Source organism: Collinsella sp. LCP19S3_B11 (assembly GCF_052121915.1).
Classification (GTDB): Bacteria; Actinomycetota; Coriobacteriia; order Coriobacteriales; family Coriobacteriaceae; genus Collinsella.
This window is the reverse complement of record NZ_JBQKDI010000008.1, coordinates 1-105,710: the sequence shown is the minus strand read 5'-3', so window position 1 is coordinate 105,710 and position 105,710 is coordinate 1. Positions and strand designations below refer to the sequence as shown.

The following is a 105,710-nucleotide window of genomic DNA, read 5'->3' as shown; positions in this document are numbered from 1 at the left end:
CGCCCGGTCCCGTTCCGAACCCGGAAGCTAAGCCCCATCGCGCCGAGAGTACTGCGGGGCCAGCCCGTGGGAGGCCAGGGCGCCGCTGACCGGTGGACGGCACCGAGCCGTCATCGAGAATCGAGAAGGGGGAGGCCTCGCGGCCTCCCCCTTTTTTGCGCCATATACAAGCTGTGCCTTGTGAACGGACTCTTCCTTTGACTCTCTTACTGTTTGGCTGTTTTTTGAACCGTCGCTTTGTATTTGCGCGATAATTACTCGCATTGACGTTAGGGAGGGCTTGATGTTTACCGTTTTCGTTTTGGGCAATATTGCTTCGGGTAAATCGACTGCCTGCCGCTTTCTGGAATCTCGCGGAGCCCTGCTTATCGATTTAGACGTTCTTGCCAAATCGCTGTACGTACCGGGGTCGGATATCGTCAATGCTCTTGCTGAAGAGTTTGGCTGGGATATTTTGGACGAGGATGGCGGTGTTCGACGTAACGTTCTCGCTTCTCGAGCTTTTGTTTCTCCCGATACGGTTGCAAGGCTCAATAGTATTGTGCACCCCGCTCTCATTGAGCAGCTTTCGCTGAGGATTCTCGATCCTGCTTGCTGTACGGTTTCGTCCCCCCGCTATCCCTTTGCGGCGGTCGAAGTATCTGCTCCGACTGGCTTTGAGGACGCCTTTGGCCTTGCGGATGAAATTATGGTTGTTAGCGCTCCTTTAGCGGTCCGTCGCGAACGCGCTATTCACCGTGGTATGGAGCCATCCGATTTTGATGCTCGCTGTGCTTGCCAACCCGATGAGTCTTCGCTTTGCAGTCTCGCCACGACCGTGATTGATAATGCAGCGGGCGACAGCTCGCTCTTTGAACAACTGGACGCGTGGCTTGCTCGCCATGGCCTTATGGATGCTATGGATAAGGAGACGACAGATGCCTAAGACGCGTTTCTTTACGTGGTATCGCCTTGTGCCGCTGGTTGTCGTTTTCGTCTTTGGCCTTATCTCGCTCGTTTACTCGTGTGCTCCCGCCGCTTTCTTTAAACCGTTCTATCCGATTGACTATGAGGCGTATGTAAAGCAGTCCAGTATTTCGCATAATCTCGATCCGTATCTGGTGTGTGCCGTCATCAAGTCGGAATCAAACTGGGATCCCGAGGCGGAATCAAATCAGGGCGCCCAAGGTCTCATGCAACTTATGCCCGAAACCGCTCAGGATATGATCGCTAAGGGCCTTGTCGACGGGGACGAGTATTCTGCCGATAACCTGAATGACCCCGCTTCGAATATCGAATTTGGGTGCGCGTATCTCTCGTACCTGCTGACATATTTCAATGGTTCGACGGATAGCGCTATTGCTGCTTACAATGCCGGAATGGGCAATGTCGATGGGTGGGCGCAGCAAAACACATCGCTCCATAACGCGATTGCCTTTCCCGAGACGCAAGCCTATTTGATTCGTGTCAATAATGCCTGGATTCGCTATAAGACCCTCTATCCCGACCGGTTCGTATAGGACTATGCCTGCCGCCTGCGTATACTGCAGATGTATGAGTTAGGAGTATCCATGGCGGATTTTGAAGTTGAGCGAGTTGGCGGAGAGCTCAAACGTTTTGGCGTTGAGGGCTCCGAGGTACCGTTTGAGGTCGTGTCTCCCTATGAGCCTGCAGGTTCCCAGCCAAAGGCCATTGAGTCGCTTGTGCAGGGTGTGAGGGACGGAGACCGCTATCAGGTTTTGCTTGGCGTGACCGGCTCGGGCAAGACCTTTACCATGGCCAAGACCATCGAAGCTCTCGGTAAGCCAACGCTGGTCATGGCCCCCAACAAAACCCTCGCCGCCCAGCTTGCGAGCGAGCTCAAAGAATTCTTTCCCAACAACGCCGTGGTCTACTTCGTCTCGTACTACGACTACTATCAGCCCGAGGCATATGTGCCGCAAAGCGATACGTATATCGAGAAGGATGCTTCGATTAACGAAGAAGTCGAGATGCTTCGACATCAGGCGACCGCCTCGTTGCTTTCTCGACGCGATGTGATTGTCGTTGCTTCGGTGTCCTGCATCTATGGCATCGGCTCTCCTGAGGACTATGCGGGGCTGGCGCCGAATGTCGACAAGAAAGTACCGCTCGAGCGCGATGACTTTATCCATGCGCTCATCGACATTCAGTACGACCGGAACGACTATGACTTGGCGCGTGGCACCTTCCGCGTGCGTGGTGATGTTGTCGATGTGTATCCGCCCTATGCCGAGCATCCGTTGCGATTTGAGTTCTTTGGCGATGAGGTCGAGCTTATCGCCGAAATCGATGAGGTTACCGGTGAGATGCTTCGTGAGTATGAGGCTATTCCTGTGTGGCCGGCATCGCACTATGTGACCGAGAAGCCCAAGGTCAAGGCGGCCTTGAAGTCGATCAGCGAAGAGTGCGAGAAGCGCGTGGCGGAGCTCAAGGCGACCGACAAGTTGCTCGAGGCGCAACGTCTACAGCAACGGACCGATTATGACCTCGAGATGCTCGAGACGATGGGCTTTTGCAACGGCATCGAGAACTACTCGCGTCATCTGGACGGGCGTAAGCCGGGTGAACCACCGTTTACCCTAATCGATTACTTTCCCAAGGACATGCTCTGCATCATAGACGAGAGCCATGTGACGGTGCCGCAAATTCGTGGCATGCATGAAGGCGACCGTTCGCGTAAAGTGACCCTGGTGGAGCACGGCTTTCGCCTGCCCTCGGCGCTCGACAATCGCCCGCTTCGTTTCGATGAGTTTGAGGCGAGGATTCCACAGTTCATCTACGTCTCGGCCACGCCGGGCGACTACGAGCTGCGGGTGAGCCAAAACGACGTGGAGCAGATTATTCGTCCGACCGGCCTGCTCGACCCCAAGATCGACGTGCGTCCCGTTCGCGGTCAGATTGACGATCTTGAGGACGAGATTCGCGAGCGCGTTGCCCGCAAGGAGCGCGTGCTGGTGACCACGTTGACCAAGCGCATGGCCGAGGACCTGACCGACCATCTACTTGATGCGGGCATTAAGGTCAATTACATGCACTCTGATACGGCGACAATGGACCGTGTCGAGATCCTGCGAACGCTGCGGGAGGGCAAGATCGATGTTCTCGTTGGCATCAACCTGCTTCGCGAGGGTTTGGATCTTCCCGAGGTCTCACTGGTGGCAATTCTCGATGCCGATAAGGAAGGCTTCTTGCGCAACCGCCGTTCGCTGATTCAGACGATTGGCCGTGCGGCCCGTAACGCCGATGGCGAAGTCATCATGTATGCAGACGTTGTGACCGATTCGATGAAGGCGGCCATCGAGGAGACGCAGCGCCGTCGCGAGATTCAGATGGCATATAACGAAGAACATGGCATTGTGCCCAAGACAGTGCGCAAGGCCATCAACGACATCTCAAGTTTTATTGCCGAGGCCGAAAAAACTGTGGGCTCCAAGGGACGCTCGAAGGGCGACTCTCTTGGCCATGGCGCATTCTATACGCCCGATGAGTCGGGCGAGGGCGGTGTGCCGGAAACGGTGGCGCCCGAGCAGACACTTGCGGAACAGTTGGAAGAACTACCGCATGACGAGCTTGTGCGGATCGTCGAAACCATGGAAGAGGATATGCGTAACGCTTCTGCCGCCATGGACTTTGAGGAGGCGGCGCGCCTGCGTGATGCTGTCGTTCAGATTCGGGCGATGCTCGAGGGTGCGTCTGAGGACGAGACGATCGAGCGCTTGCGTTCGCAGGCCCGCAAGGGTTCCACGTTCGCATCGGGTAGAAAACGCCAGGGTGCACGGTTTAAGAAATAGCGAACAGGCCCCGAGCTCCATAGGGAGCTCGGGGCCTGTGTCTTTTGCGCGCTGGAATTCGTTCGCTAGAGGTCTGCGATCAGGGCTTCGGCACAACGGATGCCGTCGGTGGCCGCGCTCATGATGCCTCCGGCATATCCAGCTCCCTCACCACAAGGGTAGAGGCCCGGGGTCGACACGGCATGGCACGTTCGGTCTCGGGTGACAGTGACCGGTGAGCTCGAACGAGTCTCCACGCCGGTAAGAACGGCATCGGGGCAGTCGTAGCCCCGTAGCTTTTTTCCGAGTAGGGGAAGTCCCAGTCGGAGCGACTCGACGATATGCTGCGGCAGGGCTTCGTCAATTGCCGTCCAGGTCACACCGAGCGGATAGGTGGGCTTTACCTTTCCGGGCGCCTTGCTGGCGCGTCCTGCGAGGAAATCTCCGACGAGTTGTGCCGGTGCGTTCCAGTTGGAACCGCCCAGGCGATAGGCGGCCGCCTCGCAGGCGCGCTGGAGCTCGATGCCGGCGAGCGGGTCATCGTCGGGAAGGTCCTCGGGCGTGACGTTAACGAGCAGGGCGGCATTTGCGTTACGGCCGTCGCGGGCATTGAGGCTGGCGCCGTTGACGCACAGGTGGCCCTGCTCGGAAGAGGCGGCGACAACCTGCCCGCCGGGGCACATGCAAAACGAGAACACGCTGCGGCCGTTGGGAAGATGAGCGACGAGTTTGTAGGGGGCTGCTCCGAGGGCAGGATGTCCCGCCGAGGCTCCATATTGGGCTCGGTCGATGTCGCGCTGCGGATGCTCGATGCGAACGCCCATGGCAAAGGTCTTTTGTGCGAGGGCCACGTTGTGGTCCTTAAGGAGTTCAAAAATATCGCGAGCAGAATGCCCGCAGGCGAGGATGAGGTGCTTTGTCTCAATTGGCTCGTAAGCGGCGTCTTGGGACGATTGGACATCAATACCGGTGATGGCGCCAGACGCGTCGATGCGAATGTCGACGAGTTTTGTTCGATAACGGACGACACCTCCGAGCTGCTCGATGCGCTGGGATATAGCGGTAACAACCGTGGGAAGGATGTCGGAGCCAATGTGCGGCTTGGCATCCCACAGAATATCGCGGGGCGCACCCGCCTCGACGAAGGTTTCGAGGATGAGGCGATGGGCGGGATTTTTGGTTCCCGTATTGAGCTTGCCGTCCGAGAAGGTCCCCGCGCCGCCCAGACCAAACTGGATATTGCTCTCGGGGTCGAGGATACGCTCCTTTAGAAAGAGGTCGATCGCCTGCGAGCGGCGAAATGCCGGGTCGCCGCGCTCGATGAGCAAGGGCTTAAGACCTGCTTCGGCAAGGGTGAGTGCGGCGAAAAGGCCGGCGCATCCGGCACCGACGACGACGGGGCGCTCTTTGGGTGCGCCGGAAACGGGGGAGGGGAATGAAGGCTCATCGTCTTCTATCGCGCGTACGCGCGAGCGGTCACGCTCGGCAACACTGTCGACCGCTTCTCGCTCGAGGTGGGGACTAGTCAGCTCAACACGAAAGCTCAGGATAAAATGGACGTCTCGTTTTTTGCGAGCGTCGATTGACTTGCGGTGGAGCTCGATGGACTTGATCTCGGAGTCCTTGCAACGTAGGACGCGCTTGGCGAATCGCTTGCCAACAATGAGGCAGGCATTTTCATCGCCGGCTTCATCGAGTGACGCGTTGACTTGGGTGATTTCGATCATCGAGGTCTCCTTAGAGGCAAGAAAGAGGCCGTCCGGTATCCCAGACGGCCCGAATGCGTTTTTGATTATAGACTGTGCGGCTACAGGCTGCTTGCAGCGCGAATGCCCGAGATCCAGGCCCACGCAAGGTTAAAGCCTCCGCAATCGGCGTCGATGTCGAGCGCTTCGCCGCAGACGTATAGCGGGGCGTCGACAACGCTGCACGCGTGTAGACTGGGTGTTGAGATGCTCTCGACAGATACGCCACCACGCGTGACCTGCGCCGAGCGCTCCTCGGCTGTTCCCTCGACGAGCAACTTAAAGTGCTTGAGGATCGAGACCAGGTGGACGACATCGTTGGAGCCTGGATGGCACTGCTCGAACGCTGTGCAGACGACGCGGGAGAGTTGCGGGGCGAGCATGCCGTCGAGCCAACGGGGATCGCGGGGCGAAAAGCCGCCGAGCAGCTTAACGCGCCTGTTAAGCATATCGAGCAACTCGTCTTTAGAGAGGTCGGGGAAAACGTCGAGCAGGATCGTATCGCCGCGCTGGATACGACGGGAGAGGTTGAAGACAGCGACGCCCGAGATACCGAAGGTTCGAAACAGTACTTCACCGTCTTCGTGCCAGAGCTCACTATGGTTACGGGTGAGCGCCAAGCGGGCGCGGACGCGCAGACCATCCAACGTCTTGAGTGCCGCCCGATCGCCGACGACCGTTGCCGATACGGGGCAGAGGATGGGGCGCAGCGAAGTGAGGGGGAGGCTAAACGTATCGGCGATACCGGTGGGGTTGCCACCCGTGGCGATAATTACGGCATGTGCCTCCAGGGCCTCGTTCTTGCGAGGGACATCGGCGAGTGCTTTCCGAAGCGAGCGGAGCTCCGATTTTCGGTCGTCGTGCTTTTTTGCCTTGAGCGCCCGCGCTGGACGGTTTATTTGGAGTGCCCAGCCTTCGGAAGCTTTGTGCGCCGAGGCAACGTTGGCTCCGCAGATTAAGGTGATACCTAGGCGGTCGCAAACGTTGAGAAGCGCGTCGCGTACCGATTCGGCGCGAAGGGAGCGCGGGTACAGCCGGCCTTCCTCGGAGGTTGTCATGATGCCCAGCGAGGAGAAGAAACCCATAAGCTCTTGTTCGGGCTGGGGGCCCATGACGGATTCGACGAATGCGGGGTGGTTATACCGCTGTGGATCAATCGATTCGTTGGAGAGGTTGCAGCGACCGTTGCCGGTCGCAAGGAGCTTAAGGCCGCAGGCGACATCGCGCTCAACGATGCAGACGCTTTTGCCAGCGCGTGCGGCCGTAATGGCGGCGGCGAGGCCTGAAGCCCCGCCGCCGATTACCAGGACGTCATAGAAGGCGCTCGTGTTCACTTAGGCCTCGTCGGTCTCGTGCGGGGCAATGGCCTCGACGGCAGAGACTGCCTGAGGCAACATGCCGTCGGGCAGCGCGGTCTCGACCTCGCCCTTATCGCAGGCCTCGGCGAGTGCCGGATTAATGGGAAGCTGGCCCAAGATGTCGAGGTTATAGCGCTCTGCGACCTCGGGGAGCTTGCTCTTGCCAAAGACCTCGATCTTCTTGCCGCAGTCGGGGCACTCAATATAGCTCATGTTCTCGACAATGCCCAGAATGGGGACGTTCATCTTCTCGGCCATGTTAACCGCCTTGGCGACGATCATCGAGACCAGATCCTGCGGGCTCGTGACGATGACGATGCCGTCGACGGGCAGTGACTGGAAGACGGTGAGCGCGACGTCGCCTGTTCCCGGAGGCATGTCGACCAGCAGGTAGTCGATGGGGCCCCACGAGGTCTCGCTCCAGAACTGCCTAATGGCGCCTGCGATGACCGGACCGCGCCAAAGGACGGGGTCGGTCTCGTTTTGGAGCAGCAGGTTGGAGCTCATGACCTTGACGCCGTGCTCGGAGATTTCGGGCAGCATAAGGTTGCCAAGGGCATGGACGTGGCGTCCGCTCATACCGAACATCTTGGGGATAGAGGGACCGGTGATGTCGGCATCGAGGACGCCGACCTTGTGGCCGTGACGGGCAAGCTCGGTGGCGATGGCACCGGTGACAAACGACTTGCCGACACCGCCCTTGCCGGAAAGCACGGCGATGACGCGTTTGACCTCGGACAGCGTGTTCTCCTCAAATTGCGACGGCGACGTTTGTCCGCCGGCGGCCTGTGCGTGCTCGCAACCCATGTATGACTCCTTTGTATATGTTGGGGCCGGGGCCCCGTGATGTGACACGAGCGTCATTGTACCCTCGTTTGCGAGCGGGAGTCATTTGTGATGCATTTGGGCCGAGCGTGCTTGCAATGCGATGGGCCCAAGCGAATGAGCGGGTTTACTGAACTTTGCTGGCGAACTCGAGGTATTGGATGCGCTGCAGCTTGTCGATCGTCGAGGCGTATGGGCTGTCTTCAGATTCCAAGTCGTAGCGCAGCCCGTCGGCACCAAGATAGCCGGCGACATTGATGGTGGGCACATCTGACCTTGTTGCAAGCAGAGCCTTTTGATAGTCGGTGAGCGGGGCGCCGATCTTATTAAGGGTAATGGCTGCAATCTCGTTTGCCCCGACGGTGTCGTAGACGTTGAGCTCGGTATTGCCGGCGATTTCATAGTTAGCCCAGACGAAATAGGTCGACTGATAGATACGGAAAGCGTGGCTTGCCGTATCTTCCTGAGGGTACAGCTCGTCGTTGAGAGTCGTTGCGGCGCTCGGCTGATGGTCGCCAAAAAAGACAAGAACAACCGGTCTGCCGATATTGCGGAGCTCGTTGATAAAGTACTCGAGGTCCCGGTCGGATGCGTTGATGCAGGTAAGATAGGTGTTGAGCGCGCTATTGGCGCCCTCGCTGGCTCCCTCGACCCAATAGTTTGTCAGCTCCTCGGCGGGAACGGTGCCATAGTCGTAGCCGCCGTGATTTTGCATCGTGACGTCAAAGATGAACTGCGGGGCTTCGTCGGTTCTAAGCAGGTCGAGTATCTTGTCGTAGGTGGCGTAGTCGCATACGCCGGCATGGTAGCAGGGCGCACCTTCGAAATCGCCGATTGAAAGAAAGTCTCCAAACCCCAGCTGCTGATAGATTTTATCTCGATGGTAGTTGACGGGGTTTTGCGGGTGCATAGCGGTAGCGGTATACCCAAGCTCTTTAAGGTCCTTTGCCAGGCTGTTGACGCCATTCATCTGATACAGCTGATAGGGGATTTTGCCTAATCCGACAAAGGCCGTTGTCGCTCCGGTCAAAAATTCGAATTCGGAGTTCGCCGTTCCGCCACCGGCGACCGAAGCGAGCATGGTGCCGCGAACAAGTGTGTCGGGAAGCGAGTTGTAGAATGCGGGGCCGGTGTACCCGGCCGCCTGGAGCTGCTCAAAGCACGAAAGGTCGCTAAAACTCTCGTTCATGACGGCAACAATCGTCGGCTTGATTTCATTGAACTGGGCAACGGCCGCCGCGCGCTGCTCGCTCGAGCCATACGTGCTGTCGTAGGTGGCGGCGAGCTCCTGCTCGATGCTCTGCGCCTCATCGGGCGTATAGTCTTCGGGCTTCTCAATGGGCAACTCGTTGACCATTTCGGTGAACGAAGTGATAAAACCCTGAGACGCATACGTGGTGATGGGCTGCCAACGGTCAAATCCAAAATTCAGCGCCTGCTCCAAGTCGATGCTGGAAAAGCCCGAGAGCCCCACAACGGTCACTAGCAGAAAAGCGCAGAGGTTAGCGGCGATTGCGGGGAAGACATGGGTGGGCGTACGGAGCTTTCTCGGTCGGATAAGCGAAAGAAGCCCCAGGGAAATCTCTAGCAGGGCTAGAGAGGTTACGATTCCGGCGGTAAAGGTAAACTCGTATCCCTCGCTCACTTCCATTGCGGTGCCAAGGGCCAAGATATCGCTTGGCAGGATGGCCTCGCCTTTAAACGTTATGACGAAGTGCTCGGCAATGCCAAGGATGCAACAGACGACGGGCACGAGGACCATGACGCCTCCATGACGCTGTCCCAGCAAATAAAGGGAGAGCAGAACCGTCGCGAGCAGCCCGACGGAAAATCCGAATGAGTTGGCGGGAATGCGATAGAACGTTTCGTTGCAGGAAATTTCGAGTGAAACGAACGAGAGCGCTGAAACAGCGGCGATGACAAGGATGTCACGGCAAATACAGGCAACCGTTCCCGTCGCAAGATCGGTTTGGTCGATAAGTCCCGAAACCAAGGGCTCGACAAGAAGTATGACGGCGGCAGCACCGAGCGCCGAATAAGAAAGGATCCATAGGGAACTGTCCTCATTTACGAGCAATTGATTCGTAATCCATGCAGCTACCATGCCGAGCGGGATGAGGAGCGTCGCGCACCAAAAGACGCGGGCAATGGGCGGCTTTTCATTGTGTTTGATTGAAAAATACACGCGCACGACGACGGTGGCCACGATAAGGACGGCGATGAATATGGGCAGATTGGCCATGTCACTCGAAGTGATTTCAAGGGGGATATCTTCGGTCATGGACGTTCCTCTGTTACAGCAAATTAAGTTCAGTATTAGATTACTGTAACCTTTCCACGGCATTTCGAGAAACAAAGCGCCCGATACGCAAAGCTAAAGGTCTGCGAATCTTGTATTACGAACATCTGTGCGCGTCGAGTGCGCTAAACTCATCGGCAGTATGATTCGATGCAATAGGAGGCAAGGAGCTTCCATGTCTGATTCTTCTATCGTTATTCGCGGCGCTCGTGAGCACAACCTCCGTGATATCGATGTTTCCATTCCGCGTGACCAACTCGTGGTCATTACCGGTCTTTCTGGCTCGGGCAAGAGCTCGCTGGCATTTGACACTATCTATGCCGAGGGCCAGCGTCGATACGTCGAGAGCCTTTCGAGCTATGCGCGCCAGTTCTTGGGCCAGATGGACAAACCCGACTTGGATTCAATCGACGGCCTTTCGCCGGCGGTGTCGATCGACCAAAAGACGACGTCTAAAAACCCTCGCTCGACGGTTGGCACCGTAACCGAGATTTATGACTATCTGCGCCTGCTGTTCGCCCGTGTGGGCACCCCGCACTGTCCCGAATGCGGCCGCGTCATTGAGCGCCAGACGACCGACCAGGTTGCCGACAAGGTCTTGGCGGCGGGGGAGGGTCGCCGCGCGTTTGTGCTGGCACCGGTGGTGCGCGGGCGAAAAGGCGAGTACACCAAACTGTTTGAGGACCTTCGCGCCGAGGGCTTTAGCCGCGTGCGTGTCGACGGTGAAGTGCGCTCGCTCGACGATCCAATCGATCTGGACAAGAAGTTCAAGCACGATATCGAGGTCGTGGTCGATCGCATCGTGATCCGTGAGAACTCTCTGGGCCGTATCGCCGAGTCCGTTGAGCAGGCGACCGCGCTGGCTCACGGCAATGTAAATGTGTACATGCTGCCCGATCGTGATGCTCCCGAGGGGACCGAGGGCGAGCTGCTGGAGTATTCGTTGGCCTTGGCGTGCCCGGAGCATGGACACTCCATTGACGATCTTCAGCCGCGTGATTTTTCGTTTAACGCTCCCTATGGCGCATGTCCTGAGTGCGACGGCCTGGGCTTTAAGAAAACCGTTGATGCCGAGGCGCTGATCGAGGACCCCTCGAAGTCCATTGCCGACGGAGTCTTTGGTAGCCTGTTTGGCAATTCGAACTACTACCCGCAGATTTTTGCTGCGGTCTGTAAACACTTTAAGGTAAGCGCCGATACGCCGTGGGAGGACTTGCCCCCTCGCGTGCGTCGTGCATTCTTGGATGGCCTGGGCGATACGAAGATCTCGGTTGACTACCAAAAGCTCGATGGACGTCGTAGCCAGTGGGATACCAAGTTTTCGGGCGTTCGCAACATCCTGTACGAACGCTATACCGAGACGACGAACGAGAACACCAAGGCGCGCTTGGAGAAGTACATTCGCGAGGAACCGTGCTCGAGCTGCCACGGCGCTCGTTTGCGCCCCGAGATGCTCGCCGTCACCGTGGGCGGCAAGTCCATTTACGAGGTTTGTTGCCTGTCGTGCCGTGAGTCGCTCGAGTTTTTTGAGGGCCTGGAGCTCACCGAGCGCCAACAGTTTATCGGCGGGCGCATCGTCAAGGAAATCCTGGAGCGCTTGCGTTTTCTGGTCGATGTTGGACTCGACTATCTGACGCTCGATCGTGCCTCGGCGACGCTTTCTGGTGGCGAGTCGCAGCGTATTCGCCTGGCAACACAGATCGGCGCCGGCCTCATGGGTGTCCTGTACATTTTGGACGAGCCATCGATCGGCCTTCATCAGCGCGATAACGAGCGCCTGATCAAGACCCTTGAGCGTCTGCGCGATATCGGCAATACCGTCATCGTCGTCGAACACGACGAGGACACGATCCGTGCCGCCGACTACGTGATCGACATGGGGCCCGGCGCCGGCGTCAACGGCGGACACGTAGTCGCGGCGGGAACGCCTGCCGATATCATGGCGTGTCCTGAGTCGATGACGGGCGCTTATCTGACCGGCAAACGAATGATCCGGGTGCCTGATGAACGGCGCAAGCCCGGTCGCGGCTGCCTTAAAATTACGGGTGCTCGAGCTAACAACCTCAAAAACGTTACTGCCAAGATCGAGTTTGGTACGCTTACGGTTGTTACCGGCGTGTCGGGATCGGGCAAGAGCTCCCTGGTTACCGACACCATTGCGCCTGCCCTTACGAATGCTATTCACCGTTCGACGCGCCCTGTGGGTCCGTATAAGAAAATCGAGGGCATCGAGTGTATCGATAAGGTTATCGATATCGACCAGTCGCCGATTGGCCGCACACCGCGTTCCAACCCTGCTACCTATATTGGCCTGTGGGATGATCTTCGCGCGCTGTTTGCGAGTACGCCGGAGTCGAAGGCGCGCGGCTACTCGCCGGGCCGTTTCTCCTTTAATGTGGGTGGCGGGCGCTGTGAGGCGTGCAAGGGCGACGGACAGATCAAGATCGAGATGCACTTCCTTCCCGATATCTACGTTCCCTGCGAAGTTTGCGGCGGTAAACGCTACAACCGTGAGACACTCGAGGTCACCTACCGTGGCAAGACCATCTCGGACGTGCTCGACATGAGCGTCACCGAGGCGCTGGCCTTCTTTGGGAATATCCCGCAGATTAAGCGCAAGCTTCAGACTTTGTATGACGTTGGCTTGGGCTATGTGAGTTTGGGGCAGCCTGCCACGACGCTTTCGGGCGGCGAGGCGCAGCGTGTGAAACTCGCCAAGGAGCTTCATCGACGCCAGACGGGCAAGACGTTCTATATTTTGGACGAGCCGACGACCGGCCTTCATTTTGAGGACGTCCGCCAGCTGCTCGATGTGCTGCAGCGCTTGGTCGATGCGGGCAACACGGTGCTGGTGATTGAACACAACCTTGATGTCATCAAGGTTGCCGACCGCCTGATCGATATGGGTCCCGAGGGCGGCAATGGCGGCGGAACCGTCGTGGTCTCGGGTACGCCGGAGCAGGTCGCGGCATGTTCGCAGAGTTACACGGGCAAGTTCTTGGCACCGCTGCTCAAGCGCGACCGCGAGCGTCAGGCACAACTCGACGCCCAGTAAAGAGACGCCGTCGTACGAGAAGCGCCACCGATTCCTTTCGATTCGGTGGCGCTTCTGTGTGTCGAGATGACGTATGCGGCTAAATTGGACATATACTTAGGCGTTACGTTCGAATGCGAGGGAAGGGACATGCCATGGCAAAGGCTGCAAAGACGCCGAAAACCAATGCGATGCGCGAGCTGGAAAACGCCGGCATCTCCTATATTCTCCATACGTATGAAGACGATGGCGATGAGTCGGTGGGTTTAGGCGTTGCAATTTTGGAACAACTTGGCGAGGAGCCTGGCCAGGGGTTTAAGACCTTGGTTTGCGTGACGCCGTCCAACGAACACGTTGTGTGCTGTCTTCCCGTTGCCGACGAGCTTGACCTAAAGGCCGCCGCGCGCGCCGCTGGTGAAAAGTCGCTGACCATGATGCATGTCAAGGACTTGCTTGCCGCGACGGGGTATGTCCGGGGCGGCTGCAGTCCGGTCGGCATGAAAAAACGCTTTCGGACGCTGATCGATGAGACATGCGTCCTTTGGGATACCATTTTTATCTCAGGCGGTAAGCGTGGCTATCAACTTGAGCTTGCCCCCGACGACTTAGTTGCATTTTGCGGGGCGATGGTTGCCCCGATCACGAGAGAGGACTGAGCGATGCCGCAGGAAGAATCGAAGCGCGGAGCTCACTTTGCAAAGGGTTCGGCTTCTCAGACGCCCGCGCCTGAGGCTTCTTCGGTCGATGACCAGATTCGAAACGCTTGGTCCGTTGCTGCAGATCAAGGTGAGACGGCTGTGTATTTGCGTGCCGCCGGTGCCGGTACGGTGCCTCCCCGTACGATTCTCTCTTCGGCTCGTCCCGATGAGACGGCGGTGTTTTTGGCCGCGGCTCAATCCCGTGCCGGACGGATGCCTGACGCCGGGGCGTCTCGTGCGCCGCGTCCCGATGAGACGGCGGTGTTTTTGATGGCGGCTCAGGGAAAGGGCGCACTGCAGGGTGTCCCAGCCGATCGTCCCGCGAGGCCTGCAACCGACGGTGATGGCGAGCAGTTGCTTTTGGATGACGAGTGGTCACCGCTCGGCTCGACCGATCCGGTCGAGGGCGTTGCTGTTGAGGACGATGATTGGGATCTATTGTCGTTTTCTGGTCGAACCGCTGCCGCCAGGGAAGTTGACACGGTGTTTGGTAATAATGCCGTAGCTAACGATGACGCTTCGTTTGACAACGATGTCACGCCTATTGACGGAGCTTTTTCTGCCGATGATGCCGTTTTGGTCGACGACCCCTTCGCGATAATCGATGAGCCTGATATCGAGGTTGATTCTCGACAACACACTGAAGTCAGCCCCCAATCACAGGACGACGTAGATGATATGGGCTCGTCGGACTACTCTACGGTTGGCCGTTCTGCCGGCCTCATGACTGCACTGACCATCGTGTCGCGCGTCACCGGGTTTATCCGTACTTGGGCTATGGCTGCCGCCATCGGCATGTCGCTGCTCTCGTCTTCCTATCAGGTCGCCAACAACCTGCCCAATATGCTCTATGAGCTCGTGATGGGCGGTATGTTGGTTACCGCCTTTTTGCCGGTGTACATGGGCGTGCGTCGTGAGCAGGGTCGCGACGCCTCAAACGAATACGTAGGTAATCTGCTCGGCATCCTGCTTTTGCTGCTGGGCGGCATTTCGGTGTTGGGCACCGTGTTTGCTCCGGGCTTTATCTGGACGCAGTCGTTCCTTTCGGGCGATGGCGGAAGCATGGATACCGCTGCATTCATGTTCCGTTTCTTTGCCATTCAGATTTTGTTCTACGGCCTGGGCTCGGTGTTCTCGGGCGTTCTTAACGCGCATCGTGACTACTTTTGGTCGACGTTCGCCCCGGTACTCAACAATGTGATTGTCATTGCGAGTTTTATGGGCTTCGCTCCCGTATCTGCCTGCTTTGGTGAGCAAGCGGGCGTCGTTTTGATTTCGCTCGGCACGACGCTTGGCGTTTTTGTCCAGATGGCGTGCCAGATTCCCGCACTCGGTAAGCATGGTGTCCGGCCTCATATTCATATCGACTTCAAGGATCCTGCACTGCGACAGACGCTCGCGCTCGGCGTCCCGACGTTGCTCGCTACGGTATGCATGTTCGTGTCGACTTCCATTACCAACGCAGCCGCGCTGGTGGTGCAGCCCGAGACCGGTCCTTCTGTAATTGCCTATGCGCGCCTTTGGTACACACTGCCTTATGCCTTGATAGCCGCCTCGCTCTCGACGGCGCTTTATACCGAGCTTTCGCACGATGCCCAGGAAAAGGATTATGACAGCGTGCGCGCTGGTATCTCGCGCGGCGTGGCCCAGATGCTCTTCTTCCTGATTCCTTTCGCGCTATATCTCATTGTGTTTGCCCGTCCGCTCAACATGATTTATTGCGCCGGCAAGTTTGACGAGTCGGGTGTGGCGCTTGTGTCCGAGTTTCTGGTTTATCTGGCGCTCTCCCTGCCGCTCTACGGCGTGGTCGTGTTGATGCAGAAGAGCTTCTCGGCGTTGCTCGACATGAAGCCCTATAGCCGCTATTGCCTATACTCTGCCATCGGTCAGGCTGGTTCGGTTCTGCTGTTTGGTGTGGTGATGGGCTATGGCATGCCTGCGATTGCGATTTCGTATGTTGTCGACTATGTGATTCTGGTCGGCTGTTCGCTGTGGTGGCTGCGTCGTCGTCTGCAGGGTCTTCAGGTCAAATCTATTCTGCACGGCTGCTTCTATGGCCTTTTGCTCGGCGGCCTGGGTGCCGCAGCGGGTGCCGGCGTTTTGTGGGCGCTCGAGAGTTTTGTCGGAGCGCTTAGCGGATCGATTCTTATTACCTTGGGCTATGTTTGCATCGCGGGCATGGTTTCACTTGCCGTGACTTTTGGCCTTGCCGTCCTTCTAAAGATGCCTGAGGTCTCCGCGCTTCTTCGCCGCAGGTAGGCAGTCGTGGCAGGTCATGACAACATTCCAACGCTTGCCGAACAGGTTTCGCGTGTGCCCATGCAGCCTGGCTGCTACCTTTGGAAAGATGCCAAGGGCGATGTCATTTACGTTGGCAAGGCTAAAAATCTGCGCTCGCGCATGCGTCAATATGTGACGCTGCAGGACGAGCGCCAAAAGATTCCACTGATGATGCAGCTGGTTGCGAGCTTTGACTATATCGTTGTCGAGAACGAGCACGAGGCGCTGGTGCTCGAGCGCAACCTGATCGGTCAATATCATCCGTACTTTAATGTCGACCTTAAGGACGATAAGAGCTATCCCTTTATCGCTATCACCAAGAGCGATCTGTTCCCAGCTATTAAATATACTCGTGAGCGTCATAAGCCGGGAACGCGTTATTTTGGTCCCTATACCGACAGCCGCGCGGCGCGCGAGACCATTGATACGCTGCGCAAGGTAATCCCGATCTGCTCGGCTTCTTGTGCGGAATGGCGTCGATGCCGCCGTATCGTCGAGTCCCACAAGGGCGAAGAAGATATCGTCAATATGATTTGCGCTCAAAACGGGCGTCCCTGCTTTGACTTCCATGTTGGTCGCGGCCCGGGGGCATGCGTCGGTGCGATCTCTCCAGCCGACTATGCTAAAAACGTTAAACGCGTCGAGCGATTTTTGTCGGGCCATCGTAAAGATGTCGTTGATGAGCTTACATCCGAGATGACGGACGCCGCCGGAGCGCTCGATTTTGAGCGGGCGGCGCGCGTCAAGCGTCGCTTGGAAGTTATTAGGGGCCTGGACGACCGACAGCAGGTCGTTTTTCCGTCGAGTGTCGATCTCGATGTGATTGGTTTCTATCGAGAAGAGACCATTTCGGCCGCCTGCGTGTTTGTTGTGCGCGAGGGGCGAACGGTTCGAACCTGTGAGTTCATTCTCGATAAGGGCCTGGATGTCGATGAAGAGGAGCTTCAGTCGGGCTTTCTCAAGCGCTATTACGACGAGACGGCTGATATTCCAGCCGAGGTGAACCTTTCCGTCGAGCTTGAGGATGCGGAGGCGCTAGGGGAATGGCTTTCGGACAAGCGCGAGCGTTCCTGTCATCTCCATAGGCCTCAGCGCGGCGAAAAACACCGGTTGCTCGATATGGCATCTAAAAATGCGCGTCATGCCCTCATGCGTTATATGATGCGCACGGGATACGCCGACGATCGCACCAATCGAGCGCTCCTGGAGCTTGAGAGCGCCTTGGCGCTACCTGCGCCGCCAATGCGAATCGAGTGCTTCGATATCTCTACGCTTCATGGCACCTTTACGGTCGCCTCGATGGTGGTGTTTACCAACGGCCATGCCGACAAGAGCCAGTACCGCCGCTTTAAAATCCAGGCCGAATTGGACGAGGCGAACGACTTCGTTTCGATGTCCGAGGTTTTGGGGCGTCGCTATGCTCCCGAGCGGATGACCGACGAACGTTTTGGCTCGCGCCCCGATTTGCTCGTTGTCGACGGCGGCAAGCCGCAATTGACGGCTGCAATTAAGCAACTTGAGGCCCTTGGGCTCGATATACCAGTTTGTGGTTTGGCAAAGGCCGATGAGGAGGTTTTCGTGCCTTGGGACGAGACTCCTGTCGTACTTCCGACCGGGTCTGCGTCGCTCTATCTCATCAAGCAGGTGCGCGACGAATCGCACCGTTTTGCCATCACGTTCCATCGTGAGTTGCGCGATAAAGCCATGACGGTTTCGGTACTCGATGACGTTCCAGGCGTGGGACCCACTAGAAAACGTGCAATTATGCGCCATTTTGGCTCGATGAAGCGGTTGCGCGCGGCGAGTGAACAAGAGATCGCGGAAGTTCGCGGCATACCTGCCGATGTTGCCAAGGCGGTCCACGAGGCGCTCGTTGCATGGAATGCCGAGCGCGCCGAGGCAGCGGCTGGCCATTCCGATAGCTAAACACGAGCCTAAACAACTGATATACATGATTGCGTGATTTTCAACCATTTATTTCGCCATGATTGCCTGCTGGTTTCGGGTTTTATTAACGCTAAAACGTTTGACTAACCCAAGCGAAAACCCTGCTATCCTGCGGGTTGACGAAGACTGATATCTCACCTCGCCGATACATACTGTCTGCTGTATCGTTTGTCAACGAATTCGGTGAACGGTAGTAAATACCGTTCAAGCGTATGTATGTATCGGTCGCCGAGCGCGGCACCTCAGTTGGGTTTGTCGGTAGGTAAGGTATATATCGTCCGCAAGTTGCGCGGGGGCAAGTTTAGGTGCTCCCGGGTAAGATTCTCTATTGATAGGAGAAGACATGGCCATCATCAATAAGGGTATGTCCAGGCGTTCGTTCCTTGGCCTCACCGGCAGCGTCGCTGCTGTCGCCGGCTTTGGTCTCACTGGCTGCGGTGGCAGCTCTAGCGACGAGGGTTCCGCTCCCGCCGATTCCGCCAACCGTGGCGGTGGCGTGATCACCGCCGGTTCCGCTTACGCTCCGTCCAGCTTCGACCCCGCCAGCACCGGCTCCGCCGTGGGCCTGGGCGCTAACTGGCACGTCGTCGAGGGCCTCTACGGCATCGATTACCACGACTACAGCACTTTCAACGAGCTCGCCACCGATGATCCCAAGTCCGTGGACGACACCACCTTCGAGGTCACCATCCGCAAGGGCGCCAAATTCTCCGATGGCACCGAGGTTACCGCTGACGACGTCGTCGCCTCCTACACCGCTTGCGCCGCTTCTGCCACCTACGCTCCGTTCTTCCAGCCTTTCGAGTCCATCGAGGCCAAGGACGCCAGCACCGTGACGGTCAAGACCAAGGTCCCCAACTTCTCCCTGCTCAAGGATCGTCTGGCCATCATTCGCGTTACTCCTGCCGCCCAGAGCGAGGAGGATCGCGCCAAGCAGCCGATCGGCTCCGGCCCCTGGATGTACGATTCTATCTCCGATACCGAGATCACCCTGGTTCCCAACCCCGAGTACAACGGTGAGTATGCTGCCGAGGATAAGAAGATCCAGTACAGCATCCTGACCGACCCCACCGCTCGCGTCACCGCTCAGCAGGAAGGCTCCACGCTCGTCATGGAGCTCGTTACCGCTGACGCCGTCGACCAGCTCGAGGGCGCTGGCTGCAAGATTGACAACGTCCAGGGCTTCGGCACCCGCTTCATCATGTTCAACGTCGCCAAGGAGCCTTGGAACGACGTCAAGGTCCGTCAGGCTGTCATGTATGCGCTCGACACCGAGAAGATGATCAGCAACACCTTCGCCGGCCTTGCTACCGCTGCCAGCTGCTACCTCCCCAAGAGCTTCACCAACTATCATGAGGCCTCCACGGTGTACAAGACCGACGCCAAGAAGGCCAAGAAGCTTATCGAGGAGTCCGGTATCACCCCGGGCGCCATTACCCTGCGCACCACTGATAACGAGCAGATCAAGGGCATGGCTGCCCAGGTCAAGAACGACCTCGACGCTCTCGGCTTCGATGTGACCATCCAGACCGATACCTCGCCGGCCACCTATGCTGCCATCGACGGCGGCGAGGCCTACGATATCCTCCTTGCCCCTGGCGATCCTTCCTGCTTCGGCGCAGACCCCGACCTGCTGCTCAACTGGTGGTACGGCGACAACGTCTGGATGCAGACCCGTTGCCCGTGGAAGGAGTCCGCTGAGTGGCAGAAGCTCCACGGCCTTATGGACGAGGCTCTTGCCGCCGAGGGCGACGAGCAGCAGAAGAAGTGGAACGAGTGCTTCGACATCATCGCCGACAACGCCGTTCTGTACCCCGTTGTCCACGTTAAGACCGTCTCCGCTTCCTGGAACGACCCGTCCACTGCGCCCAACGGCGAGGCCCTCGATGGCTTCAAGGGCATCGGCACGACGAGCATGTCCTTTAAGGGTGTCGCGACCGTCAAGGCGTAAGACTCGCTTGAGTCTATATGCAGGATGTCGGCCGTTGGGACCGTATCCTCATAGTTGAAACAAAGACCCGGGCGGCAACGATGTCGCTCGGGTCTTGTAATGAGTGTCCGTACTCATATACCAGTTGGTCCTACCGACAAAAGAAAGGGGAGAGAACGTGAACAACTTTCTACGTTTGATTGGAAGGCGTCTCGTGGCGCTGCCGATCATGGCATTGGGCGTCACCGTCCTGGTGTTCTTCCTTATGTCGTTCTCCAAGACCGACCCCGCCTACACGGCGTTGGGTGACGGTGCCTCGCCCGAGGCGGTTGCCGAGTACCATGAGAAGTATGGTCTGGACGACCCCTGGCCCGTGCGCTACGTGCGCTATATGGGCAATTTGATCCATGGCGACATGGGCACCTATGGTGCTGCTCGCAACTCCGTTGCCAAGCGCATCTCCACGGCCCTACCCGTCACGATGCAGCTGACCTTCATCGGTCTTGCCATCGGTGCGGTCGTATCGTTTTTGCTCGGCGTCATCGCGGCACTGTATCGCGATAAATGGCCGGACCAAGTGATCCGCGTCTTTTCCATCGCCGGCTTGGCAACCCCGTCGTTCTGGCTTGCCGTTCTGTTGATCCTGCTGTTCTCTTCCTACCTTAAGGTACTCCCGGCATCGGGTGCCCTGCCGCACTTCACCACGAATCCGGCTGGCTATCTGGGACGCATGATCATGCCCGCCATCGCCTTGGCATTTCCGCTGACGGGTCAGATGACTCGTATCGTGCGTACCGCCATGGTCGAGGAGCTCGACAAGGACTATGTCCGTATGGCTCGCGGCGCCGGCGTTCCCGAGAAGGTCGTCGTCGGCATCAACGTTCTCCGCAACGCGCTGATCACCCCGGTCACCACCCTCGGTCTTAAGATTGGCTATCTCATGGGCGGCGCCGTCGTCATCGAGGTCATCTTCAACCTCCCCGGCATGGGTACTGCGATCCTGCAGGGCGTTCAGGGCAACGAGGCGAACCTGGTTCAGGGCGTCGTCATCGTCGTTGCTCTTGCCTTCATCATCATCAACATCGTGGTTGACATGCTCTACCTGCTCATCAACCCGCGCATCAGGACGGTGTAGATTATGGTAAAGATTCGAGAGAAGCAAACCGAGCAGCTCGAGAAGGCTGCCTCCAAGGGGCTCAAGCTCGGTGGCTGGAAGAAGATGACGCTGTCTTCTAAGATTGCCGCCATCGTGCTGGTGCTGGTCGCCCTGACTGCGATTCTTGCCCCCGTTCTTGCCCCCTATAGCCCGGTCGAGATCTTTACGGCTCGCCAGGCCCCCGGCAACGGGTTTATCTTCGGAACCGACGACAAGGGCCGTGACATCCTTTCGCGTATGCTCTACGGTGGTCGTTACTCGCTGATCATCGGCTTTGGTGCTACCGCTATGGCTCTGGTCTGTGGCTCCGTTGTCGGTGCTCTTGCTGCGGTTTCGCGCAAGGCCGTCTCCGAGACGATTATGCGCATCCTGGACATCATCATGTCTGTCCCGGGTATCGCCCTCGCAGCCGTCTTCGTTTCCATCCTGGGCAACTCCGTGCCGTCGATTATCTTTGCGATCGGCTTTATGTACACCCCGCAGATCGCCCGTATCGTGCGTGCCAACATCGTATCCGAGTACGGTGAGGACTATGTCCGCGCGGTCATCGTCTCCGGCGCCAAGGCTCCGTGGATTCTGATCAAGCACGTTCTTCGTAACTGCATTGCCCCGATCATGGTCTTCACCGTTACCCTGGTCGCCGATGCCATCATCTTCGAGGCTTCGCTGACCTTTATCGGCGCTGGCATCCAGGAGCCCACTGCTACGTGGGGCAACATCCTCGCCGACGCCCGCGGTGGCGTGCTCGCCGGTCGTTGGTGGCAGGCGCTGTTCCCGGGTCTGGCCATCATGATCACCTGCCTGGCGCTCAACATCCTCTCCGAGGGCATTACCGACGCTATGGCCGCTGCTCCTTCCGCCGCCCTGGATCCGACCGATTCCTCCAAGCGCCGCGAGGCCGACCTGCTGGTCTCCGACCCCGTTCGCGCCTACAAGGAGCAGGCCCAGTCCCTGTCCGCCCGTCTTGGCGCCCTGCGCGATGTCGAGCTCAAGCGTAACGACCGCCATGTGCCCGATGAGTCCGTTGAGCCGATTCTTTCGGTCCGCGATTTCTGCATCCAGTTTGAGCACCACGGCGATATCAACGTCGTCGACCATGTCAACTTTGACGTCCGTCCCGGCCAGACCATGGGCCTGGTAGGCGAGTCCGGCTGCGGTAAGTCCATCACCACGCTGGCCATCATGGGCCTGACCGATGAGGACGAGCATCTTTCCGGCGAGGTCCTCTGGGAGGGTCGTGACCTGCTCAAGATGAGCAAGAAGGAGTGGTTCGGCCTGCGCGGTACCGATATCGCCATGGTCTATCAGGACGCCCTGTCCTCGCTCAACCCCTCTATGCTCATCTCCGCCCAGATGAAGCAGCTCACCAAGCGCGGCGGCACCCGCAGCGCCGAGGAGCTCCTGGAGCTCGTCGGCCTCGATCCCAAGCGCACGCTCGAGAGCTATCCGCACGAGCTTTCCGGTGGACAGCGTCAGCGCGTTCTGATCGCTATGGCCCTTACCCGCGACCCCAAGCTGGTCATCTGCGACGAGCCCACGACCGCTCTGGACGTTACCGTCCAAAAGCAGGTCATTAAGCTGCTCAACGATCTTCAGGCCAAGCTCGGCTTTGCCATGATCTTCGTCTCGCATGACCTGGCGTTGGTCGCCGAGGTCGCCCATAACATCACGGTTATGTACGCCGGTCAGGTTATCGAGCAGGCGCCCACCAAGGAGCTGCTCACCAACCCGATTCACGAGTACACCCGCGGTCTTCTGGGTTCCGTTCTGTCCATCGAGAGCGGTTCGGGCCGCCTGCACCAGGTGCCCGGCGCCGTCCCCAGCCCGCGCGATTTCCCCAAGGGCGATCGCTTCGCGCCCCGCTCAAGCCATCCGCACATCGGCCTGGACACCCGTCCGGTCTTCAAGCGCGTGCCCGGCACCGAGCACTTCTATTCCGAGCTCCCCGATGAGGTGCTCAAGGCAAATGGTTTGACCCCTCATGCGGAGGTGATGTAGATGAGCGAGACTGCGGTCAACGGCGTCGAGCCGATTATCTTCCTTGACGATGTCCACGTCACCTTTAGGACCCGTACCGGTTCGATCCTGCACCCCAATCTGGTTCATGCCGTCCAAGGCGTGACCATTAAGCTCATGCCCGGTCAGACGATCGGCATCGTCGGCGAGTCCGGTTGCGGCAAGTCCACCACTGCTAATGTCATGTGCGGCCTGCAGGCCCCCACGAGTGGCAAGGTCTACTTTAAGGGCAAGGACGTCACCAAGCGTACTGCCGAGGATCGTCGTCACATGGGCCGCGTCATCTCGGTCGTGTTCCAGAACCCCGCGACGGCACTCAACCCTCGCATGGTCGTTCGCGAGCAGCTGCTCGACCCCATGCGCGTCCACAACCTGGGTACCGAGGCCGAGCAGGAGAAGCGCGTCAAGGAACTCCTGGAGCTCACCGGTCTGCCCAGCTCTGCCGCCGAGGTTCTTCCCGGCCAGCTTTCGGGCGGTCAGCGCCAGCGCGTGGCAATTGCCCGTGCCCTGTCGTTGAACCCTGACGCCATCATCGCCGACGAGCCCACCTCGGCTCTGGACGTTTCGGTCCGCGCGCAGATCCTCAACCTGTTGACCGATCTTAAGAAGGAGCTCGGCCTGGCTATGGTGTTCATTAGCCATGACATCCAGACGGTCCGCTACATCTCTGACGACATCATCGTCATGAACGGCGGCAAGATCGTCGAGCAGGGCGAGGCCAAGCAGGTCTTCCAGAACCCGCAGGACCCCTACACCAAGATGCTGCTCGGTGCTGCGCCGTCGCTGCTGCACCCCAAGCTTGGCGAGTAGGTTCGCTTTCCCTCCTGTGCGCCCGGCTCCCTTGCCGGGCGCACCCTCGTTGCGATTTCGAAAGGTTGGGTTCACGAGCCATGCCAAGCGCTCAGGAGCTACAACAGCAATTTGGTGGTTATCGGGGCGCCATGCCTCGTCCATCAGATTTCGATCTCTTTTGGAACGACCGCATGGCCGAGGCTGACGCCGTCGAGATCGACTATTCGGTCGAGGCGGCATCGATTGCCGATGCTGCGACCTGCCAGTTTTTTGACCTCTGGTATACCGGCATGTGTGGCGCCCGCCTGCATGCCAAGTATCTCAAGCCGGTTTCGGACGAGTCCGTGCCGCTGGTGCTACAGTTCCACGGCTATCCGGGCGCAAGCCGCAGCTGGTTCGAGCAGGCGTCGTTTGCGGGTATGGGCATGGCACTTGTCGCCCTCGACTGCCCCGGTCAGGGTGGCCCCTCCGAGGATATTGGTGGATTTGAAGGCACAACGGTTGCCGGGCATATCGTTGCCGGTATCGACGGCGACCCGGCCAATCTCTACTACGTACGCTTGCATCAGGATATCCGCATTCTGTGCCGCATTGTTCGCGAGCTCGAGGGCATCGATCTTGCCCGTGTTTTTGTGAACGGTGCGTCGCAGGGCGGTGGCTTGGGCATTGCGACCTGCGCGCTTAACAGCGAGCTTATCAATCGTGCCGCCATCCTCTATCCTTTCCTGTCGGATTTCCGCCTGGTCTGGGATTTGGATGCCGACGACATTGCCTACGAGGGCCTGCGCTATTGGTCTCGCTGGTTTGACGAGGACTCGACTCGTATTGACGAGGCCTATGCCAAGCTGGCGTATTTCGATTCCAAGAACTTTGCCCCCATGGTCAAATGCCCCGTGCTGTTTGGCACGGGAACGGCTGATATCGTCTGTCCACCGGCGACGCAGTTTGCGGTCTACAATAACCTGACCTGTGAGAAGCGCCATGAGTTCTTTGAGGGCTTTGGCCACGAGGAGATTCAGGATTTTGACGATCTGATCATTCCGTTTTTCTGCAAGGAAGGGGAGGCTCATGTCTAAGTGCGAGAGCAATGTCAATGAGCTGATTGACCCCGAGCTTGCGGGGATCTCTGGGACGGTTTCGTCAAGGCTCTCCGATTTCCGTGATTGGCGCGGCGATGCCTTGGCGGATGTTTCCGAGTTGGAGGCAGCCGCTTCGGACCTTGAGGTTTGCGGACTGACTGTCACGGCGATTGATTTCGCCAATCCGTGCGCGCGCTACTCCGAGGTTTCCTTTGAACTTGCCGGGGAAGTCGTACACGGCCGTTTGATTGAGCCCTCAGGTTGTGCCCGGGCATCCGAGCTTGTGCCGCTATGCCTGATGTTTCATGACATCGACCGACCCGTACGTGGATGGCATCACATGACGAGGTTTGCCGCCATGGGATATGCCGTGCTTGCGCTGGACGACGATGTGATTGGGCTCAGCGAGCTGAAGCAGGGGGTTACCTCGCCCGTTTTTGTTGAACGCGTCCGCTGGGGCTGTGCAATGGCAAAGGTCGCGCGCAATCTTGACGGCATGGACCCCGACCGCATCTTTGCATGGGGCGAGGGCCTTGGCGGTGGAGTCGCGCTGGCGGTTTCTGCTCTGGACGAGCGGGGCCTTGCCTGCACGGCGGTTGCCAATCCGCTTCCCGGCGGCCTCGAAGCGCTGTCGTCTCGGGTGCGCGGATCGGTACTCATGGGTACATCGCTCATGGATGCCGTGAGCGATCCCAAGAGCCAGTTTGCCGTATTCAACGGTCTTGAGTGTGACCGGAGGCATATTATCTATGCCAAATATGCTCACGAACGCATCAATGCGTTCGAAAACGAAGTCGTCGACTTCTTTAACCAAGCGTTCTACCTGTGTTCTTTGGCCTAGACGGCCTGGACACTGCCAACAAGAGTGGGCGGCATAGGGCCACCCGCCAGACAACTAAGGAGATTCTTGTGGCAACTCAGAAATTCACCGGTGTTATTCCTCCCGTCGTTGTTCCCGATACCGAAGATCACCAGCTCGACGTTGCCTCCTTTGAGCGCAGCATCAACCGCATGATCGACGCCGGCGTCGATGGCCTGTTCTTCCTGGGCTCTTCGGGTGAGGTCGTTTTCTCCACCGACGAGCGTCGTCGACAGATCATCGCCGAGGCCGTTCGAATCGTCGACCACCGCGTTCCTGTTCTGGTCGGCATCATCGATACCGAGACCGAGCGCATGATTGAGCACGGTAAGGTTGCTCAGGAGCTGGGCGCCGATGCGCTCGTTGCCACCTGCCCGTTCTATGCCCTGCAGGGCATGACCGAGGTCGAGGAGCATTTCCGCATCCTGCACGAGGAGCTCGACCTGCCCATCTTTGCCTATGACATTCCCGTGTGCGTTCACACCAAGCTCCCCTGGAAGCTCCTTGCAAAGCTCGGCGCCGAGGGCGTCCTTGCTGGCGTCAAGGATTCCTCGGGTGACGACGTCTCGTTCCGCTACCTCGTTCAGGAGAACGAGAAGAACGGCCATCCGATGAGCATCCTCACCGGCCATGAGGTCGTCGTCGACGGTGCCTACCTTGGTGGCGCCGACGGCTCTGTCCCGGGTCTCGCCAACGTTGAGCCCGAGGGCTACGTGCGTCAGTGGAAGGCCGCTCAGGCTGGTGACTGGGCTACCGTCAAAGCCGAGCAGGATCGCCTCAATGAGATTTCGCACATCTGGGACGTCACCTCGGGCGTCCAGGGCTATGCCGGTGGCGTTGGCGCCTTCAAGACCGCTATGAACCTCATGGGCATTTTCGACAGCCCGACCATGCCGCGCCCGGTGAAGGCCATGACCGGCGAGAACGTCGAGGCGATTAGGAAGGTCCTCCAGGACAACGGTCTCCTGTAAAGCTTTCCCGGGCACCCGATCTTGGGGCTCAAGCGATCGAGCGTGACCCATTAGGTCAATGCCCGACCGCTTTCACCCCAACCCCGGGCACTCGGGAAGCCTTTAGCAAGCTGCGGCGATAACACCGCCTTTATTTCCTGTAGTTGTTTTTATCTCCTAAGGAGAGCGACATGGAGAACAAGTACATCTGCTCCGTTGATATCGGTGGCACCAAGATTGCGACCGCCATTATGGAATATCCGGCTGATGGCGGCGTGCCCCATCCCGTATTTGAGGCTGAGGTTCCCACCGAGGCCCAAGAGGGCGGTGAGGCCGTCTTCCAGCGTATCGAGGCGTCCATCAAGGCCGCTCTCGAGGCGAATCCCGATGTCGAGGTCCTTGGCGTCGGTATCGGTGCCGCTGGCGTCGTCGATCCCAAGACGGGCGCCATCGCGTATGCCAACGAGATCATGCCCGGCTGGTCCGGCGTTCAGTTGGGGCCGCGTCTGCGCGAGGACCTCGGTCTTCCCGTTGCCGTTGTAGGCGACGTGCAGGCTCATGCTCTGGGTGAGGCCCATTGGGGCGTCGGCAAGGGCAAGTTCTCCGTCTTGTGTCTGGGCATCGGTACGGGTATCGGAGGCGCATATGTCGAGAACGGCCGCGTGATGCAGGGCTTCCATGGCGCTGCCGGCCATATGGGCCACATCGAGTGCTCGGCTGCCGCCGGCATTCCCTGCGCCTGCGGGCGTTCCGGCCATCTGGAGTCGGTGGCTTCGGGTACGTCGATTGGGCGCATGTACGACGAGCGCTTCGGTCGTGTTGACCCCAGCCGTCCCTCGGTTGGCCGCGACGTGAACGACCTGTGCCGCGCGGGTGACGCAAAGGCGACCGAGGTCATCCACGATGCCGGCTTTGCATTGGGCGCTAGCTTGGGCTCGCTCGCCAACATTCTGGATCCAGAGGTCATCGTGCTTTCGGGTGGCGTAATTCACCAGGGACCCGATTGGCGTTCGCAGACGTGGAAGGATTCGGTACACGAGGGCTATGCCAGCCAAGCGCTCGATCCGCTTCAGGACACGCCGATCCTCATCGGTTCTCTGGAGGGCGACGCACCGCTTATCGGTGCCGCCGAGCATCTTCTTGCCTCGTTAAAGTAAACGTATCTGCTGTAGGAGCCTCCCGAGACGACACGCCTCGGGAGGCTGTTCTGAGAAAGGTTATAGCCTTATGACCGTCGATCCTTTAATTCAATCCCTGAAGGGTAAGCTCATCGTGAGCGTTCAGGCGTATATGGGCGAGCCGCTTCGTACGCCCGAGACCATGGCTCAAATGTCTCGCGCTTGCGAACTCGGTGGCGCCGCCGCCATTCGTTGCCAGGGCCTTGCCGACATTGCTGCCATTAAGGGTCGTTGTGAGGTTCCTGTTATCGGCCTGTGGAAGGATGGACACGAGGGCGTTTACATCACGCCGACGCTGCGTCACGCCCGCGCCTGCGTTGCTGCCGGTGCTGACATCGTGGCGATTGACGCCACCGATCGTCCGCGCCCCGATGGCAAGTCGCTCGAGGACACTTTTCGTCCGCTGCACGAGGAGGGCGTGCTTCTGATGGCGGACTGCGCCACGATCGAGGATATCCGCCGCGCGGTCGACATGGGCTTCGATTTGGTTTCCACTACGCTTTCGCATGGCGTCGCCGCCATCGATTGCACCATGGCAGACGGCCCCGACCTGCCGCTTTTGCGCCAGGCAACCGGGGAGTTCCCCGGTCTTCCCATTATTTGCGAGGGTCGTGTGCATACGCCCGAGGAGGCTCGCGCCGCGATTGACGCCGGCGCCTGGGCCGTTGTCGTTGGCACTGCCATTACGCACCCCACAAGTATTACGAGTTGGTTCAAGGCTGCGCTTGAGGCGTAAGACGGGCCTCGTATCCGCTTGGGGCGGTATACTCAACTAAGGCAATTGATCGCGCGGGATCCGCTGGCCGGGTCCTGCGCTTATTTTAGGAGGCAGCACATGCAAAAGGGAGATGCCATGGATGCGGCGGAGCGCACGGAGCGCATTCCCGATATCGTCATCATCACCGGAATGTCCGGATCGGGCCGAACGCAAGCCATGCATGTGTTTGAGGACATGGGCTATTTTTGTATCGACAACCTGCCTCCGCGCCTGATTGCGCAGCTCGCAGAGCTTGTTGGCATCAATACGGGTGTGGGTAGACATCTTGCTGTTACCTGTGACCTTCGCAGCCAAGGCCTGTTTGATGAGCTGCTTGACGCCGTTGCCGCCTTGGAAGAGCGCGAGATGAGCTGTGACATTGTGTTTCTCGATGCATCTGATGAGGTGCTGATTCGCCGCTACAGCGAAAACCGCCGCCGTCATCCCATTGCGAAGCCGGGGGAGACCACGGCCGACGCCATCCAGCGCGAGCGTTTACAACTCCAGGGCGTGCGCGACCGAGCCGATATGATCATCGATACGAGCCGCCTTCGTACCTCTGCTTTACGCAATAAGCTGCGTGCGGCTTTTTCAGAGCTGTCCGACCAGCAGCTCATGGACGTCCACGTCTTCTCATTTGGCTTTAAGCATGGTATGCCCGTCGAGGCAGACATCATGATCGATGTTCGCTTTCTGCCTAATCCATTCTACGACCCCGAGATGCGCACGTTGACCGGCCTCGATAAGAAGGTCTCCGACTTTGTCCTGGACCATCCCAAGACGCAGGAGTTCTGGAAGGTTTGGACGCAGTTGCTCGATACGGTCATGCCGGGTTATATCGCGGAGGGCAAGCCGCAGCTTTCCATTGCCATCGGCTGTACGGGCGGCCAGCACCGCAGCGTTGCCATTGCAGAGGCTACGGCCCGATACCTGGAAGGTGCTCAGTATCACGTGAGCATTTCTCACCGCGACTTGTCGCGTGCCAATACGAAAGCATAGGTTTGAATGTCGTTTACCGCCGAGGTGCGTGACGAGCTTGCGCGCTGCGAACCCGAATGTGAATATTGCGATCTGTCGACACTTGCCGCTCTTACACGTGTGAGTGGCACGCTTTCGCTGGCGGGCTCTGGTCGGTACCGTTTGACGGTTGCGACCGAGACGGGTGCCGTTGCACGCACGATGATTACGCTGACGCACCGCATCCTCAAGCTCAAAACGGAGTTTACCGTTCGCAAGTCGGTCTTGCATAAGGTGCGAAACTATCTCATCACCTTACCTGACCAGCCCGACCTCGATAAGGCTTTGGTTCTGCTGGGCATTCTCGACCGCAGGGGAGGGCTCGTCGCCGGTGTGCCGCGCCATATCGTCGCCCGGCCCTGCTGCAGGCTCGCCTACATTCGCGGCGCTTTGATTGCCGGCGGCTTTGTGGCAGACCCGCGTGGCGATTTTCACCTGGAGATTGCGGTGCAGGGCGAACAATACGCCAAGGGGCTTTGCGACCTGTTGGAGCAGGTCGGGGTTCATGCACGCGTCAACGCCCGGCGAGGATCATATGCCGTGTACATCAAGAGCGCCGAGGAGATTGAGCATTTGCTCAAATTGATTGGCGCCAAGCGCAGCGTTGCCGAAATCGAGGAAGCCCGTGCGGTCAAGTTGGTGAAAAACGACGTAAATCGTCGCGTGAATGCTGAGCTGGCCAACCAGACGAGAAGCGCCGGCGCTGCCCAACATCAGCTCGCGCTTATCGAGGAGCTTGAGCGACGCGGCATGCGCGATGTGCTCCCGGATGCCTTGGCGGCCTTTTGTGACTTACGTGAGCGCTATCCCGATCTCTCACTGCGAGATTTGGGGGAGATGGCCGACCCTCCTTTGTCAAAGTCGGCCCTATATCACCGTGTTTTGCGTCTTGAAAAGCTCATTGAAGCGAACAGGTAGTTTAAAGCGGCAGTTTATATAGTACTTGAACTGCTGTTTTATGCTTTAAAACGTTTTAAAGCAAATTTGATTTTCAATTTCGAGCATTCTCGTGAAATTCAAGTCAAAAAAAAGGTATATTAGGCGAGTGGTTAGTTTGTGGGCCTCAACGGCGGGCGCTGTAGCTTGCGGGGGCCTTACGAAAGGAGACACAATGGCAGTAAAGGTTGCTATTAACGGCTTCGGTCGCATCGGTCGTCTGGCCTTCCGTCAGATGTTCGGTCATGAGGGCTCCGAGATCGTCGCTATCAACGACCTCACCTCTCCCGATATGCTCGCTTACCTGCTGAAGTACGACTCCACGCAGGGCAACTATGCTCGCGATCACGAGGTCGTCGCTGGCGAGGATTCCATCACCGTTGACGGCAAGGAGATCAAGATCTACAAGGAGGCCGACGCCAACAACCTGCCTTGGGGCGACCTCGACGTCGACGTCGTTCTCGAGTGCACTGGCTTCTACACCAGCAAGGCTAAGGCTCAGGCCCACATCAACGCTGGTGCCAAGAAGGTCGTCATCTCCGCTCCGGCCGGCAGCGATCTGCCCACCATCGTGTACAACGTCAACCATGAGACGCTGACCGCTGAGGACAACATCATCTCCGCTGCTTCCTGCACCACCAACTGCCTCGCCCCGATGGCCAAGGGTCTGAACGACTTCGCTCCCATCGTGTCCGGCATCATGACCACCATTCACGCCTGGACTGGCGACCAGATGCCGCTCGACGGCCCGCAGCGCAAGGGCAACAAGCGTCGTAGCCGCGCCTGCGCCGTCAACATCGTCCCCAACACCACCGGTGCTGCCAAGGCTATCGGCCTGGTTCTCCCCGAGCTCAACGGTAAGCTCATCGGTGCCGCCCAGCGCGTCCCGACGCCGACCGGCTCCCTCACCAACCTCTACGCTGTCGTTGACAAGAAGGTTACCGCCGACGAGGTCAACGCCGCTATGAAGGCCTACGCTGCCACCATCTCCGAGACCTTCGCTTACAACGAGGACGACATCGTCTCCACCGATATCATCGGCGAGACCCATGGCTCCATCTTCGACGCCACTCAGACCATGTGCTCTGACCTCGGCAACGGCCAGACCCTCGTTCAGGTTACCTCTTGGTACGACAACGAGAACTCCTACACCTCTCAGATGGTCCGCACCATCAAGTACTTCGAGAAGTTCGTTGCTTAATTTGGCTTTTAGCGAATAGCTCGTTGAGCGTCTAAAAAAGGGCGCGGCCTTATAGGGCTTACACCCTAAGGTCGCGCCCTTTTTATAAGAAATCGTCTGCCGTAATGGGAGGCAGACACGTACGAAAGGTAGAAGCAAACATGGCCTTTACCAAGAAGACCGTCCGCGACATCGATGTCGACGGCAAGCGCGTTCTCGTCCGCGTTGACTTCAACGTGCCTATCAAGGATGGCGTCGTTGGCGACACCACCCGTATCAAGGCTGCCCTGCCCACCATCAACTATCTCGTTGAGCACAATGCTCGCGTTATCCTCATGAGCCACCTTGGCCGTCCTGAGGGCACCGGCTTCCAGCCCGAGCTTTCCCTCGAGCCCGTCGCCAAGAAGCTCGCCGAGCTCTCTGGTCTCGATGTTGCTTTTGTCGCCGACACTTATGGCGAGAAGGCCGCCGAGGCCGTCGCCGCCGTCGAGCCGGGCAAGGTCCTCGTTCTCGAGAACGTCCGTTTTGACAAGCGTGAGAAGAAGAACGATCCCGAGATCGCCAAGACCCTCGCTTCCTATGGCGACGTCTTCGTTCTCGACGCCTTCGGTACCGCTCACCGCGCCCAGGGTTCCGTCGTGGGTCCCGCCGCTTACCTGCCCGCAGTCGCTGGCTTCCTTCTGGAGAAGGAGGTCGACACGCTGACCGGTATCTTCGCCGAGCCCGAGCGCCCCTTCGTCGCCATCGTCGGCGGTTCCAAGGTTTCCTCCAAGATCGGCGTTCTCGATCACCTTATCGACTCCGCCGACACCCTGATTATCGGTGGCGGCATGGCCTATACCTTCTTCCTGGCTCAGGGCATGACCGTCGGTCAGTCCCTCAAGGAAGAGGACTGGGTCGAGCGCGCTGGCGAGATGCTCAAGAAGGCCGAGGAGAAGGGCGTCAAGATCCTGCTCCCCATCGACAACCGTGTTGCCGACCACTTTGGCGAGGACGCTGTCCCCGAGGTTGTCGCTTCCGACGCTATCCCCGACGACCGTGAGGGCATGGACATCGGCCCCAAGACCGAGGAGCTCTACGCCGAGGCCGTCAAGGGCGCCAAGACCGTATTCTGGAATGGCCCCATGGGCGTCTTTGAGTTCGACAACTTCGCTCACGGCACCCAGGCTATCGCCGAGGCTGTCGCCGAGGCTGATTGCACCTCGATCATCGGTGGTGGCGATTCCGTCGCAGCCGTCAACAAGTTTAACCTGGCCGACAAGATGAGCTGGATCTCCACCGGCGGTGGCGCTTCCATGGAGCTCGTCGAGGGTAAGGCCCTGCCCGGAGTGGAGGCGCTTCTCGATGCCTAATCGCACCCTTCTTATCGCTGGTAACTGGAAGATGAACAACGACGTCGCCGAGGCTGCCAAGCTCGCCGACGAGCTGGCCCAGGCTCTGCCCGAGGTTCCGGCTGGCGTCGAGGTGCTCGTCTGCCCTCCGACCATCGACATTACTACGGTTCATGACCGCATTCAGGCTGCCCCCATCGCCCTCGGTGCACAGAACGTGTACTGGGAGGCCAAGGGTGCCTTCACCGGTGAGTCCTCTTGCGACATGCTCAAGTCCGCTGGCTGCACCTACTGCATCATCGGCCACTCCGAGCGTCGTGACTACTTCCACGAGACCGATGAGGACCAGAACAAGAAGGCTAAGGCTCTCGTTGCCGCCGGTCTTGTTCCCGTCTTCTGCTGCGGTGAGTCCCTTGAGGTTCGCGAGGCCGGCACCTATGTCGAGCATGTCGTGAACCAGGTCAAGGCTGGTCTCGAGGGTCTTGAGATCACCTGCCCCAAGCAGGTCGTCGTCGCCTACGAGCCCATCTGGGCCATCGGCACCGGCAAGACCGCTACCGCCGAGGACGCTCAGGAGGTCTGCGGCGCTATCCGTGAGACCCTCAAGGAGATGTTCGGCGAGGAGCTCGCCAACGGCATCCGCGTTCTTTATGGTGGCTCCGCCAAGCCCGCCAACATCGCTGAGCTTGTTGCCAAGCCCGACGTTGACGGCGCCCTCGTGGGCGGCGCTTCGCTCAAGGCTGCCGACTTCGCCTCTATGGTCGTCAAGGCAGGCGAGTAGGGCATATGGCACAGCGTCATCTTCCTGCACTCCTAATCATCATGGATGGCTGCGGCTTGGCTCCGGCCGACGGCGAGAACGCCGTCGCTGCCGCCAAGACGCCCTTCCTCGATAGCCTGTACGAGAAGTATCCTCACACCACGCTCGGTGCTTCGGGCGAGGACGTGGGCCTTCCCGACGGCCAGATGGGCAACTCCGAGGTGGGTCACCTCAACATCGGTGCCGGCCGCATCGTGTTTCAGGAACTTTCGCGCATCAACAACGCCATCAAGGACGGCTCCATCGCCAAGAACGAGGTTTTCGTCAAGGCTATGGATGACGTCAAGGCCGAGGGCAAGACCCTGCACCTCATGGGCCTTATGAGCCCCGGCGGTGTTCATTCTCACATGAACCATGTCGAGGCCCTGGTCAAGATGGCTGCCCAGTATGGCATTAAGACCGTTCGCGTTCACGCCTTTATGGATGGCCGCGACGTCGATCCGCAGTCCGGTGCCGGCTACATGAGCGAGTTCTGCGCCTTCCTGGCCAAGATCTCCGAGGAGACTGGTTGCGACGCTCGCGTTGCTACCGTCTCGGGCCGTTATTGGGCCATGGACCGCGACAACCGTTGGGAGCGCATCGAGCGCGCCTACGACGTCATGGTCAATGCGTCCGATGCCGATACTGACCCCGTTGCCGGTATCAAGGCCTACTACGAGAAGGATCCGCGCGGCGATGAGTTCGTTGAGCCGTTCGCTGCCCACAACGAGGGCATCCACGAGGGCGACGCGGCCATCTTCTTCAACTTCCGTCCCGACCGCGCTCGTCAGATGACCCGCGTGTTCACGGACAAGGAGTTCGACGGCTTTGAGCGCGAGCAGATCAAGCTCTCGCACTTTGTGACGATGACCGAATATGATCCGACGTTTGACGTCGAGGTCGCCTTCCCCAAGACGTTCCCCGAGAACGTTCTGGCTGACGTTATCGCAGCCAATGGCCTGAAGCAGCTGCACACCGCCGAGACGGAGAAGTACGCCCACGTGACGTTCTTCCTTAACGGCGGCATCGAGGAGCCCAAGGAGGGCGAGGAGCGCGTGCTCGTCGCTTCCCCCAAGGTTGCTACCTACGATTTGCAGCCCGAGATGAGCGCTCCCGAGGTTACCGAGAAGCTCGTCGCTGCCATCAACGAGGACCGCGCTGATTTCTACATCGTGAACTTCGCGAATTGCGACATGGTTGGTCACACCGGTGTCTTCGACGCGGCCGTTAAGGCTGTCGAGGCTGTTGACGATGCCCTGTCCAAGGTTGTCCCGGCGATTCTCGCTAAGGGCGGCTTTGCGCTGATTACCGCCGACCACGGCAACGCCGATCACATGTTTGACGTTGCTTCCGACGGTTCCAAGCATCCGTTTACGGCTCACACCACCAACCGCGTGCCGTTCATCATCGTTGATGAGAAGGCACAGCTCACCGGTATCGAGGACGGTCGACTTTCCGATATCGCCCCGACTATGCTCACCATGGCTGGTCTGGAGCCTTCCGCCGAGATGACGGGCCGCGTGCTCGCCACCGAGGCCTAATAGAAAACAAATACCGTTTTCTAGTAAGGGGGTTGTCCACAACCGGACAACCCCCTTTTTGGTATTTCTGCCATTTCCACCCCGTCCTTGAGTGTCAGGTAGGGGAGAGCGGGGGATTGTGGTACAGTACTGGAGTTTGAACTGTTCTATTAAGGAGCTTATCTATGGGTCCGTTCCAGATTCTTCTGTTTGTCGTTTGGGCTGTCTCAGCCGTGGCGCTGACGATTCTCGTCCTGATGCATTCCGGTAAGGGCACCGGCGTTTCGGATATGATCGCTAGCTCGCTGTATAACTCCAGCTCTGCCACGGGCGTCATGGAGCAGAACCTCGATCGCCTGACGGTAATTATGGCCGTTGTTTTTGCCGTGTGCGTCGTCCTGTGCATGTTCTTCTTCCCGCAGGGCATCGTGGGCTACTAAGCACGAATCGCATAAAAAATAAAAAGGGTTCCGCAAGTGCGGGGCCCTTTTTGTTTACATATTTGTAACAGAGTCAGAATATCACCACATACTGCGCCCAACTAAAGAAATTCTCGACCGTTAACCGGAATTGGCCCCAAATCGTGCATAAAATGCGCTACTGTATTGAAAACGTTGGCCTGTTGTGCATAACCAGCCATAGCAACGGGCGGCGTTTCGATAGTTCGGATCGGATTGTCTCGACAAATGTCCGACTGAACATTTCTTTGTCCTATCTCATAAGGAGGATGGCATGGCTGATTCTATGTTCCACCAGCCCGTTATGGGTCGTCGCGCCTTTGTCGGCGGTACCCTTGCTGCGAGCTCCATGGCTTTTCTTGCCGCATGCGGCAAGAAGGGCGGCGACGCTTCCGGTTCTGAGTCCGGTTCGACGCTGAACTTCTACATCAATAACCCGGTCTGCATCGACCCCTACAATGTCCAGGAGGACCAGGGCACTCAGGTCGAGTACCAGCTCTTTGACGCTCTGACCTCTTATGACGCCGAGAAGGGCGAGATCGTTCCGCTGGCTTGCGAGTCCTTCGAGGCCAACGACGACGCCACCGAGTTTACCTTCAAGATCAAGAAGGCCAAGTTCCACAACGGTGATGACGTTACCTCCAAGTCCTTCAAGCTCGGTTGGGAGCGTCTGGTCAGCACCAAGTCCGCTGTCGCTCAAGAGTATGGTCCTTCCGAGGTCTCCTATCACCTTTCCATGGTCGAGGGCTATGACGATCTGCTTGCCGGTAACACTACTGAGCTCAGCGGTGTTACCTGCCCTGACGATGAGACCCTCGTCGTCAAGCTGACTTCCGCTTACGCCGACTTCCCCTTCGTCGCCTCTCATCCGGCTCTGTCCCCTGTTCCCGAGTGCGCCGAGTCCGATGTTAAGAGCTTCTACCTTGCCCCGATCGGTAACGGCCCGTTCATGATGGACGGCAAGTGGGAGGATGGTCAGGAGATCAACCTCAAGAAGTTCGACGATTACTATGGCGACAAGGCCAAAATCGATGGCATCCACTTCCAGGTCATCAAGGACGTGGAGACCGCTTACAAGGAGTTCCAGGCCGGTAACCTTGACATCTGCGACGTTCCCGTTGCCCAGATCGACGCCGCCAAGAAGGATCGCGGCGAGTCCAAGGACGGCTACACCATGGGCGACGGCGAGCGCATGCTGCTCGGTGCCGAGCCTTCCACCTACTACCTGACCTGCAACACCACGGCCGAGCCGTTCAACAACGCCGATCTGCGTAAGGGTATCTCCCTGGCCATCAACCGTGAGGCCATCTGCAAGACCATCTTCAAGGGTACCCGCACCCCCGCTGACGGCATTGTTCCTCCGGGCATCGATGGCTACAAGGAGGGCGCATGGGAGTTCTGCGCCTACGACGTCGACAAGGCTAACGAGTACCTCGACAAGGTTGCTCCCGCTGACGCCAACGGCGATCGTGGCATTAACGTGACTCTGTCCTACAACCAGGACGGTGGCCACAAGGAGATCATGGAGTCCATCATCGGTGACCTTGCCAAGGTTGGCGTTACCGCCGTCTCCGATACCCCCGAGTGGTCTGCCCTGCTCGAGCAGTACCAGAACCTCAACTATCAGTTCGGTCGTCTGGGCTGGATTGCCGACTACCCGATCATGGACAACTTCCTGTATCCGCTGTTCCACTCCGACTCCCTCGGTGGCGACAACCGTTCTGGTTACAACAACCCCGAGTTCGACGCCAAGGTCGACGAGGCCCGTACCACGATTGACGACGAAGAGCGCGTCGCTAAGATGCAGGAGGCCGACGCAATGGTCGCTGCTGACTGCCCGGTCATCCCGCTGATGTTCTACACGCACACCATCGCCGGCTCCGATCGCATCAAGTACCTCTATGTCGATCCGCAGAAGCACGCCGATCTGGGTACCGCTGAGCTCGCCTAAGAGTTTTGCAGCTTCCGTGAGGGTCAAGTATTTACGTAGACCTCATGGGAAACATACAGTTCTCCCTAACCTGGGGTAAACTGGCTGATGGTAATTTTGGGATGCCGGTCTGGCGATCGGCATCCCATTTAAGTTAATCCCTAGATAGGGGAGTGGTATGGGTAAGTACATCGTTAAACGTGTGCTTCAGTTCATCCCGGTATTTTTGGGCGTTACGCTGATTCTGTTCGCCCTCCAGAATATCGTGCCGGGAGATCCGATCAAGCTGATCGGTGGAGACAAGGCTCTGTCCCCCGAGGTGGAGCTTCAGCTTCGCGTCCGCTATCACCTGGTCCAATCGGACGAGGACGGCAACGCGATCCTTGACGAGAACGGCGACCCCGTTCAAACGTCGCTCGTGGACCGTTACTTGTATTACATGAACGGCCTGCTTCATGGCGATCTGGGTAATTCCTATCAGCGCAAGCTGCCGGTTACGGAAATCTTTGCCCAGAAGTATCCGTATACGGTCAAACTTGCCGCGTGCGCCATCGTACTCGAGGCAATCATGGGTATCGGTGCGGGTATCATTTCGGCGGTAAAGCGTTATTCCTTCTGGGATATTTTGGTAACGCTCACCACGTCGATCCTCGTTGCCGTCCCGGCCTTCTGGCTCGGTATGTTGCTGCAGCTGTTCTTTGGCGTCATTCTCAAGGACGCCACGGGCGGTGCATTCTCCATGCCGATCTCGGGTGCCGGTGGTTCCAGTTCTCAGTATCAGGATTGGATGCACTATGTGCTTCCGACCATTACGCTGGCTTCGGTTTCGACCGCTTATGCCGCCCGCATTATGCGCTCGCAGCTGCTTGACGTCATGAGCCAGGATTACATCCGTACGGCAAAGGCCAAGGGTCTCTCCAATCGCGCGATCATCATCAAGCATGCGCTTAAGAATGCACTCATCCCCGTCGTTACCTATATTGGTGTCGACTTTGGTGCCATGCTTTCGGGCGCCATCCTGACCGAGACGGTTTTTAACTGGCCCGGTATCGGCTATGAGGTCTATCGCGCCATTAGCATGCGTGACTGGCCCATCGTTATGGGCGGCGTTACGCTCATCGTCGTCGTCGTCATGGTGATCAACCTGCTCGTCGACATTAGCTATGCATTCCTCGACCCGCGCATCCGCCTTGGCGGTCCGTCGGATAAGGCCTAAGGGAGGTACGTCTCATGCAGGAAACTGATTCTCAGTCTCAGGAGCAGGCTACCGCCACCATGGCTGCATCTGCTCCCGCCAAGTCTCGCACGCTGTGGGGCGACGCTTTTAAGCGTCTTCGTAAGAACAAGCTCGCCGTTATCGGTGTCTGCTGGATCATTATCGTCGTTGTGGTTGCCTTGACCGCAGATCTGTGGGCTAAGCCCTGGCTCGGTTCGCCGACGGCTTCCGATTCGACCACCATGGCCGAGACGTCGCTGCTGGCTCCGTGTGCAGAGCACCCGTTTGGCACCGACTCCCTTGGCCGTGACATTCTCGTCCGCGTTATCTACGGTGCACGCGTTTCGCTGTCCGTCGGCATTATGGCCACTGCGATCTCCACGGTGATTGGTCTGGTCATGGGCGCTCTGGCCGGTTTCTACGGCGGCATCTGGGATACGATCATCATGCGCTGTGCGGACATCTTCCTTGCGTTCCCGTACGTGCTGTTCGTTGTCGCCATGATCGCCGTTATCGGCCGTGGTCTTCAGAACGTCTTTATCGCCATCGGTATTCTTGGCTGGCCTTCGATTGCGCGCGTCTTCCGATCCGCGATCTTGACGGTCAAGGAAAACGACTATGTTGACGCTGCGCGCGCGATGGGTGCATCTGATGTTCGTATCATCGTGCGTCACATCTTCCCGAACTCCGTTGCCTCCATCGTGGTCTACGCGACTATGAACATTGGTGGCGCCATTCTGACCGAGTCCGCTCTGTCCTTCCTCGGCATGGGCGTTATTCCGCCTACGCCTTCGTGGGGCTCCATGATTCAGGACGGTCAGCAGTATCTTCTGACTGCTCCCTGGATGATGATCATGCCCGGTCTGGCAATTCTCTCGACGGTGCTCGCCTTCACCCTGCTGGGTGACGGTCTGCGCGACGCCCTCGACGTCAAGATGAAGGACGCATAAGGATGAAGAAGAACAAGAACTATGTGGACCTGAAGGACCAGCCGGTTCCCGAGGGCCAGCATCTGCTCGAGGTTGATGACCTTAAGATGTATTTCCACACCGAGGATGGCGTCGTTCGCGCTGTCGATGGTGTGTCCTACACGCTCGATCGTGGCGAGACCCTGGGTGTCGTCGGTGAGTCCGGCTCCGGTAAGTCCGTGACCGCCATGACCATCATGGGTCTTATCTCGATGCCTCCGGGAAAGATTGAGGGCGGTGACGTTCGCTATCGCGGACGTTCTATCCTCGAGATGACCGAGGAAGAGATGCAGCACATTCGTGGCAACGATATCGCGATGATCTTCCAGGATCCTATGACCTCCTTGAACCCGGTCTATAAGATCGGCAAGCAGGTGGGTGAGGGCCTTCGTCTGCACCGTGGCTACTCCAAGCAGGAGGCGCTCAAGCGCGCCACCGAGCTTTTGGACCTCGTTGGCATTCCCGAGCCCGAGAAACGCGTCAATGAGTATCCGCACCAGTTTTCTGGTGGTATGCGTCAGCGCGTCATGATTGCCATGGCCCTTGCCTGCGATCCCGATATTCTGATTGCCGACGAGCCCACGACTGCCCTGGACGTTACCATCCAGGCTCAGATTATTGAGCTTATGCAGGAAATGCAGGAGAAGAACGGTAACGCCATCATCATGATTACCCATGACCTGGGTGTTGTCGCCGATATGGCCGACAAGATCATGGTTATGTACGCCGGCCGTCCCGTCGAGTTCGGTACTGCTGAGGAAATCTTCTACGAGAGCCGTCACCCCTATACCTGGGGCCTGATTCGCTCCATCCCGGAGCAGGCCATCGATGAGAAGAAGCCGCTTACGCCGATTCACGGCAACCCGCCTTCGCTCATGAACCTGCCCGAGGGTTGCGTGTTCTCGCCTCGTTGCCCCTATGCGACCGATAAGTGCCGCAAGCAGCGCCCCGAGCGTTTTGTCACCGAGTCCGGCCACTATTCTGCGTGTCATTATTCCGGTGACCCCGAGTTCCTCAAGAACGCCCCTGAGACGTCCCGCACGCGTAAGGATTCCAAGAAGGGAGGCGAGGCGTAAATGGCAGACAATAACGAGCGCACTCCGCTACTGAAGGTCGAGCACCTCTCTAAGGAGTTCCCCGCAGAGTCCGGCATGTTCGCCAAGCGTTTTTCCAAGCGCGTCGTCTCTGCTGTAAACGACATCTCTTTTGAGATTTATCCTGGTGAGACCTTTGGTCTGGTTGGTGAGTCTGGTTGCGGTAAGTCCACTACGGGTCGCACCATCATGCGCCTGACCAAGCCGACCGCCGGTAAGGTGTTCTTCCAGGGTAAAGATGTTGCCGAAATGAGCAAGCATGAGATCAAGGATATGCGTCGCGAGATGCAGTTTATCTTCCAGGATCCTTATGCCTCGCTGAATCCTCGCATGACCATCGGCGAGATCGTCTCCGAACCCATGACCATTCACGGCGTGGGAACCAAGGAGGAGCGCATTGAGCGCGTCCGCGAGCTTCTCGACGTTGTCGGACTGAACCCCGAGCACATCAACCGCTATCCTCATGAGTTCTCGGGTGGCCAGCGTCAGCGTGTCGGCATTGCCCGCGCCTTTGCGCTGAAGCCCAAGCTGATTATCTGTGACGAACCGGTATCCGCTCTGGATGTGTCCATTCAGGCCCAGGTTCTGAACCTGCTTAAGGAACTGCAGGACAAGTTTGGTACGGCGTATCTGTTTATCGCCCACGACCTGTCCGTCGTTCAGCACATCTCCGATCGCGTTGCCGTTATGTATCTGGGTAAGGTGGTCGAGGTTTCTGACTGGAAGACGCTCTATAGCGAGCCTCACCACCCGTATACGCAGTCGCTGCTGTCTGCCGTGCCGGTTCCCGATCCGGATATCCAAAAGTCTCGTAAGCGCATCATCCTTGCCGGCGATCCGCCGTCACCGCTGGATCCGCCGACTGGCTGCCGTTTCCACACGCGCTGCCCGATTGCGCAGGGCATCTGCTCCGAGAAGCTTCCCGAGTTTAGGGAAGTTGCTCCGGGCCACTGCTGCGCCTGCCACTTCGCCGAGCCGTTCCCGATCAAGGAATCGCATATCGACCTGTAGTCGGTTGTTTTCGTCCGGGCCCGTGCTGGACTTAGTTTTCAGAACGTCCTCGACCATGGAAACCCCCTTATCCTGCTCCTTTGGAGCTGCGGATAAGGGGGTTTCCTGGTCTGCGGAATGTTCTGAAAACTAAGTCCAGCACGGGCCCTGTGTTACCACTGCAGGGGGGCGATTCCTTGATCGCTCACTTAATCTAATAAGAAATTGAGCGATGCCGGAGCTTTAGCTCCGGCCTCCCCATAAAAGGGCTCGGCAAAGCCGAGCCACTAAATTAATATCAGCCCCCAGAACATGTTTGAGAACTGTGCATGAAGCATGTGCCCCTAGGGCAGGAATGAGGTTGCCTTCCAACGCATTCCGCAGGGGGCGGCATTATTTTGTAGCGCGAAGCGCAGATCAAAATAATGCCGCATGCCCGAGGACGCGTTGGAAGGCAACCTCATTCCTGCCCGAACAGGTCAGTCTACCTGCTCATTTTCAAATTCGTAAACTTTTTTGAAAAAAGTGCTTGCACAGTTCTCGAATCATAGGTTATTATCTTCCTCGTTGAAAGCGCGGGTCCAACAAAACGAACTGCGAATCAACAATATAGCATGTCGGAGTGGCGGAATTGGCAGACGCGCTAGCTTGAGGTGCTAGTGACCGCTTTTTGGTCATGCGGGTTCAAGTCCCGCCTCCGACACCATCGCATTTGAGAAGCCTCTTCGGAGGCTTTTTTGTTACCGATAGACGGTGAGGTTCACGATGGAAACGCTTGAGCGCAATGAGTGGGTTGACGTTGCCCAATTGGTCGATATTACGAGCGATGCTGTCATTATCTGCGAGCTCGACGGAACCATTTTGCATGTAAACAATCGCTTGCTCGACTTGATCTGCGAGGAACGTTCCGATGTGATCAACGGGGACGTTAAAGATCTCTTGTACTCGTCAGCATTTGAACGCGCGACAGAACATCGTCTTCCTTTTGAGACCAATGGTACCGAGAGCGAGCTGATGCTTAAGCTAAGTGACGGCTCCTTTATTCCCGTCCTAGTTTGTGCCGGCTCGGTTACGCCGCCTCGTATCTTTGGCCGCCGTGCGCCGCGTGTTCTCGTGGCGCTCCATAGTATCGAAGAGCAGTATTCGCATGACCGTCAGCTCAAGCGTGCGCTTTCGGAGCTCAGAGTGGCGAATAAGCGCCTCTCGGGCACGTTGTCGGTCATTATGAGCACGGTGGGCTCCGATGAGCTGCCTAGTTTGTTGGATACCGTTTTGAACCAGCTTGTAGGAACCCTCGATGCCTCGGGTGCTGCCATCTATTTTTCTGAGAGCGGCGGTTTTAAGCTTCGCGGTGTTTCCAAGGAGCTGTATGACAGCTACCTGCCCGAGTTTATGCCGTATGGTGCGGGTATCCCGACGTATGTGCTCCGTGAGTCTCGTGCCTGCCGCCTGTCGATTCAGCAGGACCTTGAGGGCGATAGGATTGCCTCGGGTATGTTCATGGACCTGGACAATCGTTCTAAGCACCTGCTACGCGTGCAAGATATGCCTCCATACCGCAGCGAGATATGTCTTCCCGTGTTTTATGGCACTCAGGTGCTCGGTGTGTTGGAGGTCGGTTGGAAACGTCCGCAGGCGCCGCTTGCCTATGATGTCAACGTGCTCGAGGTCATTTGCGATTATCTCTCCATCCAACTAGTCGGCATGGCATCGAGTCTGCGTTCACGTCGCACGGCAGAGCTTGGCCGTTCTCTCAACGTGCTGCGCGATGAGTTGTTTGCCTATCTCGATGATCCTATTGCCGCCTCGCGTGCGGTGTCGACCGAAATCTGCGCTGTGCTCAGTTGCCATTTCTGCCCCGTGGAGTATGATGCGGGCCTCGGAACCTATGTCATCGATTTTGAAGGCGGCAGTCGTGTGGCATTGCCGGGCGATCCGGAGTCACTCTTCTTTTCTGTCACGACGCCGGCGGCGCGCCTGGGGGCAATTTCCGATGGATTTGAGACATCGGTGCTGGGCGGGACGAGCGCCGACGACCTCAAGCACGTGCGCCTTACGCGCGTGGACGAATCCACGACTATGGGCGCATGGTTGAGAGCCCACGGCCTGCCGTGTCAGGGACTTTATGTCGATTCCGGTATCGAGGCGGGGCGCTGCCGCTCGGAGGCGGATGGTACGCGAAGCAACGATGCAATCGTGCCCGCTGATATCGCCAAGGGACCGACGAGGCGCGTTTTGCTGCTCCGTGATGGCAGCCAGGAGCCAATCGACGACCTTGAATACGACTACATGGTGCATTTGGCACACGACTTTGAGCTGATCTATGAGGGCGAGTCTCAAAAGCGTGAAGAGCGTCATATCGCTCAGACGCTTCAGATTGGCATGAGAAATTCGCTAGGCGACGTTCCGGGCATCGCAACCGATTCGGTATACCTGTCGGCAACGAATTCGGCGTTGGTTGGTGGTGACTTCTATACGCTTGTCCGTCTTCCCGACGATTGCGCCGTTATGATATTGGGCGATGTCTCCGGCAAAGGAATTGAGGCGGCGTCGATGTCGGCGCTCGTCAAGACGGCGTTGACGGCTTATGCCTGGGAGGGTGCGGGACCCGCTCGCATGGCCCGCTCGCTCAATAGCATGCTCATGGGCTTTTCGAGGGTCGAGACGTTTGTGACGGCGTTTATCGCCAAGATTGATCTTAAAGCGGGCCGCGCTACCTATTGCTCTGCGGGACATCCTCCCACTATGGTCATTAGGCCGTCGTCGACGCCGCATGGCGGAGGAGAGACCTGCGGGGGAGAAGTGGAGCTCCTTGGGTGCCAATCGGGCGTGATCGGTGCCTTTGAGAGCATGGTGTACGAGACGGGCGTGTTTACGTTCGATCCTGGTGACATGCTGTTTATGTATACCGACGGAACGATCGAAGCGCGCGACCGCTCGGGTGCTTTCTTTGGCGAGCAACGCCTGCGCGACCTTCTACTCTCTGTTTCGGGTGAGGGCGTATCGGGCATCTGCGGTAAGGTCTTGGGCGAGCTTGACCGCTTTACCGACTCGGCGCTGGACGATGACATTGCATTGGTGTCCCTTGAGTTTTTACGGGGTCGATCGTAGGTCGCGACGTTGGGCATACAGAATCCTAACGGTTGCAGAAAAGTTTGCATCGAGCGAGCTCTTTTGGGGAACCATGGTCGCATGAATGAGTGGAATGACATAGCGGTTTTGGCGCCACCGGGCGATATCGATATCGCCTCGGTGCCCGAGCTGCGCCGACGGTTGGATAATTTAATCGACCGGGGCGTGCGCCGTGTTGTCATCAATTGCCAGACCGTGGGTTTTATCGACTCGACGGGTTTGGCGTTTTTGCTTACGCGTGCCAGAGAGCTTATGAGACGAGAAGGGCTGCTTTCGCTTGTTAACGCCTCCGATGAGGTCGTTCGCTTTTTGGAGATTGCCCGACTTGTCGACATCCTTCATGTTGCGGGTCCGGTGCGGGAGTCGATTCCCGCCATTCCGGTGGGGGAGTTGCCGCGATGGAGCAAGAGCGTCAAGGTGCAGCGAGGCATCGAGAATCTCCCGTATTATCGGCACCGTGTGGCCGAGCTTCTCGAATCGCTTCCCCTGAGGCGTGATGAGCGCTATGACGTCGCATTAGCGTTGGGGGAGGCATTGGGTAACGCATATGACCATGCGGGCGGTGTTGGCTGCATCCTGACGATTCAGGCCTATGGGGACCGTGTTGTGCTTGAGGTGCTTGATCGAGGTTCTGGCTATTCTATCGATGGGGCGAGCGAACCTATGGCGTCCGAGGAACGCGGACGCGGTATCAAGCTTATGCGCATGCTCGTCGATAATGTGGAGGTTGCCCGTCGCACGGATGGTGCCGGCACACGCGTTCGGATGGTGAAGCTGTTTAGTTCGGCATTGGAATCGTGCGCTTAGCGCTTTGGGTTGACATGATTTTCCTGAGTGAACTTGCTTTGGGCAACTTTTTTGAAAAAAGTACTTGCGTCTTTTGGATAACTCGCGTAAATTAATAACCCGCAAGCGGACATGGCTCAGTTGGTAGAGCACAACCTTGCCAAGGTTGGGGTCGCGGGTTCGAGCCCCGTTGTCCGCTCCATTGCATTTCCGGACCGTTCTTAACGGTCCTTTTTCGGCGAAGTGGCCAAGTGGTAAGGCAGAGGCCTGCAAAGCCTTTACCCCCGGTTCGAATCCGGGCTTCGCCTCCAGGCAACATCCGGGCGCTCCGGCGCCCGTTTTGTTTTACATATGCGGACATGGCTCAGTTGGTAGAGCACAACCTTGCCAAGGTTGGGGTCGCGGGTTCGAGCCCCGTTGTCCGCTCCAAGCACAACAGCCCGACTACCACGGTAGCCGGGCTTTTTCGTACCCATTGCAGAGGCTCGAACCCGAGAGGGAGCGAGCGTCTTGGGGCGTGGCCGTGGCGTTATTTGCCGCGAATAACAGCTTTGGGCGTATCATCGCGGGCATTACCCAGCAGATGGACTATCTTGAGCGGCTGGGCATCGAGGCCATCTGGTTGAGCCCGTTTTACCCATCGCCTCTTGTCGATGGTGGCTATGATGTGGCGGACTACTGCGATGTCGACCCACGTCTCGGCTCGCTTGACGACTGCGATGACATGGTCGCTGCGGCTCACGCGCGCGGCATCAAGGTCATCGTCGACATCGTGCCCAATCATTCATCCAACCAGCACCCCTGGTTCAAAGCCGCTCTTGCCGCCGGCCCTGGATCGCCCGAACGCGCCCGTTATATATTCCGCGATGGTCGCGGCGAACATGGCGAGCTGCCTCCCACCAATTGGAATGCCAACTTTGGCGGCCCCGCCTGGACGCGTGTTGCGGACGGTCAGTGGTAGCTGCATATGTTTACGCCCGAGCGGCCGGACTTTGTCTGGTCATGCCCCGAGGTTCATGCGTTCTTTTGCGACGTCCTGACGTTTTGGAGCGATCGAGTCGTTGAAGGCTTTCGCATTGATGTGGCGCACGGTCTCGCCAAGGACCTCGACCGCGATGACCCTGACCGGTGGCATCTCGCCGAGGGCGATGACATGGTTGACGACGACACCCATCCGCTGTGAGACCGCAACGAGGTCCACGAGATCTATCGCGCGTGGCGACGCGCTATGCCCTGCCGCAAATCAAGGCGACGCGCTACCGCCAGATTGCGCCCGACTGGCTCTTACGCGACGGGTCGTCTTATGACGAGGACCGTGAACTCGGCGAGCGCCGCGCGCGGGCGGCCCTTTTGCTTGAGCTGGCGCTTCCGGGCTCGGCATACGTGTATCAGGGTGAGGAGCTCGGCCTTTTTGAGGTGGCTGATGTCTTCGTGAGGTTCGCGAGGGCGTCGCAAAACTTTTCAAAAAAAGTTCTTGCATAAGATGCGGGCATCACGTAAGATTAATCCCCGTAAGCGGACATGGCTCAGTTGGTAGAGCACAACCTTGCCAAGGTTGGGGTCGCGGGTTCGAGCCCCGTTGTCCGCTCCATTTGGGCGTTTAGCTCAGGGGGAGAGCGCTTCCCTGACACGGAAGAGGTCACAAGTTCAAATCTTGTAACGCCCACCAAATGTTCGCAGTCCAGAGGCTTTGCTTCTGGACTGTTTTGTTATAAACACACATAATATGCCGTCAAATTATCGACCTCGGTCGCTTTTTCACGTTGCATTTGCTGCCCAGCATAATTTGTCGTTATTGGCCTCTTGGTCTCGTGGGAGATGATTATTTTGATCATAACCGTGCACGTCGCCCGCGTTTCCATGGTTGACCCCCGCGCAATCTTTTATGGTGATCGGTTTTGGCGAGATTGCCTTCCAGGGAGGATTCGGAACGATTGAAGGCCGTACGTTCTTCGCGCGCTGGGCGGGCCTTGTCACAAAGGGGTGGGCTTTTGTGGTTATCGCCGGCGTGCTGCTCGATCCCTTTACAGCGGCTCTCGGCCGCATGATAGCTCGCGAAGAGAACTAATAGCCCCTCGCCTATCGAATGCCGGCGGACGGGGTGTCGGGGCTGTAGTCTTCCGAGCGTTTGCAGCCCTGTCACTCCGTCCGCCGGCATTCGACCGCAACATGTTGGTCAAGCATAATCTTTTGGATTCTTTTCGCGTGAGCGGCTTGGTTTTGGTAGGATTTGTCGGCGGCTTGACTAGGGGGTTTTATAACTGCCTTGCAGGTAGCCGCGTTGGTAACGTTTTACCGACTTGCCGAGAAACCCTCATAATTAATGTGTCTGTAAAATGACCAATTGCTTTGACCTGCTGAAACACTATATGTTGTGTTTGACCTAAAAAAAGAATACAGGATATAGAGGCGTCTTTGTCGTATGATAGATGGCGGACAGAGAACGAAGACCTTGTTCGTCCCATTTGGACACGCCTTTGAGCCGCTTGATCGGCCGCGAGGATTGTCCGCATGAGGACCTATGGTTTATCGAGAACACAGATTGCGCGACGGCGCCGCAAGACAGGGACAAGCCCTGCCAGGCATCGTTTGGCTCTGAAGCGCAATGGGATTACGACGCGAAAGAGGCAAGAGGATGAAGATCATCAAGCGCAGCGGTACCGAGGTTGCCTTTGACATCGATAAGATCGTCAATGCGATTCGCGCCGCCAACTTGGAGGTCGAGGAGGGCTCTCGTCTTACCGACCGCCAGGTGATCTATGCGGCGCAAAACGTCGCCGAGGCATGTGAGAAGGCCGGCCATACCGTATCGGTCGAGGAGATCCAGGATCTGGTCGAGGACGAGATCATGCGTCTCGACTGCTACGAGGTCGCTCGCCGCTACATCATCTATCGTTATGTTCAGAGCCTGAAGCGCCAAAAGAACACGACCGACGACAAGATCCTGTCGCTGATCGAGTGCAATAACGAAGAGGTTAAGCAGGAGAACTCCAATAAGAATCCGACCGTCAATTCCGTTCAGCGCGACTATATGGCCGGCGAGATTTCCAAGGACCTGACCCAACGCGTGCTGCTGCCCCAGGAGATCGTGGATGCCCATAATGAGGGTCTGATCCATTTCCACGATTCGGATTACTTTGCCCAGCACATGCACAACTGCGATCTGGTGAACCTGGAGGACATGCTCCAGAACGGCACCGTTATCTCGGGCACGCTGATCGAGAAGCCGCACAGCTTCTCGACCGCCTGCAACATTGCGACGCAGATTATCGCCCAGGTTGCTTCCTCCCAGTACGGCGGTCAGTCTATTTCGCTGACCCATCTCGCCCCGTTCGTTGAGGTGAGCCGTCAAAAGATTTGCGGCGAGGTTGCTCGCGAGCTTGAGGAGCTCGGTGTTTCGGCATCTGCCGAGAAGGTTCGCGAGGTCGTTGAGGAACGCCTGCGCGATGAGATTCGTCGCGGCGTCCAGACGATTCAGTATCAGGTCGTGACCCTTATGACCACGAATGGCCAGGCGCCGTTCGTGACGGTCTTTATGTATCTCAATGAGGCCCGTACGCCCCAGGAGAAGCACGACCTTGCCATGATTGTGGAGGAGACGCTTCGTCAACGCTATGAGGGCGTTAAGAACGAAGCCGGCGTGTGGATCACCCCGGCGTTCCCCAAGCTCATCTACGTGCTCGAGGACGATAACATCCGCGAGGATTCGCCGTACTTCTATCTGACCAAGCTCGCCGCCAAGTGCACCGCCAAGCGCATGGTGCCCGACTACATCTCCGAGAAGAAGATGCGCGAGCTCAAGCTGTCTAAGGGCGAGACCGCCGGCAACGGCGATTGCTATACCTGCATGGGTTGCCGCAGTTTCCTGACGCCCGACCGTTCGGGCAACGGCTTTAACAATGTCGCCAACGCTCTGAACTATGACCCGACCAAGCCTAAGTACTATGGTCGCTTTAACCAGGGTGTTGTGACCATCAACCTGCCCGATGTCGCGCTGAGCTCGCATCAGGACATGGACAAGTTCTGGAAGATCTTCGATGAGCGCCTTGAGCTGTGCCACCGCGCCCTGCTGTGCCGTCATGAGCGCCTGATGGGCACGCTTTCGGATGCTGCGCCGATTCTTTGGCAGTACGGTGCCTTGGCGCGCCTTAAGAAGGGCGAGACGATCGACAAGCTGCTCGTGGGCGGCTATTCCACCATTAGCCTGGGTTACGCCGGTCTGTATGAGTGCGTCAAGTACATGACGGGCCACAGCCACACCGAGAAGGAGGGCACGCCGTTTGCCATGGCCGTCATGCAGCACATGAACGACAAGTGCGCCGAGTGGAAGGCCGAAAGCGATATCGACTTCTCGCTGTACGGCACCCCGCTTGAGTCGACGACCTACAAGTTCGCCAAGTGCCTGCAGCGCCGTTTCGGCATTATCCCGGGCGTGACGGACAAGGGCTACATTACTAACAGCTATCACGTCCACGTGTCCGAGGAGATCGATGCCTTCGACAAGCTTAAGTTTGAGGGCATGTTCCAGCAGCTTTCGCCGGGCGGTGCTATCTCCTACGTTGAGGTTCCCAACATGCAGGACAACCTCAAGGCGGTCATTCGCGTAATGCAGTACATCTACGACAACATCATGTACGCCGAGCTCAACACCAAGAGCGATTACTGCCAGGTGTGCGGCTATGACGGCGAGATTCGCATTGTCGAGGACGATGGCAAACTGGTGTGGGAGTGCCCCAATTGCGGCAATCGTGACCAGGAGAAGATGAATGTCGCCCGTCGCACGTGCGGCTACATCGGTACCCAGTTCTGGAACCAGGGTCGAACCGAGGAGATCCGCGACCGCGTGCTGCATCTCTAATAACCATCCCAGGCTGCCCCGTAGCGAGGCCCCGGACCTTTACTCGCTATTTCGGACAGTCCTGGCTCACGACGGAGGCGCCACTGGCGCCTCCTGTTCGTGCGGAACTCATATCGAGCAAAGGTCCGGGGCCTCGCTACGGGGCAGCCAAGTTGATGTAGCTGAGATGCAGTATGCGGTCTGCTCACTCCTCGAAGTTCTTGGCGGAAATAACTCGAGCTGCAGCTGCGATTTACTTGCGATGGCGGTTGAGCCGCAACCCAGTTTTTATTGGGCCTCGAACCCCATACTCGATGTTCGCTTCGTTCACCGAGTGTCGCTCGCGAGGGATCTGGAGCATATCGTCCCGCCCGCAGTTTCGCAGGCCGAAGGCCGAGAATGTTTGAGGACGGGATGATATGCTCCAGACCCCAGGAAGGTTACCTATGAACTACGCGAACATTAAGTATTTCGACATTGCTGATGGAGAAGGCGTTCGTACTTCTCTGTTTGTGAGTGGGTGCCGTCGTGGGTGCAAGAATTGTTTTAACTCCGTCGCGTGGGACTTTGCCGCGGGTGAACCGTTCGATCGTGCCGTCGAGGACAAAATCATCGAGAGTCTTGATCATCCCTTTATTGATGGCCTGACGATTCTGGGCGGGGAGCCTATGGAGCCCGAGAACCAGGCGGGGCTCGTTGATTTTATCGAACGCGTGCGTGTGACCTATCCTGTGGAGTCTGGGAAGACCATTTGGTGCTTTACCGGTGACGTGCTCGAGGAACTAATGCCGGGCGGCCGCCACCATACCGACGTGACGGACCGTATCCTTGCTTGCCTCGACATGCTGGTAGACGGTCCGTTCGTTCAAGATCTGTACGATATCTCGTTGCGCTTTAGGGGCTCGAGTAATCAGCGCGTGATCGACATGAACGCCTCGCGCGCTCGTGCTGCGCGCGAGGGCGTTGCGCTTTGCGACGCTGTGGAGCTTTGGCGGGACGATCCGGTCTATTCGACCCATACTATGTAGCTGGAAGAGGTTGCGTGCCAGCGTGGTACCATAGCGCGAACGCGAAATCGAAAAAAGTGAGGCCCAGATGGTCGATCAGGAAAAAGTCGAGACTGCTATTAAGCTGCTGCTTGAAGGTATAGGCGAGGACCCAACTCGTGAGGGCCTGCTGGAGACCCCGGCACGCGTCGCCCGTATGTATGGCGAGATTGCCGGCGGTATGGGCCGGAGCGCCGAGGAGCACCTGTCCAAAACCTTTGCCGTCGCTTCGAACGATTTGGTTATCGAGCGCGACATTACGTTTTACTCGCTGTGCGAGCACCATCTGCTGCCGTTTTATGGCAAGGCTGCGATCGGCTATATCCCTAACGGTCGCGTGGCGGGTCTGTCTAAGCTTGCTCGCACGGTTGAGGTCTATGCCCGTCGTCTGCAGCTGCAGGAGCAGCTGTGCGCGCAGGTTGCCGATGCCCTCATGGAATATCTTGCTCCCCAAGGGGCGATCGTGCTGATGGAAGCCGAGCATATGTGCATGACCATGCGCGGCGTGCAAAAGCCCGGTGCCAAGACCGTAACGCTTGCTCGTCGCGGTGTCTTTGAGACCGATCCCGCGCTCGAGGAGCGATTCTTTAGGATGCTGGGCCGCTAACCATGAGAGTCGTCAACGACTTTACATCGAAGACCGATGAGGGGACGCCGCGTCGCGGCTTTATGGCTTCGGGCCTGACTCCCTTTGGCGCCATGCCTCGCATTGATTACATTTGTGCCAACGGGCTGTTCCGGCGGCACCTGGGCAACATTGCACAGTTGGAATCGGGGCGCATCTTCTGCCGCCACGGTATTGACCATCTGCTGGATGTCGCGCGCATTATGTGGATTAAGAATCTTGAGGAACAGCTCGAATTTGACCGCGAGGTCATCTACGCCACGGCACTTCTTCACGATATCGGCAAAGATGAACAGTATGAATCGGGTATATCCCATGATGTTGCAAGCGAGCGCGTCGCTGATGCGATTCTTGGCGGCATGCCCGATGACGTGGCATTTGATCCGGCCGATGCCGCGGCCATTAAGACGGCCATTTTAGGCCATAGAAAGCTGCGCGTGAACAGCCAACCGCTTGAGCGTCTGCTCTATGCAGCTGACAAAGCGTCGCGCGCCTGCTTTGCATGCCCCGCGCGCAATGCCTGCAACTGGAGCGATGATAAAAAGAACCTGTCGATTCGCGTGTAGTTGGTTTGCGCGGTCGGGGTTCTAAACGAAGGAGACGATCGCGATGACCAACAAGAAACTGCCCGAGAATGCAACCAAGACTGAAGGCGCCGAGCTCGCCCGCCGTGGAAGGGGCGAAATATCCACCGCAACGGCGGTGCCCCACGTGAGCTATGACGATCTGCGCCATGCCGATCGCATCACCGTTGAAGGTCTTGAGGTCTTTGCCAACCACGGCGTGTATCCCGAGGAGAACGCCCTGGGCCAGAAGTTCATCGTGTCCTTGGTGCTCTATGCCGACCTGCGTGCAGCAGGGGAGCACGATAACCTGGATGCCTCGATTGACTACGGCTCGGTGTGCCACGATGTCGATGGCTATCTGCGCGAGCATACGTTTAAGCTCATCGAGGCCGCAGCCGAGGGCGTGGCCCAGATGCTGCTACGTCGTTACCCTCTGCTGCTCGGCGTGCGTGTTAAGCTCGATAAGCCTTGGGCGCCCGTCGGTCTTCCCCTGGCAAGCTGCGGTGTCGAGATCGAGCGCGTGCGCTAACCGGTTCTACTACGTCTCTATGGGTGGCTGCTTGAGCCGCTGCGACAGAGCTCTATTGTTGGGGCAGTACGTGTCGAGCAGGGCGTGAAACCGCTGATTGTGGCTTGGCTCGAGCAAGTGGACGAGCTCGTGGGCGACAACCATGTCAAGGCACTCGACGGGGTAGGCGGCAAGCTCGCGTGCGATGCGAATGGCACCGGTTTTGGGCGTACACGAGCCCCAGCGCGTTTTCATGCTGCGCACGGAAACGCGGGAAGCGGCGACATCCATTGCGATTTCGTATGTGCGCACCATATCGCGCAGCGCCGTGGTGACCTCGGATGTATAGAGCTGGTCGATGCGGGCTTGGAGCTTATCGGGCGTTAGGCCGTCGAGGGCCGTGTGCTGCTTTGCCTGCGCGCGCCCACCTGGCTCGTCGGTACCCATAAAACTTGCGAAGGTGGCCTGTTTGGGTCGCGGTGCGGGTGATGCAAAGTTGTGATCGAGCGCATCTTGTACCGTGATGGGCTTGCCCCAAAGCGCAATGATGGACGAGGGGCTGAGCGGCTCTCGCTCCGTCGCCTGACGTTGCTCGCGCTGGGCAAGTCGGCTGATAATCCAGGCGCTGTTGCGCTTCACAAATGCTTCGATACGCTCGCGGGTGGCGCCGAGCGGCGCACTGGCGTGGACCTCACCGCTCGATGTGACGCGTAGGTTGAAGTTCTTGACACGCTTTTTGGTAACGACGACGGGGATGGGCATCCCATCCGGTCGGGATACGGAAATCGTAAACTGCTGCGTCAAAAGCGGTCCTTCAGATTGGGGACGGGCCGGCATGTCGACCGTTCGGCATGCCGGCCCGCTCAAGGGATGTGAAATTAATAACGCTCAAAGAAGGCAAGCGCGTTGTCGCTGCAGAGCTTTTGCATCACGGTCTTGCCAAAATGCTTGGAGAGCATGTTCTGGAACTCGGGCATCTTGCTGGCATCGGAGAGGAAAGCGGGCACCGTGGCGCCGTCCCAGTCGCCGCCGAGCGCGATGACGTCCTCGCCGCCCAGGTCGAGCCAGTGCTCGATATGTGCCGCCAGCTGATCGAAGGTGACGTCTGCGGCGGTCTTGTCGGTTGCGTCGTTGGAAAGGAACTCGCTGCAGTAGTTGAGGCCGACGATGCCACCCATGTCGCGAATGGTGCGGAACTGGTCGTCGGTAAGATTGCGTTTGGCGCCGCAAACCGCACGGGAGTTGGAGTGGCTGGCGACGAAGGGACGCGTGGCGCGGACGGCGACCTCGTCAAAGCACTCATCGTTGAGATGGGAGACGTCAAGCACCATGCCGGCGTGCTCCATCTGCGTAAGTGCCTCGATGCCGGCGGCGGTGAGGCCGGCGTGGGTATCGTGTCCGCTCGCGAGCGGCCCCTGCGCATTCCAGCTGAGTGACGACATGAGTACGCCCAAGCTCTTGAGCACCTCGATCAGTGCGGGGTCCTCGGCAAAGAACGTGGCGTTTTCGATGGTGTGGATGCAAGCGACCTTGCCGTCCTTGAGCGCGGGACGAATGTCTGCGGCGCTGCGCACGTTGACCATGCGATCGTGGTTGAGCATGGCCTGGCCGCTCATATGCGCCATGATCTGCGCCTGGAAGCGCGCGGCGTGGGCGGAGGGAATCTCGTCGGGGACAAACGTGGCGAAGCACTGTGCCCACGGTGTGTTGCCGATCTTTGCGAGCGAGATGGCGCAGGCGTTGCCCTCGATGAGGTCGAAATCTTGCGGATGCGTCTCGTCGCCGGGGAAATAACCGTCGGTGCCGGCGGTAAAGCGCAGGTCGAGATCGAGCGTGGCCCAGCCGATGCGGTCGGCGGTGTCGCAGTGCAAGTCAAATACGGGATATGCCATGGTTCCTCCGGTTGCAGCGTTTCTTTGCAAACTGTCTTCGAATTGTATGACTAGGGTATAGTTAGCGCCATACGTTCATGGCGGCCCGCGTTGTGTGCCGCCCTTATCACGGAGGTTTCCATGTCCAACCAGGGCAAGAAGGTCAAGACCCATTATCGCGGCACGCTCGACGACGGCACGCAGTTCGATAGCTCCTACGATCGCGGCGAGCCGCTGGAGTTCACCTGCGGTGCCGGTCAGATGATCAAGGGCTTCGATGCCGCCGTTGTCGACATGCAGGTGGGCGAGAAGAAGACCGTGCACATTCCTGCTGCCGATGCCTACGGCGAGCACAATCCCGAGATGGTTATCACCTTCCCGGCCGAGCAGGTTCCCAACATCGAGCAGATCGAGAAGGGCATGAAGCTCTTCCTGTCCACGCCGAGCGGCATGCCTGTCCCTGCCGTTGTCATCGATGTGACGCCCGAGGCCGTGACGCTCGATGCTAACCACGAGCTGGCCGGCAAGGATCTCAACTTTGATATCGAGCTCGTCGAGGTCGAGGATTAGAGTATGCCTGAACGCTTGGTTTCGACGACATGCTTGGGAAATCTCAACGATCCGTCCTATGAACTCCTGCTTCGTCGGGAGCTGGGTGGCATCTTTGAAGTTGACGAGCTGCTGCTCGATTGGGACCAGGCTGATGTTTGCGCGTTTGCGGGCGTGACGGAGCTGGGGCGCACGGTCGATGTTCGGCTAGATGCTGCCGACGGCAGTCGTCTTGCCGACGGCGACGTGCTCGCCATCGACCGTTCAGGCATGGTGCCCGTGGCGGTTGTCGTGCGCCTGCGCGGCGCCGAGGTCTATTTGGTCGAAGTCGACCGCATGGATCCGATTGCGCTCGCGCATGCGTGTTGGGAGATCGGCAATATGCACGCGCCGCTTTTCCGAGGCGATTCGGACGAGCATACCGTGCGCATGTATACGCCGGTGCAGCCTGTTTTGGGCCGCATGCTCCGAGACGTCGAGGGCGTTATGCTCTCGGTGGTTACCCGTGAACTCGATACGGACCGGCGCTTTGCGTCGCGTGCGGCGGAGGTCGTCGTGAGTATGGCTCCCGACTTTACGATCGTAAAAAAGGCGCGCGGTTAACGTGCGTATGAGCAAGACGGACTTTGAGAGGCAGCTATTCAAAGTCCGTCTTGCTGTTGATGAGGTGCTGTGGGGGAAAGCATATGGGTCTTGAGGGAATCAAGCTGATTGCATGCGATTTGGACGGCACGTTGCTGCATCCGGGGGAGTGCGAGCCGCGTTCCGAGGCCTTTGAGCTCATCGATGAGCTGCATCGTCGTGGCATCGTGTTTATGCCGGCGAGCGGCCGTCAATATGCGAGCTTGCGCTATCTGTTTGCCCCGGTGGCCGATGATCTCGCCTATGTATGCGAAAACGGAGCCCTCGTGATGAGCGAGGGGCGTGCCGTTGTCAAGCGTTCCATGGAGCGTAACCTTGCTATGGATATCGCGAATGCCGTGGTTGCGTATCCCCATGCCGACGTGACCCTTTCCTGCGAGGGGCACCTCTACACCATGAGCGGCAACGATGCATTCGTCGACCATTTGCGCTACGAGGTCCATTGCGATGTGGCGGTGGTCGACCGTCCCGAGGACATCGACGAGGACGTCATTAAGATCGCGTTTCAAACGCCCGAGACAGAGCAGCCGGCGGCGCTGGAGTATTTCGTCCGTCGCTTTGGCGACCGGGTCGATGTGATGACGTCGGGAACCGAATGGACCGACTTTATCGGCTTTGATTCGGGCAAGGGGTCCGCGCTTGCCGATTATGGTCGTGCGCTGGGGATCTCACCTAACGAAATGATGGCGTTTGGCGATAATGAAAACGACCGCGACATGCTCAACGTGGTGGGCCATCCCTATCTGATGGAGAGCTGCAATCCCAGTATGCGCGGTATCAACGACCGCGTCCGTTACGTGCGCACGGTCGAAGAAGAGCTGCGTCGCCTACTTGCTGAGTAGACATTTTGGACATGCCTGGAAATCTTTCTTTTGCCGCAATCGGTGAAAAAGTTGTTTTTAAGGCATGTCCCAAAATCTACCTACAGTTGGGGCAGAGGCCCTCGAAGATGGTGTAGTGCGAGCTGACGCTCCATCCGATTTGTTCGGATGCCCTGGCGTCGAGCTGGGTATTGAAGGGGAGCGGCACATCGATGACGCGGCCACACGAGGTGCAGATGATATGCGCATGCGGCTCGATGGCACGATCGAAGCGGCTGCCGCCCGGCGTTTTAATCGAGAGAATCTCCCCGGCATCGGCCAAGAGATTGAGGTTGCGGTAGACCGTACCGCGGCTGATTTTGTCATCCTGCGCGCGCACGACGTTGTAGATCTCATCGGCGGTGGGATGGTTATAGCTTTGGCGCACGGCGTCAAGAACCAGCTTTCGCTGCCTGGTATTCCTTCTTTGCACCGCCATGCGCCTCGCCTCTTTTCTATTAACGGTCGTAGGTAAATGATACCGTATTTAGCACACAATACTAATAATGAGGAGTGAAACCGTCTTCATTGGCAAGTGAGGCTCGGAGCTGGGCGTCTACGAGGCGAAAACGCGTTCCCATGCGCTCGTAGGAGGCATGAAGCGCCTCGAGATGAGATAGGATGTTTGCCGGAGCTCCCTGTATCTCCATCTCGACTGAGCCGTCTTCCATGTTACGCACCCAGCCGGTGAGTGCGCGTGCCTGCGCGAGGTTGGTGTTGGTAAAGCGAAAGCCAACGCCTTGGACTTGCCCCTCCCAGCGCAGGAAATAGCGCAGGGGAGTGTCTTGAGTGGCCTCGTCGCTTGCGAGCACAGTAAGCCTGCGGCGCAGCTCGAGCTCGATGCCAGAGGGCTTTTGGGGCTCGCGGCTGCCGCCGGCGACGCCCGAGAAAAGCTTGTCGAAAATACCCATCGCTAGGCCTGCTTGACAGAATCGGCGGGGAAGGTAATGCCGGCCTGTTGGCGCACGGCATCCATGATGCGCAGCGAGACAAGCGTGACATCGCGATAGTGGCCAAGCTCGTGACGTCCCGCCGGGGTCTCCCAAATCTCTTCCTTGACGTTATCGATGCCGCCGATGGCGGTGATAAAGTCTGCGAGTTCGTATTCCATGGTGTTGCTCGATTTGGGCAGGTCGAGCACGCGGCCGTTGTCGCTCTGTTCGCGCGGCGCCTCGGTCGCCGAGCCGCGTACGACATCGCCGCGATAGTCGATGCGGACGTTGCGGGGCGTGGACAGATGGTCAATCTGGATAGTGCCACGCTCGCCTTCGATCTGCGAGGGCAGTAGGTCATTCGTAATTTTGGAGTGCGCGAGCTCGACGGAGATACGGCCACCGCCGTAGCTGGCGAGGATGGAACCGCAGCCATCGATGGGGCCATGGGTGAGCTCCTGCGTGGTGGGGTCGAGCAGAGTAGCCATGCTCGTAAGGCTGGAGGGCATGCCGAAGATCTCGACCATGGGCTCGACGGTATAGACGCCAATATCCATGAGGGAGCCCGAGGCCATGTGGCAGTCGAAGATGTTGGTGGCGCGTCCCGCGAGAACCTCGTTGTAGCGTGAAGAATACTTGCCAAAGCGCAGTGAGGCGCGACGAATGGGCGCAATCTCGCCCAGGGCGTCCTCGATGGCGTGGAAAGCGGGGTCATGGAGCGGGCGCATGGCCTCGAGGGCTACGACGCCCGCCGCCTCGGCGGCGCGGAAGACTTCCAGCGCCTGCGCCTCGGTGGCGCAGAAGGGCTTCTCGACGATGACGTGCTTGCCGCTGGCGATGCAGGCAAGGGCCTGCTCGTAGTGAAGTGCGTTTGGGCTGCCGATATAGACGGCGTCGACGTCGGCGGCTGCTGCAAGCTCATCAAGTGAAGTAAAGTTTCGCTCGCCGCCGTGCTCGGCAGTAAAGGCGGCGCCGCGCTCGGCGTTGCGCGAGAGCGTGCCTACGAATACAGCCTGGTCGTTGGCATTGACGACCTGGATAAAGTCGTCGGTGATCATGGATGTGCCGATGGTCGCGATGCGCAGCATACGTCCCCCTTGCGTTGTTTTGGTCTACAGGATGAGTGTAGCGCGTGGGGATATAAAGCTGCGCGAAAACGCTATTACAGGTCGCTCTCGTTAAAGCCGGTGTCGATATCGAGGTTGGCTCCATCGGCCGCGGTGGTGGCGAGCTCGTCGCAGCGCTCGTTGAGCTCGTGGCCGGCATGCCCCTTAACCCAGATGAACTCCACCTTATGCTTGCTCTTTGCGGCAAGCAGGCGCTCCCACAGGTCGCGGTTCTTAACGGGCTGCTTGTTGGCAGTTTTCCACCCGCGCTTTTTCCAGCCGTCGATCCAGTGCTTGTTAAAGGCGTTGACGACGTACTGCGAGTCGGAGTGGACCTCGACCTCGCAGGGACGGTTGAGCGCCTCGAGCGCCACGATGACCGCCATGAGCTCCATGCGGTTGTTGGTGGTCTTGGCGTAGCCACGCGAAAGCTCGGAGGTGAAGGTCTTGCCGGCGGGGTTGGTGTATTTGAGCACGGCGCCGTAGCCACCGCGTCCCGGATTGGATCGAGCCGAGCCGTCGGTATAGATGATGACCTTCACAGACTTCCTTTCGTCGAGTTCCTCTCTTGCGGCTGTCTATTGTAGCGCCCGGTCCATCCTGTTTTATGCGAGGCGTGCCGCTCCACAAGGATGGTGGAGACGTTGTCGCCAAGAAAGATGGGCGACCTGAATTGTCAAGAGCTAGAGGGCTTTTAAATCTGCCATTTCTATCCCGTCCCCAAATGGTTGGTTTTCGTGGATGATGCGATCGAGTTCGTCGAGGTATTGCCGCAGCAGGGGAGAGGGCTTGCGCTCATCGTGCATGATGTAGCCCACGCGCATCGTTGGAGCGTCTGCCAACGGGATCGATGCCATGCCCCATTGCATTTCATTGGAGAGGACACCGGTCGACAAAGTGTAACCGTTCGACGTGATGAGCAGATTGGTGAGCGTGCCACGGTCGGAAACGCGGATGTTGCGGTCGCAGGGGATATGGCTAAACGGCTCCTCGGCGTAATAGAAGGAGTTCGAGGTCCCCTGCTCAAAGCTGTAGCGCGTATAGGGCGTAAGGTCGGCAAGCGATAGCTGGGGGCGGCGTGCGAGCGGATGGCGCTCGCTAACGAAGACGTGGACCGTTGCATCGAAGAGGGGATGGAAGCTTGCGCGGGCGTCGGCGAAGGCCTTCTGCAGGACGCGGGCGTTAAAGTCATCCAGATACAGAATGCCGATATCGCTGCGAAATGCGCGGACGTCGTCGATGATCTGTGACGTGGTGGTCTCGCGCATGATGAACTCGAACTTACTGTCGCGGCAGCGCTCGACGACGTTGACAAAGGCCTCGACCGAAAAAGCGTAGTGCTGGGCCGAGACGGCAAGGCGTGCCTGGGGTGTGCCGCCGTCCTCGTAGCGGGCCTCGAGCATATCGGCCTGCTCTACGACCTGGCGCGCATAGCCTAAAAGCTCGGTGCCGTCGTTGGTGAGTGTGACGCCGCGGCTGGAGCGCGTAAAGATTTCCAGACGGAGCTCCTGCTCTAGGCTTTTGACGGCGTTGGAGATATTGGATTGCGCGGTATAGAGGCGCTGAGCTGCGGCGTTAATTGAGCCGGATTCTGCCACGGCGATAAGAAAACGAAGCTGCTGGAGGGTCATCGGCACCCGTCCTTTCGATAGCTATCTAAAAAACCGATAACAGGTTAGCGCTTTTAAGTGATTGACCGCGCGAAACAATGCTCGTACTATTCAAAACACACAAAGGAGGTAGGTAATTAATCCGACCACGAGAACGGGATGTCAAAAGGAGGGCCGCATATGAACTGCTTACTAAGACGAATGCCGGGCTCCTGCTTGCGCCCGTCGGCGTGATCAGGAGACAGGGGCTTACTTCTCTTACTCTTATTACTTTTGTTTGATCAAGGAGATCATCATGAGCCAGTTTATCAACAACCCCGAGCACACCTTTGGCTTCGACACCCTGCAGCTGCACGTTGGCCAGGAGAGCGCCGACCCCGCATCCGATTCCCGCGCTGTGCCTATCTACCAGACCACGAGCTATGTGTTCCGCAACTCCCAGCACGCTGCTGACCGCTTTGGCCTTGCCGACGCCGGGAATATCTACGGTCGTCTGACCAACTCCACCCAGGGCGTCTTTGAGGATCGCATTGCCGCGCTCGAGGGCGGCGTTGCCGGCCTCGCCGTCGCCTCTGGCGCCGCCGCCATCACCTATACCCTGCAGGCCCTCGCTCAGGCCGGCGACCATGTGGTGGCCCAAAAGACCATCTACGGCGGTTCCTACAACCTGCTGGAGCACACGCTCTCCCAGTTTGGTGTCGAGACCACCTTCGTCGATGCCCACAACCTGGACGAGGTCGAGGGTGCCATCAGGGACAACACCACGGTCATTTACCTCGAGACGCTCGGTAACCCCAACTCCGATATCCCCAACATCGACGCTATCTCCGAGGTCGCTAAGAAGCATGGTCTTCCGGTTGTTGTCGATAACACCTTCGGCACCCCGTATCTGTTCCGTCCGCTGGAGCACGGCGCCAACATCGTCGTTCACTCTGCAACTAAGTTTATTGGCGGCCACGGCACCTCGTTGGGCGGCGTGATTATCGATGGCGGCAACTTTGACTGGAAGGCGAGCGGCAAGTATGCGCAGATCTCCGAGCCCAATCCCTCCTACCATGGCGTCTCGTTTACCGAGGCCGCCGGCCGCGCTGCCTTCGCGACCTATGTCCGTGCTATCTTGCTGCGTGACGAGGGCGCCTGCATTAGCCCGTTTAACGCCTGGGTCCTGCTCCAGGGCACCGAGACCCTGTCGCTGCGCGTTGACCGCCATGTCGAGAACACCAAGAAGGTCGTTGAGTTCCTGATCGGTGACGGCCATGTTGCCAAGGTAAACCACCCGAGCCTGCCCGAGCACCCCGACCATGAGCTGTACCAGAAGTATTTCCCCCGTGGCGGCGCCTCGATCTTCACCTTCGAGATCAAGGGCGGCCAGGAGGCTGCTTGGAAGTTCATCGACCACCTGCAGGTGTTCTCGCTGCTCGCCAACGTAGCCGACGTCAAGTCGCTCGTCGTGCACCCGGCTACCACCACGCACTCCCAGCTCTCTGCCGAGGAGCTTGCCGAGCAGAACATTACGCCCTCTACAATCCGTCTTTCCATTGGTACCGAGAACGCCGAGGACATCATTTGGGATCTGAAGCAGGCCTTTGCCGCGCTGGACGAGTAGGGCGACTTGTGCAAGGGCCCCTTGCGACTCGATAGGTATAACTGCATAAAATGCCTGCTCAAGGCGCCTGCGCGAACAATGGTTGCGCAGGCGCTTTTTTGCATAGGAAGGGCGCTATTACAGGGTTGTTGGCATGCTTTATGCAATCGAGATGTGGAAAACTCCTGTTGAGAGGATGTGAGTTTTACGCAAATGACGTGCACCTTTTGAGAAAAACCGCAGGTCGCGATTTACTCGGGGTACTATGCAGCGCGATCGAATCACACGCAGCGTAAACGCAGCAAAAACTCACTACGGAGGTTTCCAGCTACATGAGGATCGATTCACGAAAACCGAAGGCCGCCGCCCTTTCTGCCACGCTTGCCGTGGCGCTTTTAGTGGGTGCCGGCGTAACCGATGCCCACGCGGCAACACTGTCCGACGCGGTCGGATCCACGCCGTCCGAGGCGACCCTGATGCAGCCCGTCGACTATCGTAGCGACGGCTTTGGCTCCATGCAGGAGTGGAACGCCTCGATGGGGGCCAAGCGCGATTCCCTAGAGGTCCGCGCGCAGATCATCATGAACATGTACGGTGACTATGCCACCGATGACGAGCGCGCTGTACTGCAGGGTTGTATCGACGGTGCGGGCAGTCTTTTGACGATGGAGGAGGTCGACGCGAAGTCGGCCGAGCTCGACGAGCTTCGCTCCACGCTCGAGGATGCTAAGCGCGGGGCGCTCGAGGCTGCGGCCGTCGAGGCAGAAGCTGCCGAGGCCGTTCAGGCTTCGTATTACAACGCCGGCTCCGGCTCGTCTTACGCGTCTGCTGCGTATTACGCGAACGGCTCGGGCCTGACGCGCTCGAGCGGTGTCAATAACTACAACGGTCGTCGCGAGACCTATTACAGCAGCAACGTGTTGTATCACCACCGCACGGGTGAGTGGACGCTGGATTCCGAGGGCTTTTGGCGTGATTCCGACGGCTACTACGTGGTGGCTGCGAGCGATAAGTCCCAGGGCTCGACCTTTACGGGCTCTAAGGGCGAGTGCAAGGTCTACGATTCGGGTTGCGCAGCCGGAACTACCGATTACTACACCGGTTGGTAATCTGTCGGCATCGATTGCACATGATGGACGGGCGTCTTTACCGAGCTTTCGGGCAATGTAGGGGCGCCCGTTTTTATATGCATTTGGGTTAACAGAGCCCTTACCGTGGCACTACGTTGGGCATATGGGCGCGGGGCACACTAAGTCATGAGAAACAAGGTCTTTCTCGTGGAGGAAGTGATCCCATGAACGCTCGAGATGTCGCTATTGCCGTCGTTGCCCTTTTGATCGGATGTCTTGGTCCGACGGCGGCGTTAGTTGCCGGCTTGCAGTCCACTACGGGTGCTGCTCCTGTGGTTGTGAGCGCCTTGATTGCAGCGGCGCTGTTGGGAAGCGCCGGCGTGGTGCTTTGCCGCGATGACGAGGACGAGGTCCCGGAGTCGCAAAACGAGCCTCAGTTTTAGCCTCGGCCTAAATGCGACAGTCCTTCGCGAGCGATGGGATCCTCGCGAAGGACTGTCTGCTTACATTGCGCGCGTCGCCGTGCGGGCGAGGCTACCAGCTGCTTTCTATTTCGCGAATCCTCTGGTAGAGCCAATCGTTTTGCGGCACTTGGATATCGTGTTTGGCGGCCAGGCGGCAAATGGTGCCCGCGAACTCCTCGACTTCGGTTTTACGTTGTGCGATGCGGTCCTGCGCCATCGAGGGCATGCCGGCGGGGTCGATTCCCTCGATGAGGTGCACCATCTGCGTCAGGTCTGCCTCGGTAAGCTCAACGCCTTCGGCGTTGGCGACCGCAAGTGTCTCGCGCATGGCGGAAACAAAGCAGCGACGCTGCTCGGAGTCCTGTTCCGTGGCGCTCCCGTAGGTCCCGCCATAGGCCATGCAGGTCTGGTTGATGCCATCGTTGAGCATGAGTTTGGCCCACATGCGGTGCACAATGTCGCTCTCGACGGTATGGGCGATGCCGCAGCGCGTGTAGAGCTCATCGATGGCGGTGACGGTTGCGGGCTCGGTGCCTGCTGCCGCGCCAAAGCGAATCTCGCCCGCATTGGTAAAGGTGAGCGCGCCGTTAAGGAATACGGCGTCCATGCCCTGGCAGATGCCCAGGACGGTGTGCTTCCAGCCAAAGCGCTCGGCTATTTTTTGCTCGCTCGTAATGCCGTTGCACAGCGAGGCGATGAGCGTGTTGGGTCCCACGACGCGCTCCATAGTCTTGAGTGCTTGGTTGAGCCCCGTCGTCTTGACCGTGAGAATGACCAGATCGGCGGGCGTTGCCTCGCTGGCGCGGACGGACTTGAGCGCGCAGGGCTTTCCGTTGACGGTGAGCGCATCGCCCACGTGGCACTCGAAACGCGCGTCATCCATGACGTATTCGACGGCGTCATTGCCGAGGGCCTTGGCAATCATACTGCCGTAGAGCAGGCCGACGCCGCCCTTGCCGATAAAGGCGACCTTGTTGATCTGCATGTGAATCATCTCCTCACAAAAAGGCGCCCGCATATGGGGCGCCTGATGGATTGTATGCCGCTGGGGCATGTGGCGTACACCGGAGGCTGAATTTAGAAGAACAAATGCATGGGAACTTATGCCGCGGGGCAGATGGCAAAAACGCGCGCGGGATATCCAACGCCATCGCGCACCTTGGGGAAGGTGCAGAAGATGACGGCGCCCGTGGCGGGAAGCTCGTCCAGATGGTCCATGATCTCGATCTGGTAGCGGTCGACCGAGAGGGTGCATTGTTCGCCGGGATAGGGGTAGGCATCCTCGTGTGTGGTCACGCTCGCCTCCTTTCATCGGGCTTTTTGCTGATGTTAAAGCGGTGCCGTGACAGCTCGATTTCTGCTGCGTTACGATACGTTCTCGATTGCGATTCCACGATGTTTCGGCCGCGTGACCCTTGTGTTTCGCCTTGCCGGGGCGCTGATGGCGAAGGGAGGGGCCGTGCAATACCGCGTTGACCCCAAAAGTGGTAACCGAATATCCGCTCTGGGTCTGGGCTGCATGAGATTTCCTGGTGCGCCGGGACGTCCGGATGCGAAGACAGCCGATGCCATCATTTCCCGTGCGGTGGAGCGAGGGATAAATTATCTGGATACGGCGTACCTTTATCCCGGCAACGAGGCGTGCGTGGGCGCCTCGCTTGAGCGCTTGGGGCTGCGCGACCAGGTGCTGCTGGCGACTAAGTTGCCGCACGCTTCGTGCAAGAGTGCGGATGATTTCGACCGCATCTTCGACGAGCAACTGCACCGTTTGCGGACTGACCATATCGACTACTACCTTATACACAACATCACCTCGCCCGCCCAGTGGGAACGTGTGGTGGCGTTGGGCATCGAGGACTGGATCGCGCGTCAAAAGGCGGCGGGGCGCATTCGCCAGATTGGTTTTTCGTATCACGGCAGCGCGGCGGATTTCCTGACGATGCTTGACGCATATGACTGGGATTTTTGCCAGATACAGTACAACTATGCCGGCGAGCGTTACCAAGCGGGAACGGCGGGACTCATGGCCGCCGCCGAGCAAGGCCTCGCGGTGTTTGTGATGGAGCCGCTTTTGGGCGGACGCCTGGCGGGCAAGCTGCCGCCGCGGGCCCGCGCTGTGCTCGATAGCGCCCGTGACCCGCATTTGTGCACTCCTGCCGCCTGGGGGCTTTCGTGGGTGTGGAATCATCCTCAGGTGACGATGCTGCTTTCGGGTATGACCGATACCGCGCAGGTGGATGAGAACGCGGCATTGGCCGATCGGGCCCTGCCGGATTCGATGACGGCTACTCAGCTCGATGCCATCGCGCACGTGCTGACGGAGTTTGAAAAATCGAATCGCGTGCCCTGCACGGGATGCGGTTACTGCGTGCCGTGTCCTAAAGGCATCAATATTCCTGGGTGTTTTGCCGCCTACAACGCAAGCTATGCGCACAGCTGGTTTACGGGTCTATCGCAGTACTTTACGGCGAGTGCGGTGCGCACAAGCGAGCCCAAGTTGGTGAGCAATTGCGTCAAGTGCGGCAAATGCGCACGCCACTGCCCGCAGCACATCGATATTCCCGAGCGTCTCGACGATGTGCGCCGACGTTTCCAGCCTGGCCCCGTGACGGCGGCGCTTAAGGCCTTCGGCAAAACGCTCTCCTGATGCCCCTTTTATAACTTGCGGTGGAATAGTTCCTGTTTGCGGCAGAATAAGGCATCAACAGGAACTATTTCACCGTAACTGATGAGGGGGAGCTGGGGATGCTGACGATCGGGTGTCACCTATCCACGACGAAGGGCTATCGGGCGATGGGGGAGACGGCGCTATCCATTGGCGCCAATACCTTTGCATTCTTTACGCGCAACCCGCGCGGCGGCAAGGCGAAAGACCTTGACATGGATGACGTGGCGGCCCTGCGCGAGCTTATGGAACAAAACGATTTTGGTCCCCTCGTGGCCCATGCTCCGTATACCTATAACCCCTGCTCGGCCAAAGAGCGGGCGCGCGAGTTTGCCCTGGAGGCCATGGCTGAGGATCTGCAGCGTCTGGAAGCGCTGCCCGGTAACTACTACAATTTCCATCCCGGTGCGCATGTGGGACAGGGCTCCGACGCCGGCATTCAGATGATCGTCGACGCCCTGTGCCAGGTGATGTTTGAGGGCCAGCAGACGACGGTGCTGCTCGAGACCATGGCTGGCAAGGGCACCGAGGTGGGCCGCAGCTTTGAGGAACTGGCGATCATCATCGAGGGCGTTGCTGACAGGCGCCCCGAGCTGTCGGCCAAGCTGGGCGTTTGCCTGGACACCTGCCATGTAAATGACGCCGGCTATGATATCGTCCAAGATCTTGACGGTGTGCTCGACGAGTTCGATCGTGTGGTGGGTATCGAGCGCCTGCGCGCTGTGCATATCAATGATTCCAAGAATCCCCGCGGTGCCCATAAGGACCGGCATGAATGCATCGGCAAGGGTTACCTCGGCAGCGAGGAACTTGGCGGTGGAATGCAGGTTATGCAGAATATTGTATCGAATAGCTGCCTGCGATCACTGCCATTCATTTTGGAAACGCCGAACGAACTTGCAGGTTATGCGGCTGAAATTAAACTATTAAGGTCATTGCAGCAGTAATGACTGTCATAAAGTGGAGTGTTCCATTCACGTTATGGGTTTGTTTCAATCAGTTTTCTAATTGCAGATTCTCTCACGCGGGTGCATAATAGCCCTCAGTTTTTGCAGGCCCCTGAATCACATGGGGCCATTGGAAGGAGACTGATTATGAAGCTGAAGAAGCTTGGCGCATTTGCCGCCACGGGCGCCATGGCGCTCGCCCTCGCACTGACGGGCTGCGGCTCGTCCAACGCCACCTCTGGTTCTGATGCCGGTTCCAGCAGCTCTGACGACGCTAAGGTCGAGAAGGTCGACGGCTCCAAGGAGTACGCGCTCGTCAAGGACGGTACGCTGACCGTCGGCACCTCTGCCGAGTACGCTCCGTTTGAGTACAAGGATGACAACGGCGATTATCAGGGCTTTGACCTTGAGCTCATCAAGGCTATCGGCGACAAGCTGGGCCTGGATGTCGAGTACGTCAACAACGACTTCGACACGCTCGTCCCCGGCGTCGCTTCGGGCACCAAGTATGACGTCTCCATTGCGGCTATCACCGACACGCCCGAGCGTGAGAAGGAAGTCGCTTTCTCCGATTCCTACTACATGGACGATCAGGCTATCGTGACCAAGGTCGATAACACCGACATCACGGCCGACAATTACAGCGAGAAGCTCAACAACGCCGACGCTACCATTATCGTCCAGTCTGGCTCGACCGCCGAGGCCTTTGCTCAGGAGAACTTCCCCAAGGCCAAGATCATCCCCTACAAGGACGCTACCGATTGCTTCAGCGCCCTGCAGTCCGACAAGGGCGATGCCGTAGTCACCAACCGCTCCGTTGCCAGCCAGCTGACCGCCGAGCAGTTCAACACCTGCCACACGGTTAAACAGATCAGCACCGGCGAGGAGTACGCCATTGCCATCAACCAGGGCAATACCAAGCTCAAGGACGACATCAACCAGGCCATCAAGGACCTGACCGACGACGGTACCGTTGACGCCCTCATGGCTAAGTACAACATCAAGTAAACAGATACTTGATTGCGTGTGGGCCCTTTCCGTTTAGCGGAGAGGGCCTTTGCGCTTCTCTCGACGGAGAGTGTTTCCGTCTCTTTTTGCCGGCAACTTCTACGATAGGAGCCACCTTGTCTCGACTGAACAAAGGGGCCGTGGAGCAGCGTTCTTCACTACCCGCCTTGCTCCAAAAGCTAGCCTGCGTCATGGCCGTGGCGCTCGCGCTGGTGTGCGTGGGGGCATCTGCGCCCTCGACTGCCCAAGCGCTTGAGACCGCAAAGATTACCGCCCGACCCAACACCGGTTCGGGCAGCGATGTGGTCGGCGGCACCGAGACACGCATTACCTGGGAAGTTCAGGCCGATGCCGACGAGGAACTGAGCGGTCTTTCGCTGACGTTTGTCGACGGCACGACGTTTGGTACCGATGACACGCGATTGACGATGCTCTCGGGCGAGGACCTCATGGATCGCACACCCATGAAGCCCACGTGCACGGCTGATGGCCAGACGCTCAAGATCGACTTTGGCGAGACGGCGCCTTCCGGCGGCTTTTTCCGTGTCGAGGTGTACGGTGTGACCTTCCCCGTCGAAGGCGGCGACGAGGCCTTTAGCGGCACCTATACGCTCGCCGACGGTTCGACCAAGAAGATTTCCAAGATTCCTTCCGTCGAGATTAAGGGCGTGACGGCCTTCGATAACTTCCAGGCCGATCTTAAGGAACAGCCGTGGGTCGAGGCTTGGAATTCCAATATGTTCCTGCGCCTGTTCTTGAACCCGGTCATTTTGGTCCAGAGCCTGCCGGTCGTATTTAAGGGCTTCCTTATGTCGCTCTCGATCGTGCTTGTGGCGTTTCCGCTGGCAATCCCCTTTGGCTTTGCCTTGTCGCTCATGCGCATCTCCAAGTCGCGCATCCTGCGCTGTCTTGCCGGCATCTACGTGAATATCATCCGTGGTACGCCGGCGTTCCTGCAGATCTATATCGCGTTCTTTGGCCTGCCACTTGCCGGCGTCAAGGTGGACGACTACGTCTTGGGCGTTATCGTCATGGCCATGAACTCGTCTGCGTACCTGTGCGAGATTTTCCGTGCCGGTATTCAGTCGATCCCCAAGGGCCAAAACGAGGCTGCCCGCTCGCTGGGCATGAATGCCTTCCAGACGTTGCTCTACGTTATGATTCCGCAGACGTTCCGCAATGTCCTGCCTACGCTGACCAGCGAGTTTATCCTGCTTTACAAGGATACGTCGCTGCTCGCCGCCGTGGGCGTGGTCGAGATCGTCATGAATGCCCGCACCATCGTGGCGACGACGGGCTCCATCACGCCGTATGTGGTTGCCGCCCTGTTCTATCTGGTCATTACCCTGCCGCTTGCGCGCTTGGTGAGCGGTCTTGAGGCGAGACTTCTGGGGACGGCCGAAACCAAAAAGAAGCGTCCCACCAAGAGCGCCGGACAGGTTGTCGCGACACCCGCCGATCATATTGCAGGTCTGTAAGGAGGTTCTATTATGAGCGAAACCAATAACTCGAACGAGGTCGTCGTCAGCATCAAGAATCTCCAGAAGGCCTTTGGCGATAACGTGGTCCTGCGCGACATCGATCTGGATGTGCACAAGGGTGAGGTCGTCGTGGTCCTGGGCCCCTCGGGCTCGGGTAAGTCGACGATGCTTCGCTGCATTAACCGTCTTGAGGAGCCCACGAGCGGCTCGATTGTCGTTGAGGGCGTGGATGTGTGCGCCAAGGGCGTCGACCTCAATAAGGTGCGTACGCACTTGGGCATGGTGTTTCAGCAGTTCAATTTGTTCCCGCACCTGTCGGTCAAAAAGAACGTCATGCTTGCGCAACAAAAGGTGCTCAAGCGCAGCAAGGAAGAGGCCGAGAAGATTGCCGTCGAGGAGCTGAGCAAGGTCGGTCTGGCCGAGCGCATCGATTTTATGCCGAGCCAGCTTTCGGGCGGTCAACAGCAGCGCGTGGCCATCGCCCGCGCCCTGTCGATGAATCCGCACGTGATGCTCTTTGACGAGGCTACGTCGGCGCTTGATCCCGAGCTCGTCCGCGACGTCCTTGGCGTCATGCGCGATCTTGCGCGTGACGGCATGACGATGATCGTGGTGACGCACGAGATGGGCTTTGCCCGCGACGTCGCCGACCGCGTCGTCTTTATGGACGGCGGCGTTATCGTGGAGGAGGGCACGCCGAGCGAGGTCTTCGACCATCCCAAGAGCGAGCGCACCAAGGCGTTTTTGGGCAACATCTCGTAGCTGCTTTATGTGGCTGACATAGCAGAAAACGGGGCTGGATTTGGATCCAGCCCCGTTTTTGTTGGGATGCGAATGTGTTTTGGTGCAGAGCCGCGTATGGGCGGAGCTTATCGCCGTTAGGCGAGCTCGGCTCCAAGGGCGCGACAGGCGGCCTCTGCCTCGGCGCCGGCTGACGCCGCGCCCTCGGCAACGAGGTCTGCCATGGCTTCGGTGTTGCCCGTGCCGCTCCAGTAGACGACTGCGATCTTGCTCATATGTTTTCCTTTCGGTTGTGCGGCGTGCGGCCGCGGTTTGTATGCTCTATCGGGTTGCCTGGGCAAGTTTTGCCAGGCTGTGGCCCTGCTGATAGATATGGGTGAGGTGCTGCGTGCAAGCGCGGTAGGATTCGAACGTCGCAAGCGCTTGCCCGACATTTGTGTAGACCCTCCAGGCTCCAAAGACCTTGTAGTTCTCGCCATGCTGGACGATAAACTCGTGCACGTCGTCGTAGGGATATCCCAGGAAATAACCAATATGGAGGATTTGCTTAACCCTGCAAACATCATTGTGCTTGCCGTAATTGCCGCCGGCTTATTTTTTGGATTCCGGCGTATTGTCGCATCGACGCATGGCACATGCTGTTGCGGCGATGGGGCGGGCAGAAAGAAGGTCAAGAGGGTCGCGGTCGCGGACACCGATGTGTCTCACTACCCCTATAGCGATGAGCTGCTTATTGGCGGTATGAGCTGCGGCGGCTGCGCGCAAAATGTGACGAACGCCCTCAACGCTCTCGATGGCATTTGGGCCACAGTGACGTATACAGACCACACGGCGTGCATCCGTTCTAAAAACCCGGTCGATCGTGAGGTGCTTGAGGCTGCCGTGAGGGATGCGGGCTATTACGTCATAAAGCCGTAGGGCCGGGCGTACGCTTGCGCTTAGGCTCGGCCGCGCAGCTCGATGTCTTGGATATCGTCGAAGCCGATGGCGATGTCTCGGAGTTTGAGCAGCTTGAACGCGGGGAGCACTTCGTCGAGAATGCCGGTGCGGCTACGATAGCCGTATGTATCGTAATAAGTGACGCGCACCAAGTCGCCGCGTTTGAGGCCCTCGAGCTTTTTTGAAAGCTCGAGGGCTTTTTCTTCCGTGAGTTCGCATTTGGGCTCAACAGAGATCTCTTGTTTGCGCACGAGCTCATAGTATCCTGTGAGGGCGGCAAAGGGCATAAACTGCGCGGCGCGGTTGGCGCGAACGGCACCGTTGGCGGTGAGCCTGGGGTCGGCGGCGCGACGCCTTCCCTCGGGGTCCGCCAGGCGTTCAAAAGGTGTCGGTGGCCGCATCGGCTGTTGTTGGGCCTTAGGCACGATGTCCTCCTACCTGATCGTTGCGTTCGCGTGCGGTGGCGCCGGCGGTAAAGCTTAATCCCTTGACCAGGGCATTCTTGCCGTACTTGCCCTTCACGGCCAGAACGGCGCGGGCCAGGTCACGCTCGCGTTCATCGGCCTTAACATCGCTAAACAGATCGATGGTGGCAAATTCCTCGGGCATGAGGTTGCCAAAGCCCAAATTGATGCGCTTGACCGGTCGTTTGGGATCGACGGTCTGCGCCCAGAGCTCATCGAAATGGCCCATGATCTTCTTAAACGAATTGGTGCGCTCGGGCAGCTTGCGCGAAGCGTTAGAGTGCGCAAAGAGCGCGGCATAGCCGCCACGCGGTTTGCCGCCATGCTCTCCCACAAAGATGCCGTCGATTGCCTGCGCCTCGCGCACCAGACGGCGTCGTTCGTCATCGCGCTGGACGGGCTTGGGTGCACGGGGTGTGAGCTCGGGGCCGGCGGTTGCGGCGGGTTCGATGCTCGACGTGCTCGAACGCAAATGTCCGCATCCGTCTACATATTGCGCTGTGCCGCTGGCGTCGAGGCGGCGTATGTCGGCGCGCTCGCTCGCGTAGCCCACAAAGAGCGAGATGCTGTCGCAGACCACGTGCTTATCGACCAAGTCCAGTACGGCGGCATCGACCATCTCGCGCAAGACGGTGTAGGCCTGCTCGTAGGCATAACCCTTCGAGAGCACTTGTCCTGTGGTGGTTGAAGTTGCCTGCGGGCGATAGGCCTGAATATCGGCGATAGTTGTCGGCTCGCGCCCAAAGGCGTGGTCGATGAGATACTCGGCATTGACGCCGAGTTCGTCGTAAAGCAGGTTTTCGTCGAGCGCGGCGACGCCCATCAGATCGTATACCCCGTACTTTTCGAGGCGGGCTGCCACGCCGGGGCCGATGCCCCAGATATCGGTGATGGGGCGATGGGGCCAGATCTCCTTGCGAAAGGTCTCGTCGTCGAGTATGCCGATGCGGCTGGGTACGTGCTTAGCGGTAATGTCGAGCGCCACCTTGGCCTGGAATAGGTTGGGGCCGATGCCGACTGTCGCCGTGATGCCGGTGCGCGCGAGGACCTCATCGCGCAGCATGCAGGCAAAGCTTTTGGCATTGGTATGGTAGAGCTCTAGATAGGGTGTCACGTCGATAAAGCACTCGTCAATTGAGTAGACGTGAACGTCTTGCGGACTCACGTATTCAAGGTAGATACCGTAGATCTGCGCCGACACCTCCATGTAGTGCTGCATGCGCGGTACGGCCTTGATGTAGTCGATGCCGTCGGGAATCTCAAACAGACGGCAGCGGTTGTGTATCCCGAGGTCTTTCATGGCCTGGGTAATGGCGAGGCAGATGGTCGTACGCCCGCGTGATTCGTCGGCAACGACCAGGTGGGTGGTGAGCGGATCGAGCCCGCGGTCGACGCACTCGACGCTGGCGTAAAACGTCTTGAGGTCGATGCAGATATAGGTGTGACGCCCGTGCCCCACGCGTCCTCCCATCAAACACATGTTCTTATCGAATACATGTTCGATAATACCCGCTCGTCCGGACATCGTCAAAACCTGCCAAAAAGGGACAGGTTTATTTTGGTAGGTAAAACGCTTGACCGACCAAAATAAACCTGTCCCTTTTTGGCAGGTATGGTCGGGCGGTTGCATCGGGTTTTAACGCAGCTCTAAAGAGCGCGAAACAGCTCGGAAAACCTCGCTTCGTAGCATGAGCCTAACGATCGATACCACCATAAAGCACGGAAGGGTTGTGGGGATAATGGTCAACTATGGGTTTGGTATGCCGACGCGCCTTGTTGCGGATGGAGACGTGGCTCGCTGGTGTGGACGATTGGTCGCTCACTACGGCGGCACCAAGGCGCTGGTGGTGCTGGGTGGCGACAAACATACGCGCGATGAGCTTGTCTCGGCGGCGCTCGGCTCGCTTGACCGAGCTCTGCTCGAGCGCGTGCTTTTTCGCTGCGGCTCGGTTGAGGGCGACGGGGGAGACGAGCTGATCGACGAAGCCGTGGCCCTGGCGACCGACGAAGGCGTGGACTTTGTCCTGGCGATTGGCGATGCCGATACTGCCGGCTTTGCGCGCGAACTCGCGCGTCGCATGGCGGCGCTCGATGCCGGCGAAGACGGTTTTGTCCCTTATGGATGTATTGTCTCGGAGGGCAAGGTGCCTGCCGTCGTGGGGGCCGGTGAGGTTCCCGTTTTTGCCATCATCGCGCCCGAACTGCTTGAGGGCATTGGGTCTCCTCTGCGTGAGTTGCTCGGCAGCGTGTGCGCCGCGGCCTAATGTCTGCCATAAAGAGATGGGCTATTTTTGGTAGGTAAAGCGTTTGACCTGCCAAAATAAACCTGTCCCTTTTTGGTCGGTCGCCGTTTGGGGGCGGATTGGCAACGCTCGCTGATTACGGTCTTGACCTGCGCTAGAATAGGGGCATCTGATTATCCGGGCGCATGGAGGTTTGCGCCCGTATGTTGAGGAGGACTTTATGGCAACTGTTGCCGCACCTATCGACGCTACGTCGACCGCCGCTTGGAAGGCGCTCGAGGCTCATCAGGAGAAGCTCGAGGCCGAAGGTATCGACCTCAAGGCCTGGTTCGCTGCCGATGCAGAGCGCGTGAACAAGCTGAGCTTTGACGCCGGTGACCTGCACTTCGACCTGTCCAAGAACCTGGTGACCGATGAGACCGTCAAGCTGCTGTGCGATCTTGCCCGCGAGGTGAAGCTCGAGGAGCGCCGCGACGCCATGTTCTCCGGCGAGCACATCAACACCACCGAGGACCGTGCCGTCCTGCACACCGCGCTGCGCCGCCCGGCAACCGAGAAGGGCCAGCTCATCGTCGACGGCCAGGACGTCGTCGCCGACGTGCACGAGGTCCTCGACCGCATGTACGCCTTTGCCGAGCGCGTGCGCTCCGGTGAGTGGAAGGGCGTTACCGGCAAGAAGATCGAGCATCTGGTGTCCATCGGCATCGGCGGCTCCGACCTGGGCCCGGTCATGGCTTACGAGGCTCTGCGCCCCTATGCCGACGCCGGTATCGACTGCCGCTATATCTCCAACATCGACCCCAACGATCAGGCCGAGAAGCTCAAGGGCCTGGATCCCGAGACCACGCTCGTGATTATCGTCTCCAAGACCTTCACCACGCTCGAGACCCTCACCAACGCTCGCGAGGTCAAGACCTGGATGCTCGAGCAGCTCAAGGCTCAGGGTGCCATCGACGGCTCCGATGAGCAGAACGCCGAGGCCGTGGCCAAGCACTTCGTTGCCGTTTCCACCGCACTCGACAAGGTCGAGGCCTTCGGCATCGACCCCGCTAACGCCTTCGGTTTCTGGAACTGGGTCGGCGGCCGCTATTCCGTTGACTCCGCCGTGGGCCTGTCGCTGATCGTCGTGCTCGGTCCCGAGCGCTTCCAGCAGTTCCTCGAGGGTTTCCACGCCATCGACGAGTACTTCTGCAATACCCCGCTCGAGAACAACGCCGTCGCGCTGATGGGCCTGCTCAACGTCTGGTACGTCAACTTCTTCGGTTCCAAGAGCCACGCCGTGCTGCCGTACTGCCAGTACCTGCACCGCTTCCCGGCCTATCTGCAGCAGCTCACCATGGAGTCCAACGGCAAGCACGTCCGCTGGGACGGCAGCGCCGTGACCTCCGACACCGGTGAGATCTTCTGGGGCGAGCCCGGCACCAACGGTCAGCACGCCTTCTACCAGCTGCTGCACCAGGGCACCGTGGTGGTCCCGGCCGACTTTATCGCCTTCGCCAATACCGCCAACCCTGCGACCGATAGCGGTCAGGACGTGCATGAGCTGTTCCTGGGCAACTTCCTGGCCCAGACCAAGGCACTCGCCTTTGGTAAGACGGCCGATGAGGTGCGCGCCGAGGGCACGCCCGAGCAGATCGTCCCGGCCCGCTGCTTTGAGGGCAACCGTCCGACGACCTCGATCTTCGGCGATACGTTGACCCCGTTCGCACTCGGCGAGCTCATCGCCCTGTACGAGCACATCACGTTTGTCGAGGGCACGGTCTGGGGCATCGACTCCTACGACCAGTGGGGCGTCGAGCTGGGCAAGCAGCTTGCCAAGCAGATTACCCCGGCCTTCCACGACGACGCCGCCAAGGCCGAGCAGGACGCTTCGACCCAGGCGCTCATCGAGTTCTACCGCGCTCACCGTAAGTAGTCTTTACGGTCGAGTTGGCTTATGAATGAAAGGGGCCCGTATCCGTTGGGATGCGGGCCCCTTTGCTATTTGAGTGGGCATGAGGGCGTATTGAGGGGGGATGTCTTGCAGTCGGCATCCGCGTGCGGTGCCATTCGCTGTCCGTAAATATACGTCTACAGCTAATTTCATACCACTTGCCGGAATGCGGACACTGTCCTTGCATGTTGGGCGTAGATTGAACGTGGTCTTTCGCGTGAAACCACGAATCGGTTGTCAACCCTGAACAAGGAGGCCCAGCATGACGCTTGCCAAACCGATCAATAAATACATCGACTATATCGATGCCCCCGAGGACACGTTTGAGCAGTATGTCGAGAAGGCGCTAAAGTACAACTTTCGCTGCGTATTTGCGAACCTGCAGGAGTACGAGACGGGCCGCGCCATGCTCGAGGGCTCTGACATCATCCTTGCCGGCGCTATCGACTTTCCCCAGGGCACTATGACGCTTGAGGAGAAGCTTGCGAGGTTTGAGGAATACGCTGCGTGTGGCTTTACCGAGATTGACTACGTTTTGAATCAGGGGTCGATCGAGAACCGCGATTTTGATGCCATCGAGCGCGAGATGACTGCCGTTGCTGATTTTTGTCGCGCGCATGGCATCACTGACAAGGTAATCGTTGAGATGTGCAAGCTGGACGGCGACGACGCCGCCAAGCGCCGTGTATGCGAGATCGCGCTGGAGGCCAAGCCGGGATTCCTTAAGACATCGACCGGCAGAAGCTTTGGCGGTGCTAAGCTCGAGGACGTGCGGCTGATGCACGAGGTGCTCGGCGATGCCGTGGCAATCAAGGCGGCGGGCGGTATCCATAATTACGAAGAGGCTTGCGCATTCATCGAGGCCGGCGCCAGCGCGTTAGGTGCATCGGCGGGCATCGCGATCGTCGAGGGCGCACCGACGGATGAGCGTCGCTAGCAGACGTATTTGACCTGAGCGATAAAGCTTCACGACCACACGCCGTTCATGTTCGGGACAATATGACTTTTTACCCGTTGCAGACAGAGCCGCAGTAGGTGTTCTGTATGATGACTCAGGCAAGGTTGTTCAATGACAGGGAGGCTTATATGGCAATCAAAGCCATCGCAATGGATATCGACGGTACGCTCACCAACGACCAAAAGGTCATCAGCCCGCGTACGCGCGAGAAGCTGCTCGCGGCGCAGGAGTCGGGCATTAAGCTCATTTTGGCTTCGGGCCGTCCCGCATGGGGGCTGCACGCCTTGGCGCAGGAGCTCGACCTTCATAACCATGACGGTCTGCTGGTGGCCTTTAATGGCGCTCACGTCGTCGATGCCCAGACCGACGAGGTGCTGTTCGATCAGGCTATGCCTGCCGATGAATTGCATCGCCTGATTGATCACCTGCGTAATTTCGACGTGATCCCTATGATTTCGCTCGGTCGCGATCTGCATGTCGAGGATTCGTACCGCTGCATGATTACGCTGTCGGATGGCTCGCAGAAAAACATCGTCAAATACGAGCGCGACGCGTGCGATCTTAAGATTCGCGAGGTGGAGAGCCTGCATGAGGTCGTGGACACTTATCCCGTGGACAAGCTGCTCACTGCGGGCGACCCGGCCTATCTGCAAGCGCATTACGAGGAGATGTACGCGCCCTTTACCCAGACGCTTTCGGGTATGTTTACGGCCGACTGGTATTTTGAGTTTACGGCTCCCGGTATCGACAAGGCCCGCGCGCTCGAGGGTGCCCTGCCCAAGCTCGGCATCGATGCCAGCGAGGTCGTCTCGTTTGGCGACGGCCAGAACGACAAGTCCATGATTGAGTGGGCCGGCACCGGTGTTGCCATGGGCAACGCGGTTGACGAGGTTAAGGCCGTGGCCCAGATGGTGACTGCCAATAACAACGAAGACGGCATTGCGGTGGCGCTGGATAAGCTGCTGGGTTAGAATCGCCGATTAATGCATGGTTCGGGCGCCTGCTTACAGGCGCCCTTTTGTTAGGGAGGGTGCCGTGTCCGCATTTCCGTTCGACGCCGTTATCTTTGACATGGACGGCGTCATTGTCGATACCGAGTATTACTACCTGGGCGAGACTGCCGCGTTTGCCAAGGAGCTTGGGCTTAACCTGACTCAAGAGGAGTTGAATGGGCAGGTCGGGACCTCACATCAGTTCTTCCTGCATATGCTGGTCGATTGGTTTGAGCGCGCCGGTAAGGGGCATTTATCTGGCGAGGAAGCGTTGGCCCGTTGGGACGAGTGGGCGTATAAGCGTCCGCGCGACTATCAGGCTTTGATTAACCCAGGCGCCGTGGATACGATTCGAGAGCTGCCGCGCCGCGGCGTTCGCGTGGCGCTTGCCAGCTCGTCTCCCATGGATAGCATCGAGGAAGTGCTCAATGCGTGCGGGCTGTCGGATGCCTTTGAGTATGTGGTGAGCGGCGAGCAGTTTAAGGAGAGCAAGCCCGAGCCCGACATCTACCTGCATGCGCTGGACCTGCTGGGGCTGCCCGCGAATCGCTGCTGCTGCGTTGAGGATTCGGTGCCTGGTATCACTGCCGGCAAGCGAGCCGGCCTGACGGTCATTGCCAAGCGCGAGGAACGCTTCGGCTTTAGCCAAGATGCCGCGGACAAGATTATCGACCAGCTGCCGGAGCTGCTGGAGCTTGCGTAGGACTTGGACGGCACGTCTGCCGTCATAATGGTATCGTTGTCGTCTTTTTGCCCACAGGGGTTAGCGAAGGCCAAAAATAGAGTGCGCATTTGCTAAAACTGCCGATTCGATGCGCTTTGCGTCACAATTTTTGAGCGAGGCGATGCGCATCGAGGTCCTTGTGAGCGATTTGATGAGCGACTGCGCGCTTGTTTCTGTGTTTGCTTCGGCTGGGGCGTCGGTTTCAAGCAGTAGACGATTGAGCGGAATCTGTCGTGCGTATTCGCGACCGCGCTTGGTGGCGAGCATACGATCGTTCACGGAAAAATAGCAGCCCACATTACGCGCGCGGACGAGTTCGTCCGAAGTGCCGCTAAACCAGTGGAAGATGATAGCGGGGGAGTTGGGGCTTGGGATGAGTAGACCATGCGATTCGAGGACGTCCAGTACGGCTCCTGCCGAACGAACGGCGTGAATTGATATCACGCGCCCGGCAAGAGGACACTGCACGAGCGCATCGCAGAGCCGGTCAAGTGCCTGTATTTGAAGCGGTTCGCTTCCGGCAAAGCGTGCGGAAAAGTCGAGTCCAACTTCGCCGATATAGCGCTCTTGGGCAGCAACTTTGCAAAGCAGATTGACTTCGGCAGGACCGCAGCGGCCGTCGGCGAGCCACCAGGGATGGAGGCCGACGCCCGCGATAATGTTTGGGTAACGGCTGGCCCGCTTTTTTGCTGCCGCGAAGTCGCGTGGGTCGACCCCGCAATCAAAGACCCCCAGCCCTATAGCCGCAGTTTCGTCGGCAACAGCATTCGGGTAAGCCATCAAATCAAGATGGCAGTGTGCATCAATTAACCGGGGCTCCATCTCGGCGCGCTCCGCTAGTCCAGGCGCTGGCCATCGGCGCGCACGTGCTCGGTGCCGCGCCCACTGATCTGGCGGATAACCTCGCCGGCAATCATCTGACCCATGATGGGCGGCATAAAGCTGGCGGTTCCCAGCTCGGTGCGCTCGTGGATATTGGAAGGGTCGCGGGGCTGAGTCTTAACCGATTCCTCGCAGCTAAACAATACATGTAGGCTCTTGATTCCGCGCTTCTTACATTCTTTGCGCATAATGCGGCTCATGGGGTCACGCACCGTATCGAAGATGTCGGCAAAGCGGAGGCACTCGGGATGGAGCTTGTTGGCCCCGCCCATGGAGCTAACCAAACGAATGTCGTGGTCCTGAGCATATTTGGCAATGGTGAGCTTGGCCGAGATGGTGTCGATGGCGTCGACGACGTAGTCGAGCTTGCCGCCCGTCTGCTCAAAAACGCTCGCAAAGAACTCGTCGATGTTGTCGCTCAACAGGTATTCGGTGCGCTTGATAACGGCGGCGGCGGGATTGATATCGCGAATCATGGCTTCCATCACGTCTACCTTGCGCTTGCCGACGGTGCTGTGGAAGGCGATGGCCTGGCGATTGATATTGCTGGGTGCGATGATGTCCTTGTCCAGAATGACGAAATGACCGATGCCGCCGCGGGCGAGTGCCTCGCAGCAATTGGAGCCCACACCTCCGCAGCCGAGCACCAGCACCGTAGCATCGGCGAGCTTATCGAGTGCCTCGCGGCCCATGATGATCTCGAGCTTGGTGTCGCGTGTCTCGATGGCGGTTGCGGCAACGGTTTCGGTCATAAATATCCTCCGATGGGGAAGCAGGTCGTGTTTTAGCTATCGCCATTATAGGTATTATCACGATTCCATTTGAACCCTTGGGGTTTGTTGAAATGGGATCGGGATTCGCATAAGATTGAAGCAGATGGCGCCCGTTGCCGCGGGTTAGCCAACTCCGAAACACGTTTATGGCGTGAGAAGTGGCCGTCTTCGCATTACGCGGGGGCGGCTATTTTTTTGAGTACAAGATTAGATAATTAGACAAACATCTAAATATCGAGTATAGTGTGCGCGTCGAACGAAATACTGAGAGGAGGTCCTATGCCGGGAGAGGGTTTTAAAGCGCTGGCCGATCCTACGCGGCGGCGCATTTTGGAACTACTACGCGAGGGCGACCGCACGGCTGGGGAGCTTGCCGAGCATTTTGACATCAGCAAGCCGTCGTTGAGCCATCATTTGGCGACGCTCAAAAACGCCGGGTTGGTGACCGATGAACGTCATGGCCAAAACATCGTTTACAGCTTAAACACCACCGTCATGCAGGACTTGATCGGTTGGTTTATGGGCTTTACAAACACTGAAGGTGATAAGGATGAATAACGAAAACAAGGGCATTCACGCCACGGGGGTATCGCCACGCGTGTGGATCGCGCTGGTCGCTCTGTGCGTCGCCAATATCGTAGCGCACCTTATGGTGATGCCGAGCTTGCCTGCGCAGATTCCCACGCACTGGGGCGCGAACGGCGTTGACGGTTGGGGTCCCAGCTGGATGGCCTCCGCGCACGGCGTGCTGCCCCTGGTGCTTCTCGCAATGTTCTACGTGGTGCCGCGCATCGATCCCAAAGGTGAGGCATATCGAACCTCGGGCAAGTTCTATCAGGGCTTCGTAATCGCCTTCACCCTGTTCATTTGTGGTATAAGCTGGCTGGGAGAGCTTACGGTCTGGGGCGTGGTGCCGGCGGTCGGTTCGGTCAACGTGCTGATTTCCGGTGCTGTCGGTTTGCTGTTCATTGGCGTAGGCAACTACTTGCCGCGTGTGAAGCAGAACTATACGCTCGGTATCAAGACGCCCTGGGCGCTTGCCGATCCCGAGAACTGGCGCCGTACGCAGCGTTTTGGCGGTGCCTGCTTTATGGTGCTGGGTGTTGGTCTGATTGTGATGGGCGTTGCGGGTAGCGTGCTTTCAAGTGAAGTTGTCGCCGCGGTGATTGCGGTTCTGGCGTTTGGTTCGGTCGGAGTTGTCTACGTCTACTCGTATCTGCTGTGGCGCAAATCGCAGCGAGCCGCTCGTTAAGGTTGCGGAAAACTAGCGTACGCAGTTCATAGTATGTTCCGGGGGACTTTTCCCAGGTAGTATTAGGGGGTGTGGGTAACCGTGCCCCTTTTTCGTTACGTTTTAGAGCTGGTTTTCTCATCTCGTTTCCACTAAAGCGAAACAAGAATAGGGAAACAGCAGGTAGAAAGGATAAAACAGGCAAATGGCAGAGTTTATCTACCAGATGTATCAGGCTCGCAAGGCTCATGGCGACAAGGTGATCCTTGACGACGTGACCCTGAGCTTCTATCCCGGTGCCAAGATCGGCGTCGTGGGCCCTAACGGTATGGGCAAGTCGACCCTGCTCAAGATCATGGCCGGCATCGAGGAAGTCTCCAACGGCGATGCCAGACTTACCCCCGGCTACACCGTGGGTATCCTGCAGCAGGAGCCGCCGCTCGACGACGACAAGACCGTCATCGAGAACGTGCGCATGGCATTTGGCGACATGATCGCCAAGGTCGATCGCTTCAATAAGATCGGCGAGGAGATGTGCGACCCGGACTGCGACATGGATGCCCTCATGGCCGAAATGGGCAAGCTCCAGGACGAAATCGATGCCGCCGATGGCTGGGATATCGATTCCAAGCTCGGCCAGGCTATGGATGCCCTGCAGCTGCCCGATTCCGACATGCCGGTCAATGTGCTTTCCGGCGGCGAGCGCCGTCGCGTGGCCCTGTGCAAGCTGCTGCTCGAGGCTCCCGACCTGCTGCTGCTCGATGAGCCCACCAACCACCTGGACGCCGAGTCGATCCTGTGGCTCGAGCACTTCCTGCACAACTACCAGGGCGCGGTGCTTGCCGTCACACACGATCGCTACTTCCTGGACAACGTTGCCGAGTGGATCTGCGAGGTCGACCGCGGCCACCTTTATCCCTACAAGGGCAACTACTCCACGTATCTGGAGACCAAGGCCGCGCGTATCGAGGCTCAGGGCAACCGCGACGCCAAGCTCGCTAAGCGCATGGAGGCCGAGCTCGAGTGGGTACGCTCCAGCCCCAAGGCCCGCCAGGCCAAGAACAAGGCCCGTCTGGCTCGCTATGAGGAGATGGAGGCCGAGGCCCGCGCAAGCCAGAAGCTCGACTGGACCGACATCCGCATCCCTGTGGGCCCGCGTTTGGGCAACAAGGTGCTCGAGGCCCATCACCTGCACAAGGAGTTCGACGGTCGCGTGCTCATCGACGACCTATCGTTCACCCTGCCGCGCAACGGCATCGTGGGCGTCATCGGCCCCAACGGTGTGGGCAAGACCACGCTGTTCAAGACCATCGTGGGCCTGGAGCCGCTGACTTCGGGCGAGCTCGAGGTGGGCGAGACTGTCAAGATCTCCTATGTCGATCAGAACCGCTCCGGCATCGACCCCGATAAGAACCTGTGGGAGGTCGTCTCGGACGGCCTGGACCACATGATGGTCGGCGAGACCGAGGTCCCCAGCCGCGCATACGTGGCGAGCTTTGGCTTTAAGGGCCAGGACCAGCAGAAGCGCGCTGGCGTACTTTCCGGTGGCGAGCGCAACCGTCTGAACTTGGCGCTTACGCTCAAGCAGGGCGGCAACCTGCTGCTCCTCGACGAGCCCACGAACGATCTCGACGTCGAGACGCTGTCCTCGCTCGAGGCGGCACTGCTCGAGTTCCCGGGCTGCTCGGTGGTCATTAGCCACGACCGTATGTTCCTGGACCGCGTCGCCACGCACATTCTGGCGTGGGAGGGCACCGACGAGAATCCGGGCAACTGGTATTGGTTTGAGGGCAACTTCGAGGCCTATCAGGCCAACCGCATCGAGCGCCTGGGCGAGGACGCAGCCCAGCCGCATCGTATTCACCGCAAGCTGATGCGCGATTAGTCGAGCTCAGGTGACCTAACGAGAAAGGGACGATAACCTTGAGGGTTATCGTCCCCTTTTTACTTGGTAGAAGGCTCGACTTTATCGATAGCCCAGGTGGCGCCGAGGCCGCCGGTGGTGTTGCGGCGGATGCGCACGGTGACTTCGTGGCGCTCGCCGGCCTGCATGTAGCGCAGGGGGAAGCTTGCGCGGTTTCGCGCGGCCTCGATGGTACCGCGCTCGCGGGCGATCCAGTAGTACTCGCCGACGATGCCGAGCGTGTCGGCGCCGTAGGGGAGATAGGTCGACAGCTGGTGTAGCAATGGGCCGGGGCAGAAGACCTCGGTTGTGAAATCGACGGGGAAGTCCTCGGGGATGGTCGGTGCTGCGGGTGTGGTGACAGGTACTGCAACGGGGACCGGAGCCGGTGCAGGTGCGGGAATCTGGTCACAGGCAGATGCGGATGCGGACTCGATGGCAGGCTCAGACTCAGGCGCTGTTTCCGGCTTAACTGCGAAATCCGTCGGTTCCACAGAGACGGACGTGTCTGCGGTCTCGGTTTTGGCATCGGTTCGCGGGGCATCCTCTGCCTCAAAAGATGGCTTTGCCTCGGCTGGCGTGGATGCCATGGTGGTGATGCCGGCGTTGGCGTTCTCGGGATCATAGACGACCGTGAGTGAGATGGCAGGCTGCGGTGCCTCGGGCTCCGATGCCACCTCGGTAGCGTCCTGTTCTGCGGGCTCTTCGGGCTGATCGTTCTCGGCCTCGTCGCTAAAGACATCGCTGTTTTGGAACGCAGGCGTCTCGGGTTGGTTGGTGGCTTCTTCGGTTGTCGACTTGGGAGCCTTGTCGAGCTCCGCAGTGGCTTCCTGCTCTGATATGACCTCGGGATCGGTCGTGGCGGCGATTTCGGTTTCGGCTCCTGCTGTTACCTCAATAGCGACTTCGATCTCCGCCTCGGGCTCGGGCTCTGGCTCCGGAGCGACTTCGGCCACGGGCTCGGGCTCGGGATGCTTAACGTGCTTGGGACGCACGGCCTTGAGGTCCTTCTCGCCGCGCTTTTTCTTTTTGTAGGACTGCTTGGCGCCCTTGGCAGCCTTGGGCTTGTCCTCGCCCTTGGCAAGGGCGGCATCCCAGGCCTCGTTGGCGATGACGGTGGCATACAGACGGCCGCCCTTAAAGACGGTCAGCTTAATGCAGTCGTCGAGCTCCTCGAGCAGCTCGCGCGTGGACTCAAAGCCCAAGTCATAAGCGGCCATGTCACCAGCGGCGAGCGCCTCCTCGACCTGCGTCATAAACGTTTGCTTGCCGCACCCAATCGCGTCGCGCAGCAGGCGATACAGATAGATGTGGTTGCCCAGCGATAGTGTGGGCTTAACTATTGTCTTGCTCATGGCAAATCTCCTCTATACACACCAAAGCATCTTACCATCGCATGGGGCTTGCCATCTCGTCGCCCATGGCAAACGGGCGCGACCGTTTGCCGGTTCGCGCCCGTTATGCAGGTCGGTTATCTATGAGAGGCAAACGTGCTTAGTTGCCCGATGCCGTGCCTTGACTCGAGCTGTCAGATGGCGTGCCGGACGCGGATCCGCTCGAACTGTTCGAACTGTTCGAGCTATTGGTGTTGCTGTTGTCGGTGGAGCTTGTGCCCGATGTATTGCCGCTCGTCTGGTCGCCCGTGCTCGGTTGAGAGCCGTCGGTCGTTTGGCTTGAGTCAGTCGTGCCGGATTGCGTGCCGCTGTTGTTCACAGAGGAATCGGCGCCCTGCGATTGATCGGGGGTGTTCGAGGACGAGTCGGTGGATGCGGAGGTGTCCTGCGAGTCGTCCTGCTGGCTTTGCGATTGACCGGAGCTATCCGCGTCGTGCTCGGTCGTGCGCGACGAAAGGATTGACTCGGGGCGCTCGCCCAGACCCTCACCGGCGGTGGTGATAAGGATGGCGCCGGCGCAGGAGATGACCGCGACGATGGCGATGGCGATCGAGAAGACGATGACCTTCTTTTGCGTCTGGCTGCGCTCTGCCGCCGCCTTGGCACGCAGACTGTTGGGGGCGACGCGCGCCGTGGTCGCGCGCCCCGCAACCTGGCGCATTTCCTGTGTAGTCGCGGCGCCGCCCAGGTGCTCCTCGGCATTAAGGTCAACGGGCTCATAGGCGCCGGCAGGGTAGTCGACGGCGGCGTGCGTACCTTTGAGGGCTTCGGCGCTGGCAGAGATAAAGTGGCGGTAGACCTGCGAGGACACAACGGTGATGACCGAGCTCACGGCGGCACCGATCACCGATCCGGCGATGCCGATCTTGGAAGCAAGTGCGACGCTCGTGGCGGCAGCTGCGGCGCCGGCGATGATTTGGGGAATGGAAATGTCGTCGAACAGGCCCTTTTTGGGCGCGATGGCCATGGTCTGTCCGATGGAATGGTTCTCGTGAACGCCGTTGTTGAGCGCGGCCGGTGTCATGACGCGCGTGCGCGGCGCGTCGGTGTACTTGGTTGTCATACGGGGCCCTCCCGGTGTAAATCTGCTTCGTTTCGTGTAGCCATCAGGGTACCCACCAGATGTGAATCGTACGTGACATTTAACAGATACCATCAACTCATCAATAGCTCACCAAATTGGTGGGATGCGGTTACACCCGGCGGTTGAACTACAATAGGGCTTGCTAATTGTTGTGAATGGCGTCTACGCACGGGAGCATTCTTATGAATCTTCACCTTTCTCAGTCTGATGGCTTTTTGCGTGTGGCGGCGGCCTCGCCGCGAATTCGCGTGGCCGATGTCGAGGGCAATGCCGAGGTTGCGCTGGCGGCTGTTCGCGAGGCGGTCGAGCGCGGTGTCCGTGCTCTGGTGCTGCCCGAGCTTAATCTGACTGGCTATACCGCGGCCGACCTGTTCCATAACCGCACATTACTGCATACCTGCGAGACCGCACTGGCACATATTCTCGATGAAACCCGCGAGCTGCCGATTGTCTTTACCATCGGTCTCCCCGTTGCGGTGGCCGAGAATATCTACAACTGTGCCGCCGTGTGCTGCGCGGGCGAGCTTTTGGGCCTCACGGCCAAGAAGTATCTGCCCAACTATGGCGAGTTCTATGAGCGCCGTTGGTTTGCTCCGGCGCCCGCCGATCCCGTGTGGGTTGAGTTTGCCGGTCAGGGTCCGGTTCCGCTGGGTTCGGGGCTTGTCTACCGCTGCTGTGATGAGGGCGCCGAGGATTTGGTACTCGGTATTGAGGTCTGTGAGGACCTGTGGGTGCCGGCGCCCCCTTCGACCGAGATGGCGCTTGCCGGTGCGACGGTGATCCTCAATCCGTCGGCCTCGGACGAGATTATCGGTAAGGCAGACTATCGCCGCAGCCTCATCTCCAATCAGAGTGCGCGCCTGTACTGTGCCTATGCCTATGCAGACGCGAGCGAGGGCGAGTCCACGACCGACATGGTCTTTGCGGGCGAGAACCTCGTCTACGAAAACGGCTCGAAGCTCGCCGCCACGAAGCTCCTCACCTGCGATATGGCGGTGGCCGACGTTGACCTCGACCGTCTGGTTGCCGAGCGCCGTCGTTCGACCACGTGGACGCGCGCGGACGATGCGCCGGAGGCCACGACCGTTGAGTTTTCGTTTGAGGGCGTGCTGGCCGAAGAACCTGTCCTGCGCGATGCGCTCGACATCGACCGTGTTTTCCCCCGCGCGCCCTTTGTGCCGGCCGACCATGGTGACCTGGCCGGGCGCTGCGAGACGATCCTCAATCTGCAGACTGCCGGCCTCAAGACTCGCCTTGCCCATACGGGTACCAAGGCTGCAGTCATCGGTCTTTCGGGCGGCCTGGATTCCACGCTGGCACTGCTTGTGACCGTGCGTGCCTTCGATGCATTGGGGCTGCCGCGCACGGGTATCACGGCGGTTTCCATGCCCGGCTTTGGCACGACACATCGCACCAAGTCGAATGCCGAGTCGCTCGCTCGCGACCTGGGTGTGAGCTTCCGCGAGGTTTCGATCCACACGGCTGTGGAGCAGCACTTCAAGGACATTGAGCACGACCCGGCCGTTCAGGACGTGACCTACGAGAACAGCCAGGCCCGCGAGCGTACGCAGATTCTGATGGATCTGGCTAACCAGGCTGGCGGTTTTGTTATCGGCACGGGCGACCTGTCGGAGCTGGCGCTTGGCTGGGCTACCTATAACGGCGACCACATGAGCATGTACGCCGTCAACGCGAGCGTGCCCAAGACGCTTGTGCGCCATCTGGTACGTTATGCCGCTGATGTCTTTGGCGGGCGTATTGCCGAGGTCTTGCTCGATATCCTCGATACGCCGGTGTCCCCCGAGCTTCTGCCGCCGACGGGCGACGGTGAGATTGCTCAGAAGACCGAGGATTTGGTGGGCCCGTACGAGCTGCACGATTACTTCCTCTATTACCTGCTGCGTTTTGGCTTTGAGCCGGGCAAGATCTACCGTATGGCGCTCAAGAGCTTTGAGGGTGTCTATGACGCCAAGACCGTCCACACGTGGTTGCGTACGTTCTATCGTCGCTTCTTTGCCCAGCAGTTTAAGCGCAGCTGTCTGCCCGATGGTCCCAAGGTGGGCTCGGTGACGCTCAGCCCGCGCGGTGATTGGCGTATGCCGAGTGACGCCAGCTCGCGTCTGTGGCTTGCGCGGATCGACGCGCTCAATCCAATTGACTAAGGTTGGCTAAATTGAACCAATACGGGGGTTGCAAGCGTTACACTTTTGCAATCTGATGGCCCGTATCGCGCGGCGCTCTTGTCGGAGCGCCGTATTTTTTATATCGAAAGGTGGCACCATGCAGGCATCGCAGCGTCTCGACCGCTTTGGCGCGGAGGTCTTCGCCTCGCTCAACAACAAACTTCTTGCGCTGAAGGCTCAGGGCAAGACCATTTACAACATGAGCGTGGGCACGCCCGACTTTAAGCCGTACGACCACGTGGTCGAGGCGCTCACGCAGGCCGCCCAAAATCCCGAGATGTGGAAGTATTCCCTGCGCGACCTGCCCGAGCTTAAGCAGGCCGTGTGCGATTACTATGAGCGTCGCTTTGGCGTTTCGGGCATTACGCCGTCCATGGTGCAGTCGTGCAACGGCACGCAGGAGGGCGTGGGTCATTTGGGCCTGGCCCTGCTCGATCCGGGTGACACCATTCTGGTTCCCGATCCGTGCTATCCGGTCTTTGAGGCGGGCGCCAAGATCGCCGATGCCAAGCTCGAGTACTATCCGCTGGTGGCGGAGCACAATTACCTGCCCTATGTGGCGGGCATCGATCCCGAGGTGGCCGATCGTGCCAAGTACATGATCGTGTCGTTGCCCGCCAACCCGGTGGGCTCGGTGGGCACGCCCGAGGTCTACGAGGAGATCATCGCCTTCGCCCGCGAGCACGACCTGCTGATCGTCCATGACAACGCGTACTCCGACATCGTGTTTGACGGCGAGCCCGGCGGCAGCTTCTTGCAGTATCCCGGTGCGCTCGAGGTGGGCGTGGAATTCTTCTCGCTTTCCAAGTCGTTTAACGTCACCGGTGCGCGCATCGGCTTTTTGGTCGGTCGCGAGGATGTGGTCTCTGCCTTTGCCAAGCTGCGCAGCCAGATCGACTTCGGCATGTTCTTCCCGATTCAGAAGGCCGCCATCGCCTGCCTCAATGGTCCGCGCGATGAGGTCGAGGCGCAACGTCTGAAGTACCAGGAGCGCCGCGATGCCCTGTGCGACGGTCTTGAGGACCTGGGCTGGGAGCGTCCCAACGCGCATGGCTCTATGTTTGTGTGGGCCAAGCTTCCCGGTGGTCGCACCGATTCCATGGCGTTTTGCGAGGAGCTTATGGAGAAGGCCGGCGTTGTGGTGACGCCGGGCGCGAGCTTTGGCCCTTCGGGCGAGGGGCACGTGCGCATGGCGCTGGTCCTGCCGCCCGATCAGATCGCTTTGGCTGTCGAGGCCATTCGCGAGGCGGGCCTGTATTAGAAGACTATTTGGGCTCGTCAATAGCTCGAAACCGATTTCGTGCAGTTATTTTACGAATCCTGCAAACAATTTCGGTAAACGGTCGATTTTTGGCTGCGTATAGGAGCATAATCAAAGTCCCGATTGGATGTATTGGGATTACGGCAAGCCGCTCGGGTCGTTCCCGGGCGGCTTGTTTGTGGAGAGAGATGGGAGTTTCTAATGGTTAACGAGAAGAAGGTCGCTATTGTCGGCTGCGGTTTCGTCGGTTCGTCTTCGGCGTTCGCGCTGATGCAGAGTGGTCTGTTCTCCGAGATGGTTCTCATCGACGTGGACAAGAACCGCGCCGAGGGCGAGGCCCTGGATATTGCGCACGGCATGACGTTTGCCGAGCCGATGAAGATCTACGCCGGCGATTATTCTGATGTCGCCGACGCCGCCATGATCGTCGTCACCGCTGGCGCTGCTCAGAAGCCCGGTGAGACCCGCCTGGACCTGGTCAACAAGAACGTCAGCATCTTTAAGTCCATTATTCCCGAGATTAAGAAGTCTGGCTTCGACGGCATTCTGCTCATCGTCTCCAACCCGGTCGACGTTCTGACCTACGCCGCCATCAAGATGTCCGGTCTGCCCGAGGGCCATGTCATCGGCTCCGGCACCGTGCTCGACACCGGCCGTCTACAGCAAATGCTCGGCGCCCACGTCGAGGTTGACCCGCGCGACGTTCAGGCCTATGTCATGGGCGAGCACGGCGACTCCGAGTTTGTCGCCTGGTCCAGCGCTCAGGTTGCCGGCGTGCCGCTGAACACCTTCTGCGAGCTTCACGGCCACCTGGAGCATGAGGCTGCCGAGAAGCGCATTGCCGAGGACGTCAAGAACTCCGCCTACACCATCATCGAGAAGAAGCACGCCACCTACTACGGTGTCGCTATGGCAGTAAAGCGCATCTGCACTGCCGTCATGCGTGACGAGCAGACTGTTCTGCCCGTCTCCTCGCTCATGGTGGGCGAGTACGGCCTGTCCGATCTGGCCATCTCCATGCCGACGGTCGTTGGTCGCGACGGTGTCGTCTGCCGCGTTCCCGTGCCGCTGAACGATGACGAGCAGCATGAGCTCACCGCCTCCGCAAAGGCCCTCAAGGACATTATCGACAGCGTCGACTTTTCCTGCTAAATTCGGCTCGTTTAAGCAACAGGCTACAACGAAGGCGTCCGGGCCCATGTGACCCGGACGCCTTTTTTATGCAAAGGGGACAGGTTGCTTTGCATCAATCTTCGATGCGCCTGGGGCGGACTCGACCGCTATACTGGTTCGTGCCAAAAGCGATCTAGAACGGAATGCCGTATATGAAAATCAATCACGCGATTCTGCATATCCTGGACTTTGACTCTGCCGTCAACGTCATGAGCCAGCGCGAGCTGGATATCGAAAGCCGTATCGTGCGCAGCTTTGTTACCACGCATCTGCGCCGCGCACGTACCTCGGCCGACAATAAGCGCGCCACGTTTGCGGAGAACTCTGCGTTTGGCGGCGAGCTCAAGGGCTATTTCTTTGGTGAGCGTGAGTTCGTGGACTTGTCTCAGCAGATTGCGGAGTTCATCTCTTCCGAACTCACCAAGGCCGAGAAAGCCGAGTCCATTGACGTGCTCGTGGCCGATTTTGACGACGATGAGGATACCCGCTGGTTTGCCGTGATGCTGCTGGGCTCCAAGCAGGCATTCATGCACGAAGTGGGTCGCGAAGAGGGCGAGGTTCGTAACGACATCGCGCGCCACTACGCCATTTTGCCAAACCCCTCGCAAAAGGTGCCGAGCTATGCCATCGTGCGTGCAAGCACCATGGAGATCGGCTACGTGGATAAGAAGCGCAAGATTGCCGGCGAGGACCGCATGCTCATTCCCGACGGCCTGCTGCAGTGCGACACGGGGGTTTCGGGTAAGGAGGTCATCGACACGGTGACGCGCGTGGTCGAGGAGGTCGCCGAGGAGCACGGCGCCAACACGGCCGTAGCGCTCGCCAAGGTCAAAGCCGCCGTTGCCGAGAAGGTTGAAGACGACGAGGAGCTGCCGCCTTGGGATATCGTCGATGAGGTCTTTGAGGACGAACCGGTCATCAAGGAGAGCGTGCGTGCGGCGCTGACCGAGGAGAAGGTGCCCGAGCGCGTGCCCGTGGAGCGCAGGCAAGTCGAGCGCGCGGCCGTACGCAATCACAAGATTCGTACCGACACGGGTATCGAGATCAGCTTCCCGGCCGAGATGGGTTCAAACTCCGAGTACATCGAGTTTGTCAACGAGCCCAACGGCCTCATCTCCATCGAGCTCAAAAACATCGGTAGCATCGAGAATCGATAAGGCTTTTAACTTTTGAATAAAATTAAAGACGCGCGCTGATGAAATCGGAACGCCGCTTCACGGCGAGCTCGCCGGCTGCAAAAAGATTAAATGGCGGAATGCGGGACTCAAAATGGTTTTCCGAATCCGAGAGGACGGAATGGTTGAGATTGCCGAGATTGTGGCAATAGGACGGCGCGATCGTTCCGAGGTCTATAAGACGGCCGTAGGGCGCCTGTCAAAGCAACCCGCCATGGTTGAATACGACGGAGCCCTGAGATGATGAAGGCCGAAGCTCCGATGGTGCTTCGGCCTTTGTTGTTTTCGGCTTGGTTGCCGACATCGCGTCGTAGGTTGAGCACACGTCAGCGAAAACGCCCCTAGGCGAGCAAGGTGACGTGAAAGAGGAGGGAAGCGTACTTCGGTACGCGACCGACGATTGAACGTCAGATTGCCGCTTAGGGGCGTTTGCAGCGTCGACCGGTCCGTCGTTCGTTAGAACGACGGAACCAAAGGTGGAGCGTCGAGCCGTTACGCGGTTTGGTAAAACCGCGTAACCCTACAGCTGGCGCAGACCTTCCTCGAGGCCGGTCTTGCTGTCGGTCTTCTCGTCGCGCATCTTGATAACGCGGGCAGGGACACCGGCCACGACGGCGCCGGCGGGGACGTCCTCGACGCACACGGCGCCGGCGGCAACGACAGCACCCTTGCCCACGCGCACGCCTTCCAGGACCACAGCATTGGCGCCGATCATAACGTCGTCCTCGATGATGACGGGGGTGGCGCTGGCGGGCTCCACGACGCCTGCCAGCACGGTGCCGGCGCCGATGTGGCAGTTCTTGCCCACGGTGGCGCGTCCGCCCAGCACGGCGCCCATATCGATCATGGAGCCTTCGCCAATGACGGAGCCGATGTTGATGATGGCGCCCATCATGATGACGGCACGGTCGCCGATCTCGACGCGGTCGCGGATGATCGCACCCGGCTCGATGCGGGCGTTGATGCCCTTGAGGTCGAGCATGGGCACGGCGGAGTTGCGGCAGTCGTTCTCCACATCGTAGTAGTCGATGGAATCGACGTTGGCGTCGAGGATTGCCTTGAGCTCATCCCAGTCGCCAAATACAGTCTTTCCACGGCGGCCGCCATAGACATGCGCATTGCCCCACTGGACCTTCATGCCCGGCTTTTCGCGCACGTACAGCTTGACGGGCGTCTTCTTGGGCGCGGTGGCGATATAGTTGATAATCTCCTGTGCATCCATTTCGGCTGCATTGCTCATTTGCGGTCTCTCCTTTGGGTGGATCCGGTTGATACCTGGTTAGGCAAACATGACCTGGTCGAACGTATAGAAGCCGTGCTCGCGGGTGACGAGCTTCTGCGCGGCTGCCAAGGCACCGTTGACAAAGATCTGACGACTCGTGGCGCGATGCGCGAGCGTGACCTCCTCGTCCTGGCCAAAGAAACTCACTTCGTGCACGCCGGCGACAGTGCCACCGCGCAGCGAGTGCACGCCGATCTCCTTGGGGTCGCGCGCTCCGCACATGCCCTCGCGGCCATAGACGGGGTGGTAGCCTGCCTCGGGTTCGGCTTCGACGACGGCGTCGAGCAGCAACTTGGCAGTGCCGCTGGGGGCGTCGACCTTTTGGTTGTGGTGCGTCTCGACGATTTCGCAGTCAAAGCCGGGCAGCTCTCGCGTGGCCTGTGCCACCAGATGACGCAGGGCTGCGATACCGATGGAGTAATTGCCGGAGTGCATGACGCGGGTGCACTGACCCAGCTCGCGCAGGCGATCCATCTGCTCGGGCGTATAGCCTGTGGTGCCCGAGACCAACGCCGCACCCGTGCGCTCGACATAGGCGACGACGGTGTCGAAGGTCGCAACGTTCGAGAAGTCGATGATGACGTCGGCTGCCGGAGCGTTCTCGAGCTCGGACAAGTCGAAGCCGATCTGGGCGACGATGTCAAAAACGGGCTCTCCGGCAGCGTCGACAATACCCTCGGCGGTAGTGCGGATGAGCGAGCCCATGCGGCCCGTTCCCATAATGACGGTCTTAATCAAGCAGACCAGCTCCCTTCAGAGCATCGGTAAGTGCGGATCGCGTGTCGTCTGCCATGGGGCACAGCGGCATGCGGTAGTTTGCCTCGATCATACCCATCTGGGCGAGCGCTTCCTTGACGGGGATGGGGTTGACCTCGCTAAAGAGGGCATTGATGAGCGGCTGGCCGGCAATCTGGATATCGCGGGCACGTGCCACGTCACCGTCCAGATAGGCGCGGCACATGTCATGTACGAGCTGCGGCTGCACGTCGGCCCACACGCTGATGGTGCCCGAAGCACCCAGACTCATGAGCGGTACGGTGAGCGCGTCCTCGCCCGAGTACATGCGGAAGTCGTCGGACAGCAGGTGGGCGATCTTGGCAGCGTAGGCGACGTTGCCCGAGGCTTCCTTAATACCCATGATGTTGGGGTGCGCGGCCAAGCGCTCCACGTTGCGCTCGCTGATGCCGCAGCCACAGCGGCCGGGGATGTTGTACAGGATGCAGGGGATGTCTACGGCATCGGCGACGGTCTTAAAGTGCTGGTAGATACCCTCTTCGTTGGATTTGTTGTAGTAGGGGGTAATGAGCAGCAGGCCGTCGGCTCCCAAGCCCTGGTAAGTGAGCGACTTGGTGAGCATGGTCTGCGTGGAGTTGGAGCCCGAGCCGGCGATGACGGGGACGCGTCCTGCAACTTGCTTGACCACCGCGGCGACAACGGAGTTGTCCTCGTCGTCGGTCATCGTGGCGCTCTCGCCGGTGGTGCCCAGGGCGAGGATGGCGTCGGTGCCATTTTGCAGGTGGAAATCGATAAGGCGCTCGAGCGCATCAAAGTCGACACTGCCGTCCTTTTTAAACGGCGTAACCAGGGCGACGATTGAGCCCTCGAGATTGCGGATGTCCATGTTCTTCTCCTTCGCTTCGGCGATCTGGATGCGCTTGTTCCATTGGGCGGCGACTGCCAGGCGCTCGTCTTGGGCGCGGTGGCGGGCACTTTCGGCGCGCGACTTGGCCAACAGTTCTCGGCCGCACGGCAGCACGTCGAGCGTGGCAAAGTAATCGCCCGGGCGCTCGGCGCGGCGGATGAGGTCGGCCGCGCCATCGGGGCGCAGCAGGACCTCGGCGGAGCGCAGCCGTCCGTTGTAGTTGTAGCCCATGGAGTAGCCATGCGCACCGGTATCGTGGATTACAAGCAGGTCGCCCATGTCGATATGCGGTAGCTCGCGATCGATGGCGAACTTGTCGTTGTTCTCGCACAGATTGCCCGTGATGTCATAGGTGTTCGTGACGGGCGCTGTGCCCTTGTCGGCGCCGCCCGGCTGACCCATCACCGTAATGTGGTGGTAGGCACCATACATGGCGGGGCGGATCAAATCGACGGCGCTTGCATCGACACCGATATAGTCCTTGTAGATCTGCTTCTCGTGGATGGCCTTGGTGACCAGGCAGCCGTAGGGGCCCATCATAAAGCGGCCCATCTCGGTGTAGATTGCCACATCGCCCATGCCTGCGGGGACCAGGATCTCGTCGTATGCCGCGTGCACTCCCTCGCCGATGGCGTGAATGTCGTTGGCCTGCTGCTCGGGCAGGTAGGGGATGCCGACGCCGCCGGATAGATTGATGAAGGCGACGTGTGCGCCGGTCTCGCGCTCCAGGCGCACGGCAAGCTCAAAGAGGATGCGCGCGAGCTTGGGGTAGTAGTCGTTGGTGACGGTGTTGCTGGCAAGGAAGGCGTGGATGCCAAAGTCCTCGGCACCCTTGGTCTTGAGCATACGGAAGGCCTCGAAGAGTTGCTCGGTGGTCATGCCGTATTTGGAGTCGCCGGGGTTGTCCATGATGCCGTTGGAGAGCTGGAACAGGCCGCCCGGATTAAAGCGGCAGCTGACCGTCTTGGGGATGGGCCCCGCAACACGCTCAAAGAACTCGATGTGGCTGATGTCGTCAAAGTTGACGATGGCACCCAGCTTGTCGGCGAGCTCAAAGTCCGCAGCCGGCGTGTCGTTGGACGAGAACATGATGTCGTGTCCCGTGATACCCAGCGAGCGGGCGATCATGAGCTCGGTATAGCTCGAGCAATCGCAGCCGCAGCCGTATTCGTTGAGAATGGAGATGAGTGCCGGGTTGGGGTTGGCCTTGACGGCAAAGTATTCCTTAAAGCCCGGGTTCCACGCAAAGGCGTCGCGCACCTCTTGCATGTTGCGGCGGATGCCCGCCTCGTCGTATAGATGAAACGGCGTGGGGAACTGCTCGACGATATGCTCGAGCGTCTCCTTGTCCACAAACGGCTGCTTGGCCGCATATGCCTCGTTGGGGGTCAATGCCATGTCCCGTAAACCTCGCTATCCAGACGGCGCCATCTGCGCATCGAATCCGCATAGCGTGGACCCAATGTCCGGATAGCGCTCCCGCATTGCTGCAGACAGTCCTGTGGGTGTTTCCCACAGGCCCACCAGGTTGTTCGTGCCCGAAAAACCCAGTTCGGCGGGTTTCGCCTCCCCGCGGGGTCAAAGCCTGCCGGCTCACCCGCGGCTCTTCGTGCCCGCGCCTCTATCAAGTGGTAAAGACCCTATCACGTTGCACTTTACCAAACAAGAGTATTCGTATATAACGTTTAAAAAATGCAGGGATATGCTGGAAACATGTGCGCCACAATCCTGTATCACAATAAGTTGCAACAGATGTGCCTCACGAAGGGATCCTCTATGACCGAGCTCCAAGAACTCCGTCGCTATCGCCGCGATCTCCATCGCATTCCGGAGCTCGATTTCGATCTTCCGCTAACCATTGCCTATATCGAGGGCGTGCTGGCACCGCTCACCTGCGAAGTGACCCATCCGTGCCCCAGCTGTGTTTGTGCTTTCTTCGACGCCGGCGTTGATGCCGCGCATGCCACGGCGATTCGCGCCGATATGGATGCGCTGCCCATTGAGGAGGCGACAGGGGCGGCCTTTGCCTCGACCCATCCCGGCAAGATGCACGCTTGCGGACATGACGGTCACATGGCCATGGCACTTGCCGCCGCGACGTATGTCGACCGTACGATTCGCGAGCAGCCGGGCGCCATGAGGCGCAACGTGCTCTTTGTGTTCCAGCCGGCCGAGGAAACGACCGGTGGTGCCAAGACGGTATGCGAGAGCGGCGTGTTCGAGCGCTATGGGGTCGACCGCATTTTTGGCTTGCATGTGTGGCCCGATCTGCCTGCCGGCACGTTGGCGAGCTGTTCCGGTCCGCTGCTGGCGCGTTCGAGCGAGACGCATATCTATATTCACGGTACGAGCATCCATATTGCTAAGACCTATGGCGTGCCGGTCGAGGAGTCGCACGATGCCGCGTTGGCGGCAGCGAAGTTTTTGGTTGCCGAGCGCGAGCTGATGGACGAGCTGGGCACCGACGAGCCCTGCATCGGCAAGTTTGGTCTGCTGCAGGCCGGTACGGTTTGCAACGCGGTGGCGGGGGAGGCCCATGTGGCCGGAAGCCTGCGTGTGTTTACGGACGGCATGTTCGACCGGGCGCGCGAAGGCGTGCGTCGCGTGCTTGATGAGGCCTGTGCCGCAACGGGCTGCACGTACGATCTCGACTTTGCCGAGGGCTATCCGCCGGTCGACAACGACCCCGAGTTGTTTGCCAGCGTCGCGCCTGCCTTGCCCGGCCTGCAGCTTGTGGAGGAGCCGCTGTTAATTGCCGAGGACTTTGCGTTCTATCAGCGCTATCTGCCGGGCGTGTTCTTCTTGCTGGGCGCGGGTGTGCCGGAGGGTCAAGAAAACCCGAGCGATTCGGATGGCTGTCCTGCCTATGCCACGAGCGCCCTTCACACCGATACCATGCTCTTTGACGAGGAAATTCTGCTCAAGGGCCTCGATGTCTACAAACGATTGCTTTTGCTTGGTTAATCGGCGCGGGCGCATGTTCTAGAAAATACGAACAAATGTACGGTATAATAGAGATGTATGTCTGTAGAAACGTTTGACGTTATTAACGTAAGGCGATACTATGATCGCATCGTACAAAGATGAGGATACCGAACGTTTTGCAATGGGTGTGCGGGTCAGGAGGTTCGTGCCCTTTGAGCGGGTCGCATTGAGGAAGATTCGTCAACTGCAGGTTTGTGCTTCACTTGATGACCTTCGCGTTCCTCCGGGCAATCGTCTTGAAGCGTTGAAGGGCGATCGCGCCGGCCAATATAGTATCCGTGTTAATGAGCGCTATCGGGTCTGCTTTGAGTGGAGACAGGGGATGGCTTGGAATGTCGAAATCGTCGATTATCACAAGTGATGAGACCGCGCCCGATTTGCTGTCACCGGTGACTCCTGGTGAACTTCTCAAAGAGGAATTTCTTGTTCCTATGGGCATTTCTCAATATCGTCTTGCTAAGGAGACCGGGATTCCGGCACAGCGTATTGGGCAGATTATTTTGGGGAGGCGTCGTGTTACGGCTGACACCGATCTTCGCCTTTGCCGCTACTTTGGCCTAACGGATGGTTATTGGCTGCGCGGCCAGATAGCGTTTGACCTCGAGGCGGAAAAGAGGCGCATCGAGCCGGAACTGGATAAGATCGTTCCTGTTCAGCAGGCTATCGCATTGTAGTGTTCAAAGATGTTGAGGTTGGAGTGACGATGGGGCGACGCCGACAGTCTGCCGTTTATAGTCCCGGTGGGTGTGGATGCGGCTTGTTGTTGCTTCCGGTTATTGCTGTGAGCATTGGCCGTTTACCGCAACCTTAGCTGCGAGCTAATATAGGAGACGCACCCCAGTTCGGAACAGCGGGTAACAGAATGCAACATTCTCGCAGGTAGTTATAGGTGTCGTATTGAAGTCCGAATAACACTTCGCAACGGCGTGAAACGCTCCGAGCGGGTTTATTCGTACCGCAATTCGTACCACCCCAGATAAGGGGAAAACTCACTACATGAGAGAAATGGAGCACAGACATGACCGACTGGAAGGCACTCGAGGACGCCGAGGACCACGCCTACTTCATGGCAGAGCTCATGGACATCTCGCCCGAGAGCTTCACCATCGAGGAGAAGAAGCAGATCCTACACGACATGATCGCGAGCTCCTCCGCCATCGAGAACGCGATGCGCGACGAGTTCGCGGAACTCGACGAGGTCACCCAGACCCGCCTGATCGACGACCTCGCGGCGGACGGGCCGCGAAGCCGCGAGTGGTGGTACGAGGTGCTCGTGGACGGCCCCAGGCACCGCGACTTCCCGACGCTCAGCGCCGGCTCGCGCCGGAGGCGCTAGCGACGGAGGCGCTAGCGACGGAGGCGCTCGTCCCATCCCAGGGACGAGGGCCTCTCCTTGTGTAGACCTTCGTGAAGCGACGGAACGCTACGGATCTAGCCTGCCCACGAGCCAGGGCAGCGGCACGAGGGGCAGCGCGCCCAGGCACAGCAGAACGGCGAGCGCCGTGGCCGCGCCCCAGCGGGCGTCCTCGCGCGTCACGACAGGATCTCGTTCACGCGCGCCTGGACCTCCGCGTAGCGGTCGCCCAGCGCCGCCTTGCGCGCCGCCCCGTTTCCGAACTCGCCCGCGATCACCCAGCGCGCGAAGTCGTCCACGTCGTCGGCCGCCGGCGCCTGGGCCGCGCCCCCGCCGGAGCCCCCGGCAAGGATGCGGTTCACCTCCGCCTGCACCTCGTCGTAGCGGCTCCCCAGGGCCGCGCGCCGCGCGGCCCCGTTTCCGAACTCCCCGGCGATGACGCGCCGCGCGAGCTCCGCGACCGTGCCGCTGGGCGCGGCCGTGGTCGTGCCTTCAGAAACAACGCCGCCCGTGATCGCCGCCTTCAGCGCCGCCCACTTGGACGCCGCCACGTAGGGCGCGGGGCAGAGCTTGCCCGTCACGTCGTAGTGGCGGATGACCCCGGAAGCGCCGATGCCGTACTTGGCCATGAGCTTCCTCACGAGCCAGCCCAGCTTCTCGACCTCGGTCGCGCTGAAGTCCTCGCCTGCCGAGACGACCTCGATGCCGACCGCGCGGCAGTTCATCTGCCAGTCTCCGGCGTGCCAGGCGGTGTCGCCCTCGGCCACGCTCTGATAGATCTCCGGCGTGATGTCGTCTATGAAGTAGTGCGCGGACGCCCCCTGGCCCTCGTTCCTCGCGAAGTACGTCGCGTTGTTGCGGGCAGAGGCAAGCGTCGCCGTGAAGTGGACCACGATGCGGTCGATCGCGCCAGGGCGCCCGCGTGTCATGTGGTCCGAGCCGCACTGCTTGAAGAGGATGCTATATGCCATCGGGCACCTCCTCGAAGCCGCCGTCCTCGCCCTCGTCGGGCTCCCAGCCATCCGGCGCAGCCGCCTCGACACCCTCGCTGTGAAGCGCCTCCCAGCGCTCCTCCTCGCTCGCGAACTCGCGCTCACTCATCGGAACCACCGCCCGACGGCAGCGCCGCGCCGAGTTCCGCCATCACCGGCGACAGCACGGCCATCACGAGCGCCACCACGATCGGGCGCCACTCCGGCGCCAGCACCGCGCAGCCCACGAGCATGTCCACGTTGGCCGCGACCACGCCGAGCACGCCCTGTACGATGGTTCTCGCCAGGCGCCACGGCCACTCGTTGGATGTCAGGAAAGCCTCCATCATTGCCCCTTCCGCATGTTCTCGATCTCCGCCTTCACGACGGCGACGTCCTGCTCCAGGGCGTAGGTGCGCTCTATGAGGCAGTTGTGCCTCTCGACCTGCCGCGCTAGGTTGTCGATTTTGACCTCCATGACCGCGCGGCTGCGCGAGTTGGACACGAGCACCCCCGCGAGGGTGAGCACCCCCGTCACGAGCGCCGCGACGACCGACTCCATGGCAACCTCCGTCCCAGGCGGGGACGCCCCCGTCTGGCCGAAGTGTCTGCCGTGGTCACAAATATGCTTATCTAACTAGGTAAATGGGCAAAGTGATGCGTTCCGTTACTTCACAAAGTCATTCACAGCGAAATTGTCTCGGGCCTTTCGAAAACTCTTCTTGACCGCGACACTGTGTCGCAGTTTATGCTCAGGACGGAGGTGAGGGACATGATGACAACAGGAGAGGTCAGCAAGCTGACCGGAATAGGGAAGAAGTCCCTTCAACGCTACAACGATTGGGGGTTAATCTCGCCGAAAAGGAGCGAGGCGGGGTACATGCTCTTCACTGAGGATGACCTTGTTAAGCTCTTCCTCGTCAAGCTGTTCAAAGACCTCGGATACAAAGTGAAAGACATCAAGGCGGCGTTTGATAGACCGGATTTTGATGTAAGGGAATCACTCGACTGTAGAATCACGGAGCTTGAAGTGCAGCTACGCAAAGACAAGGAGCAGCTGCTCTTCGCGAAAGAGATGAGGAAGCTCATCGAGAACGAGGGCGGCCCGAACACGGGAGAGGCGATATGCGCTCTTCTTCGTCACCCCGAGTACGCCTGGGTCCTGACGGATGAGGACAGCGATGAGGGAGAGGATCTCACTGCCTATTTCAAATGGGCGGCGAGGGCGAACAAGCGCATAGCTGAGGTTAGCCCATCCGCGCTGGACGAATGTCTTAATCAGCTAATCGAGGAGTCAGAGAAGTTTGGGCCGTCGACCCGATTCATGACTCAGATGCTCATCTCACTCTTCGACTTGGAGGAGCGTGGTGTCCAAGCGAACTCGGAGGAGGCGCGTGCCATAGTTGCAGACGCGTATTACGGGATGGAGGACTACGTCGAGGGCGATCTCTATGTCTCGTTCTACATGCTAGGGAAGTACTACAAGGTCGGCGGCATGACGCCTCCTAGCGTCATGGCACAGCTGGACGAGAAGTCAATGGAACAGTTGACTGACGCTGAGTCTTTCATCGGAGAGGCAATAAGCAGCTTCGTCGACACGCTGGAGCTTACAGAAGAGCGTCGCAAAGAAATAGAAGACCTTGAGCAGTAGAGGAAAGGAGAAAAGATGTCTTGGGATTACGCGGAACTATCGCACATGGCAAAAGAGGCCGGGGGGCCCGACCTTCTGCTGAGCACGCTTGAGAAGAACGCACGCGGTCAAGGGCGAATTGAGGGGGCAGGAATAGGCGCGATTGTGGCAGGGTCCCTCTTCGCAGGCGCGGCCTTGGTCTACAAGCAGTACAGCAAGAAGAAAGCATTGGCAAACGAGGCGAAGGTGGAGCTCGCAAACGGAATCCAAGCTTACGAAATGACAGAAGAGGAGGAGAACGCTAGGGAGGTCGAGAGCGAGAATGACGAGCGGAAATACGAGGCTCAGGACGAACCCAACAATCCAAAAGATCACGAGGAGGGAATGCAGGGATGAAGGATATAGCCAATGAAGAGGGCAAGAGCACTAAGACGGAAACGGCTGAGGAGCCAAGAGACGGCAGAATGGAGCGGGCAAAGGCCTTCGTAAAGCGGCATGGCCTGGAAATTGTATTGGGAATAGGCTGTGTGGGCCTCGGAGCTGTTTGCGTGCGACAGGGGAACGCCTTGGCTATCAAAGACAAGATCATCAAGCTGCAGGGCGTCAGAATACGAGATCTCGTTGCCTTGTGCGAAGAGAAGGATTCCTGGTTCAAGGAACTGATGTCAGACGCCTTGAGGCGTGGGAGCTCTCTTGCAGGGAAGTGTATGGTCGATCGGAGGGAAGTGCTGCTCGGAAGATAGGTAAAAGCCCCGCCACTCGCGCCGCCCGCACGGCAGGTTCGTCCCGAGCCCCCTGCGGCGGCGCGTCCACCCCTCCGGCACATGCGGCGCAGGCGCCGCAAGCGCCGGAGGGGTGCCTTTTAGGAGCCCTTCGCCGTGAGGTACCCGGCCCCGCCCGCGCCGTCGATCCTCATGTACTGGTAGCCCGCGCGCGAGCTCGCGTAGGCCGTGCCCGCCCCTCCCACGAGCGAGACGCACTGGTAGAACGTCTGGAAGCCCGAGACGCCGGAGGATGGTAGCGCCCAGTCGGCGTCGACCCAAATCGTCACGAGCGACCCGCACCCGCCGAAGGTGTAGGCGAGGCCCTCGAGCGAGGACGGATCTAGCCCGGAGAGGTCGATCTCCGTGAGCCCCTTGCAGCTGTTGAACGTGTGCTGCATCTCGCGCACGCCCCTCAGGTTCCCCATGCCCGCTACCTCGGCGATGGCCTGGTGGCCGTAGAACCAGTAGTTCGTGTTCACGTGTTCGTAGGCGGCCATGTCCGCCGCTATGGTCACCTTCTCCACGTCGTGCCGATGGTCGTACCAGGGCTGGTAGCCCACCGAGTTGTACCGAGCGTTCGTGCACAGGTGCCCGGAGGATAGGAGCTCCCGCCCCGCCTCGGGCTCGGTGGCAGCCGTCAGCACGAGCTCGCCGTCGGCGTAGAGGAAGCAGCGGAACCACTCGCGCTCGTCCCCGGACCCGTCTGAGTAAGTCAGCGCGCCGTCCTTGCCGAAGTTCAGCGCGTCGTGGTCGTCCATCTGCCCTGGGACGTGCCCCTTGCCCCCGACGAGTCTTCTGCAGCCGCTGAACATGGGCGAGCCGGAGGTCACGTTCCCCATGAACACCTCCGCCCGGATCGTCTCGAGCGAGGAGCAGCTCACAAACATCTGATTCATGCTGATGGCGCCGGAAGCCTCCTCGAGGCCGTCCACCTCCACGAGGTTCTCGAAGCCATGAAAGAAGTAGGCGGCGCTCGCGAGCCCACTCCCGGAGAAGTCGGAATCGAACACCGCTCGCGAGACGGAGAGCTTGTCGTCGTCCCAGGGGCGGGCGTCGGCTGAGGTGTAGCCCGCCGGGTCGACCTCCCACGCCTTGAGGATGACCGCGCCGGGCACGTCGGAGGAGCACCCGTCGCGGTAGTTGAACTCGAGCGTTCCGTCCGCGAGCAGGAGGGCGCGGATCTTCACGCCCATGTCCCAGGAGAGCGCCAGAATCGCCGGCGCCATCTCGCTCGGCTTGTACGTCTCGGCAAGCCCGTTCTGAGCCCTGATCGCGTCGGCTATGGCGTCAAACACGGAATCTGAGATAACGCCCGTGCCCGAGGTATGCGCCGCCTGGAACGGAGTGCCTGCCTTCGTCCCGTCGAGCGCGAGCACCGCCGCCGCCATCTCGGAGGGCAGGTACGTGTCCGTCCCGCCGTTCTGAACGCGGATGGCGTTCGCGATGTCAGTGAAGACGTCTTTGTCTATCGTCCCTATGGCCACCTAGAACTCCACCTCGCTCAGGTCGTCGAGCGCCGCGATCTGCTGCGCCACGTATTCCTTCGTCGCGTACGCCGAGAGGTCGGGCGTCGCCCCCGGCGCGCCGTCCTGGCCGTCCTCGCCGGGGTCACCCTTCTGACCCTGCTCTCCCGTCTCGCCCTTGAGGCCGGAGAAGGCGAACGCGAACGTTCGCTCGCCCGGGGTCCCGCCGAGCGTCACGATGACGGAGGGCGTGCCCGTGGATGAGTCCACCGTCGCGGTCGCGCCCGTGATCTCCGCGTCCGCGCCGTCCTGACCGTCGACGCCCGGCGCACCCCGGGCGCCCTGCGGGCCACGAAGCGCCTCGAGCTGCTCCGTGGTGAAGTCGGAGTAGAGGAAGGGGTCTCCCTTCTCGCCTTGCTCCCCCTTGAGGTCGGCGGAGCTCGTGCCGCTCGCGCTCGTCACCGTGAGCACCGTGCCGCTCCACGAGTGCGTGCAGCTCACGCCGTCCTGGCCATCCTGTCCGTCGGCACCGTCAGCACCGGGAGCCCCGTCCTCTCCGGGGTCGCCCTTCTGGCCCTTGAGCGCCGCAAGCTGCTCGGCGGTGAAGTCTGTGTAGGTGAACGGGTCTCCCTTGTCGCCCTTCTCGCCGTTGTCCTCCTTGTCGCCCTTGGGGCCGTGCGCGAGGGTCGCTGTGGTGGTGCCCGTGGCGTCGGTCACGGTGACGACCGCGCCCGCCTCGGTCTGCTCCACCTTGGCGGTCGGGCTCACGCCGTCCGCGCCCGGAGCGCCGTCCTCGCCATCTGCTCCGTCCTTTCCGGGCGCGCCCGGGGCACCCGGCGCCCCGTCGAAGTCCCCGCGCTCGGCGGCGGCCAGCAGCTCCTCCTTGGCGGCGTTCGCCGCGCCCGCGGCCGCCGCCGCCGCGGCCACCGCGCCCGACGCCCCCTGCGCGTCCTCCAGCGCCCCGGCGGCGACGTCCGCCGCCTGCTGCGCCTTCGCCACCGCGTCGGAGATGAGGGCGTCCGCGCCCTCGAACTTCTCTATCGCCTCCAGGAATGTTAGCGTCAATCTATTTTTCACCAGTTTCGCTAAACAGGCGCGCCGTTCGCGCAAAGGCGGTTTCACCGGTTGCGCTAACGTATTTTCACCGATTCCGGTCACGGCTTG

97 protein-coding genes, 6 tRNA genes, 1 rRNA gene, 2 pseudogenes and 1 riboswitch are annotated in these 105,710 nt (G+C 59.1%); of the genes and pseudogenes, 76 read left to right on the top strand and 30 right to left on the bottom strand.

Annotated elements, in window-relative coordinates; genetic code table 11:
* The 4 genes from rrf to uvrB all read left to right on the top strand — a co-directional run.
* Positions 1 to 91, top strand: a 5S ribosomal RNA gene (gene rrf / locus ACTQV4_RS06205); the annotation flags it as partial.
* Between the two features lie 192 nt (positions 92 to 283).
* Positions 284 to 925 (top strand): dephospho-CoA kinase, encoded by a 642-nt coding sequence (coaE, locus tag ACTQV4_RS06200; protein WP_154517538.1) that lies wholly within the window; start codon positions 284 to 286, stop codon positions 923 to 925.
* The gene (locus ACTQV4_RS06195; RefSeq protein ID WP_441032774.1) at positions 918 to 1,499 is read left to right on the top strand and encodes a lytic transglycosylase domain-containing protein; all 582 of its coding nucleotides are present in this window, start codon (positions 918 to 920) and stop codon (positions 1,497 to 1,499) included. The genes coaE and ACTQV4_RS06195 overlap by 8 nt, the downstream gene beginning before the upstream one ends.
* A 51-nt stretch (positions 1,500 to 1,550) precedes the next feature.
* Positions 1,551 to 3,791 (top strand): excinuclease ABC subunit UvrB, encoded by a 2,241-nt coding sequence (gene uvrB / locus ACTQV4_RS06190; protein ID WP_441541182.1) that lies wholly within the window; start codon positions 1,551 to 1,553, stop codon positions 3,789 to 3,791.
* Between the two features lie 65 nt (positions 3,792 to 3,856).
* On the opposite strand, the gene ACTQV4_RS06185 is transcribed toward uvrB, so the two are convergent.
* The 4 genes from ACTQV4_RS06185 to ACTQV4_RS06170 all read right to left on the bottom strand — a co-directional run bounded on the left by ACTQV4_RS06185 (position 3,857) and on the right by ACTQV4_RS06170 (position 9,979).
* Complete coding sequence (locus ACTQV4_RS06185; RefSeq protein ID WP_441541184.1) at positions 3,857 to 5,497, bottom strand: NAD(P)/FAD-dependent oxidoreductase; 1,641 nt, start codon at positions 5,495 to 5,497, stop codon at positions 3,857 to 3,859.
* Between the two features lie 80 nt (positions 5,498 to 5,577).
* Positions 5,578 to 6,849, bottom strand: coding sequence for an NAD(P)/FAD-dependent oxidoreductase (locus ACTQV4_RS06180; protein ID WP_441541185.1), 1,272 nt, complete (start codon positions 6,847 to 6,849; stop codon positions 5,578 to 5,580).
* Positions 6,850 to 7,680: an Mrp/NBP35 family ATP-binding protein gene (locus ACTQV4_RS06175; RefSeq protein WP_427718672.1), complete on the bottom strand. Its 831-nt coding sequence runs from the start codon at positions 7,678 to 7,680 to the stop codon at positions 6,850 to 6,852.
* Between the two features lie 145 nt (positions 7,681 to 7,825).
* Positions 7,826 to 9,979 carry an LTA synthase family protein gene (locus ACTQV4_RS06170; protein WP_441541187.1) on the bottom strand — a complete coding sequence of 718 codons (2,154 nt, stop codon included), beginning with the start codon at positions 9,977 to 9,979 and terminating at the stop codon, positions 7,826 to 7,828.
* Between the two features lie 193 nt (positions 9,980 to 10,172).
* Here ACTQV4_RS06170 and uvrA point away from each other — a divergent pair, with 193 nt between their 5' ends.
* The 41 genes and pseudogenes from uvrA to folB all read left to right on the top strand — a co-directional run bounded on the left by uvrA (position 10,173) and on the right by folB (position 53,633).
* Positions 10,173 to 13,052, top strand: coding sequence for an excinuclease ABC subunit UvrA (gene uvrA, locus ACTQV4_RS06165; RefSeq protein WP_441541189.1), 2,880 nt, complete (start codon positions 10,173 to 10,175; stop codon positions 13,050 to 13,052).
* A gap of 134 nt (positions 13,053 to 13,186) precedes the next feature.
* A complete protein-coding gene (gene ybaK, locus ACTQV4_RS06160; protein ID WP_441541191.1) occupies positions 13,187 to 13,687 on the top strand; it encodes a Cys-tRNA(Pro) deacylase in 501 nt (166 codons plus the stop codon).
* 3 nt (positions 13,688 to 13,690) lie between these two features.
* The gene (gene murJ, locus ACTQV4_RS06155; protein ID WP_441541193.1) at positions 13,691 to 15,988 is read left to right on the top strand and encodes a murein biosynthesis integral membrane protein MurJ; all 2,298 of its coding nucleotides are present in this window, start codon (positions 13,691 to 13,693) and stop codon (positions 15,986 to 15,988) included.
* 60 nt (positions 15,989 to 16,048) lie between these two features.
* Entirely contained in the window at positions 16,049 to 17,935 is a 1,887-nt protein-coding gene (gene uvrC / locus ACTQV4_RS06150) for an excinuclease ABC subunit UvrC (RefSeq protein ID WP_441559987.1), read from the top strand.
* Positions 17,936 to 18,299: 364 nt separating this feature from the next.
* On the top strand, positions 18,300 to 19,907 hold the full coding sequence (locus ACTQV4_RS06145) for an ABC transporter substrate-binding protein (protein WP_427718660.1): 1,608 nt from the start codon (positions 18,300 to 18,302) through the stop codon (positions 19,905 to 19,907).
* A gap of 157 nt (positions 19,908 to 20,064) precedes the next feature.
* A complete protein-coding gene (locus ACTQV4_RS06140) occupies positions 20,065 to 21,021 on the top strand; it encodes an ABC transporter permease (RefSeq protein WP_370450641.1) in 957 nt (318 codons plus the stop codon).
* Positions 21,022 to 21,024: 3 nt separating this feature from the next.
* Complete coding sequence (locus tag ACTQV4_RS06135) at positions 21,025 to 23,040, top strand: dipeptide/oligopeptide/nickel ABC transporter permease/ATP-binding protein (protein ID WP_427728769.1); 2,016 nt, start codon at positions 21,025 to 21,027, stop codon at positions 23,038 to 23,040.
* Positions 23,041 to 23,868: an ABC transporter ATP-binding protein gene (locus ACTQV4_RS06130; protein WP_154517508.1), complete on the top strand. Its 828-nt coding sequence runs from the start codon at positions 23,041 to 23,043 to the stop codon at positions 23,866 to 23,868.
* A gap of 80 nt (positions 23,869 to 23,948) precedes the next feature.
* Entirely contained in the window at positions 23,949 to 24,926 is a 978-nt protein-coding gene (locus tag ACTQV4_RS06125; protein WP_427728772.1) for an acetylxylan esterase, read from the top strand.
* Positions 24,919 to 25,770 (top strand): acetylxylan esterase, encoded by an 852-nt coding sequence (locus ACTQV4_RS06120; RefSeq protein ID WP_441541198.1) that lies wholly within the window; start codon positions 24,919 to 24,921, stop codon positions 25,768 to 25,770. Before ACTQV4_RS06125 ends, ACTQV4_RS06120 begins: the two co-directional genes overlap by 8 nt.
* Positions 25,771 to 25,838: 68 nt before the next feature.
* Positions 25,839 to 26,759 (top strand): dihydrodipicolinate synthase family protein, encoded by a 921-nt coding sequence (locus ACTQV4_RS06115; RefSeq protein WP_427718650.1) that lies wholly within the window; start codon positions 25,839 to 25,841, stop codon positions 26,757 to 26,759.
* 170 nt (positions 26,760 to 26,929) lie between these two features.
* Positions 26,930 to 27,895, top strand: a complete 966-nt coding sequence (locus ACTQV4_RS06110; protein WP_427728775.1) for an ROK family protein — start codon at positions 26,930 to 26,932, stop codon at positions 27,893 to 27,895.
* A gap of 70 nt (positions 27,896 to 27,965) precedes the next feature.
* Positions 27,966 to 28,652, top strand: coding sequence for an N-acetylmannosamine-6-phosphate 2-epimerase (locus ACTQV4_RS06105; RefSeq protein WP_441038757.1), 687 nt, complete (start codon positions 27,966 to 27,968; stop codon positions 28,650 to 28,652).
* Positions 28,653 to 28,751: 99 nt separating this feature from the next.
* On the top strand, positions 28,752 to 29,672 hold the full coding sequence (rapZ, locus tag ACTQV4_RS06100) for an RNase adapter RapZ (protein ID WP_427718645.1): 921 nt from the start codon (positions 28,752 to 28,754) through the stop codon (positions 29,670 to 29,672).
* A 6-nt stretch (positions 29,673 to 29,678) separates the two neighbouring features.
* Positions 29,679 to 30,608, top strand: a complete 930-nt coding sequence (gene whiA / locus ACTQV4_RS06095; RefSeq protein WP_154517461.1) for a DNA-binding protein WhiA — start codon at positions 29,679 to 29,681, stop codon at positions 30,606 to 30,608.
* Positions 30,609 to 30,801: 193 nt separating this feature from the next.
* Positions 30,802 to 31,827 (top strand): type I glyceraldehyde-3-phosphate dehydrogenase, encoded by a 1,026-nt coding sequence (gene gap / locus ACTQV4_RS06090; protein WP_154517458.1) that lies wholly within the window; start codon positions 30,802 to 30,804, stop codon positions 31,825 to 31,827.
* Between the two features lie 140 nt (positions 31,828 to 31,967).
* A complete protein-coding gene (locus ACTQV4_RS06085) occupies positions 31,968 to 33,158 on the top strand; it encodes a phosphoglycerate kinase (protein ID WP_304212190.1) in 1,191 nt (396 codons plus the stop codon).
* The gene (gene tpiA / locus ACTQV4_RS06080) at positions 33,151 to 33,918 is read left to right on the top strand and encodes a triose-phosphate isomerase (RefSeq protein ID WP_154517452.1); all 768 of its coding nucleotides are present in this window, start codon (positions 33,151 to 33,153) and stop codon (positions 33,916 to 33,918) included. Before ACTQV4_RS06085 ends, tpiA begins: the two co-directional genes overlap by 8 nt.
* 5 nt (positions 33,919 to 33,923) lie before the next feature.
* The gene (gene gpmI / locus ACTQV4_RS06075) at positions 33,924 to 35,477 is read left to right on the top strand and encodes a 2,3-bisphosphoglycerate-independent phosphoglycerate mutase (RefSeq protein WP_304212185.1); all 1,554 of its coding nucleotides are present in this window, start codon (positions 33,924 to 33,926) and stop codon (positions 35,475 to 35,477) included.
* Positions 35,478 to 35,641: 164 nt separating this feature from the next.
* Positions 35,642 to 35,896 (top strand): preprotein translocase subunit SecG, encoded by a 255-nt coding sequence (gene secG, locus ACTQV4_RS06070; RefSeq protein ID WP_006236144.1) that lies wholly within the window; start codon positions 35,642 to 35,644, stop codon positions 35,894 to 35,896.
* Between the two features lie 292 nt (positions 35,897 to 36,188).
* On the top strand, positions 36,189 to 37,865 hold the full coding sequence (locus ACTQV4_RS06065) for a peptide ABC transporter substrate-binding protein (protein ID WP_441038752.1): 1,677 nt from the start codon (positions 36,189 to 36,191) through the stop codon (positions 37,863 to 37,865).
* 157 nt (positions 37,866 to 38,022) lie between these two features.
* The gene (locus ACTQV4_RS06060; RefSeq protein ID WP_304212150.1) at positions 38,023 to 39,060 is read left to right on the top strand and encodes an ABC transporter permease; all 1,038 of its coding nucleotides are present in this window, start codon (positions 38,023 to 38,025) and stop codon (positions 39,058 to 39,060) included.
* Positions 39,061 to 39,119: 59 nt separating this feature from the next.
* Positions 39,120 to 40,010 (top strand): ABC transporter permease, encoded by an 891-nt coding sequence (locus tag ACTQV4_RS06055; RefSeq protein WP_441038768.1) that lies wholly within the window; start codon positions 39,120 to 39,122, stop codon positions 40,008 to 40,010.
* Between the two features lie 2 nt (positions 40,011 to 40,012).
* Positions 40,013 to 41,104, top strand: a complete 1,092-nt coding sequence (locus ACTQV4_RS06050) for an ABC transporter ATP-binding protein (protein WP_154517437.1) — start codon at positions 40,013 to 40,015, stop codon at positions 41,102 to 41,104.
* Positions 41,105 to 42,133 carry an ABC transporter ATP-binding protein gene (locus ACTQV4_RS06045; RefSeq protein ID WP_154517434.1) on the top strand — a complete coding sequence of 343 codons (1,029 nt, stop codon included), beginning with the start codon at positions 41,105 to 41,107 and terminating at the stop codon, positions 42,131 to 42,133.
* 595 nt (positions 42,134 to 42,728) lie between these two features.
* Positions 42,729 to 42,818: transfer RNA gene (locus ACTQV4_RS06040), tRNA-Leu, on the top strand.
* Between the two features lie 59 nt (positions 42,819 to 42,877).
* Positions 42,878 to 45,223, top strand: a complete 2,346-nt coding sequence (locus tag ACTQV4_RS06035; RefSeq protein ID WP_441038751.1) for a GAF domain-containing SpoIIE family protein phosphatase — start codon at positions 42,878 to 42,880, stop codon at positions 45,221 to 45,223.
* A gap of 81 nt (positions 45,224 to 45,304) precedes the next feature.
* Positions 45,305 to 46,051 carry an anti-sigma factor antagonist gene (locus ACTQV4_RS06030; protein ID WP_441038749.1) on the top strand — a complete coding sequence of 249 codons (747 nt, stop codon included), beginning with the start codon at positions 45,305 to 45,307 and terminating at the stop codon, positions 46,049 to 46,051.
* Between the two features lie 105 nt (positions 46,052 to 46,156).
* A tRNA-Gly gene (locus ACTQV4_RS06025) sits at positions 46,157 to 46,232 on the top strand.
* 35 nt (positions 46,233 to 46,267) lie between these two features.
* A tRNA-Cys gene (locus tag ACTQV4_RS06020) sits at positions 46,268 to 46,341 on the top strand.
* Positions 46,342 to 46,383: 42 nt separating this feature from the next.
* A tRNA-Gly gene (locus ACTQV4_RS06015) sits at positions 46,384 to 46,459 on the top strand.
* Positions 46,460 to 46,613: 154 nt separating this feature from the next.
* Positions 46,614 to 47,213: pseudogene (locus ACTQV4_RS06010) on the top strand (alpha-amylase family glycosyl hydrolase).
* A 32-nt stretch (positions 47,214 to 47,245) separates the two neighbouring features.
* Positions 47,246 to 47,512 (top strand): hypothetical protein, encoded by a 267-nt coding sequence (locus ACTQV4_RS06005; RefSeq protein ID WP_441038747.1) that lies wholly within the window; start codon positions 47,246 to 47,248, stop codon positions 47,510 to 47,512.
* Between the two features lie 33 nt (positions 47,513 to 47,545).
* Positions 47,546 to 47,621 (top strand) — tRNA-Gly (locus ACTQV4_RS06000).
* Between the two features lie 3 nt (positions 47,622 to 47,624).
* Positions 47,625 to 47,699 (top strand) — tRNA-Val (locus tag ACTQV4_RS05995).
* Positions 47,700 to 47,915: 216 nt separating this feature from the next.
* Complete coding sequence (locus ACTQV4_RS05990; RefSeq protein ID WP_154517425.1) at positions 47,916 to 48,098, top strand: hypothetical protein; 183 nt, start codon at positions 47,916 to 47,918, stop codon at positions 48,096 to 48,098.
* A 567-nt stretch (positions 48,099 to 48,665) separates the two neighbouring features.
* A complete protein-coding gene (gene nrdD / locus ACTQV4_RS05985) occupies positions 48,666 to 50,888 on the top strand; it encodes an anaerobic ribonucleoside-triphosphate reductase (RefSeq protein WP_441569488.1) in 2,223 nt (740 codons plus the stop codon).
* A gap of 425 nt (positions 50,889 to 51,313) precedes the next feature.
* Positions 51,314 to 51,895 (top strand): anaerobic ribonucleoside-triphosphate reductase activating protein, encoded by a 582-nt coding sequence (gene nrdG / locus ACTQV4_RS05980; protein WP_441569487.1) that lies wholly within the window; start codon positions 51,314 to 51,316, stop codon positions 51,893 to 51,895.
* A gap of 67 nt (positions 51,896 to 51,962) precedes the next feature.
* Positions 51,963 to 52,520, top strand: a complete 558-nt coding sequence (gene folE / locus ACTQV4_RS05975) for a GTP cyclohydrolase I FolE (RefSeq protein WP_441569486.1) — start codon at positions 51,963 to 51,965, stop codon at positions 52,518 to 52,520.
* Positions 52,521 to 52,522: 2 nt separating this feature from the next.
* Positions 52,523 to 53,104 carry an HD domain-containing protein gene (locus ACTQV4_RS05970; RefSeq protein WP_195838586.1) on the top strand — a complete coding sequence of 194 codons (582 nt, stop codon included), beginning with the start codon at positions 52,523 to 52,525 and terminating at the stop codon, positions 53,102 to 53,104.
* Between the two features lie 43 nt (positions 53,105 to 53,147).
* On the top strand, positions 53,148 to 53,633 hold the full coding sequence (gene folB, locus ACTQV4_RS05965) for a dihydroneopterin aldolase (protein WP_427718610.1): 486 nt from the start codon (positions 53,148 to 53,150) through the stop codon (positions 53,631 to 53,633).
* Between the two features lie 9 nt (positions 53,634 to 53,642).
* On the opposite strand, the gene ACTQV4_RS05960 is transcribed toward folB, so the two are convergent.
* Together ACTQV4_RS05960 and ACTQV4_RS05955 are read right to left on the bottom strand one after the other, a co-directional pair.
* On the bottom strand, positions 53,643 to 54,374 hold the full coding sequence (locus ACTQV4_RS05960; RefSeq protein WP_441569485.1) for a M48 family metallopeptidase: 732 nt from the start codon (positions 54,372 to 54,374) through the stop codon (positions 53,643 to 53,645).
* A gap of 116 nt (positions 54,375 to 54,490) precedes the next feature.
* Entirely contained in the window at positions 54,491 to 55,504 is a 1,014-nt protein-coding gene (locus ACTQV4_RS05955) for a dipeptidase (RefSeq protein WP_427727766.1), read from the bottom strand.
* A gap of 120 nt (positions 55,505 to 55,624) precedes the next feature.
* On the opposite strand from ACTQV4_RS05955, the gene ACTQV4_RS05950 reads away from it, so the two are divergent.
* From ACTQV4_RS05950 to ACTQV4_RS05940, 3 genes are all read left to right on the top strand, one after another.
* Positions 55,625 to 56,053: an FKBP-type peptidyl-prolyl cis-trans isomerase gene (locus ACTQV4_RS05950; RefSeq protein WP_117640821.1), complete on the top strand. Its 429-nt coding sequence runs from the start codon at positions 55,625 to 55,627 to the stop codon at positions 56,051 to 56,053.
* Positions 56,054 to 56,056: 3 nt separating this feature from the next.
* Entirely contained in the window at positions 56,057 to 56,635 is a 579-nt protein-coding gene (locus tag ACTQV4_RS05945) for an urease accessory protein UreE (protein ID WP_441559968.1), read from the top strand.
* An 83-nt stretch (positions 56,636 to 56,718) separates the two neighbouring features.
* Complete coding sequence (locus tag ACTQV4_RS05940; protein WP_441559967.1) at positions 56,719 to 57,516, top strand: HAD-IIB family hydrolase; 798 nt, start codon at positions 56,719 to 56,721, stop codon at positions 57,514 to 57,516.
* 76 nt (positions 57,517 to 57,592) lie between these two features.
* Here the strand turns inward: ACTQV4_RS05940 and ACTQV4_RS05935 are convergent, their stop codons facing one another.
* The 5 genes from ACTQV4_RS05935 to ACTQV4_RS05915 all read right to left on the bottom strand — a co-directional run bounded on the left by ACTQV4_RS05935 (position 57,593) and on the right by ACTQV4_RS05915 (position 61,203).
* Positions 57,593 to 57,973: a Fur family transcriptional regulator gene (locus ACTQV4_RS05935; protein WP_441015836.1), complete on the bottom strand. Its 381-nt coding sequence runs from the start codon at positions 57,971 to 57,973 to the stop codon at positions 57,593 to 57,595.
* 61 nt (positions 57,974 to 58,034) lie between these two features.
* Positions 58,035 to 58,445 (bottom strand): acylphosphatase, encoded by a 411-nt coding sequence (locus ACTQV4_RS05930; RefSeq protein WP_441054471.1) that lies wholly within the window; start codon positions 58,443 to 58,445, stop codon positions 58,035 to 58,037.
* A 2-nt stretch (positions 58,446 to 58,447) separates the two neighbouring features.
* Positions 58,448 to 59,554, bottom strand: coding sequence for a Gfo/Idh/MocA family protein (locus ACTQV4_RS05925; RefSeq protein ID WP_441054469.1), 1,107 nt, complete (start codon positions 59,552 to 59,554; stop codon positions 58,448 to 58,450).
* 74 nt (positions 59,555 to 59,628) lie between these two features.
* A complete protein-coding gene (rnhA, locus tag ACTQV4_RS05920) occupies positions 59,629 to 60,114 on the bottom strand; it encodes a ribonuclease HI (RefSeq protein ID WP_441041016.1) in 486 nt (161 codons plus the stop codon).
* A 141-nt stretch (positions 60,115 to 60,255) separates the two neighbouring features.
* A complete protein-coding gene (locus ACTQV4_RS05915; protein ID WP_441054467.1) occupies positions 60,256 to 61,203 on the bottom strand; it encodes a LysR family transcriptional regulator in 948 nt (315 codons plus the stop codon).
* Between the two features lie 274 nt (positions 61,204 to 61,477).
* On the opposite strand from ACTQV4_RS05915, the gene ACTQV4_RS05910 reads away from it, so the two are divergent.
* The 3 genes from ACTQV4_RS05910 to ACTQV4_RS05900 all read left to right on the top strand — a co-directional run bounded on the left by ACTQV4_RS05910 (position 61,478) and on the right by ACTQV4_RS05900 (position 64,280).
* On the top strand, positions 61,478 to 62,788 hold the full coding sequence (locus ACTQV4_RS05910; RefSeq protein ID WP_441054465.1) for an O-acetylhomoserine aminocarboxypropyltransferase/cysteine synthase family protein: 1,311 nt from the start codon (positions 61,478 to 61,480) through the stop codon (positions 62,786 to 62,788).
* Between the two features lie 311 nt (positions 62,789 to 63,099).
* Positions 63,100 to 63,876: a hypothetical protein gene (locus ACTQV4_RS05905; RefSeq protein ID WP_441054463.1), complete on the top strand. Its 777-nt coding sequence runs from the start codon at positions 63,100 to 63,102 to the stop codon at positions 63,874 to 63,876.
* A gap of 185 nt (positions 63,877 to 64,061) precedes the next feature.
* Entirely contained in the window at positions 64,062 to 64,280 is a 219-nt protein-coding gene (locus ACTQV4_RS05900) for a hypothetical protein (protein WP_154517389.1), read from the top strand.
* 91 nt (positions 64,281 to 64,371) lie between these two features.
* Here the strand turns inward: ACTQV4_RS05900 and ACTQV4_RS05895 are convergent, their stop codons facing one another.
* Together ACTQV4_RS05895 and ACTQV4_RS05890 are read right to left on the bottom strand one after the other, a co-directional pair.
* Positions 64,372 to 65,286: a ketopantoate reductase family protein gene (locus ACTQV4_RS05895; protein ID WP_441054461.1), complete on the bottom strand. Its 915-nt coding sequence runs from the start codon at positions 65,284 to 65,286 to the stop codon at positions 64,372 to 64,374.
* 116 nt (positions 65,287 to 65,402) lie between these two features.
* On the bottom strand, positions 65,403 to 65,597 hold the full coding sequence (locus ACTQV4_RS05890; RefSeq protein ID WP_427793860.1) for a hypothetical protein: 195 nt from the start codon (positions 65,595 to 65,597) through the stop codon (positions 65,403 to 65,405).
* 163 nt (positions 65,598 to 65,760) lie between these two features.
* Between ACTQV4_RS05890 and ACTQV4_RS05885 the strand changes: the two genes are divergently transcribed.
* From ACTQV4_RS05885 to ACTQV4_RS05865, 5 genes are all read left to right on the top strand, one after another.
* The gene (locus ACTQV4_RS05885) at positions 65,761 to 66,948 is read left to right on the top strand and encodes an aldo/keto reductase (protein WP_441559964.1); all 1,188 of its coding nucleotides are present in this window, start codon (positions 65,761 to 65,763) and stop codon (positions 66,946 to 66,948) included.
* A gap of 98 nt (positions 66,949 to 67,046) precedes the next feature.
* On the top strand, positions 67,047 to 67,913 hold the full coding sequence (locus ACTQV4_RS05880; protein ID WP_441559962.1) for a deoxyribonuclease IV: 867 nt from the start codon (positions 67,047 to 67,049) through the stop codon (positions 67,911 to 67,913).
* Positions 67,914 to 68,060: 147 nt separating this feature from the next.
* On the top strand, positions 68,061 to 68,921 hold the full coding sequence (locus tag ACTQV4_RS05875) for an ABC transporter substrate-binding protein (protein WP_427793865.1): 861 nt from the start codon (positions 68,061 to 68,063) through the stop codon (positions 68,919 to 68,921).
* A 116-nt stretch (positions 68,922 to 69,037) separates the two neighbouring features.
* Complete coding sequence (locus tag ACTQV4_RS05870; RefSeq protein WP_441031650.1) at positions 69,038 to 70,399, top strand: ABC transporter permease subunit; 1,362 nt, start codon at positions 69,038 to 69,040, stop codon at positions 70,397 to 70,399.
* A 12-nt stretch (positions 70,400 to 70,411) separates the two neighbouring features.
* Positions 70,412 to 71,164 carry an amino acid ABC transporter ATP-binding protein gene (locus ACTQV4_RS05865; protein WP_441031648.1) on the top strand — a complete coding sequence of 251 codons (753 nt, stop codon included), beginning with the start codon at positions 70,412 to 70,414 and terminating at the stop codon, positions 71,162 to 71,164.
* Between the two features lie 116 nt (positions 71,165 to 71,280).
* Here the strand turns inward: ACTQV4_RS05865 and ACTQV4_RS05860 are convergent, their stop codons facing one another.
* Together ACTQV4_RS05860 and ACTQV4_RS05855 are read right to left on the bottom strand one after the other, a co-directional pair.
* The gene (locus ACTQV4_RS05860; RefSeq protein WP_427718565.1) at positions 71,281 to 71,418 is read right to left on the bottom strand and encodes a flavodoxin domain-containing protein; all 138 of its coding nucleotides are present in this window, start codon (positions 71,416 to 71,418) and stop codon (positions 71,281 to 71,283) included.
* Between the two features lie 46 nt (positions 71,419 to 71,464).
* Positions 71,465 to 71,644 carry a DUF3793 family protein gene (locus tag ACTQV4_RS05855; protein ID WP_441569484.1) on the bottom strand — a complete coding sequence of 60 codons (180 nt, stop codon included), beginning with the start codon at positions 71,642 to 71,644 and terminating at the stop codon, positions 71,465 to 71,467.
* On the opposite strand from ACTQV4_RS05855, the gene ACTQV4_RS05850 reads away from it, so the two are divergent.
* Positions 71,621 to 72,061, top strand: a complete 441-nt coding sequence (locus tag ACTQV4_RS05850; RefSeq protein WP_441569483.1) for a heavy-metal-associated domain-containing protein — start codon at positions 71,621 to 71,623, stop codon at positions 72,059 to 72,061. The two genes, ACTQV4_RS05855 and ACTQV4_RS05850, sit on opposite strands and share 24 nt — an antisense overlap.
* A 20-nt stretch (positions 72,062 to 72,081) precedes the next feature.
* Here ACTQV4_RS05850 and ACTQV4_RS05845 read toward each other — a convergent pair whose 3' ends face one another.
* Both ACTQV4_RS05845 and ACTQV4_RS05840 read right to left on the bottom strand, forming a co-directional pair.
* Positions 72,082 to 72,507 carry a hypothetical protein gene (locus ACTQV4_RS05845; protein WP_427727796.1) on the bottom strand — a complete coding sequence of 142 codons (426 nt, stop codon included), beginning with the start codon at positions 72,505 to 72,507 and terminating at the stop codon, positions 72,082 to 72,084.
* Positions 72,500 to 74,071, bottom strand: a complete 1,572-nt coding sequence (locus ACTQV4_RS05840) for a Y-family DNA polymerase (protein WP_441547306.1) — start codon at positions 74,069 to 74,071, stop codon at positions 72,500 to 72,502. Before ACTQV4_RS05840 ends, ACTQV4_RS05845 begins: the two co-directional genes overlap by 8 nt.
* 235 nt (positions 74,072 to 74,306) lie before the next feature.
* Here ACTQV4_RS05840 and ACTQV4_RS05835 point away from each other — a divergent pair, with 235 nt between their 5' ends.
* The 5 genes from ACTQV4_RS05835 (at position 74,307) to ACTQV4_RS05815 (ending at position 79,375) form a co-directional block, all read left to right on the top strand.
* A complete protein-coding gene (locus tag ACTQV4_RS05835; protein ID WP_427718555.1) occupies positions 74,307 to 74,810 on the top strand; it encodes an iron-containing alcohol dehydrogenase in 504 nt (167 codons plus the stop codon).
* A 199-nt stretch (positions 74,811 to 75,009) separates the two neighbouring features.
* The gene (gene pgi, locus ACTQV4_RS05830) at positions 75,010 to 76,704 is read left to right on the top strand and encodes a glucose-6-phosphate isomerase (RefSeq protein WP_118345572.1); all 1,695 of its coding nucleotides are present in this window, start codon (positions 75,010 to 75,012) and stop codon (positions 76,702 to 76,704) included.
* Positions 76,705 to 76,984: 280 nt separating this feature from the next.
* On the top strand, positions 76,985 to 77,659 hold the full coding sequence (deoC, locus tag ACTQV4_RS05825) for a deoxyribose-phosphate aldolase (RefSeq protein WP_441015806.1): 675 nt from the start codon (positions 76,985 to 76,987) through the stop codon (positions 77,657 to 77,659).
* A 149-nt stretch (positions 77,660 to 77,808) separates the two neighbouring features.
* The gene (locus ACTQV4_RS05820; protein WP_441569482.1) at positions 77,809 to 78,651 is read left to right on the top strand and encodes a Cof-type HAD-IIB family hydrolase; all 843 of its coding nucleotides are present in this window, start codon (positions 77,809 to 77,811) and stop codon (positions 78,649 to 78,651) included.
* A 64-nt stretch (positions 78,652 to 78,715) separates the two neighbouring features.
* Positions 78,716 to 79,375: an HAD family hydrolase gene (locus ACTQV4_RS05815; protein WP_441559954.1), complete on the top strand. Its 660-nt coding sequence runs from the start codon at positions 78,716 to 78,718 to the stop codon at positions 79,373 to 79,375.
* A gap of 60 nt (positions 79,376 to 79,435) precedes the next feature.
* Here ACTQV4_RS05815 and ACTQV4_RS05810 read toward each other — a convergent pair whose 3' ends face one another.
* A complete protein-coding gene (locus ACTQV4_RS05810) occupies positions 79,436 to 80,218 on the bottom strand; it encodes a TatD family hydrolase (RefSeq protein ID WP_441559953.1) in 783 nt (260 codons plus the stop codon).
* 14 nt (positions 80,219 to 80,232) lie between these two features.
* Positions 80,233 to 81,030, bottom strand: a complete 798-nt coding sequence (locus tag ACTQV4_RS05805; protein WP_441569481.1) for a tRNA threonylcarbamoyladenosine dehydratase — start codon at positions 81,028 to 81,030, stop codon at positions 80,233 to 80,235.
* 300 nt (positions 81,031 to 81,330) lie between these two features.
* Between ACTQV4_RS05805 and ACTQV4_RS05800 the strand changes: the two genes are divergently transcribed.
* From ACTQV4_RS05800 to ettA, 3 genes are all read left to right on the top strand, one after another.
* On the top strand, positions 81,331 to 81,609 hold the full coding sequence (locus ACTQV4_RS05800; protein ID WP_154517353.1) for an autorepressor SdpR family transcription factor: 279 nt from the start codon (positions 81,331 to 81,333) through the stop codon (positions 81,607 to 81,609).
* On the top strand, positions 81,602 to 82,303 hold the full coding sequence (locus ACTQV4_RS05795) for an SdpI family protein (RefSeq protein WP_427718513.1): 702 nt from the start codon (positions 81,602 to 81,604) through the stop codon (positions 82,301 to 82,303). The genes ACTQV4_RS05800 and ACTQV4_RS05795 overlap by 8 nt, the downstream gene beginning before the upstream one ends.
* 184 nt (positions 82,304 to 82,487) lie before the next feature.
* Positions 82,488 to 84,167 (top strand): energy-dependent translational throttle protein EttA, encoded by a 1,680-nt coding sequence (gene ettA, locus ACTQV4_RS05790; RefSeq protein ID WP_441569480.1) that lies wholly within the window; start codon positions 82,488 to 82,490, stop codon positions 84,165 to 84,167.
* 59 nt (positions 84,168 to 84,226) lie between these two features.
* On the opposite strand, the gene ACTQV4_RS05785 is transcribed toward ettA, so the two are convergent.
* Both ACTQV4_RS05785 and ACTQV4_RS05780 read right to left on the bottom strand, forming a co-directional pair.
* Entirely contained in the window at positions 84,227 to 85,540 is a 1,314-nt protein-coding gene (locus ACTQV4_RS05785) for a hypothetical protein (protein WP_441569479.1), read from the bottom strand.
* A 139-nt stretch (positions 85,541 to 85,679) separates the two neighbouring features.
* Positions 85,680 to 86,642: a hypothetical protein gene (locus ACTQV4_RS05780; protein ID WP_441569478.1), complete on the bottom strand. Its 963-nt coding sequence runs from the start codon at positions 86,640 to 86,642 to the stop codon at positions 85,680 to 85,682.
* A 203-nt stretch (positions 86,643 to 86,845) separates the two neighbouring features.
* Here ACTQV4_RS05780 and ACTQV4_RS05775 point away from each other — a divergent pair, with 203 nt between their 5' ends.
* From ACTQV4_RS05775 to ACTQV4_RS05760, 4 genes are all read left to right on the top strand, one after another.
* Positions 86,846 to 88,825 (top strand): NAD(+) synthase, encoded by a 1,980-nt coding sequence (locus ACTQV4_RS05775; RefSeq protein ID WP_441569477.1) that lies wholly within the window; start codon positions 86,846 to 86,848, stop codon positions 88,823 to 88,825.
* A gap of 118 nt (positions 88,826 to 88,943) precedes the next feature.
* Positions 88,944 to 90,107 (top strand): pyridoxal phosphate-dependent aminotransferase, encoded by a 1,164-nt coding sequence (locus ACTQV4_RS05770; protein WP_154517336.1) that lies wholly within the window; start codon positions 88,944 to 88,946, stop codon positions 90,105 to 90,107.
* 201 nt (positions 90,108 to 90,308) lie between these two features.
* Entirely contained in the window at positions 90,309 to 91,259 is a 951-nt protein-coding gene (locus ACTQV4_RS05765; RefSeq protein ID WP_089573042.1) for an L-lactate dehydrogenase, read from the top strand.
* Between the two features lie 173 nt (positions 91,260 to 91,432).
* On the top strand, positions 91,433 to 92,437 hold the full coding sequence (locus tag ACTQV4_RS05760) for a nucleoid-associated protein (RefSeq protein WP_441569476.1): 1,005 nt from the start codon (positions 91,433 to 91,435) through the stop codon (positions 92,435 to 92,437).
* Positions 92,438 to 92,975: 538 nt separating this feature from the next.
* Here the strand turns inward: ACTQV4_RS05760 and dapD are convergent.
* Genes dapD through dapA form a run of 3 tightly spaced genes read right to left on the bottom strand, consistent with a single transcriptional unit; the run spans position 92,976 to position 96,777 of the window.
* The gene (gene dapD, locus ACTQV4_RS05755; RefSeq protein WP_154517324.1) at positions 92,976 to 93,695 is read right to left on the bottom strand and encodes a 2,3,4,5-tetrahydropyridine-2,6-dicarboxylate N-acetyltransferase; all 720 of its coding nucleotides are present in this window, start codon (positions 93,693 to 93,695) and stop codon (positions 92,976 to 92,978) included.
* Between the two features lie 39 nt (positions 93,696 to 93,734).
* Positions 93,735 to 94,475, bottom strand: coding sequence for a 4-hydroxy-tetrahydrodipicolinate reductase (gene dapB, locus ACTQV4_RS05750; protein WP_441569475.1), 741 nt, complete (start codon positions 94,473 to 94,475; stop codon positions 93,735 to 93,737).
* A complete protein-coding gene (gene dapA, locus ACTQV4_RS05745) occupies positions 94,468 to 96,777 on the bottom strand; it encodes a 4-hydroxy-tetrahydrodipicolinate synthase (protein WP_441040964.1) in 2,310 nt (769 codons plus the stop codon). The genes dapB and dapA overlap by 8 nt, the downstream gene beginning before the upstream one ends.
* A 65-nt stretch (positions 96,778 to 96,842) precedes the next feature.
* Positions 96,843 to 97,011, bottom strand: a riboswitch (Lysine riboswitch).
* Between the two features lie 144 nt (positions 97,012 to 97,155).
* Between dapA and ACTQV4_RS05740 the strand changes: the two genes are divergently transcribed.
* From ACTQV4_RS05740 to ACTQV4_RS05725, 4 genes are all read left to right on the top strand, one after another.
* Positions 97,156 to 98,343, top strand: coding sequence for an N-acetyldiaminopimelate deacetylase (locus tag ACTQV4_RS05740; RefSeq protein ID WP_441569474.1), 1,188 nt, complete (start codon positions 97,156 to 97,158; stop codon positions 98,341 to 98,343).
* A 100-nt stretch (positions 98,344 to 98,443) separates the two neighbouring features.
* The gene (locus tag ACTQV4_RS05735) at positions 98,444 to 98,725 is read left to right on the top strand and encodes a type II toxin-antitoxin system RelE/ParE family toxin (RefSeq protein ID WP_427747940.1); all 282 of its coding nucleotides are present in this window, start codon (positions 98,444 to 98,446) and stop codon (positions 98,723 to 98,725) included.
* Positions 98,697 to 99,038, top strand: a complete 342-nt coding sequence (locus ACTQV4_RS05730; RefSeq protein WP_441569473.1) for a HigA family addiction module antitoxin — start codon at positions 98,697 to 98,699, stop codon at positions 99,036 to 99,038. Before ACTQV4_RS05735 ends, ACTQV4_RS05730 begins: the two co-directional genes overlap by 29 nt.
* A 344-nt stretch (positions 99,039 to 99,382) precedes the next feature.
* Positions 99,383 to 99,700, top strand: coding sequence for a hypothetical protein (locus ACTQV4_RS05725; protein ID WP_441068548.1), 318 nt, complete (start codon positions 99,383 to 99,385; stop codon positions 99,698 to 99,700).
* Between the two features lie 197 nt (positions 99,701 to 99,897).
* Here the strand turns inward: ACTQV4_RS05725 and ACTQV4_RS05720 are convergent, their stop codons facing one another.
* Genes ACTQV4_RS05720 through ACTQV4_RS05705 form a run of 4 tightly spaced genes read right to left on the bottom strand, consistent with a single transcriptional unit; the run spans position 99,898 to position 101,251 of the window.
* Positions 99,898 to 100,689, bottom strand: a complete 792-nt coding sequence (locus ACTQV4_RS05720; protein WP_441569472.1) for an N-acetylmuramoyl-L-alanine amidase — start codon at positions 100,687 to 100,689, stop codon at positions 99,898 to 99,900.
* Complete coding sequence (locus tag ACTQV4_RS05715) at positions 100,679 to 100,819, bottom strand: hypothetical protein (protein ID WP_441068552.1); 141 nt, start codon at positions 100,817 to 100,819, stop codon at positions 100,679 to 100,681. Before ACTQV4_RS05715 ends, ACTQV4_RS05720 begins: the two co-directional genes overlap by 11 nt.
* On the bottom strand, positions 100,812 to 101,036 hold the full coding sequence (locus ACTQV4_RS05710) for a hypothetical protein (RefSeq protein WP_441068554.1): 225 nt from the start codon (positions 101,034 to 101,036) through the stop codon (positions 100,812 to 100,814). Before ACTQV4_RS05710 ends, ACTQV4_RS05715 begins: the two co-directional genes overlap by 8 nt.
* The gene (locus tag ACTQV4_RS05705; protein WP_441068556.1) at positions 101,036 to 101,251 is read right to left on the bottom strand and encodes a hypothetical protein; all 216 of its coding nucleotides are present in this window, start codon (positions 101,249 to 101,251) and stop codon (positions 101,036 to 101,038) included. Before ACTQV4_RS05705 ends, ACTQV4_RS05710 begins: the two co-directional genes overlap by 1 nt.
* A gap of 186 nt (positions 101,252 to 101,437) precedes the next feature.
* On the opposite strand from ACTQV4_RS05705, the gene ACTQV4_RS05700 reads away from it, so the two are divergent.
* Genes ACTQV4_RS05700 through ACTQV4_RS05690 form a run of 3 tightly spaced genes read left to right on the top strand, consistent with a single transcriptional unit; the run spans position 101,438 to position 103,062 of the window.
* Positions 101,438 to 102,340 (top strand): MerR family transcriptional regulator, encoded by a 903-nt coding sequence (locus ACTQV4_RS05700; RefSeq protein WP_441569471.1) that lies wholly within the window; start codon positions 101,438 to 101,440, stop codon positions 102,338 to 102,340.
* Between the two features lie 15 nt (positions 102,341 to 102,355).
* On the top strand, positions 102,356 to 102,715 hold the full coding sequence (locus tag ACTQV4_RS05695; protein ID WP_441068560.1) for a hypothetical protein: 360 nt from the start codon (positions 102,356 to 102,358) through the stop codon (positions 102,713 to 102,715).
* A complete protein-coding gene (locus ACTQV4_RS05690) occupies positions 102,712 to 103,062 on the top strand; it encodes a hypothetical protein (RefSeq protein ID WP_441068562.1) in 351 nt (116 codons plus the stop codon). The genes ACTQV4_RS05695 and ACTQV4_RS05690 overlap by 4 nt, the downstream gene beginning before the upstream one ends.
* Positions 103,063 to 103,181: 119 nt before the next feature.
* Here the strand turns inward: ACTQV4_RS05690 and ACTQV4_RS05685 are convergent, their stop codons facing one another.
* Together ACTQV4_RS05685 and ACTQV4_RS05680 are read right to left on the bottom strand one after the other, a co-directional pair.
* The gene (locus tag ACTQV4_RS05685; protein WP_441569470.1) at positions 103,182 to 104,567 is read right to left on the bottom strand and encodes a hypothetical protein; all 1,386 of its coding nucleotides are present in this window, start codon (positions 104,565 to 104,567) and stop codon (positions 103,182 to 103,184) included.
* Positions 104,568 to 105,710, bottom strand: a pseudogene (locus ACTQV4_RS05680) (hypothetical protein); the annotation flags it as partial.

What these genes read in the sequence shown, in the direction of transcription:
- ACTQV4_RS05905 (WP_441054463.1), top strand. Translation starts at nt 63,100, where the DNA reads ATGAGGATCGATTCACGAAAACCGAAGGCCGCCGCCCTTTCTGCCACG.
- whiA (WP_154517461.1), top strand. Translation starts at nt 29,679, where the DNA reads ATGTCGTTTACCGCCGAGGTGCGTGACGAGCTTGCGCGCTGCGAACCC.
- ACTQV4_RS05820 (WP_441569482.1), top strand. Translation starts at nt 77,809, where the DNA reads ATGGCAATCAAAGCCATCGCAATGGATATCGACGGTACGCTCACCAAC.
- ACTQV4_RS05840 (WP_441547306.1), bottom strand. Translation starts at nt 74,071, where the DNA reads ATGTCCGGACGAGCGGGTATTATCGAACATGTATTCGATAAGAACATG.
- ACTQV4_RS05950 (WP_117640821.1), top strand. Translation starts at nt 55,625, where the DNA reads ATGTCCAACCAGGGCAAGAAGGTCAAGACCCATTATCGCGGCACGCTC.
- ACTQV4_RS05935 (WP_441015836.1), bottom strand. Translation starts at nt 57,973, where the DNA reads ATGGCGGTGCAAAGAAGGAATACCAGGCAGCGAAAGCTGGTTCTTGAC.
- rapZ (WP_427718645.1), top strand. Translation starts at nt 28,752, where the DNA reads ATGCAAAAGGGAGATGCCATGGATGCGGCGGAGCGCACGGAGCGCATT.
- ACTQV4_RS05860 (WP_427718565.1), bottom strand. Translation starts at nt 71,418, where the DNA reads ATGAGCAAGATCGCAGTCGTCTACTGGAGCGGCACGGGCAACACCGAA.
- ACTQV4_RS05730 (WP_441569473.1), top strand. Translation starts at nt 98,697, where the DNA reads ATGTCGAAATCGTCGATTATCACAAGTGATGAGACCGCGCCCGATTTG.
- nrdD (WP_441569488.1), top strand. Translation starts at nt 48,666, where the DNA reads ATGAAGATCATCAAGCGCAGCGGTACCGAGGTTGCCTTTGACATCGAT.
- ACTQV4_RS05795 (WP_427718513.1), top strand. Translation starts at nt 81,602, where the DNA reads ATGAATAACGAAAACAAGGGCATTCACGCCACGGGGGTATCGCCACGC.
- gpmI (WP_304212185.1), top strand. Translation starts at nt 33,924, where the DNA reads ATGGCACAGCGTCATCTTCCTGCACTCCTAATCATCATGGATGGCTGC.
- deoC (WP_441015806.1), top strand. Translation starts at nt 76,985, where the DNA reads ATGACGCTTGCCAAACCGATCAATAAATACATCGACTATATCGATGCC.
- ACTQV4_RS05695 (WP_441068560.1), top strand. Translation starts at nt 102,356, where the DNA reads ATGTCTTGGGATTACGCGGAACTATCGCACATGGCAAAAGAGGCCGGG.
- ACTQV4_RS06185 (WP_441541184.1), bottom strand. Translation starts at nt 5,497, where the DNA reads ATGATCGAAATCACCCAAGTCAACGCGTCACTCGATGAAGCCGGCGAT.
- ACTQV4_RS06055 (WP_441038768.1), top strand. Translation starts at nt 39,120, where the DNA reads ATGGCTGCATCTGCTCCCGCCAAGTCTCGCACGCTGTGGGGCGACGCT.
- ACTQV4_RS05835 (WP_427718555.1), top strand. Translation starts at nt 74,307, where the DNA reads ATGCCGACGCGCCTTGTTGCGGATGGAGACGTGGCTCGCTGGTGTGGA.
- ACTQV4_RS05810 (WP_441559953.1), bottom strand. Translation starts at nt 80,218, where the DNA reads ATGGAGCCCCGGTTAATTGATGCACACTGCCATCTTGATTTGATGGCT.
- ACTQV4_RS06125 (WP_427728772.1), top strand. Translation starts at nt 23,949, where the DNA reads ATGCCAAGCGCTCAGGAGCTACAACAGCAATTTGGTGGTTATCGGGGC.
- uvrA (WP_441541189.1), top strand. Translation starts at nt 10,173, where the DNA reads ATGTCTGATTCTTCTATCGTTATTCGCGGCGCTCGTGAGCACAACCTC.
- ACTQV4_RS06050 (WP_154517437.1), top strand. Translation starts at nt 40,013, where the DNA reads ATGAAGAAGAACAAGAACTATGTGGACCTGAAGGACCAGCCGGTTCCC.
- ACTQV4_RS05910 (WP_441054465.1), top strand. Translation starts at nt 61,478, where the DNA reads ATGAGCCAGTTTATCAACAACCCCGAGCACACCTTTGGCTTCGACACC.
- dapA (WP_441040964.1), bottom strand. Translation starts at nt 96,777, where the DNA reads ATGGCATTGACCCCCAACGAGGCATATGCGGCCAAGCAGCCGTTTGTG.
- ACTQV4_RS06145 (WP_427718660.1), top strand. Translation starts at nt 18,300, where the DNA reads ATGGCCATCATCAATAAGGGTATGTCCAGGCGTTCGTTCCTTGGCCTC.
- ACTQV4_RS06085 (WP_304212190.1), top strand. Translation starts at nt 31,968, where the DNA reads ATGGCCTTTACCAAGAAGACCGTCCGCGACATCGATGTCGACGGCAAG.
- ACTQV4_RS06130 (WP_154517508.1), top strand. Translation starts at nt 23,041, where the DNA reads ATGAGCGAGACTGCGGTCAACGGCGTCGAGCCGATTATCTTCCTTGAC.
- ACTQV4_RS05700 (WP_441569471.1), top strand. Translation starts at nt 101,438, where the DNA reads ATGCTCAGGACGGAGGTGAGGGACATGATGACAACAGGAGAGGTCAGC.
- ACTQV4_RS06135 (WP_427728769.1), top strand. Translation starts at nt 21,025, where the DNA reads ATGGTAAAGATTCGAGAGAAGCAAACCGAGCAGCTCGAGAAGGCTGCC.
- ACTQV4_RS05865 (WP_441031648.1), top strand. Translation starts at nt 70,412, where the DNA reads ATGAGCGAAACCAATAACTCGAACGAGGTCGTCGTCAGCATCAAGAAT.
- ACTQV4_RS06035 (WP_441038751.1), top strand. Translation starts at nt 42,878, where the DNA reads ATGGAAACGCTTGAGCGCAATGAGTGGGTTGACGTTGCCCAATTGGTC.
- murJ (WP_441541193.1), top strand. Translation starts at nt 13,691, where the DNA reads ATGCCGCAGGAAGAATCGAAGCGCGGAGCTCACTTTGCAAAGGGTTCG.
- ACTQV4_RS06120 (WP_441541198.1), top strand. Translation starts at nt 24,919, where the DNA reads ATGTCTAAGTGCGAGAGCAATGTCAATGAGCTGATTGACCCCGAGCTT.
- ACTQV4_RS05895 (WP_441054461.1), bottom strand. Translation starts at nt 65,286, where the DNA reads ATGCAGATCAACAAGGTCGCCTTTATCGGCAAGGGCGGCGTCGGCCTG.
- ACTQV4_RS05710 (WP_441068554.1), bottom strand. Translation starts at nt 101,036, where the DNA reads ATGGAGGCTTTCCTGACATCCAACGAGTGGCCGTGGCGCCTGGCGAGA.
- coaE (WP_154517538.1), top strand. Translation starts at nt 284, where the DNA reads ATGTTTACCGTTTTCGTTTTGGGCAATATTGCTTCGGGTAAATCGACT.
- ACTQV4_RS05970 (WP_195838586.1), top strand. Translation starts at nt 52,523, where the DNA reads ATGAGAGTCGTCAACGACTTTACATCGAAGACCGATGAGGGGACGCCG.
- gap (WP_154517458.1), top strand. Translation starts at nt 30,802, where the DNA reads ATGGCAGTAAAGGTTGCTATTAACGGCTTCGGTCGCATCGGTCGTCTG.
- ACTQV4_RS05725 (WP_441068548.1), top strand. Translation starts at nt 99,383, where the DNA reads ATGACCGACTGGAAGGCACTCGAGGACGCCGAGGACCACGCCTACTTC.
- ACTQV4_RS05775 (WP_441569477.1), top strand. Translation starts at nt 86,846, where the DNA reads ATGAATCTTCACCTTTCTCAGTCTGATGGCTTTTTGCGTGTGGCGGCG.
- ACTQV4_RS05785 (WP_441569479.1), bottom strand. Translation starts at nt 85,540, where the DNA reads ATGAGCAAGACAATAGTTAAGCCCACACTATCGCTGGGCAACCACATC.
- ACTQV4_RS05705 (WP_441068556.1), bottom strand. Translation starts at nt 101,251, where the DNA reads ATGGAGTCGGTCGTCGCGGCGCTCGTGACGGGGGTGCTCACCCTCGCG.
- ettA (WP_441569480.1), top strand. Translation starts at nt 82,488, where the DNA reads ATGGCAGAGTTTATCTACCAGATGTATCAGGCTCGCAAGGCTCATGGC.
- ACTQV4_RS05875 (WP_427793865.1), top strand. Translation starts at nt 68,061, where the DNA reads ATGAAGCTGAAGAAGCTTGGCGCATTTGCCGCCACGGGCGCCATGGCG.
- ACTQV4_RS05955 (WP_427727766.1), bottom strand. Translation starts at nt 55,504, where the DNA reads ATGGCATATCCCGTATTTGACTTGCACTGCGACACCGCCGACCGCATC.
- ACTQV4_RS05770 (WP_154517336.1), top strand. Translation starts at nt 88,944, where the DNA reads ATGCAGGCATCGCAGCGTCTCGACCGCTTTGGCGCGGAGGTCTTCGCC.
- ACTQV4_RS06030 (WP_441038749.1), top strand. Translation starts at nt 45,305, where the DNA reads ATGAATGAGTGGAATGACATAGCGGTTTTGGCGCCACCGGGCGATATC.
- secG (WP_006236144.1), top strand. Translation starts at nt 35,642, where the DNA reads ATGGGTCCGTTCCAGATTCTTCTGTTTGTCGTTTGGGCTGTCTCAGCC.
- ACTQV4_RS05735 (WP_427747940.1), top strand. Translation starts at nt 98,444, where the DNA reads ATGATCGCATCGTACAAAGATGAGGATACCGAACGTTTTGCAATGGGT.
- ACTQV4_RS05765 (WP_089573042.1), top strand. Translation starts at nt 90,309, where the DNA reads ATGGTTAACGAGAAGAAGGTCGCTATTGTCGGCTGCGGTTTCGTCGGT.
- dapD (WP_154517324.1), bottom strand. Translation starts at nt 93,695, where the DNA reads ATGAGCAATGCAGCCGAAATGGATGCACAGGAGATTATCAACTATATC.
- ACTQV4_RS05915 (WP_441054467.1), bottom strand. Translation starts at nt 61,203, where the DNA reads ATGACCCTCCAGCAGCTTCGTTTTCTTATCGCCGTGGCAGAATCCGGC.
- ACTQV4_RS06060 (WP_304212150.1), top strand. Translation starts at nt 38,023, where the DNA reads ATGGGTAAGTACATCGTTAAACGTGTGCTTCAGTTCATCCCGGTATTT.
- ACTQV4_RS05945 (WP_441559968.1), top strand. Translation starts at nt 56,057, where the DNA reads ATGCCTGAACGCTTGGTTTCGACGACATGCTTGGGAAATCTCAACGAT.
- tpiA (WP_154517452.1), top strand. Translation starts at nt 33,151, where the DNA reads ATGCCTAATCGCACCCTTCTTATCGCTGGTAACTGGAAGATGAACAAC.
- ACTQV4_RS05850 (WP_441569483.1), top strand. Translation starts at nt 71,621, where the DNA reads ATGCTGGACGATAAACTCGTGCACGTCGTCGTAGGGATATCCCAGGAA.
- ybaK (WP_441541191.1), top strand. Translation starts at nt 13,187, where the DNA reads ATGGCAAAGGCTGCAAAGACGCCGAAAACCAATGCGATGCGCGAGCTG.
- ACTQV4_RS05960 (WP_441569485.1), bottom strand. Translation starts at nt 54,374, where the DNA reads ATGCCCATCCCCGTCGTCGTTACCAAAAAGCGTGTCAAGAACTTCAAC.
- ACTQV4_RS06045 (WP_154517434.1), top strand. Translation starts at nt 41,105, where the DNA reads ATGGCAGACAATAACGAGCGCACTCCGCTACTGAAGGTCGAGCACCTC.
- ACTQV4_RS06065 (WP_441038752.1), top strand. Translation starts at nt 36,189, where the DNA reads ATGGCTGATTCTATGTTCCACCAGCCCGTTATGGGTCGTCGCGCCTTT.
- folE (WP_441569486.1), top strand. Translation starts at nt 51,963, where the DNA reads ATGGTCGATCAGGAAAAAGTCGAGACTGCTATTAAGCTGCTGCTTGAA.
- ACTQV4_RS05720 (WP_441569472.1), bottom strand. Translation starts at nt 100,689, where the DNA reads ATGGCATATAGCATCCTCTTCAAGCAGTGCGGCTCGGACCACATGACA.
- ACTQV4_RS05800 (WP_154517353.1), top strand. Translation starts at nt 81,331, where the DNA reads ATGCCGGGAGAGGGTTTTAAAGCGCTGGCCGATCCTACGCGGCGGCGC.
- ACTQV4_RS06195 (WP_441032774.1), top strand. Translation starts at nt 918, where the DNA reads ATGCCTAAGACGCGTTTCTTTACGTGGTATCGCCTTGTGCCGCTGGTT.
- ACTQV4_RS05900 (WP_154517389.1), top strand. Translation starts at nt 64,062, where the DNA reads ATGAACGCTCGAGATGTCGCTATTGCCGTCGTTGCCCTTTTGATCGGA.
- ACTQV4_RS05715 (WP_441068552.1), bottom strand. Translation starts at nt 100,819, where the DNA reads ATGAGTGAGCGCGAGTTCGCGAGCGAGGAGGAGCGCTGGGAGGCGCTT.
- ACTQV4_RS05740 (WP_441569474.1), top strand. Translation starts at nt 97,156, where the DNA reads ATGACCGAGCTCCAAGAACTCCGTCGCTATCGCCGCGATCTCCATCGC.
- ACTQV4_RS05930 (WP_441054471.1), bottom strand. Translation starts at nt 58,445, where the DNA reads ATGGGTATTTTCGACAAGCTTTTCTCGGGCGTCGCCGGCGGCAGCCGC.
- ACTQV4_RS05925 (WP_441054469.1), bottom strand. Translation starts at nt 59,554, where the DNA reads ATGCTGCGCATCGCGACCATCGGCACATCCATGATCACCGACGACTTT.
- ACTQV4_RS05940 (WP_441559967.1), top strand. Translation starts at nt 56,719, where the DNA reads ATGGGTCTTGAGGGAATCAAGCTGATTGCATGCGATTTGGACGGCACG.
- ACTQV4_RS06175 (WP_427718672.1), bottom strand. Translation starts at nt 7,680, where the DNA reads ATGGGTTGCGAGCACGCACAGGCCGCCGGCGGACAAACGTCGCCGTCG.
- ACTQV4_RS05990 (WP_154517425.1), top strand. Translation starts at nt 47,916, where the DNA reads ATGGTGATCGGTTTTGGCGAGATTGCCTTCCAGGGAGGATTCGGAACG.
- ACTQV4_RS05780 (WP_441569478.1), bottom strand. Translation starts at nt 86,642, where the DNA reads ATGACAACCAAGTACACCGACGCGCCGCGCACGCGCGTCATGACACCG.
- ACTQV4_RS06170 (WP_441541187.1), bottom strand. Translation starts at nt 9,979, where the DNA reads ATGACCGAAGATATCCCCCTTGAAATCACTTCGAGTGACATGGCCAAT.
- ACTQV4_RS06110 (WP_427728775.1), top strand. Translation starts at nt 26,930, where the DNA reads ATGGAGAACAAGTACATCTGCTCCGTTGATATCGGTGGCACCAAGATT.
- ACTQV4_RS05690 (WP_441068562.1), top strand. Translation starts at nt 102,712, where the DNA reads ATGAAGGATATAGCCAATGAAGAGGGCAAGAGCACTAAGACGGAAACG.
- pgi (WP_118345572.1), top strand. Translation starts at nt 75,010, where the DNA reads ATGGCAACTGTTGCCGCACCTATCGACGCTACGTCGACCGCCGCTTGG.
- uvrC (WP_441559987.1), top strand. Translation starts at nt 16,049, where the DNA reads ATGCAGCCTGGCTGCTACCTTTGGAAAGATGCCAAGGGCGATGTCATT.
- ACTQV4_RS05760 (WP_441569476.1), top strand. Translation starts at nt 91,433, where the DNA reads ATGAAAATCAATCACGCGATTCTGCATATCCTGGACTTTGACTCTGCC.
- folB (WP_427718610.1), top strand. Translation starts at nt 53,148, where the DNA reads ATGACCAACAAGAAACTGCCCGAGAATGCAACCAAGACTGAAGGCGCC.
- ACTQV4_RS05880 (WP_441559962.1), top strand. Translation starts at nt 67,047, where the DNA reads ATGCTGACGATCGGGTGTCACCTATCCACGACGAAGGGCTATCGGGCG.
- uvrB (WP_441541182.1), top strand. Translation starts at nt 1,551, where the DNA reads ATGGCGGATTTTGAAGTTGAGCGAGTTGGCGGAGAGCTCAAACGTTTT.
- nrdG (WP_441569487.1), top strand. Translation starts at nt 51,314, where the DNA reads ATGAACTACGCGAACATTAAGTATTTCGACATTGCTGATGGAGAAGGC.
- ACTQV4_RS05805 (WP_441569481.1), bottom strand. Translation starts at nt 81,030, where the DNA reads ATGACCGAAACCGTTGCCGCAACCGCCATCGAGACACGCGACACCAAG.
- ACTQV4_RS06105 (WP_441038757.1), top strand. Translation starts at nt 27,966, where the DNA reads ATGACCGTCGATCCTTTAATTCAATCCCTGAAGGGTAAGCTCATCGTG.